General features: G+C 65.8%; 98 protein-coding genes, 4 pseudogenes and 1 riboswitch (1 of these 103 cut by a window edge). Of the genes and pseudogenes, 54 read left to right on the forward strand and 48 right to left on the reverse strand.

The features are described 5' to 3' along the window. Nucleotides 1-46 precede the first annotated feature (46 nt). Together repB and repA are read right to left on the reverse strand one after the other, a co-directional pair. Entirely contained in the window at nt 47-1,033 is a 987-nt protein-coding gene (repB, locus tag AC6IW9_RS05380; protein ID WP_497769896.1) for a plasmid partitioning protein RepB, read from the reverse strand. Beyond that, entirely contained in the window at nt 1,030-2,223 is a 1,194-nt protein-coding gene (gene repA, locus AC6IW9_RS05385; RefSeq protein ID WP_003615636.1) for a plasmid partitioning protein RepA, read from the reverse strand. Before repA ends, repB begins: the two co-directional genes overlap by 4 nt. 223 nt (nt 2,224-2,446) lie before the next feature. Between repA and AC6IW9_RS05390 the strand changes: the two genes are divergently transcribed. Beyond that, on the forward strand, nt 2,447-2,791 hold the full coding sequence (locus tag AC6IW9_RS05390) for a helix-turn-helix domain-containing protein (RefSeq protein WP_497769902.1): 345 nt from the start codon (nt 2,447-2,449) through the stop codon (nt 2,789-2,791). 153 nt (nt 2,792-2,944) lie between these two features. Further along, nucleotides 2,945-3,307, forward strand: coding sequence for a hypothetical protein (locus tag AC6IW9_RS05395; protein ID WP_497769905.1), 363 nt, complete (start codon nt 2,945-2,947; stop codon nt 3,305-3,307). 42 nt (nt 3,308-3,349) lie between these two features. Here the strand turns inward: AC6IW9_RS05395 and AC6IW9_RS05400 are convergent. Then, nucleotides 3,350-3,518 (reverse strand): annotated as a pseudogene (locus AC6IW9_RS05400) (IS630 family transposase); the annotation flags it as partial. 22 nt (nt 3,519-3,540) lie between these two features. On the opposite strand from AC6IW9_RS05400, the pseudogene AC6IW9_RS05405 reads away from it, so the two are divergent. Continuing rightward, a pseudogene (locus tag AC6IW9_RS05405) lies at nt 3,541-3,816 on the forward strand (transposase); the annotation flags it as partial. Between the two features lie 362 nt (nt 3,817-4,178). Here AC6IW9_RS05405 and AC6IW9_RS05410 read toward each other — a convergent pair. Continuing rightward, complete coding sequence (locus AC6IW9_RS05410; RefSeq protein ID WP_497769909.1) at nt 4,179-5,564, reverse strand: nicotinate phosphoribosyltransferase; 1,386 nt, start codon at nt 5,562-5,564, stop codon at nt 4,179-4,181. 60 nt (nt 5,565-5,624) lie between these two features. Continuing rightward, a complete protein-coding gene (locus AC6IW9_RS05415; protein ID WP_497769912.1) occupies nt 5,625-6,704 on the reverse strand; it encodes a bifunctional nicotinamide-nucleotide adenylyltransferase/Nudix hydroxylase in 1,080 nt (359 codons plus the stop codon). Between the two features lie 190 nt (nt 6,705-6,894). Here AC6IW9_RS05415 and AC6IW9_RS05420 point away from each other — a divergent pair, with 190 nt between their 5' ends. The 8 genes and pseudogenes from AC6IW9_RS05420 to AC6IW9_RS05455 form a co-directional block, all read left to right on the forward strand. Next, nucleotides 6,895-7,566, forward strand: a complete 672-nt coding sequence (locus tag AC6IW9_RS05420; protein WP_497772447.1) for a helix-turn-helix domain-containing protein — start codon at nt 6,895-6,897, stop codon at nt 7,564-7,566. Between the two features lie 89 nt (nt 7,567-7,655). After that, nucleotides 7,656-8,192 (forward strand): RES family NAD+ phosphorylase, encoded by a 537-nt coding sequence (locus AC6IW9_RS05425; protein ID WP_497769914.1) that lies wholly within the window; start codon nt 7,656-7,658, stop codon nt 8,190-8,192. A 249-nt stretch (nt 8,193-8,441) separates the two neighbouring features. Beyond that, on the forward strand, nt 8,442-9,491 hold the full coding sequence (locus tag AC6IW9_RS05430; RefSeq protein ID WP_497769917.1) for a BrxR family helix-turn-helix transcriptional regulator: 1,050 nt from the start codon (nt 8,442-8,444) through the stop codon (nt 9,489-9,491). A gap of 95 nt (nt 9,492-9,586) precedes the next feature. Next, nucleotides 9,587-9,994, forward strand: a complete 408-nt coding sequence (tnpA, locus tag AC6IW9_RS05435; protein WP_497763764.1) for an IS66-like element accessory protein TnpA — start codon at nt 9,587-9,589, stop codon at nt 9,992-9,994. Further along, the gene (tnpB, locus tag AC6IW9_RS05440) at nt 9,991-10,344 is read left to right on the forward strand and encodes an IS66 family insertion sequence element accessory protein TnpB (RefSeq protein ID WP_497763765.1); all 354 of its coding nucleotides are present in this window, start codon (nt 9,991-9,993) and stop codon (nt 10,342-10,344) included. Before tnpA (AC6IW9_RS05435) ends, tnpB (AC6IW9_RS05440) begins: the two co-directional genes overlap by 4 nt. Before the next feature lie 49 nt (nt 10,345-10,393). Continuing rightward, the gene (gene tnpC / locus AC6IW9_RS05445) at nt 10,394-12,031 is read left to right on the forward strand and encodes an IS66 family transposase (RefSeq protein ID WP_497763766.1); all 1,638 of its coding nucleotides are present in this window, start codon (nt 10,394-10,396) and stop codon (nt 12,029-12,031) included. Between the two features lie 56 nt (nt 12,032-12,087). Then, nucleotides 12,088-12,303 (forward strand): hypothetical protein, encoded by a 216-nt coding sequence (locus AC6IW9_RS05450; protein WP_497769920.1) that lies wholly within the window; start codon nt 12,088-12,090, stop codon nt 12,301-12,303. 759 nt (nt 12,304-13,062) lie between these two features. After that, nucleotides 13,063-13,491, forward strand: a pseudogene (locus AC6IW9_RS05455) (AAA family ATPase); the annotation flags it as partial. Nucleotides 13,492-13,854: 363 nt separating this feature from the next. Here AC6IW9_RS05455 and AC6IW9_RS05460 read toward each other — a convergent pair. Both AC6IW9_RS05460 and AC6IW9_RS05465 read right to left on the reverse strand, forming a co-directional pair. Continuing rightward, nucleotides 13,855-14,238 carry a transposase gene (locus AC6IW9_RS05460; RefSeq protein WP_497772448.1) on the reverse strand — a complete coding sequence of 128 codons (384 nt, stop codon included), beginning with the start codon at nt 14,236-14,238 and terminating at the stop codon, nt 13,855-13,857. Beyond that, nucleotides 14,160-14,504: a hypothetical protein gene (locus AC6IW9_RS05465; protein WP_497769923.1), complete on the reverse strand. Its 345-nt coding sequence runs from the start codon at nt 14,502-14,504 to the stop codon at nt 14,160-14,162. Before AC6IW9_RS05465 ends, AC6IW9_RS05460 begins: the two co-directional genes overlap by 79 nt. Between AC6IW9_RS05465 and AC6IW9_RS05470 the strand changes: the two genes are divergently transcribed. Together AC6IW9_RS05470 and AC6IW9_RS05475 are read left to right on the forward strand one after the other, a co-directional pair. Beyond that, nucleotides 14,477-17,914 carry an STY4851/ECs_5259 family protein gene (locus AC6IW9_RS05470; RefSeq protein WP_497769925.1) on the forward strand — a complete coding sequence of 1,146 codons (3,438 nt, stop codon included), beginning with the start codon at nt 14,477-14,479 and terminating at the stop codon, nt 17,912-17,914. The genes AC6IW9_RS05465 and AC6IW9_RS05470 overlap by 28 nt on opposite strands. A gap of 11 nt (nt 17,915-17,925) precedes the next feature. Next, nucleotides 17,926-24,126: a DEAD/DEAH box helicase gene (locus tag AC6IW9_RS05475; RefSeq protein ID WP_497769928.1), complete on the forward strand. Its 6,201-nt coding sequence runs from the start codon at nt 17,926-17,928 to the stop codon at nt 24,124-24,126. A gap of 473 nt (nt 24,127-24,599) precedes the next feature. Here the strand turns inward: AC6IW9_RS05475 and tnpC (AC6IW9_RS05480) are convergent, their stop codons facing one another. The 5 genes and pseudogenes from tnpC (AC6IW9_RS05480) to cobO all read right to left on the reverse strand — a co-directional run bounded on the left by tnpC (AC6IW9_RS05480) (nt 24,600) and on the right by cobO (nt 28,369). After that, nucleotides 24,600-26,237 (reverse strand): IS66 family transposase, encoded by a 1,638-nt coding sequence (tnpC, locus tag AC6IW9_RS05480; protein ID WP_497763766.1) that lies wholly within the window; start codon nt 26,235-26,237, stop codon nt 24,600-24,602. A 49-nt stretch (nt 26,238-26,286) separates the two neighbouring features. Further along, on the reverse strand, nt 26,287-26,640 hold the full coding sequence (gene tnpB, locus AC6IW9_RS05485) for an IS66 family insertion sequence element accessory protein TnpB (RefSeq protein ID WP_497763765.1): 354 nt from the start codon (nt 26,638-26,640) through the stop codon (nt 26,287-26,289). Further along, entirely contained in the window at nt 26,637-27,044 is a 408-nt protein-coding gene (gene tnpA, locus AC6IW9_RS05490) for an IS66-like element accessory protein TnpA (RefSeq protein WP_497763764.1), read from the reverse strand. Before tnpA (AC6IW9_RS05490) ends, tnpB (AC6IW9_RS05485) begins: the two co-directional genes overlap by 4 nt. Before the next feature lie 472 nt (nt 27,045-27,516). After that, nucleotides 27,517-27,726 (reverse strand): annotated as a pseudogene (locus AC6IW9_RS05495) (cobyric acid synthase); the annotation flags it as partial. A gap of 4 nt (nt 27,727-27,730) precedes the next feature. Then, the gene (cobO, locus tag AC6IW9_RS05500) at nt 27,731-28,369 is read right to left on the reverse strand and encodes a cob(I)yrinic acid a,c-diamide adenosyltransferase (protein WP_497769930.1); all 639 of its coding nucleotides are present in this window, start codon (nt 28,367-28,369) and stop codon (nt 27,731-27,733) included. 43 nt (nt 28,370-28,412) lie between these two features. Then, nucleotides 28,413-28,603: riboswitch (cobalamin riboswitch) on the forward strand. A gap of 39 nt (nt 28,604-28,642) precedes the next feature. Here cobO and AC6IW9_RS05505 point away from each other — a divergent pair. From AC6IW9_RS05505 to cobJ, 9 genes are read left to right on the forward strand one after another with little or no spacing between them, the layout of a single operon-like run. Next, nucleotides 28,643-28,828, forward strand: coding sequence for a CbtB domain-containing protein (locus tag AC6IW9_RS05505; RefSeq protein WP_497769932.1), 186 nt, complete (start codon nt 28,643-28,645; stop codon nt 28,826-28,828). A 12-nt stretch (nt 28,829-28,840) separates the two neighbouring features. Continuing rightward, entirely contained in the window at nt 28,841-29,587 is a 747-nt protein-coding gene (locus AC6IW9_RS05510) for a CbtA family protein (RefSeq protein ID WP_497769934.1), read from the forward strand. 8 nt (nt 29,588-29,595) lie between these two features. Next, nucleotides 29,596-29,988, forward strand: coding sequence for a DUF1636 family protein (locus AC6IW9_RS05515; protein ID WP_497769935.1), 393 nt, complete (start codon nt 29,596-29,598; stop codon nt 29,986-29,988). Then, nucleotides 29,985-31,022 carry a cobalamin biosynthesis protein CobW gene (gene cobW, locus AC6IW9_RS05520; RefSeq protein WP_497769937.1) on the forward strand — a complete coding sequence of 346 codons (1,038 nt, stop codon included), beginning with the start codon at nt 29,985-29,987 and terminating at the stop codon, nt 31,020-31,022. Before AC6IW9_RS05515 ends, cobW begins: the two co-directional genes overlap by 4 nt. 9 nt (nt 31,023-31,031) lie before the next feature. Then, entirely contained in the window at nt 31,032-34,454 is a 3,423-nt protein-coding gene (cobN, locus tag AC6IW9_RS05525) for a cobaltochelatase subunit CobN (protein ID WP_497769939.1), read from the forward strand. Next, the gene (cobG, locus tag AC6IW9_RS05530; RefSeq protein WP_497769941.1) at nt 34,451-35,737 is read left to right on the forward strand and encodes a precorrin-3B synthase; all 1,287 of its coding nucleotides are present in this window, start codon (nt 34,451-34,453) and stop codon (nt 35,735-35,737) included. Before cobN ends, cobG begins: the two co-directional genes overlap by 4 nt. Before the next feature lie 3 nt (nt 35,738-35,740). Then, nucleotides 35,741-36,373 carry a precorrin-8X methylmutase gene (locus AC6IW9_RS05535; protein WP_497769943.1) on the forward strand — a complete coding sequence of 211 codons (633 nt, stop codon included), beginning with the start codon at nt 35,741-35,743 and terminating at the stop codon, nt 36,371-36,373. Further along, nucleotides 36,370-37,128, forward strand: a complete 759-nt coding sequence (locus AC6IW9_RS05540; protein WP_497769945.1) for a precorrin-2 C(20)-methyltransferase — start codon at nt 36,370-36,372, stop codon at nt 37,126-37,128. The genes AC6IW9_RS05535 and AC6IW9_RS05540 overlap by 4 nt, the downstream gene beginning before the upstream one ends. After that, complete coding sequence (gene cobJ, locus AC6IW9_RS05545; protein WP_497769949.1) at nt 37,125-37,889, forward strand: precorrin-3B C(17)-methyltransferase; 765 nt, start codon at nt 37,125-37,127, stop codon at nt 37,887-37,889. The genes AC6IW9_RS05540 and cobJ overlap by 4 nt, the downstream gene beginning before the upstream one ends. Here the strand turns inward: cobJ and AC6IW9_RS05550 are convergent. Continuing rightward, nucleotides 37,856-38,623: a cobalt-precorrin-6A reductase gene (locus AC6IW9_RS05550; protein ID WP_497769952.1), complete on the reverse strand. Its 768-nt coding sequence runs from the start codon at nt 38,621-38,623 to the stop codon at nt 37,856-37,858. The genes cobJ and AC6IW9_RS05550 overlap by 34 nt on opposite strands. Nucleotides 38,624-38,636: 13 nt before the next feature. Here AC6IW9_RS05550 and cbiE point away from each other — a divergent pair, with 13 nt between their 5' ends. The 4 genes from cbiE to AC6IW9_RS05570 are packed head-to-tail and all read left to right on the forward strand — an operon-like array spanning nt 38,637 to nt 42,356. Continuing rightward, nucleotides 38,637-39,875 (forward strand): precorrin-6y C5,15-methyltransferase (decarboxylating) subunit CbiE, encoded by a 1,239-nt coding sequence (cbiE, locus tag AC6IW9_RS05555; protein WP_497769956.1) that lies wholly within the window; start codon nt 38,637-38,639, stop codon nt 39,873-39,875. After that, nucleotides 39,869-40,255, forward strand: coding sequence for a cobalamin biosynthesis protein (locus AC6IW9_RS05560; protein WP_497772449.1), 387 nt, complete (start codon nt 39,869-39,871; stop codon nt 40,253-40,255). Before cbiE ends, AC6IW9_RS05560 begins: the two co-directional genes overlap by 7 nt. Further along, on the forward strand, nt 40,252-41,010 hold the full coding sequence (cobM, locus tag AC6IW9_RS05565; RefSeq protein ID WP_497769960.1) for a precorrin-4 C(11)-methyltransferase: 759 nt from the start codon (nt 40,252-40,254) through the stop codon (nt 41,008-41,010). Before AC6IW9_RS05560 ends, cobM begins: the two co-directional genes overlap by 4 nt. Then, nucleotides 41,007-42,356, forward strand: coding sequence for a cobyrinic acid a,c-diamide synthase CobB (locus AC6IW9_RS05570; protein ID WP_497769963.1), 1,350 nt, complete (start codon nt 41,007-41,009; stop codon nt 42,354-42,356). The genes cobM and AC6IW9_RS05570 overlap by 4 nt, the downstream gene beginning before the upstream one ends. Here AC6IW9_RS05570 and cobF read toward each other — a convergent pair whose 3' ends face one another. Next, the gene (gene cobF / locus AC6IW9_RS05575) at nt 42,357-43,124 is read right to left on the reverse strand and encodes a precorrin-6A synthase (deacetylating) (RefSeq protein WP_497769965.1); all 768 of its coding nucleotides are present in this window, start codon (nt 43,122-43,124) and stop codon (nt 42,357-42,359) included. It abuts the gene before it with no gap. After that, entirely contained in the window at nt 43,121-43,447 is a 327-nt protein-coding gene (locus tag AC6IW9_RS05580; RefSeq protein ID WP_497769968.1) for a hypothetical protein, read from the reverse strand. The genes cobF and AC6IW9_RS05580 overlap by 4 nt, the downstream gene beginning before the upstream one ends. A 347-nt stretch (nt 43,448-43,794) precedes the next feature. Between AC6IW9_RS05580 and rplU the strand changes: the two genes are divergently transcribed. The 4 genes from rplU (at nt 43,795) to obgE (ending at nt 46,391) form a co-directional block, all read left to right on the forward strand. Continuing rightward, the gene (rplU, locus tag AC6IW9_RS05585) at nt 43,795-44,112 is read left to right on the forward strand and encodes a 50S ribosomal protein L21 (protein ID WP_497769970.1); all 318 of its coding nucleotides are present in this window, start codon (nt 43,795-43,797) and stop codon (nt 44,110-44,112) included. 134 nt (nt 44,113-44,246) lie between these two features. Then, the gene (rpmA, locus tag AC6IW9_RS05590; RefSeq protein ID WP_497769974.1) at nt 44,247-44,516 is read left to right on the forward strand and encodes a 50S ribosomal protein L27; all 270 of its coding nucleotides are present in this window, start codon (nt 44,247-44,249) and stop codon (nt 44,514-44,516) included. A 200-nt stretch (nt 44,517-44,716) separates the two neighbouring features. Then, a complete protein-coding gene (locus AC6IW9_RS05595; RefSeq protein WP_497769977.1) occupies nt 44,717-45,319 on the forward strand; it encodes a GNAT family N-acetyltransferase in 603 nt (200 codons plus the stop codon). A gap of 10 nt (nt 45,320-45,329) precedes the next feature. Further along, nucleotides 45,330-46,391 (forward strand): GTPase ObgE, encoded by a 1,062-nt coding sequence (obgE, locus tag AC6IW9_RS05600; protein ID WP_497769980.1) that lies wholly within the window; start codon nt 45,330-45,332, stop codon nt 46,389-46,391. Between the two features lie 33 nt (nt 46,392-46,424). Here obgE and argJ read toward each other — a convergent pair whose 3' ends face one another. Both argJ and AC6IW9_RS05610 read right to left on the reverse strand, forming a co-directional pair. Then, nucleotides 46,425-47,672: a bifunctional glutamate N-acetyltransferase/amino-acid acetyltransferase ArgJ gene (gene argJ, locus AC6IW9_RS05605; RefSeq protein WP_497769983.1), complete on the reverse strand. Its 1,248-nt coding sequence runs from the start codon at nt 47,670-47,672 to the stop codon at nt 46,425-46,427. 87 nt (nt 47,673-47,759) lie between these two features. Beyond that, nucleotides 47,760-48,641: a peptidylprolyl isomerase gene (locus AC6IW9_RS05610; protein ID WP_497769985.1), complete on the reverse strand. Its 882-nt coding sequence runs from the start codon at nt 48,639-48,641 to the stop codon at nt 47,760-47,762. 292 nt (nt 48,642-48,933) lie between these two features. Between AC6IW9_RS05610 and AC6IW9_RS05615 the strand changes: the two genes are divergently transcribed. Beyond that, on the forward strand, nt 48,934-50,247 hold the full coding sequence (locus tag AC6IW9_RS05615) for an MFS transporter (protein ID WP_497769987.1): 1,314 nt from the start codon (nt 48,934-48,936) through the stop codon (nt 50,245-50,247). A gap of 51 nt (nt 50,248-50,298) precedes the next feature. On the opposite strand, the gene AC6IW9_RS05620 is transcribed toward AC6IW9_RS05615, so the two are convergent. The 3 genes from AC6IW9_RS05620 to AC6IW9_RS05630 form a co-directional block, all read right to left on the reverse strand. After that, on the reverse strand, nt 50,299-53,232 hold the full coding sequence (locus AC6IW9_RS05620; protein ID WP_497769991.1) for a bifunctional [glutamine synthetase] adenylyltransferase/[glutamine synthetase]-adenylyl-L-tyrosine phosphorylase: 2,934 nt from the start codon (nt 53,230-53,232) through the stop codon (nt 50,299-50,301). Between the two features lie 114 nt (nt 53,233-53,346). Continuing rightward, nucleotides 53,347-53,904 (reverse strand): hypothetical protein, encoded by a 558-nt coding sequence (locus AC6IW9_RS05625; RefSeq protein WP_497769994.1) that lies wholly within the window; start codon nt 53,902-53,904, stop codon nt 53,347-53,349. Nucleotides 53,905-54,079: 175 nt separating this feature from the next. Next, on the reverse strand, nt 54,080-54,517 hold the full coding sequence (locus tag AC6IW9_RS05630) for a four-helix bundle copper-binding protein (RefSeq protein WP_497769997.1): 438 nt from the start codon (nt 54,515-54,517) through the stop codon (nt 54,080-54,082). Nucleotides 54,518-54,668: 151 nt separating this feature from the next. On the opposite strand from AC6IW9_RS05630, the gene AC6IW9_RS05635 reads away from it, so the two are divergent. Further along, nucleotides 54,669-55,385 (forward strand): MgtC/SapB family protein, encoded by a 717-nt coding sequence (locus AC6IW9_RS05635; RefSeq protein WP_497770001.1) that lies wholly within the window; start codon nt 54,669-54,671, stop codon nt 55,383-55,385. Between the two features lie 215 nt (nt 55,386-55,600). On the opposite strand, the gene AC6IW9_RS05640 is transcribed toward AC6IW9_RS05635, so the two are convergent. The 8 genes from AC6IW9_RS05640 to hemE form a co-directional block, all read right to left on the reverse strand. After that, nucleotides 55,601-56,470, reverse strand: coding sequence for a ParB/RepB/Spo0J family partition protein (locus tag AC6IW9_RS05640; protein WP_497770004.1), 870 nt, complete (start codon nt 56,468-56,470; stop codon nt 55,601-55,603). A 38-nt stretch (nt 56,471-56,508) separates the two neighbouring features. Next, the gene (locus AC6IW9_RS05645) at nt 56,509-57,327 is read right to left on the reverse strand and encodes a ParA family protein (RefSeq protein WP_497770007.1); all 819 of its coding nucleotides are present in this window, start codon (nt 57,325-57,327) and stop codon (nt 56,509-56,511) included. A 1-nt stretch (nt 57,328) separates the two neighbouring features. Then, entirely contained in the window at nt 57,329-57,976 is a 648-nt protein-coding gene (gene rsmG, locus AC6IW9_RS05650; protein WP_497770010.1) for a 16S rRNA (guanine(527)-N(7))-methyltransferase RsmG, read from the reverse strand. Continuing rightward, the gene (gene mnmG, locus AC6IW9_RS05655) at nt 57,973-59,820 is read right to left on the reverse strand and encodes a tRNA uridine-5-carboxymethylaminomethyl(34) synthesis enzyme MnmG (protein WP_497770014.1); all 1,848 of its coding nucleotides are present in this window, start codon (nt 59,818-59,820) and stop codon (nt 57,973-57,975) included. Before mnmG ends, rsmG begins: the two co-directional genes overlap by 4 nt. A gap of 141 nt (nt 59,821-59,961) precedes the next feature. Further along, nucleotides 59,962-61,266, reverse strand: coding sequence for a tRNA uridine-5-carboxymethylaminomethyl(34) synthesis GTPase MnmE (mnmE, locus tag AC6IW9_RS05660; RefSeq protein ID WP_497772450.1), 1,305 nt, complete (start codon nt 61,264-61,266; stop codon nt 59,962-59,964). 61 nt (nt 61,267-61,327) lie between these two features. Then, nucleotides 61,328-62,596, reverse strand: a complete 1,269-nt coding sequence (gene rho / locus AC6IW9_RS05665) for a transcription termination factor Rho (protein ID WP_497770017.1) — start codon at nt 62,594-62,596, stop codon at nt 61,328-61,330. Nucleotides 62,597-62,865: 269 nt separating this feature from the next. Then, complete coding sequence (hemJ, locus tag AC6IW9_RS05670) at nt 62,866-63,285, reverse strand: protoporphyrinogen oxidase HemJ (RefSeq protein ID WP_497770020.1); 420 nt, start codon at nt 63,283-63,285, stop codon at nt 62,866-62,868. A 4-nt stretch (nt 63,286-63,289) separates the two neighbouring features. Then, nucleotides 63,290-64,324, reverse strand: a complete 1,035-nt coding sequence (hemE, locus tag AC6IW9_RS05675; RefSeq protein ID WP_497770025.1) for a uroporphyrinogen decarboxylase — start codon at nt 64,322-64,324, stop codon at nt 63,290-63,292. A 466-nt stretch (nt 64,325-64,790) separates the two neighbouring features. Here hemE and AC6IW9_RS05680 point away from each other — a divergent pair, with 466 nt between their 5' ends. Genes AC6IW9_RS05680 through dnaQ form a run of 3 tightly spaced genes read left to right on the forward strand, consistent with a single transcriptional unit; the run spans nt 64,791 to nt 66,811 of the window. Beyond that, complete coding sequence (locus tag AC6IW9_RS05680) at nt 64,791-65,423, forward strand: Maf family protein (RefSeq protein ID WP_497770028.1); 633 nt, start codon at nt 64,791-64,793, stop codon at nt 65,421-65,423. Nucleotides 65,424-65,448: 25 nt separating this feature from the next. Beyond that, a complete protein-coding gene (coaE, locus tag AC6IW9_RS05685) occupies nt 65,449-66,048 on the forward strand; it encodes a dephospho-CoA kinase (protein ID WP_497770031.1) in 600 nt (199 codons plus the stop codon). Nucleotides 66,049-66,070: 22 nt separating this feature from the next. Next, nucleotides 66,071-66,811, forward strand: coding sequence for a DNA polymerase III subunit epsilon (gene dnaQ, locus AC6IW9_RS05690; protein ID WP_497770033.1), 741 nt, complete (start codon nt 66,071-66,073; stop codon nt 66,809-66,811). 18 nt (nt 66,812-66,829) lie between these two features. On the opposite strand, the gene secB is transcribed toward dnaQ, so the two are convergent. Further along, nucleotides 66,830-67,321: a protein-export chaperone SecB gene (gene secB / locus AC6IW9_RS05695; protein ID WP_497770036.1), complete on the reverse strand. Its 492-nt coding sequence runs from the start codon at nt 67,319-67,321 to the stop codon at nt 66,830-66,832. A gap of 113 nt (nt 67,322-67,434) precedes the next feature. Further along, nucleotides 67,435-67,905 (reverse strand): FxsA family protein, encoded by a 471-nt coding sequence (locus AC6IW9_RS05700; protein WP_497770039.1) that lies wholly within the window; start codon nt 67,903-67,905, stop codon nt 67,435-67,437. A 200-nt stretch (nt 67,906-68,105) separates the two neighbouring features. Here AC6IW9_RS05700 and AC6IW9_RS05705 point away from each other — a divergent pair, with 200 nt between their 5' ends. From AC6IW9_RS05705 to AC6IW9_RS05715, 3 genes are read left to right on the forward strand one after another with little or no spacing between them, the layout of a single operon-like run. Beyond that, nucleotides 68,106-68,795, forward strand: coding sequence for a Tim44/TimA family putative adaptor protein (locus AC6IW9_RS05705; protein WP_497770042.1), 690 nt, complete (start codon nt 68,106-68,108; stop codon nt 68,793-68,795). 9 nt (nt 68,796-68,804) lie between these two features. Next, the gene (mltA, locus tag AC6IW9_RS05710; protein ID WP_497770045.1) at nt 68,805-69,902 is read left to right on the forward strand and encodes a murein transglycosylase A; all 1,098 of its coding nucleotides are present in this window, start codon (nt 68,805-68,807) and stop codon (nt 69,900-69,902) included. Then, on the forward strand, nt 69,899-70,486 hold the full coding sequence (locus AC6IW9_RS05715; protein WP_497770048.1) for a Smr/MutS family protein: 588 nt from the start codon (nt 69,899-69,901) through the stop codon (nt 70,484-70,486). Before mltA ends, AC6IW9_RS05715 begins: the two co-directional genes overlap by 4 nt. Before the next feature lie 92 nt (nt 70,487-70,578). Here the strand turns inward: AC6IW9_RS05715 and AC6IW9_RS05720 are convergent, their stop codons facing one another. From AC6IW9_RS05720 to AC6IW9_RS05730, 3 genes are all read right to left on the reverse strand, one after another. After that, nucleotides 70,579-71,976, reverse strand: a complete 1,398-nt coding sequence (locus AC6IW9_RS05720; RefSeq protein WP_497770051.1) for a heme biosynthesis protein HemY — start codon at nt 71,974-71,976, stop codon at nt 70,579-70,581. Between the two features lie 13 nt (nt 71,977-71,989). Next, nucleotides 71,990-73,525, reverse strand: coding sequence for a COG4223 family protein (locus AC6IW9_RS05725; protein WP_497770054.1), 1,536 nt, complete (start codon nt 73,523-73,525; stop codon nt 71,990-71,992). A gap of 70 nt (nt 73,526-73,595) precedes the next feature. Next, the gene (locus tag AC6IW9_RS05730) at nt 73,596-74,453 is read right to left on the reverse strand and encodes an HpcH/HpaI aldolase/citrate lyase family protein (RefSeq protein ID WP_497770058.1); all 858 of its coding nucleotides are present in this window, start codon (nt 74,451-74,453) and stop codon (nt 73,596-73,598) included. Nucleotides 74,454-74,561: 108 nt separating this feature from the next. Here AC6IW9_RS05730 and AC6IW9_RS05735 point away from each other — a divergent pair, with 108 nt between their 5' ends. Genes AC6IW9_RS05735 through AC6IW9_RS05745 form a run of 3 tightly spaced genes read left to right on the forward strand, consistent with a single transcriptional unit; the run spans nt 74,562 to nt 76,735 of the window. After that, entirely contained in the window at nt 74,562-75,281 is a 720-nt protein-coding gene (locus AC6IW9_RS05735) for a carbonic anhydrase (protein WP_497770061.1), read from the forward strand. A gap of 15 nt (nt 75,282-75,296) precedes the next feature. After that, nucleotides 75,297-76,205: a TIGR01459 family HAD-type hydrolase gene (locus AC6IW9_RS05740; protein WP_497770063.1), complete on the forward strand. Its 909-nt coding sequence runs from the start codon at nt 75,297-75,299 to the stop codon at nt 76,203-76,205. Nucleotides 76,206-76,258: 53 nt separating this feature from the next. Then, nucleotides 76,259-76,735: a MaoC family dehydratase gene (locus tag AC6IW9_RS05745; protein WP_003609203.1), complete on the forward strand. Its 477-nt coding sequence runs from the start codon at nt 76,259-76,261 to the stop codon at nt 76,733-76,735. A 37-nt stretch (nt 76,736-76,772) separates the two neighbouring features. Here the strand turns inward: AC6IW9_RS05745 and AC6IW9_RS05750 are convergent, their stop codons facing one another. Next, nucleotides 76,773-76,982: a hypothetical protein gene (locus AC6IW9_RS05750; RefSeq protein ID WP_497770067.1), complete on the reverse strand. Its 210-nt coding sequence runs from the start codon at nt 76,980-76,982 to the stop codon at nt 76,773-76,775. Nucleotides 76,983-77,051: 69 nt separating this feature from the next. Next, on the reverse strand, nt 77,052-77,282 hold the full coding sequence (locus tag AC6IW9_RS05755) for a hypothetical protein (RefSeq protein WP_497770070.1): 231 nt from the start codon (nt 77,280-77,282) through the stop codon (nt 77,052-77,054). Between the two features lie 105 nt (nt 77,283-77,387). On the opposite strand from AC6IW9_RS05755, the gene AC6IW9_RS05760 reads away from it, so the two are divergent. Continuing rightward, the gene (locus AC6IW9_RS05760) at nt 77,388-77,900 is read left to right on the forward strand and encodes a hypothetical protein (RefSeq protein ID WP_497770072.1); all 513 of its coding nucleotides are present in this window, start codon (nt 77,388-77,390) and stop codon (nt 77,898-77,900) included. A gap of 6 nt (nt 77,901-77,906) precedes the next feature. Here AC6IW9_RS05760 and AC6IW9_RS05765 read toward each other — a convergent pair whose 3' ends face one another. Beyond that, nucleotides 77,907-78,347, reverse strand: a complete 441-nt coding sequence (locus AC6IW9_RS05765) for a hypothetical protein (protein WP_497770075.1) — start codon at nt 78,345-78,347, stop codon at nt 77,907-77,909. Nucleotides 78,348-78,486: 139 nt separating this feature from the next. Further along, a complete protein-coding gene (locus tag AC6IW9_RS05770; protein WP_497770077.1) occupies nt 78,487-78,819 on the reverse strand; it encodes an SH3 domain-containing protein in 333 nt (110 codons plus the stop codon). A 324-nt stretch (nt 78,820-79,143) separates the two neighbouring features. Here AC6IW9_RS05770 and AC6IW9_RS05775 point away from each other — a divergent pair, with 324 nt between their 5' ends. The 5 genes from AC6IW9_RS05775 to AC6IW9_RS05795 all read left to right on the forward strand — a co-directional run bounded on the left by AC6IW9_RS05775 (nt 79,144) and on the right by AC6IW9_RS05795 (nt 92,077). After that, nucleotides 79,144-79,308: a hypothetical protein gene (locus AC6IW9_RS05775; RefSeq protein ID WP_497770080.1), complete on the forward strand. Its 165-nt coding sequence runs from the start codon at nt 79,144-79,146 to the stop codon at nt 79,306-79,308. Nucleotides 79,309-79,379: 71 nt separating this feature from the next. Continuing rightward, nucleotides 79,380-84,227 (forward strand): hypothetical protein, encoded by a 4,848-nt coding sequence (locus AC6IW9_RS05780; protein ID WP_497770082.1) that lies wholly within the window; start codon nt 79,380-79,382, stop codon nt 84,225-84,227. A gap of 126 nt (nt 84,228-84,353) precedes the next feature. Then, nucleotides 84,354-90,158 (forward strand): alpha-2-macroglobulin, encoded by a 5,805-nt coding sequence (locus AC6IW9_RS05785; protein ID WP_497770085.1) that lies wholly within the window; start codon nt 84,354-84,356, stop codon nt 90,156-90,158. Nucleotides 90,159-90,539: 381 nt separating this feature from the next. Next, on the forward strand, nt 90,540-91,055 hold the full coding sequence (locus AC6IW9_RS05790) for an Hsp20/alpha crystallin family protein (protein ID WP_497770088.1): 516 nt from the start codon (nt 90,540-90,542) through the stop codon (nt 91,053-91,055). A 68-nt stretch (nt 91,056-91,123) separates the two neighbouring features. Continuing rightward, on the forward strand, nt 91,124-92,077 hold the full coding sequence (locus AC6IW9_RS05795) for an endonuclease/exonuclease/phosphatase family protein (RefSeq protein WP_497770092.1): 954 nt from the start codon (nt 91,124-91,126) through the stop codon (nt 92,075-92,077). Between the two features lie 23 nt (nt 92,078-92,100). Here the strand turns inward: AC6IW9_RS05795 and AC6IW9_RS05800 are convergent, their stop codons facing one another. Both AC6IW9_RS05800 and AC6IW9_RS05805 read right to left on the reverse strand, forming a co-directional pair. Beyond that, entirely contained in the window at nt 92,101-93,057 is a 957-nt protein-coding gene (locus AC6IW9_RS05800) for a DnaJ C-terminal domain-containing protein (protein WP_497770095.1), read from the reverse strand. A 120-nt stretch (nt 93,058-93,177) separates the two neighbouring features. Next, entirely contained in the window at nt 93,178-93,591 is a 414-nt protein-coding gene (locus tag AC6IW9_RS05805; protein WP_497770097.1) for an RT0821/Lpp0805 family surface protein, read from the reverse strand. 150 nt (nt 93,592-93,741) lie between these two features. Here AC6IW9_RS05805 and pdxH point away from each other — a divergent pair, with 150 nt between their 5' ends. The 4 genes from pdxH (at nt 93,742) to AC6IW9_RS05825 (ending at nt 95,762) form a co-directional block, all read left to right on the forward strand. After that, nucleotides 93,742-94,350: a pyridoxamine 5'-phosphate oxidase gene (pdxH, locus tag AC6IW9_RS05810; protein ID WP_497772451.1), complete on the forward strand. Its 609-nt coding sequence runs from the start codon at nt 93,742-93,744 to the stop codon at nt 94,348-94,350. Nucleotides 94,351-94,366: 16 nt separating this feature from the next. Then, entirely contained in the window at nt 94,367-94,915 is a 549-nt protein-coding gene (locus AC6IW9_RS05815; RefSeq protein WP_497770103.1) for a TIGR02301 family protein, read from the forward strand. An 81-nt stretch (nt 94,916-94,996) separates the two neighbouring features. Next, the gene (locus AC6IW9_RS05820; protein WP_497770108.1) at nt 94,997-95,254 is read left to right on the forward strand and encodes a hypothetical protein; all 258 of its coding nucleotides are present in this window, start codon (nt 94,997-94,999) and stop codon (nt 95,252-95,254) included. 4 nt (nt 95,255-95,258) lie between these two features. Then, nucleotides 95,259-95,762, forward strand: coding sequence for a hypothetical protein (locus AC6IW9_RS05825; protein WP_497770111.1), 504 nt, complete (start codon nt 95,259-95,261; stop codon nt 95,760-95,762). 160 nt (nt 95,763-95,922) lie between these two features. On the opposite strand, the gene AC6IW9_RS05830 is transcribed toward AC6IW9_RS05825, so the two are convergent. From AC6IW9_RS05830 to putA, 8 genes are all read right to left on the reverse strand, one after another. Next, nucleotides 95,923-97,113: an acetyl-CoA C-acyltransferase gene (locus AC6IW9_RS05830; protein WP_497770113.1), complete on the reverse strand. Its 1,191-nt coding sequence runs from the start codon at nt 97,111-97,113 to the stop codon at nt 95,923-95,925. Beyond that, nucleotides 97,110-98,159: an enoyl-CoA hydratase/isomerase family protein gene (locus AC6IW9_RS05835; protein WP_497770115.1), complete on the reverse strand. Its 1,050-nt coding sequence runs from the start codon at nt 98,157-98,159 to the stop codon at nt 97,110-97,112. The genes AC6IW9_RS05830 and AC6IW9_RS05835 overlap by 4 nt, the downstream gene beginning before the upstream one ends. After that, nucleotides 98,156-99,079: a hydroxymethylglutaryl-CoA lyase gene (locus AC6IW9_RS05840; protein WP_497770118.1), complete on the reverse strand. Its 924-nt coding sequence runs from the start codon at nt 99,077-99,079 to the stop codon at nt 98,156-98,158. The genes AC6IW9_RS05835 and AC6IW9_RS05840 overlap by 4 nt, the downstream gene beginning before the upstream one ends. Continuing rightward, nucleotides 99,076-101,061, reverse strand: coding sequence for an ATP-binding protein (locus tag AC6IW9_RS05845; protein ID WP_497770121.1), 1,986 nt, complete (start codon nt 101,059-101,061; stop codon nt 99,076-99,078). The genes AC6IW9_RS05840 and AC6IW9_RS05845 overlap by 4 nt, the downstream gene beginning before the upstream one ends. Continuing rightward, the gene (locus tag AC6IW9_RS05850) at nt 101,051-101,857 is read right to left on the reverse strand and encodes an enoyl-CoA hydratase-related protein (protein WP_497770125.1); all 807 of its coding nucleotides are present in this window, start codon (nt 101,855-101,857) and stop codon (nt 101,051-101,053) included. The genes AC6IW9_RS05845 and AC6IW9_RS05850 overlap by 11 nt, the downstream gene beginning before the upstream one ends. A gap of 6 nt (nt 101,858-101,863) precedes the next feature. Next, on the reverse strand, nt 101,864-103,471 hold the full coding sequence (locus AC6IW9_RS05855; RefSeq protein ID WP_497770128.1) for a carboxyl transferase domain-containing protein: 1,608 nt from the start codon (nt 103,469-103,471) through the stop codon (nt 101,864-101,866). A gap of 34 nt (nt 103,472-103,505) precedes the next feature. Then, nucleotides 103,506-104,678 (reverse strand): isovaleryl-CoA dehydrogenase, encoded by a 1,173-nt coding sequence (locus AC6IW9_RS05860; RefSeq protein WP_497770132.1) that lies wholly within the window; start codon nt 104,676-104,678, stop codon nt 103,506-103,508. A gap of 214 nt (nt 104,679-104,892) precedes the next feature. After that, nucleotides 104,893-107,958, reverse strand: a complete 3,066-nt coding sequence (gene putA, locus AC6IW9_RS05865) for a bifunctional proline dehydrogenase/L-glutamate gamma-semialdehyde dehydrogenase PutA (RefSeq protein ID WP_497770135.1) — start codon at nt 107,956-107,958, stop codon at nt 104,893-104,895. 238 nt (nt 107,959-108,196) lie between these two features. Between putA and otsB the strand changes: the two genes are divergently transcribed. From otsB to AC6IW9_RS05880, 3 genes are read left to right on the forward strand one after another with little or no spacing between them, the layout of a single operon-like run. Next, nucleotides 108,197-108,949: a trehalose-phosphatase gene (gene otsB / locus AC6IW9_RS05870; protein WP_497770138.1), complete on the forward strand. Its 753-nt coding sequence runs from the start codon at nt 108,197-108,199 to the stop codon at nt 108,947-108,949. Next, a complete protein-coding gene (locus AC6IW9_RS05875) occupies nt 108,946-110,745 on the forward strand; it encodes a glycoside hydrolase family 15 protein (RefSeq protein WP_497770142.1) in 1,800 nt (599 codons plus the stop codon). Before otsB ends, AC6IW9_RS05875 begins: the two co-directional genes overlap by 4 nt. Next, nucleotides 110,742-112,130, forward strand: coding sequence for an alpha,alpha-trehalose-phosphate synthase (UDP-forming) (locus tag AC6IW9_RS05880; protein WP_497770145.1), 1,389 nt, complete (start codon nt 110,742-110,744; stop codon nt 112,128-112,130). Before AC6IW9_RS05875 ends, AC6IW9_RS05880 begins: the two co-directional genes overlap by 4 nt. Nucleotides 112,131-112,137: 7 nt before the next feature. Here the strand turns inward: AC6IW9_RS05880 and AC6IW9_RS05885 are convergent, their stop codons facing one another. Beyond that, on the reverse strand, nt 112,138-113,048 hold the 3' end of the coding sequence (locus AC6IW9_RS05885) for a patatin-like phospholipase family protein (RefSeq protein ID WP_497770149.1). The gene runs 982 nt beyond the window's last position; 911 of the gene's 1,893 nt are visible here — the last part of the coding sequence; the start codon falls outside the window, past its right edge — the gene reads right to left on this strand; the stop codon is at nt 112,138-112,140.

Here is a 113,048-nt window from a genome sequence, read left to right on the forward strand (position 1 = left end):
TTCAGTTGAGCTTGAAATCGTCAGTCAGGTTCGGCTGGCTTCGAACTCAATGTTGCGAGATAGCAACATCGGGCGGTTCCGACGCGCTCCCTTCCTGAAACCGCTTGTATAGGTCCGGCAAGTTCTCGGTCAGCCATGTCGAGAACTGACTTTCACTTTTATGAATAGCGAAGGTGTGGCCCTTGGCTGTCCAAGAAACATAAGCGATTTGTTTGCCTGTCGAACTAGTGATCTCCTTACGCTCGACATATGGCGCCGAGGCCCGCCCCTCGTCGAGAGCCTTCAGAACCGCGAGAAATCTCTGATCGGACGCCATGCTGGCGAAAGTGCTGCGTGCTATGACGGTAGAAGCCCTATCGATCGCACCTTCTGTGGAAAAAGCGCTTGCGAGGTCTTGCCATCGCGGCTGTCCGACGCCAGGAGCGCGTCCAATTACTCTAATGATATCGCGGGGGACGGCTTCGACGACGGATCGCATTTTCGAGAGCCCCGTTCTATCGACGCCGAGCGTCGTCCAAACCGCTTTCGAAGTGAGTCCTTGTGCTTCCATTTCCTTTGCAAAAAGCGCACGTTCGATCCATGTCAGCGCTTCTCGGCCTCCGTTTTCTGCGCCTTGCTCTAGGATCAGCTCGGCGTCAGTCAGCGGTCGAATGAAAGCGCGAACCTTCCGGTCAAGGGACTTGAGGGCCTGAAGGCGGCGATGGCCGTATGCGAGCTGATACCTACCGTCCTTTTCCGGGTGCGGCCGGACCAGAACGGGGATTTTTTGGCCTTCTGCTTCGATCGAAGCGACGAGCAAATTGAACGCCTCTTGATCCTGCTCGAGGCGATCGCCAAAGGGGGATGGATCGATAAGGCCGGCATCCAGGGTCGTGACGGAATCCGCTGTGAGATCGTCGAGGCTGCGACTCAGCCCGGTGATCGCTGTGGAAACGACGCGTTGACGTGGTTGTGACGCCACGCTGTGTAGCTGCGGCGTGTCGATGGCAGGTTCGGTGGATCCGAGCTTGCTCAGAATGGAAGGTCTCTTCAAGCTCTCCCCCATGATTTGTGGATGAGCGCCAGAATTTCTGCGTTCACGCTATCCATGCTCTCAAGCGCCCTCTTCCAAGATTCTCGCGGCACATCGCCGGGCTCAAGTTCGTAGAGCGATTTCTTCGCGAGACCAGCCGCAGCGACGGCTGTGCTTTCGAGCGCCGTCGAAACGAAGACGTGTTCGTCGAAAAGGTGTCTCAGTAGCCCAACGATATGTGCTTGTGGCCCGTCACTTGGCGTATGGCGCGTGACGAGAAAACGTATCCAATTCTGCTCGAGCCGGGCGCCGTTCCGTGCGAGCTCATCGGCCAGATCTCGAAGCATAATCAGATATTGATTCATGCTCGCAACATCCAGCATCGCCGGGTGGACCGTGATGATGAGGATTGTAGCGGCAAAGAGACCAGCGAGAGTGCCAAACCCGAGATTAGGCGGCGTATCGAGAATCGCGATGTCAAAATCTCGAGCGACTTGGTCGATCGATTTTTTCAGTCGCATGAAAAACAAGCCGAGCTCGTCGCGTTCACGCGATGCGAGCGCACGTGCCGTGTCGTGCTCGAATTCCATCAATTCTAGGTTGCCAGGCACGATCGAGACGCCTGGGATGTAGGTGTCCCGAATGACTGAGCGAAAGGGTTTGTGGTCATTGTATCGAATGGCGGCGTAAGCAGTTTCGTCGGGGCCGACGTCGAATTCGGGTTGCAGGCCGAAGAGACTCGTGAGCGAAGCCTGCGGGTCGAGGTCCACGCAGAGCACGCGATATCCTTGGATTGCAAGATAATGGGCTAAATGGATGCTCGACGTAGTCTTGGAGGATCCGCCTTTAAAGTTCGTGCAGGTGACGATTTGCAGTGGCTCGTTCGGCCGCCTCCAAGGTTTAAGGGCGAGGGCGTCCTCTGGCCTGACCTCAGCGAGATAGGACCGCAGCTCGGAGACCTGTTGAAGTGTGTAGACGCGCCGATTGTTATCAAGGCGCGCAGGTTGAGGTCCCTTACCTTCCAGCGTTAGCGATCGGAGGGTCGATTCGGGAACCTTGAGGAGGCGCACGAGATCGTTTGTCGAGAACGTCCGTCCGAATGCTTTTTGGGACGACGGAGGATATAGCCGAGTTCGCAGCGACAGCAGCTCCTGAGAGAGAGCGGCTGTGAACCGATCAATTTTCGCCGTCGTATCCGACATAGCGTCCATGTGGTCCAAATCCCCGTATGACGGATTCGACGTCGTTCGATGAGGAACACCGTCAGGGTTGCCGATTCTTTCGAGAACGGCAAGAGAAAAAGAGTTAACGAAAATTGAGAAGCAAGCCTAACTCTCCGAAGCGCTTGTCGAGAGCACATGATATGTCCGGATTTTGTAGCAGGCGATTTATCCGGTTTGAGGCCGGAGAGATCGCATGTTGCCGGAGGTTCGGATGGCTCGGATCGTCGAGGCCATTGGGCGGCGTCGAGCGATGACATTGAACTGCATCGACGCGGCGGAGCTATTGGTGATCAGCGAGCGGCATTTCCGCCAGCTTCGGGACGCCTATGAGGCGCAAGGCGCGGAAGGTCTGATCGACCGGCGGCGCGGTCGGGCGTCCGGCCGGCGGGCGCCGGTGGACGAGATCGAATGGGTTTTGGAGCAGTTCCGCACGCGCTATTTCGATCTTACGGCCAAGCACTTCCACGAGGCGATCCACGGCGCGCCGATGCCGGATGGGCCAAGTTCTCGCGCTCCTACACATGGACGAAGAGCGTGCTCCAGCTGCGCGGTCTGACGACCAAGGCCAAGAAGCGCGGAGCGCATCGGCGGCGGCGCGAGCGGCGGCCGCTGCCGGGAATGATGGTGTTCCAGGACGCCACGACGCACGCCTGGCTGGAGGGCCGCGGCCCGCTCGACATCGTCGCGAACATGGACGACGAGCCGCATATTGTCGATCTTCCTGGTCGAGGAGGAGGGAACATGGTCGAGCCTGCGCGGGATCAGGGAGACGATCGAGGAGCACGGGCTGTTCTCGAGCTTCTACACCGATCGCGGCAGCCATTATTTCTTCACGCCGGAGGCCGGCGAGAAGGTGGATGCCACGCGGCCGACACAGGTCGGGCGGGCGCTGGCGCAGCTCGGCATCGAGCACATCGCCTCCTATAGCCCGCAGGGGCGCGGGCGGATGGAGCGGCTGTGGGGCACACTCCAGAAGCGGCTGCCGCCGCTGCTGCGCCAGGAGGGCGTCGGCGCCGACATCGAGGCGGCCAAACCGATGGCCGGCGAGCATGTACATGGCGCAGCACAATGAAAGTTTCGGAATGAGGCGGCAGAGGACGGCAACGCTTCACGGCTGATTTCGCTCGTCGAGGAAGAGGTTGCTTGCGGCTCGCAGGTCGGTGACCGACCGTAAGACCCCGCGCTTCTGTCTGCGCTTTGTGAGCTTCTACGGCGTTGAGGCACGAGGCGAATGTTGGCGTGAAATGGAATGTGCACCGCAGATGGCGGCCGAGCCAATGGCGGCCTACGCTTCAAGGATTTCACCTATCGCGCGACCGCCGATCGAATCTCCTGCGGACCATGCGCGCCAATCAGCTGTGCCTGCGGCTCGCGTCCTTCGCTTATGTGCTGATGAGCGCGTTGCGCCGTCTTTGTCTCTCCGGCACGAAGCTCGCGAATGCGACCTGCGGAACGATCCGTCTGAAGCTGTTGAAGATCGGCGCGCAGGTGAAGATCAGCGTGCGGCGCGTTCTGTTCTCGATGGCGTCGGCCTTTCCATACGTGCACGAATTCGCCGCAGCCTGCGCGGCGCTGACATGAAGCCGCGCCGAACCCACCCCTCGGCCCACCGGAGCCCCCACACCGAAACGCCAAAACGTCTGACCAACACACCAGGCGCTTCAGCCGGAACGAGGACGCGCGCCGACACGTCCTCGATCATCAAATCCCGCCAACTTATCCGCGACCCCGCCAAGCGGCACCGTGGGGGTGAGATATGCGGGTTAGGGGACTCAAATGCCAGGTTCGATCCACCAGGTTGCCATGGGCCCGGCTTAGAACGTTGCGAGCTCGCAACATTTGGAGACAGTCTGCTCGTGACCGACCAGCGGGGCCGATCAAAAGCGAGCCCGAGTGGGCTCATGGATGTTGCTAGCTCGCAACATTCAACAGCTGTTCCCAGGTCACCGCCAGGATCGACGCCGAATGTCTTCGAGGCGTTCGTCACGAGTCAAGCGGCCATCAACGAAAACCTCGCCGAGCAAATTCTCCTCTCCCTCATGGCGCTCCTCCGCGCGAATGGTGCGCGGCGCGCCGTCCCTGAGGACCAGCGCGAGGTGACCTTTCTTCGAGGCCTTGCCGGGATCGCCGATCGGCTGCTTGAACACGTCGATCCATTCGCCGTCGACGCGGATAGCGTTCGTCTTCATCGCGAATTTGAGCGTGTCCCGATCGAGCTTCTGCAGCAGCGCCCCGCCCATTCCAAAAGCGATATTGTCCGCCGCGAAGCCTTTCGCGCGCAGATTGTCGAGGATTGCCGAGATTGAGTCTTCGTCGACGCCGTCGCCCTGAATGACGCGGACGCAATCCGGCAGCACGCGAAACCCTTTGGAGTTGGTGCGCACGCCGAATTTCTCGGCGAGAATTCCGACGATCTCCACCGGCGTCGTCCTCGGGTCGCCGGAGTCGGGCCGCACCACCAGCGTTCCGCCCATGGCGCGAACCTCCGAAGCGAGGCTTTCGCCCCAAATCTCCGCTGTCGCGCGATAGACGTCATAGCTGTCGGAGACAACGGCGACGACCTTTCCCGGCCCGCCGAAATTGCGCAGCATATTGGCGTAGGCGTCCGCCTCGCGCTCACGGCCCCAGGAGGTGATCGTCGAATGCTCGGCGGCCGGGATCGAGAATCCCGCCATGGGCTCGTGATAGACGCGCCGCGCCGTTGCCAACGCCGCGAGGGTATCGGTGCCACGGAAATTGACGAGATGGGCGAGGCCGCCGATCGAAGCGCTCTCGCTGCTCGAAGCGCCGCGCGCGCCGAAATCATGCAATGAGAACACCAAACGTTCCTGTGGCGCATCCGACGTCTCGCGCCAGGCGGCGTCGATGATCTTCTTCAAATGCCAGGAGCGCGTCGCCACCGTCGTCGGATACCAGACGGCGCGCAACAGCGCCGTTTCGAGATAGGAGACGATCCACGGAACGCGCGGGTCGGTGTTGACGATCTGCACGAGCGCATTGCCGGTCGGCAGCACGCTGCCCTCGCGAACCGCCTCGATACGCACGGGCATATGGCCGCCATGCGCGTTCAGCACATGATCCCAGCCGGCGCGATTGAAAGGCTCACCATGCGCGAGCAGCATCTCTTCCGCCTCGTCTATGTCGGCGCGCGTGATCGGCTGCGTCAGCACATCCTTCAAATAGATCTGCAAGCCGAAGAACAGGCTCTGCGCAAAGGCGCCGCCGCGCGATTCGATATAGCTCGAGACGAATTCCGTCCCGGGCGGATATTGCAGAAAATGGCTGGCCTTGTAGCTGTCGGCGTCGAGAATTCTGCTGATGCGAGTCATGTCTGGAATCTCCTCCAGCTCGAAACCGGCGCCCGGACTCCCCGGACGCCAAAGTAAAAATCAGTCGATCAACGCGCCCGTCATCTCGCGGATGATGGCGGCATGGTCCTCGAAAAACTGGTCGGCGCTCAGACGGCCGAGCTCGTGCCAGGATGCGCTCGCGGCGTCGTCGTCGCCGCGTACCGAGAACATGGGCTTGCGTGCGGGAAGGTCGAAGAGAAAGGCCTGGGTCACGACGCGCCCGCGTTCGGAGCGGTCGGGATGGTCGAATAGCCGCGTCTTGGTCTCGTCGATGAAGGAGGCGAGCATGGCCGGAGGGATCTCGCCCTTCTGGTCGGAGATTTTGGTCTCCTCCTTCAATTCGCGCACAGCCGCATCGCGAAAGCTTTCATTGGGATCGACATGGCCGCCCGGCAGGGCGAGCAGCCCGGCGCCGGGACGCCGCGCGCGCTCCACCAGGAGAATATGGCCCGACTGAACGACCACTGCATCGACGCAATTGATGAACACAGGGTAGGGTGTCTTGCCCCAGGCGGCCTTGTAGTCGCGATAGAATTCCGTCTCGCCGATCAGCCATTTGAAGGCGTCGGTCAGCATGAAACGGGCGAGAAACTCGCTCGTCTCCGCAGGACAGAGCGGCGCGTCGGGAATGCGCGGCGCGCGGCGCAAATAATCCTCGCGCAGATCGGTTGAATTGAGCGTGCCATGCTGCGTCGGCACATCGACCGCGTCCCAATTGGGAAACATGCGCAAATAATAGGAGGACTTGTCCTTGCTGTGGCCGATGAGCCCCACCGAGGCTCGCTCCGAGCCGCCGTCCTCGGCGATCGCCTCGTCGACGCTGCGCTGGACATGAGCGATCCAAGCGCGGTCGTTGTAGAGAAAATCCGGCAGCGGCCGGACGAGAATGCGATCGGGCGCAGCCTCGATCGCGCCGCGCGCGGCGAGGATCGTGTCGCGCCGCTCCTCAGAGGTGAAAGGGTTGCGCGGCGATCGCGCGGCATTGGACGAGCCGACCAGCACGATGAGCTTGCGCCCGGCGGCGAGCGCCTGACGCATGACATGGAGGTGGCCGTTGTGAAGGGGCTGAAACCGCCCAATGAACACGAGATAATCGTGTTTTTGCGCCGATGCGCTCATATTCAGGTCTCCCCTGAAAGATGTCGATGTCTCGGACTCCCCGTGACATGCGGAGCTTAGGCGCAGGCCAGGGCGGCCGTCAATGACCTTGTCGCGGACAGTCTCTCAGCTTGATCGTCGCGCGGAGAGCGGCGGCGCAGCTCTGGACAACACTTCGGTTCAGTCGCCGTCAGTGGAACCGCGGTTGACGATGTATGCACTGCGCTATATTCTCCTGAAGACAACCGAGACGCAGATGAAAGCCCCCGCTTCGCACGAGACCGCCTTCCGCGATGCCACGAGCGCCGACCCTTTGCGCGAGGCGTTTCTCCGTCGCTCGATAGATACGATCACTCGGATTGCCGCGCATGCCGATCCGAAAATACTCTCTGACGCGCTCGCCGCCTCGACCGGTTTCGGCGCCCTCGCGCGCGTGCTGGCGGACACCGCGACCACCGAAGCCTCGCTTGTCGACCTGGACCCGATCGCCCCGCTTGTGGCGCGGAACGCGGGACATCGCGTCCAGATCCTCGACGCCGCTGGAGGCACGCTCTCCTCGACCGAGGTCGCGCAACTGCTTGGAGTCAGCCGGCAGGCGATCGAAAAGCGCCGGCGCGCCAACGCGCTGCTCGCCGTGCGCATGGGCCGCGATTGGCGCTATCCACGTTGCCAGTTCGACGAGGCCGAGGGGACGGTCGTCGCCGGACTGCCGAAGCTTCTCGACGTCTTCTCCAGATCCGGTCCTTGGGTCGCGATGGATTTTCTGTTGACGGCCGACGAAGTTCTCGGAAACGAGACGCCGATGCAAAGGCTGCGGCGTGAGGGACTGACCCCCGAGCTGGAACGTCTCGCCCGGGTCGAACAAGGCGACGGCTTCGCGTGAGCCCGGCCCGAGGCCCTTCGGGCGTCGCGGCTTTCCCCCCAGCTGCTCTCGCCACTGCGGCACTACCGATCGAGATTCTGCCAGCTCGGATGGAGTTCCACCGCGTCCATCGCACGGAGCATCATCCGATATTTTTCGGTCCGGGTCCGGGAGCGCCACCGACTTATCGCTTCGATAGCGCCTCGGGCTCATTTGGCGTGCTTTATGTCGCATTTCTCTTCGCCGGCGCGCTGGTCGAGACCTTGTCGCGCAACCCACGCAGGAAAATGGTCGCTCAAGCCGACATCGAAGCGCGCGCATCGAGCGTCGTGCGCTGTCGGCGCGCGCTCCGTGTTGTACAGTTGCACAGCGCCGGGCTGCAGATTCTCGGTCTCGACAATTCCATCTCGACGGGACCTTACGAACCTTGCGGCGCCTGGGCCGATGCGCTGTGGGCGCATCCTGACGCGCCGGATGGGCTCGCCTTCCGCTCACGGCACGATCCCGACCAGATATGCTTGGCGATTTTCGAGCGGGCAGGCTCCGGCTTCGACGCGGAACCAGCCGTGCGGCTCGTCGACCGGCTTCCGGAAGTCGCCAATATCCTCGGCGCTTACGGAAAATCGATCCTGCCGACGCCTCGCTGACGAAAAAGGGAGAGGCTGATGGTCTTTGCCACGCTTGAGGCGCGTCTTGCCAAATCGGCTGAAGTTCACTCCGGTGCTGAGAGACGATGCGGAAGGCGACCGACTGTTGAAGACCTTCGGTGAGACGGCCGTAGGATTTCTTCGGCGCAGCGATTGTCTCGTCCGCATCGGCGCAGATGAATTATTGGCCCTGCTGTGGCCGGCAGACAAATTCACGGCTCATCGCCGTTGCTCCTTCCGGATTAATTCTTGTTCGGGCGATGGGTCAGCGCCAAAGCCAACCGCTCCGACATTATCGAGATGTTCGATGTGTCCGTTCCCCAGGCGTCGAAGGACCTGACGCTCTATCAGGAGAAGGCGCCCCGCAACGCGATCTACGACAAGAGCGCGAAGCGCTATGTCGCAAGCCCGCAGTTCTCCCCAATCTTTCTGAAGCCGGACCCCGACAACTATCTTTCCCGCCTGCGCTCACTGGCAGAGGGGCTCGCGGAGCCCAGCGAGTCCTGGATCGCGCAGCAGTGCGCCGATCTTTATCAGTCGCTGGAGCAGCTGAACGCTATCAAGCAGACCGCAAGCCGCCTAGAAGGCATTCAGCGCCTGCGCAGTGAAATGCTGTCCGGCATTGAGAATGTCCTTGGGGAAACCGAGCCCCCGACAGGAGCCCATTTGGTCGACGCGGCTAATGCGCATGCGCGACGCATTCTGGAGAACCTGCGGACGATCTGCCGCGGGCGCGGCGCGGCCGAGCGTGATCAGGCGCCGCTGGCGATCGCCTTGCACAGCCCTCTTTTGTGGGTTCCGGATCTGACCTGGACTGGCGGCTGGACTCCTTCGCCCTACGACGCTCACCAGCTTCTCGACGCAATCATGGCCATCGAAGTGCCGCTTTTCGGCGACAATGCCGCCGCTAGCGTGGAACGCGCGTTCGAAGCCCGAAAGCGGGAAGCAGCGTTCGTTCCAGCTCGCATGCTGCTGACCGTGGCCAAATGGCACGGCGTTGATCAGGACAAGGTCGCAGCCAGACAGGAGACGCTGGCCGCCGACGTCGAGGCGCGCAAGGCCCACGTTCGAGCCCGCAAGGACAAGACTAGTCGAGAGATCGACCGCATGCGCCGTATGGCGGTCGGCACTCTGGAGCAGGCCGCACGGCTGAGCGAAGCTCTGGCCGCAATCAATGTCGAAGCGTTGCCTGCGGTGCTCGACGACGCCTTCCTCCCCGAGGCGGTTTCTGGCGACCGAGTCGTGGATTTCAACGCCGCGCAGGCGAAGCTCGACAAAATAGACCGCGATGTGCAGTAAGCGCCGTTGCGACCCCATTGATTCTTCGGGTTCGGAAGGATTTTCGGATGTGAGATTCTTCTGAGGGACAGCCATGTCTCTGGAAGGATCCGAAGATGAACGAGAATGCGACGATCGAAACGGCTTTTGGCGCAGGATTTGTCGGACGTGTGGATTTTCGTCGTTCACGTTCGGGCAATCGGCTGTGGTCGAAGGAGCTGAAGGGCCGGATCGTACGAGAGAGTCTCGCGCCTGGAGCGCGCGTCGCCGACGTGGCCCGCAAATATCGGATATGCGCGCAGCAATTGACGCAGTGGCGCCGCCAGGCGCGCACCGGGCGGCTCGCGCTGGTGACCGACGGTCCCGCGGAGTTCGTGGAGATCGAGCTCGAGCAGCCCTCCGTTCGTAACGAGAGCGATGCGAAGATCGAGATCGTCGTCGGCAAGGTCGTGTTACGGCTGGATCAGGACACCGCGTCGACGCGCATCGCCGAGATCATGACGGCGCTGGAGCGCGGCGCGTGATCATTCCGTCGCAAGGGTTGCGGATCGTGCTCGCCGTGCGTCCCGTCGATTTCCGCTGCGGGCATGACGCGCTGGCCGCTCTCGTGCAAAACAAGCTCGGACTCGATCCGCATTCCGGGCTCATCGTCGTGTTCCGCTCGAAGCGAATGGATCGCTTGAAGATTTTGCTGTGGGACGGAACCGGACTCGTGCTCGTCTACAAGCGTCTCGGCGATAGCCGCTTTTCTTGGCCGCAGATCAGCGACGGCGTCCTGCAATTGAGCCGGGTGCAATTCGAAGCTCTATTCGACGGGCTCAACTGGAAGCGCGTCGGCGAGCGGATCGTGGCGACGCCGACCGCGGCGAACTGATCGCAACTTCGGCTTCATTCGGCGCCTCGCTTGCGATAGATTCGCCGACGTGACGCCGAGCTTCGATCCCTCCAGACTCGCAGAGCTGCCTGCCGAACTACGCGCATTGTTCGAAGCTCAGCGCGCCATGCTCGAAGCCGAACGCATCCGCGCCGATCATGAGCTCGCCGCGCGCCTTCACACCGAGAGCGAGCTCGCAGCGTCGAAGGAGACGGTCGAACGTCTGCAATTGCTCGTCAAGGAATATGAACGCGCGCGTTTCGGCAAGCGTTCGGAGAAACTCGATCCCGATCAGTTACAGCTCGTTCTGGAAGATATCGAGATCGCCATTGCCGAAGTCCAGGAGCGGGAAGACGATCGCGCGCGCCGCTCGGGGCGCCCGGCGACCAGGGAGCGCGCCGCCCGCGCCGCGCGCGCCTTTCCTGCTCATCTGCCGCGCGTCGAGCGCGTGATCGAGCCAGAAAGCCTCGCCTGTCCCTGCGGCTGCGGCCTGATGGTTCGGATCGGCGAGGACCGCTCCAGCCGCCTCGACGTGACGCCGGCGCAATATCGCGTCATCGAGACCGTGCGGCCCCGCTACGCCTGTCCGACAGGATGCGCGGGCGTCGCCCAGGCGCCGGCTCCTGCGCATCTGATCGAGGGCGGCGTTCCCACCGAGGCGCTGCTGGCGCAAGTGGCGGTCGCCAAGTTCAGCGAGCACATGCCGCTCTACCGTCAATCGCAGGTCTTCGCGCGCCACAGGATCATGCTCGACCGCGCCGTTCTGGCCGATTGGATGGGAACGACGGCCTTCCACCTCGCGCCGATCGTCGAGCGCATGAGCGCGCTGATGAAGCTGTCCGGCCGTCTATTCATGGACGAGACTCGGGCGCCGGTTCTCGATCCCGGCCGCGGCCGGACGAAAACTGGCTATCTCTGGGCGGTTCTGCGCGACGACCGCGGGCACGGCGGCGCCGATCCGCCGATCGTGGTCTATCATTACGCGCCGGGTCGCAGCGGCGAGCACGCCGAGCGGATGCTCGAAGGATTCGACGGCGTTCTCCAGGTCGACGGCTATGGCGGCTATCATCGTCTGGCGCGCGCCGAGCGCAAAGGTGGCGCCCCACTGCGGCTCGCCTGGTGTTGGAGCCATGGCAGGCGCGAGATCATCGCCGCCACGCCGAAAGCGGGCTCGCCCATCGCCGAGGCGATCCTGGCGCGCATCGCCGCGCTCTATGCGATCGAGGCGGACATCCGGGGCAAAGAGGCGCCGATCCGGCAGAGCGTTCGCGCCGAGCGGTCGCGGCCTCTTGTCGTCGAGCTCGAAGAGTTTTTGCGCGCCCAGGCCGCTCGCCTCTCCGGCCGCAGCGACATGGGCAAGGCGGTCGCCTATCTTCTGAATCATTGGGCCGGGCTGACCCTGTTCCTCGACGATGGACGCGTCGAGATGGACACCAACCTCGTCGAAAATCAGATTCGGCCGCTGACTCTCACGCGCAAGAATGCGTTATTCGCGGGGCACGATGAAGGTGGACGTTCCTGGTCACGTCTCGCTTCGCTCATTGCGACATGCAAGTTGAACAGCGTCGATCCCTATGCCTGGATGAAGGCGACGCTCGAGGCGATCGCCGATGGCCATCCGCAGTCGCGCATCGACGAGCTGATGCCCTGGGCCTTCAAATCCTCGTCGCCGACGCCAGCCGCCTGATCGCTCACCATTGCGCTGAACCAATCGCTGACAAAGCTTTGCGCCAAAGGCTTGCAATGCCTTGTCGCAACGAATTGCAAGCTATTCTTCCATTCCAGCGGCAATGGGACGACAACGGCGCTTACGATGTGCAGCGCGAATTCGAAAAAGAACGAAAGCGTTTTTCCGAACGGATCGAAACGCTCTGCAATGACCGCAATCTCGATCCTGCGATCCGTGAACAGCTTCTCAACCTGCTGGACAAGGCAGAATTCACGACGCTCGGGGACTGAATCAATATTCTCAACGAAGGTGAGGGCCGCAAACCGCTTCTCCCCACGGGAACGCTCAACAGCCGCCTAGCCTTCTTCCGGAAGGTCTCAGAAGATCTGACGCAGAACAACATTGATCTTTTGGCTGTCAAGGAGGCGCTCGAAACTGGTTCTTCCTACAGGATGATCGACTACGGCAAGATGGACCGAGACCGTCGGGACGATAGCCTGCGGGCACTCGAAAGCTACGTTAATCTCAAGCGAGCCACCAAGAACGCCAGCATGGCTGGCCCCCAGTTGCAGGCGCAGATGACCGAGGTCATCTCCAACCTATTCTATGACGTATCGCAGCCGAAAGACGATCCGGTTCTGACTCTCCGGCGCCAGGCGACTTATGTCTACGACGCGCACGTCGCGCTGCCGCAGGCTGAGTCGACTTCGCTCGTACTTCCGGAGTTCGGGACCTCGACGAACGGAGCTTGGCGCATCTGCGTTGTCAGCTCCGCGATCTCGAACAGCGATCTCATTCAGCTCGCAAACGACGCCGGAAATCGCGGCGCATTCGTTCTCGTGCTCGGCGCGCTCGTGCAGGAGCGCCGCGCGCAGATCCGAATGGAGCTGATACGGAAGAAGAAGTCATTGCTTGTCGTCGACGAGACCATGTTGGCTGTGGCGTTGTCCGACCCCGACGACCGCCGCCGAGCCCTGGTCGAAATGGCTCAGGGCTACTCCTACGCCAATCCCTATAAGGACCACGCACGCGCAGCGGTGCCTCCTGAGATGTTCAAGGGCCGCACACGGGAGCGCACCGATATCATCGACCCGACTGGATCTTACGTGGTTTTTGGCGGCCGCCGTCTCGGCAAGACAGCGCTGCTGCGCCACATCGCCGCAAAGCAGCCGCCACACGCTAATTACACCTACGTGGACCTCAATGACGTTCAGTACGCGGCGGACGCGTTTGATCGTATCTCGAATAAGATCGGGACAGAGATTTTCAAGGCTACGATCCACACCGGCGCAGAATTCGAGACCACCGTAACTGCCTGGCTCAATGGAGACGACCGTCGGCGCCTGCTGCTCTTGATCGACGAGGCCGACAAATTCGTCCGCGCCGAGGCCGAAAGCGGCTTCACGTGCATCGAAGCTATGCTCAAACTGATGGGCGACACGAACAATCGATTTAAGTTCGTGCTGGCAGGACTCCATAACGTGTCTCGCATCGTCCGGGCCGAGAACTCGCCGCTCGTCCAGATCTCGAACAATCCGTTGCGCATCGGTCCACTCGTCGACCGTGACGTCGACGACGCCGAGTTCCTGGTCCGCGGCCCGTTGGCGGCGATGGGTTACGAGTTCGACAGCCGCGAGGACGTCTGGCGCATTCTGAGCTTCACCAATTACTACCCGGTCCTGATCCAGCTGTTCTGCCAAGAGCTGCTCGGCCTAATCAGCGAGCAGGCCTTGCAAATCGGGAAGCCGCCAGCCACTATTTCGACGAAGCTCGTCGACCAAGCACTCACCTCTTCCAAAGTCCGCAAGAGCTTATTCGCCTCCTTCGAGAAAACGATTTCATCAATCGAAGGCCGCTACGAGCTCATTACCTACATACTCGCCGCCCGCGACATGCTCGAACGGGAGACAGGCATGGCGGCGGAAGGCATGACTCCTGGTGAAGTCGCGGAAGCGGCTATGGACTACTGGCCGGCCGAAGCCTTGTTCGATACGAGCGCGAGCTTTGTAGAGGGTCTTGGCGAAGAACTTGGGCCTCTCCTTTTCGTTGGCCTTGTGCGGGATCACGGGAGCGATGCCCCGTTTCCTCGCCGCCTCGCGGTTCGCCTTGCTGGCATAGCCTTTGTCGCATACTATGGCGCGAGGCTTTATATCGGGTCGAGCATGAACAGCACCTTGTCGTACTGAATCGTGAGATTGCCGGTCAGCGTGCGTTCCTCCTTCCAGGCGAAAACGTCCTGCAACGGCACCGGCGCCGAATGCGGACGATGAGCGTTTTGGTCGGAGCGCGGCGGTTTGCCGAAGCGCGCGTTGTATTGCGCCATGAAAGCCGGCAGGAACGCGTTGGCGCCGGCGGCTTCGGATGAAATCCACAACGCCTCCGCATGTCGGCGGCGTATACCGCGACGACGAAGGATGGTGCGGATCAGCAGCCCGAAGATTCGTATTAAATTTCGAAAGTCACTTGACGGAATCGCAGAACCGTGAGTCATTTGAAGTCACCGTTTGCGATGAGATCAAGACATTGAACACAATCAAATTCCAAATGTGGCGATGGTTCGAGGCGATGCTCAAAGCACGCGGCCTTTCGGCCCCTGACGGGCGACCTCTTCACGAATACAAGCTCACCAATTCCGAAGTAGAGCGCCTAAAGTCCGTGCTTGCCGACTGCTTCGCGAGGGGCATACCACAAACGCCGAGACTCCTCGGCGCCGGGCTATCGCTATGGGCGGCGTATTGGTTTCAACGCGCCTTCAACGGAGGGCACTGGAGTTGGCTGGAGCCGTTGAAGGAGATCTCCGCTCCAAACGATCCGAGTTCCCGAGAGACGCTTATCACAAGCGGCTTGGATTACCTTGGTCGCGAGATTCGGAGGATCAATGGAAAACGTCGTTTCCTCGTCACGATCGTCTTGGAAGGCGGTTTTCCTGCCCGACTAATCTCCAGTGACCGGGGCTGGCTTCAGCACTATATCGAAGCCGTCACGCTGGCGGCGACCCACGGCGACTTCTCGCCATCGGCGGCTCTCGACCATGCCGAGCACTACCAGTTCCTTGTGCCGGCATCGTTCCGGGCTGAAGGACTCTTGCACCTCGTCGCCGATCTGGCCGCCCACGTCGCCGAATTGCGGCGCCTCCTTCTTCGGGGCGGCATTTCGGAAGGCGGCGTCGAATGGCTTGATCATCAGGACCCGCAGTGGCGGGAGAGGCTTCCGATTTCTACTGACGATGCCGCAGCACGCCGGCTTGTCGAAGGATTGGTAAGGGCGAGTCCTTCCAAGGCAGTCATGCCCGTTTCATGCCGGCGACTCTTAAAGCGGAATGGTGATCGCTGGTCGCGCGCCATTCGCTTGGAAGTCGAAGGCAAAATTGACGAGGAGGATCTGTCCAGCGAAGTCCGCGCGTGGCTGCAATCGCTGAATCGGGCGAGGATATTGGCGGCGGGATTGTTGGAGAAGCAAGGGTTGCCGGCGATAGGCGTCGCCAATAGGGCCGAATACGAAGGATGGCGAGGTTGGGTCGTGGAGTCCCTTCTGCAGCAAAAAAGCGTGATCGTTGAGAATTTTCCCTTCGAAACCGATGCTCGTTTGGTTTTTTCGGCTGGCGCCGGTCCCGGAATCGAATTCGTGCCGTCCGGCGGAGCAAGGCTTACGTCCGACGTGCTTGTGTTCAAAGAGGAAGCGGCGGTCGAGGGACAGGAGCTTCCCTCCTCCCTGATTCTAGTCGGAGCCGGTTCAGTCAAGGCGCGCGAGCCGAGGCTGTTCGTCCTCGCTCCATCCCGCGCTGCTCAAGCCGTCCTCGCTGGCGGCGCGCCCGTTGAGATCGCTTCGATCGGCGATGCGAAGCTGTGGAGGGTCGATGGAGCATCGACGTTCACGTTCGACGAGGATCGATACATCGTTCAGACGGGTGAGAGCGATGCCGAGTCGATATTTATCGAAACGATCGGGTCGTCGCTGGAAGGCGTGAGGTCCGCCCATCAAATTTTTCGCGGATGTCCGAAGTTCGAGTTGCATCGCGGAGAAATCAAACGCGTCGGAGACAGGAGCAATCTCCGAATGCGCGTTTCGGGACGAGGACAAAAATGGGTTCACTTCGATCCTTTCGCTCTGCCGTTCGGCTTGGTCGAAGTCGCGTCCTTGGAGAAGGACTACATTCTGGATCGAACAAAGTTCATTCATCTTCCACCGGATGCGAAGGTTCGGATATCAATTCCCCAACGCGGACTCTGCCGCGTGTTGTTGGATGGCTTCGACGGAGGCGGGTTGACGCCGATCGATCTGTGCTCGCGGGTGGAGGTTTCGTCTTCCAAGCCCTCTAGGTTGGACTGCTCTGTCAGGACATCCGGGATTCAAAATCCGGATCTCGAGGTTCGCATAAGGTGGGCGAACAGTGAAGCGGACGTCCATATTCCGGTCTTGGCCGACAAGCTTGCTTTCTACGACGCCGACGGCTGCCAGATCCATGATCGAACCTCCATTTCGCTGGCTGGACTCCGAGGCGCGTCCGTCGAAGCCATCGATTCGTCGACCGTGTTGATGACGCTGCACGAGCGCGGGAAAGTCGAAGTTCGTCCGTTGTCGGCAGAGCGTTCATTCGAACGATCGCTTCCGTTCTCCCGGATTCGAGGAGACATCGAACGCCTTTTTTCGATGACGGACGATCTCGACGCCGAAGTGCGGATCGAGGCTATCCATTCCGGGACCGTTCGGAGTACGCTGCATATCAGGCGTTTCGATATTGTTCTGGAACCGGATTCAAACGACATGGTCGCACTGGATGCGGCGAGTATGCGGCGCGTCGTCGATGAAAATGCCAGGGAGGCATGGGTCTACGGCAGGCCATTCAAGGACGTGGGGGGAGAAGACAGAAAGCTGGATACTTTCAAAGACACGCAGGGGCTTCACTGGGCTGTTCCAGATGGCGAAGGTCCGTGGTTCGTCTACGCCAAAATCGACGGCGTGACGAGATCGCGCCCGCTGCATGTTAGCCGCGATCTGGATGAAGACGCAGAAGCCGATCCCTATTTCGACGCGGTAACGACGCCAAATCGGGAAGAAAGGAGGGGGCGAATCCTCGCGCTTCTCGCCGGCATCGGCAGGGGGGAGGATACGGGATCCCTGAATCGGATTCTGGGCTTCATCAAGTCCATCGATCCTGTTCTGCCGTTTCAGTCCTTCGACGTTCTTCGTCTGCTTTCGGTCGAGCCATCGGCGGCGGTTCGAATGGCTGTCGATGCCGATGATTCATTCTTGCATCGGGTGATCGACATCGACGAAAAACTGCCGTTCAATTGGTTCACCAGTGGACCGCAGAGTTGGATCGATGCGTTTGCTGATCAAAAGGCCTCCTATATCGAGAAATTATCGATTGCTGGTTTGGACACGACGATGGCGATGAGAATAGCAGGGGATGTCGTGCGGAAGCGCGTCTATGAGATCGTTCGTCGACGCCCATTCCTTTCTTTTCACTTGGCCGTTGCGATGAGAGCCTTGAACCAAAACGAAGACGAGGAATGCCCGCAATCGCTTGCCAATGCCTGCCATATCGTCGATGCCGGTCCAGAAATAACTTCAGTGCTCGTCTTGGCGTGTCGCGGCGCCGTCTCGTCTGCGCTGCGCGATAACGGTGAACGTCGATGGCCAACTTTATCCAGCTTCCGTGATCAGTTCCATGACCTGATGTCGGCAAAGACCGAAACGCCATTTTGGAGCCATTTCGTTCTCGATGCGCCGTTCGTGGCGGCTGCCGTGGCGGCGGGCGACATCGCCGAGGCAGCCGACTACGCACGATCGTTCAGGATCTGTCAGACGTTCGATCCTTCGTATTTCGACGCCGCATTCCAAACTGGACTGGCGGTCGCGTGGGGTCGAAAAGCCGCCGCGCTCGTGGGCGCAGCATGAAAGTGTAAATCATGAACTTCGATCCGTTCGATACACTTGCGCGCATCGGTCAACGCACGACCTCGGCAGTCGTGGCGCGCGCTGGAACACAGTGCATGCCGCTTCGCGAATACCTGTCCGAGGCGATGAAGGGGATCGGGGGATCTGATTCGTTCTTGAACGAACCGTACATCGACGCGGCCCATGGCTTTGCTTCGTCAGAAGAGACGATGGGCGATTTGTCGGGTCGACTTCTGCTGCCAGAACTCGTCGAGGCTTTGGACGGGAGCGGCGCCGAGCAGCCGCAAGACAGGGAGCGCTATCGCTTCAAGAAGGAGTGGCGGCCTTTCCGACATCAAGTCCAAGCGTGGCGGGAATTGCTGAAGCCAGAGCCGAGATCCGTCATGGTGACGAGCGGCACGGGTTCGGGAAAGACCGAGTGCTTCCTAGTCCCACTTTTGAACTCGCTTGTCGAGCAGGCGTCGACGACAGGCAAATTGGTTGGCGTTCAAGCGATAATGCTCTATCCACTGAACGCCCTGATCAACAGCCAGCGCGAACGACTTTTCGATTGGACCTCGTCGTTCGGCGGGAAAATTCGTTTTGCCCTCTATAATGGGGAGACGCCGTTCGACGCGTCGGAAAGGGAGCGTCGCGAGAGGCCGAACGAGGTCATCGACCGAAAGACGCTCAGGGTGTGTCCTCCGCCGATTCTCGTGACCAACATCACCATGTTGGAATATATGCTCGTTCGTTTCGAGGATCGTCCCATCCTCGAAACATCCGAGGGCAAGCTTCGCTACATAATACTGGACGAGGCCCATACATATGTCGGGTCGCAGGCTGCGGAACTCTCGCTTCTCCTGCGACGAGTCATGTTCGCCTTCGGGGTGAAACCTGAAAATGTCCGTTTTGTCGCGACCTCGGCGACGATCGGGAAGCAGGGCGACCCGGAGACTGCCGCCGGACTGCAAAAGTTTCTCGCGCAGGTGGCAGGCGTTCCCCAATCCCAAGTCACCGTGATCGAAGGCAAGAGAAGGCCGCCGGTTCTTCCGCCGATGGTCGAGGGATCCGTGCTGCCGGGGATCGATGAACTCGAAACGCCCGACGTGATAGGCCTGTTCGACCGGTTGGGAACGACGCCATCCTATGCAGCCGCTTTCGAAAAGGTTGCCGGTGGTCCGGTTTCGTTCGGTGAATGGAGCCGGGCGCTCGGGACCGAGGACGCGGACCTCGCCAGGGCCGTTCTCGTGGCTGGAACCCGCGCGGAGAAGAACGGCGAGCGGCTTCTTCCACTGCGCTTACACGCCTTTCATCGGGCTCAAGCCGGCGTCTGGGCCTGCCTGAATCCCGAGTGCTCTGGACGCCGTGGAACCAGATTGGACGATCCGACTTGGCCGTTCGGCGCCGTCCATCTCGAGCGGGTGGATCTCTGCCTGCACTGCTCTTCGCCTGTCTTTGAGATCAAATATTGCAGCCGGTGCGAGCAGATTTCGCTCGCGGCGAAGAAAAATCCTGATCCAGATGGAAGGCAATGGCTGACGTCGGTGCCCCTCGACGCGGAGGAGGACGAGTTCTTGTCGGAGCTGGAGATTCCAGATCCCGAAGATGACGACGCCGGCGAAGACAAAGATGACGCCGAGACGCAAGTGTTCGAGCAGGAGTCGAGGGAAACGTTGATCGCCGCCGAGAGTGCGTCGTCTGCCAGCCCGCAATATGTCGATTGTCTGAGCGGAGAGGTCAAGGACGGCGATGGAGCGGGCGTGAAACTGTTCAAATTGGGGGATTCTCATTTTTGTCCACACTGTGGGTCCACATTTTCACAGGGTGCGGAGCGGTTGCTGTCGATTCGCTTGGGAAGTCCCTTTCTGCTCGGTAGCATCGTGCCCGAACTCTTGGACGACGCATCTCAAGCACCGTTTCCTTTGAAAGATGGGAAAGAGGATTCACGAAAGCGCCCAGCGGACGGCAGGCAGGTATTGATGTTCACGGACAGTCGGCAGGGAACCGCCCGACTGTCGGCAAAGCTCCAGCGCGACGCCGAGCAGAATCATGTTCGAGCTTTCATTTATCATACCGTCCAGGCCAACGCGGATTCCGCTGACCCGGAGGAACGTGACCGGCTCGAGCGGACCATTGGTGCCCTCAAACTGGCGGCATCGAATGACCAGAGATTGCGCGAGCTTTTGGTGCAGGAGGAGCGCAGACTAGCCGCCATCGACAGGCCGAAGCCGGTGCCGTGGAATACGATGGTCGACACGATAGCCGGCGATGACCGAATAAACCGCTTTATACGCAACCAAGTATGGGTGGAGCGTGAACAGGAGTTCGACGACAAGACGAGATTCGCCGAGTTCCTTTTGCTTCGCGAATTTCTACGCCAGCCATTTCGCGGCAACAGCGTCGAGACAATGGGACTCGCGGGTCTGCGGTTCCAGCATTTCGAGGAACTTCGGGATGACCAGGTTCCTGAGCCTTTCAGACGGAACGGAGGAAGCGCCGAGGACTGGAAGGATCTACTCTACGTGGCGATGACACGTATGGCGAGACAGAACTGGTGTGTGGGTGTTTCGCCCACGTCTTTACACTGGATCGCGCATAAGAGAGGAAGGCTGAAGCTTCTGAAGTCGCCCGGCCTCCCGTTCGACCGAGCTCGTGAGTTCGGTTGGCCGAGTCAGAGCAAGCCGCTCGATCGACGTCAGTTTATTCGCCTGCTGGCCCAAGGCCTCGGCTTGTCGCTGGATGATCCACGTCATCGAGACGACATCGACGAATGTCTTGCGAGGGCGTGGCAGGCATTCATAGGAATTTGCAAGCAGGCCGAAGGTGGCTATCAGCTCGACTTCAGCAAGTCGTCCTTGGTCGCAGTCGAACGGTCGTTCGCATGTCCCGTCGTCTCCGGTCTTCTCAGGGATAGGCGCTTTCGAGGATTGTCTCCGAACCCGCGTGTGCAGGACGACGATTTTCTTCAATCGCATGCTGTAGAGCTTCCCAGATTGCGCTTTCATTTTTCAGGGGATGGGGGAGTTCCAGTCGAGCCAAAAGTTGTATCTGAATGGCTGCAAGGCGACGAAATCATCCGTAATTTGAGGAATCTGGGCGTTTGGTCCGACTTGCACGATCGCATTGCACAGTATTCGGTCTATTTTCGTAGCGCCGAACATTCCGCGCAGCAATCAGGGGCGCGCCTCAAGGAGTATGAAAAAGAGTTCAAGGCTGGACGTGTCAATGTGCTGAGCTGCTCGACCACGATGGAGATGGGCGTCGACATTGGTAGCGTATCGACCGTGGCCATGACCAATGTTCCGCCTTCGATCGCCTCATACCGACAGCGCGTCGGGCGAGCGGGACGTCGTGGGCAAGCTATCGCTTCGTCGTTGACGTTGTGCAGGGACAGGCCGATCGACAGGAACGTCTTCCGAAGTCCTCGCAGCTTCCTAGAGCGTACGATTTACGCGCCATCTGTCGCGCTCGATAGCGCCATCATAGCCCAGAGGCATGTGAACGCCGCCTTGCTTTCGAGGTTCTTGGCCGAGCGGCAGGCCGAACTGCATAAGATCACAGTGGGGCCGTTCTTCGGATTCAAGGCCGATGGCTCATCGGTGGAGCGCGGAGACTCTCTCTCCGAAAAGTTCGCCGTGTGGTTGGACTCGAAAGCGTTGCGGGAGGATCCGTTATTGGGAGACCAGCTGGGGTCTCTTCTTTCCGGAACGGCGTTGGAAGGCTCCGAAGCACTTGCCATTGACCAGACGCGCGATGCGGTCACTGCGGCGCGTGGAGCCTTCGAGGATGAATGGGAGGCTATCCGATACGATCTTTCGTCGACAAGGGAAGCGGGGGGAAGAAGATCCGCATTGGAAATGCAGCTTCGGCGGCTGGTGGGCGAATATCTCCTTGGCGATCTTGCCGGCAGGGGCTTTCTTCCTGGCTACGGGTTTCCGACGGATGTCGTGAATTTTGATAATACCGTCTTTCAGGGGGCTGCGCGCAATAATGGTCCGCAGGCTGGTGGGGCAGCTTTCGATGGCCCGAATAGTCGGATGAGGCTGCGCGACACGCCCAGTCGACAGCTCGATCTTGCCATTCGTGACTATGCGCCGGGGAACGACGTCGTCGTGGACGGACGCGTCTACCGATCGGCCGGACTGAGACTCGCATGGAAGCGACCCGTTACGGAGGAAAGCGCAGAAGGCATCCACGCGCTCGGACACGCGTGGCGATGCAAGGCCTGCGGCGCAAATGGAATCAGCCACGCGAGTCCGGGCCTTTGTTCCTCCTGTGGTAGCGACAACCTCACGGTTTATAGATACCTGAAGCCATCCGGCTTCTCGTGTGATCCATGGGAAAAACCCCACGACAAGATCGAGGAAATGAACTTCATCAGGCCCAGAAATCCTTGGGTCGCGGCGCAAGGTGGCGAATGGATAAACTTGACGGCGAGGGAAGCTGGTCGATTCAGGGCGAGTCGCTCGGGGAGCGTCTTCCACTTCACGCTTGGGTCAAAGGGCTTCGGATATGCGATTTGCTTGGCGTGCGGACGCTCGGAGCCGGAAACCGCTCCCGAGCATGATGGGCCGCCGTTGCCTTCCGAAATGGGCAGCCATCGTCCCTTGCGCTCGAAACGGGGCGTCTCGCGCTGCGAAGGGATCGAAGCGAACCATCGTCCGTTCGCCATCCAGCGTCATCGCGCCATGGGCTATCAGGTGACGACAGACGTCTTCGAATTGCAATTGCACGCTCTCCCGTCGCCGGAGGAAGGATACCCGTTGGCGGTTGCGTTGCGCGATGCCTTGGCTAAGAAGATCGGGGTGGAGGAAGCCGAAATGGGTGTCGCGGTGACGCAAACCTCCGGGGATGACGGCATCGCTCGGTGGTCCGTTCTGCTCTATGACAAGGCTCCCGGCGGCGCGGGATTTTCCATCTCTGCGGCGGCGCGAATCGAGGATTTGTTGAAGGATGCGGAAACGATTCTCGATTGTCCGAACAAAGCGTCGTGCGTGTCGGGCTGCCAAGATTGCGTCATGTGCCGCGACATCGAATATCACGCATCTAGGATAGACCGGCCAGCGGCGCTACGCTTTGTTCGCGACCTTATCAAGAGTCTCGGGCTTCCGGCAGAATTGGAGGTGATGGGGGCGGAGACGCGATCTGAGAATCAGCCGCTCGTGGACGCGTTGATGCGCGAGATGGAGAGCAATCCGCAGCACGAGCTTGTGATCTGGCTGGTTGGAACTCCAGAAGATTGGGAACTCGACCGCTGGGTGGCGCTTAGAGCGGGGCGGCGACTGTCTCAGAGAGGGCGATGCGTTCGTGTTCTGGCCGATCCGAAAATCCTGGAGGCGGTAGATCAGGCCAGTCGGATACAATTCTTTGGACTTGTGGCGCAGACCGGCTGTAAATTGGAGGCTGCTGCCTCAATCGATATCGCTGGCGATTACCGCGTTTTGGCTTGGGTCGGATCCGTCGGAAATGGGTCGGCATGGGTGAGCGCAGATCCAGCGGCTTGGATCGCGAATGAATCTTGGGGTCAATCGGGGAAGCATCCCGTATTGCGTGGTCCCATGACATGCTGCGTGAAGGGCCACCGCATCGATCCCACGATCTTCCTCAGCGCACCCGAGCGCACGACCGTTATTAACGTTGGGAAGGATCTGGACGGCACGGTCGAAGAATTCGGGACTTTTTTCTGGGAGTTCATTGGGAAAAACTCCGCCGCAATACGTGAAAGAATTCAAAAGAGGACGCCGCTGCTCGCCCTTGCCTACTCGGACCGATATTTGAATTCGCCGCTCCCTATACGACTCCTGAGAGAAGTGCTGACGAAGGCGCCGGGAATTGGAAATGACACGACATTGAATCTCACGACGGCGATCCTATCGCCGTCCATGAACACCTTGTTGCCTGTGCAATTGAAGCATGACTGGAAATTGGCTGGTCATCGCGATGGCATCTTGAAAGGGATGTTCGATTTCGACTTCCCGCAAAGATTCCGACTCCAGTTTGCGGACAAGCGGAATGTCGCGCATGGGCGCGTGTTGCGCTTGTCCTACGATGACGGAGATCTCGTGCTCTATCTGGATCAGGGCTTTGGATATTGGACGACTGCGGTAGCTACGCAATTTGCGTTTTCGGCTACTGTGGCCGATCAAATCCATGAATTGCGCCGACTTAATTTCCGAGTGACGCAAGGAGGGAGATATCCGTCTTGGCTGGCTCTGAAAGAGGAAGCGTGACGGATTGGGCAATCCCGAGGTCGTGACCTTAGAGCGGGTTCATCATTTTCCGATTCAAGAGAGGATTCCCGAATCGGCGAGAGCCTGATTCCTTACGTCATGAGCATGACGGAGGGGGAAGATGGCCCGGGACCTCGCGCGCAAATATGCGGTTTCGGAGGACGGCGCGTACGATCGAGGCGAAGCTGACCGATTTCGAGCGCCGCTTGAACCTCGGCGAGGCCCAACGCTCGCTCGACGCGGCCAAGGCCACTCCGACGTCTCCGCCGGGAACAACCAGCCCGCCCGTGGCCGCTCCGGCCGCGCGGCCGGCGACCGGGATGAAGGGCGTCGTCCCGGCGTCCCTGTGTAAGCGCCGTTGTCGTCCCATTGCCGCTGGAATGGAAGAATAGCTTGCAATTCGTTGCGACAAGGCATTGCAAGCCTTTGGCGCAAAGCTTTGTCAGCGATTGGTTCAGCGCAATGGTGAGCGATCAGGCGGCTGGCGTCGGCGACGAGGATTTGAAGGCCCAGGGCATCAGCTCGTCGATGCGCGACTGCGGATGGCCATCGGCGATCGCCTCGAGCGTCGCCTTCATCCAGGCATAGGGATCGACGCTGTTCAACTTGCATGTCGCAATGAGCGAAGCGAGACGTGACCAGGAACGTCCACCTTCATCGTGCCCCGCGAATAACGCATTCTTGCGCGTGAGAGTCAGCGGCCGAATCTGATTTTCGACGAGGTTGGTGTCCATCTCGACGCGTCCATCGTCGAGGAACAGGGTCAGCCCGGCCCAATGATTCAGAAGATAGGCGACCGCCTTGCCCATGTCGCTGCGGCCGGAGAGGCGAGCGGCCTGGGCGCGCAAAAACTCTTCGAGCTCGACGACAAGAGGCCGCGACCGCTCGGCGCGAACGCTCTGCCGGATCGGCGCCTCTTTGCCCCGGATGTCCGCCTCGATCGCATAGAGCGCGGCGATGCGCGCCAGGATCGCCTCGGCGATGGGCGAGCCCGCTTTCGGCGTGGCGGCGATGATCTCGCGCCTGCCATGGCTCCAACACCAGGCGAGCCGCAGTGGGGCGCCACCTTTGCGCTCGGCGCGCGCCAGACGATGATAGCCGCCATAGCCGTCGACCTGGAGAACGCCGTCGAATCCTTCGAGCATCCGCTCGGCGTGCTCGCCGCTGCGACCCGGCGCGTAATGATAGACCACGATCGGCGGATCGGCGCCGCCGTGCCCGCGGTCGTCGCGCAGAACCGCCCAGAGATAGCCAGTTTTCGTCCGGCCGCGGCCGGGATCGAGAACCGGCGCCCGAGTCTCGTCCATGAATAGACGGCCGGACAGCTTCATCAGCGCGCTCATGCGCTCGACGATCGGCGCGAGGTGGAAGGCCGTCGTTCCCATCCAATCGGCCAGAACGGCGCGGTCGAGCATGATCCTGTGGCGCGCGAAGACCTGCGATTGACGGTAGAGCGGCATGTGCTCGCTGAACTTGGCGACCGCCACTTGCGCCAGCAGCGCCTCGGTGGGAACGCCGCCCTCGATCAGATGCGCAGGAGCCGGCGCCTGGGCGACGCCCGCGCATCCTGTCGGACAGGCGTAGCGGGGCCGCACGGTCTCGATGACGCGATATTGCGCCGGCGTCACGTCGAGGCGGCTGGAGCGGTCCTCGCCGATCCGAACCATCAGGCCGCAGCCGCAGGGACAGGCGAGGCTTTCTGGCTCGATCACGCGCTCGACGCGCGGCAGATGAGCAGGAAAGGCGCGCGCGGCGCGGGCGGCGCGCTCCCTGGTCGCCGGGCGCCCCGAGCGGCGCGCGCGATCGTCTTCCCGCTCCTGGACTTCGGCAATGGCGATCTCGATATCTTCCAGAACGAGCTGTAACTGATCGGGATCGAGTTTCTCCGAACGCTTGCCGAAACGCGCGCGTTCATATTCCTTGACGAGCAATTGCAGACGTTCGACCGTCTCCTTCGACGCTGCGAGCTCGCTCTCGGTGTGAAGGCGCGCGGCGAGCTCATGATCGGCGCGGATGCGTTCGGCTTCGAGCATGGCGCGCTGAGCTTCGAACAATGCGCGTAGTTCGGCAGGCAGCTCTGCGAGTCTGGAGGGATCGAAGCTCGGCGTCACGTCGGCGAATCTATCGCAAGCGAGGCGCCGAATGAAGCCGAAGTTGCGATCAGTTCGCCGCGGTCGGCGTCGCCACGATCCGCTCGCCGACGCGCTTCCAGTTGAGCCCGTCGAATAGAGCTTCGAATTGCACCCGGCTCAATTGCAGGACGCCGTCGCTGATCTGCGGCCAAGAAAAGCGGCTATCGCCGAGACGCTTGTAGACGAGCACGAGTCCGGTTCCGTCCCACAGCAAAATCTTCAAGCGATCCATTCGCTTCGAGCGGAACACGACGATGAGCCCGGAATGCGGATCGAGTCCGAGCTTGTTTTGCACGAGAGCGGCCAGCGCGTCATGCCCGCAGCGGAAATCGACGGGACGCACGGCGAGCACGATCCGCAACCCTTGCGACGGAATGATCACGCGCCGCGCTCCAGCGCCGTCATGATCTCGGCGATGCGCGTCGACGCGGTGTCCTGATCCAGCCGTAACACGACCTTGCCGACGACGATCTCGATCTTCGCATCGCTCTCGTTACGAACGGAGGGCTGCTCGAGCTCGATCTCCACGAACTCCGCGGGACCGTCGGTCACCAGCGCGAGCCGCCCGGTGCGCGCCTGGCGGCGCCACTGCGTCAATTGCTGCGCGCATATCCGATATTTGCGGGCCACGTCGGCGACGCGCGCTCCAGGCGCGAGACTCTCTCGTACGATCCGGCCCTTCAGCTCCTTCGACCACAGCCGATTGCCCGAACGTGAACGACGAAAATCCACACGTCCGACAAATCCTGCGCCAAAAGCCGTTTCGATCGTCGCATTCTCGTTCATCTTCGGATCCTTCCAGAGACATGGCTGTCCCTCAGAAGAATCTCACATCCGAAAATCCTTCCGAACCCGAAGAATCAATGGGGTCGCAACGGCGCTTACGATGATCCAGCTGCTGAAAATCTGAAAGCGCTTGAAAGCTCGGAGCAGGACGCGAACTATTGCGAGCAGTGGGCGGATGCCATGGTGGCATCCCGCCAGTTGATGGGCCCAAGCCTGGCCATGCCAAAACAAAGTAACTAGAGAAAGCCAAGGCGAGGCGTTGGGATGCAAGGGGATGAACGTTATGGACACCCAGACGCTTCTCATCATCGTTCTCTTGATTCTGCTTCTTGGAGGCGGTGGCTGGTACGGGCGGGGCCGCTGGTTTTAGCGAGCAAGAGACGGTCACAAGGCTCACGGTGACGATGGATGAACGGGGGCTCGAGGCCTAGCCTGGGTCGAGGAGCTTAGCCTTCGGCTTCGTCCTCCTCACAGATCCGGGCATACGGCTTTCCTGCCCAAGGGATGTCGGCACCGGCACGCGCGCCGCGCGCGCCTGCAACGCCTGGGCGCGACCGATCTCGCCGCCGTCGGCCGTCACCGCAGCGTTGTTTTGACATATTTTGCGGCTTGACTGCAAGGTCGGCGACGATCGGCGATTTGCCGACGTCCGAGCCGGAACCTGGAACATGATGGCTTTCATGCCGCTAGAACTCGATGCCCTCCTGGGCTTTCACGCCGGCCGCGAAGTGGTGCTTCACCGGGGTCATGTCGGTCACGAGGTCGGCGGCCTCGATCATCTCTGGCTTGGCATTTCGGCCCGTGACAACGACATGCAAGTCCGGCCGGCGAGTGCGTAGCGTCTCGATGACGTCGGTCAGGACAAGGTGCTCGTAGCGCAACGCGATGTTGATCTCGTCGAGGATGACGAGCCGGAACGAGAGGTCCGCCAGGAGGGCTTTGGCTGTCGTCCAGGCCTTTTCGGCGGCGGCCATGTCACGAGCGTGGTCTTGAGTTTCCCAAGTGAAGCCTTCGCCGAGCGTATGCCAAACAACCTGGTCGCCAAACTTCTCGATTGCCTTGCGCTCGCCGGTCTCCCAGGCTCCCTTGCCGAATTGCACCACGCCGACGCGCATGCCGCGGCCGAGAGCGCGCAGCAGCAGGCCCCACGCCGCCGTGGACTTACCCTTGCCCTTGCCGGTGTGGACGATCAGAAGCCCCTTCTCGACGGTTTTTTCCGAAACCTCGGCATCTTGCGCAGCCTTGCGCTTCTGCATCTTTTCCTTGTGCCGGGCTTCGTCATTTTCGACCGCCTGCATCGAAACGTCCCCCTTACCCTTCTCCATCGGGTCAAAATCCCGATTTCCATTGACGCGACACTCTGGCAGCCTTTATCAAACCGGGGACGGTTCCCCGCAAGGGGTCATGGGAATACGGTATGCCTTCAGCAGGGTGAAGCCGTAGCTGCCCCCGCAACTGTGATCGGTGAGTGTCTGATCAGTATGCCACTGGGAAACCGGGAAGGCGATCAGGCACATGGACCCGAGAGCCAGGAGACCGACCGTCCTCGCTACCAGCCAACTCATCATGACCCCGGAGGGGTGGTCAAGGAGAGCCTCGTGAACGCACAGTCCCATTCCGCACCATTGTCGGCCGCCGGTCAGAGAGCCGAGAGCCTCCAGGCCGTGGCCCTGGCCCTTTTCGTCGGCGTTGCTCTCGTCTTTACGGCGGGATTTTCGCATTCGTCGACAATCCACAATGCCGGCCACGATACACGCCACGCTCTCAGCTTTCCTTGCCACTGAGCGAGGGTTCAAATGATTGCCCGCGTTCTTGCGACCGCCCTTGCGGCGGGTTTCGCTGCTGGCGTTTTGGTCGCGGCGCTGCAGCATTTCACCACGACGCCGTTGATCCTCGCCGCGGAGACGTATGAGAACCGAGCCGCGGAAAGCAACTCCCTGCGGCACGGTGGGCGCTCGACGGGGGAGGCTCGCCTCGTCCTGGCGCATAGCGGGCGCGACGAGGCCGCAGGTGAGGCCGAATGGGCGCCGACCGAGGGTATCGAGCGTACGCTCTACACCAGCACCGTCACGATGGCGACGGCCGTCGGCTTCGCATTCTTGCTGCTCGCCGGGCTACTGATCGCCAACGATCCCATCGACACGCGGCGAGCTCTGGGCTGGTCTGCTGCGGGGTTCGTCGTGACCGGTCTTGCGCCGGCGCTGGGCCTTCCGCCCGAGCTACCCGGCATGATGGCGGCCGATCTCGTGGCGCGACAGATCTGGTGGGTCGCGACTGCGACTGCGACTGCCGCAGCCCTGTGGTTGATATTGCGCCCGAATGGCTTCGCGATGCCGGCCCTGGGCCTCGTGCTTCTGCTCGCCCCGCACATTGTGGGCGCCCCTCATCCTGCTGCCGAGGAAGCAAGTCGAACGCCCGCCGAGCTTGCGGCTCGGTTCGCATCCGCTTCTCTTGTCGTGCACGCAGTGCTCTGGGCGTTGACCGGCGCCCTGGTCGGATGGTTCTGGCAGAGGACAGAAAGCTCGATCGCGGTGGAGGCTTAGCGGCGACCATGTCCGATGAGCCCGTTACCGTATTCGTATGCGTAAGCTGCCGGCGGGCGGTTCCCGATGGCGAAGGCTACGACCTGCCGGGGGTGCTGCTGGCCGATGCGCTGCGCGAGCGCCTTGCCGCCGATCACACGATCACGGTGACGCCCGTCCAGTGCCTGGCCGTTTGCAATCGGCCGAGCACCATCGCGCTCGTCGGCTCCAACAGGTGGACATACCTCATCGGCAACCTCGAAACGGAAACGCACCTCGACCAGATCGTCGAGTCCGCACGCGCCTATGGATGCTCGGACAACGGCATCATCCCCTGGAAGGAGCGCCCCGAGTGCTTTCGAAAGGGCGTCATCTCACGAGCGCCGCCCTCGGGCTTTTCTCATCCGGAGTCGAATCCATGACCGCACTTGCCAAAGTGCCCTGCAGCATCGTGACCGGCTTTCTCGGCGCCGGCAAAACCACGCTCGTACGCAACATCCTGCAAAACGGCGCGGGGCGCCGCCTCGCCGTCATCGTCAACGAGTTCGGCGACGTCGGCATCGACGGCGAGATCCTCAAAGGCTGCGGAGTAGAAAGCTGCAGCGAGGACCGTATCGTCGAGCTGTCGAACGGCTGCATCTGCTGCACCGTCGCCGACGACTTCGTGCCGGCGCTCGAAGGCCTGCTTGCGCTGCCTGAGCCGCCGGAGCACATCCTGATCGAAACCTCGGGTCTCGCCTTGCCAAAGCCACTGGTGCAGGCCTTCAACTGGCCCGTGATCGCGTCGCGCGTCACCGTCGACGGCGTCATTGCGGTCGTCGATGGCGCGGCCGTCGCCGCAGGACGCTTCGCGGACGACCCCGACGCGCTGGCTGCCCAGCGGGCCGACGACGCGTCCGTCGACCACGACAATCCCCTCGAGGAGATTTTCGAAGATCAGCTCCTCTGCGCCGACCTTATCCTTCTCAACAAGGCCGACCTCATGACGGAGGCGGAGCGCGCGAAAGTCGCGGGAGATATCAAGGCCGCCGTACCTCGCGCCGTGAAGGTTGTCGAAACGACGGGTGGGCGGCTCGAGGCCAAGGTGCTGCTGGGGCTCGGCGCAGCTGCCGAGACGGACCTCGCCGCCCGTCCTTCCCATCACGATGCCGAAGAAGAGCACGATCACGACGACTTCGACACCTTCATCGTCGATATCCCGGCGCTCGATGCCCCGGAAGGGCTGATCGAACGTATCAGGAAGGCCGCGGACGCCCATAATATCCTCCGCATCAAAGGCTTTGCCGAGGTCAAGGGCAAGCCGATGCGCCTTTTGATCCAGGGCGTGGGCTCGCGGTTTCAGCACCAGTTCGACCGCCCGTGGAGGCCGCAGGAGCCTCGCCAGGGGCGCCTCGTCGTCATTGGACAGAAGGGCTTGGACCGTGTTGCGATCGCCCAGGCGATCGGGAGCGTGTAAGATTGGCAAATGCATCTGCTAGCGGTCGAGACGTGTTCGCTGGATGAGTTGGACGGCGCGGTCGATCTGGATCAGACGCCCGCCGACGTCGTCGTCTTGTCTTTCAGCGACAGCGACCTCTCTGCCCTCGCGGCTGTTTGGAGCGAAACGCCGACGCGCTTTCCGACCTTGAGGCTCGCGAGCCTCAAGAAGCTTCGCCATCCCATGTCGGTGGACCTCTACATCGAGCGCGTTATCGCCGGCGCGCGTATCGTGATCGTGCGCGGGCTCGGCGGTCTCGATTACTGGCGTTATGGCTTTGAGCAGATCGCGGAAGCCGCGCGCCGCCTCGAGATTCTGTTCGTCGCGCTGCCGGGAGACAATCGTCGAGATCCACGTCTCGACGCGATCTCGACCGTCTCGCGTGACGCACTGAGGATGTTCGAGCGCTATTTCCGAGCTGGCGGCCCCGCTAACGCAAGGAATCTCCTGCTGTACGCGGCAGGACTGCTCGGCGCCGCGGTTGCCGCTGAGCCGCCGGCGGAGCTGGATGCGGCTCTAGCCCTTGCTCGACACGGAAATCCCACGCCTCTTGCGCAGGTCGAGCCTCGATCAGGGCCCATCGCTCTCGTCGTCTTCTACAGGGCCAGTCTGTTGGCGGGCGACTACAGGCCCGTCAGCGCACTTGTCGAGCAGCTGGAGCAGCGGGACCTCGCCGCAGTAGCGCTCGCCGTGACGAGCCTGAAGGACCCCGACGTCACAGGCCCGCTGTCCGAGCTCATCGCCCGCATCCGCCCCGACATCATTCTCAACATGACGGCTTTCTCGGCGCTGCGGGCCGACGAGACGACGGTGCTCGACGCAGCCGATTGCCCGGTGCTGCAGGTAGCGCTGGCGGGCCATCCCCGCTCTGCCTGGGAGACGGCCTCGCGCGGCCTTTCGCCAAGTGATCTCGCCATGAACGTCGTCCTGCCGGAACTCGACGGCCGCTTGTTCACGCGTGCAATATCCTTCAAGGCCGATCTTCCCGCCGAAGCCGGCCTCGAGTACGCGCGCGTCGTGCACGAGCCCGATGCCGGCCGCGTCGCATTCGTCGCCGATCTGGCTGCCGCGTGGATTCGCTTGCGCCGTAAGCCGCGCGCCGAACGCAAGGTCGCCGTGCTGCTCTCGGACTATCCCAATCGCGCCGGGCGTACCGGATACGCGTGCGGGCTCGATACGCCCGAGAGTGTAGCGGAAGTTCTGTCGGCGTTCGATGCGAACGGCTACGCGGTCGACGCGGAGCCCGTGGAAGCAGGTAATCTCATCTCGCAGCTCGCCGGCCTCTCTCCGTCCGAGACGTTTGAGATTCCGCTGGATTGGTATACGCGCCATCTTGCCGGACTGGCGCGAGAGGTCCGTGACGCCCTCGCGGGCGCGTGGGGCGAGCCGGAAGACGATCCTACCTTTAACGGCGCCCACTTTCGCTTTCCGTGCGTGCGCCGAGGAAATTTCGTAGTTGCCCTGCAGCCGGACCGCGGCGCGTCGGGCAATCGCAAGACCGGCTATCATGATCTGCAGCTGCCGCCGCGGCACGCCTATGTCGCGCTCTACGCTTGGCTTCGGGAAGAAGAGCGCATCGACGCGCTCGTGCACATGGGCACCCACGGGACGCTGGAATGGCTGCCCGGCAAGGCGCTGGCCCTTTCCGATACCTGCTTCCCGGAGGTTGTGCTGGGCCCGGTCCCGGTCATCTATCCCTTCATCGTCAACAACCCGGGCGAGGCCGTGCAAGCCAAGCGGCGTATTTCCGCGGTCACGATCGGTCATTTGACACCCCCGCTCCGCGAGGCAGGCCTCGCCGGTCCGCTGGGTGAGCTCGAAGGTCTGATCGAAGAGTACGCGGAGGCCGATGGCGTCGACCGGCGCCGGATCGCGATCCTCGAACGCGAGATTCTGGATAGAGCCTGGCGCTCCGGCCTCGCCGAGGATTGCGGCCTCGAGAAGAACGACGCGCCGCGCGACGCCATCGCCAAGCTCGATGCCCAGCTTTGCGATATCAAGGATCTGGCGATCCGCGATCATCTGCACGTGTTCGGCCGCGCTCCGTCGGCGGAGTCTTCTGCTGCGTTGGCGACGGCAATAGTTCGCGCCGCGCCGTCTGCCGATATGGGGGCGATCGAGGCGGCTATCTCGACGTGCGCATACCAGGAACGGGAAGCCTTGCTCGCCGCGCTCGACGGGCGGCGCGTTCCTCCCGGCCCCTCTGGTGCGCCGACCCGCGGGCGGCGCGACGTGCTGCCGACGGGCCGTAACCTCACGACCATCGATCCGCGTGCGGTACCGACGCGGACGGCGGCTATTGTGGGCCAGCGCGCGGCCGAAGAGGTGGTGCGGCGCTATCTGCAGGATCATGGCGAGTATCCGCGCGCGCTCATGCTCGACCTGTGGGCCTCGGCCTCGCTGCGCACCGGAGGTGACGATCTCGCGCAGGCGCTCGCATTCCTCGGAGCACGGCCGAAATGGGATGATGGATCGAACCGCGTCGTCGGTATCGAGGTGCTGCCGATTGCCAAGCTGGATCGTCCACGGATCGACGTAACGCTGCGCATCTCGGGTTCCTTCCGCGACGTCTTCCCGGCTCAGATCGCCCTCTTCGATCTCGCCGTGCGCCTGGTTTCGGAGCGCGATGAGACCGGCGATTGGAATCCGCTGGCCGCCGCCCGCCGCGCCGGGAGCAGCCTCGCCCGCATTTTCGGCGGCGAGCCCGGCGCCTATGGCGCGGGAGCCGCATCAGCGGCGCTCGATGGTCCCTGGGACACGCGTGACGACCTCGCCGAAGCGTACCTCGAAGCCTCGTCACAAGCGTACGGCGCCGACGGCGCCGTACGCTCTGCGCCAAGGGAATTCGCCGAACGCGTCGCGACCGCGGATGCGCTGGTGCACCCGCAGGATGACCGGGAACGCGATCTCCTGGACGGCGACGGGGTTGCGGATTTCGCAGGCGGCTTCGCGGCTGCCGCAGCTCGCATGGGGCGCACGCCGTCGCTCTACCATCTCGATACCGGCCGACCCGAGGCGCCGCGTGCGCGCACCATCGAGGAGGAGATCGTGCGCATCGTGCGCGGGCGGCTGACCAACCCGCACTGGCTCTCGGGAATGATTGGCCACGGCCATCGCGGCGTGGCCGAGATCGCCCAGGGTGTCGATGCGCTCTATGCCTTCGCCGCCACGGCAGGCATCGTCGGCGACCATTTATTCGACGCCGTGCACGATGCGATCATCGCCGACGAAGAACGAGTCACGGCCCTTCTCGACCTCAATGCGCCCGCTGCGGCCGCCATCGCCGCGCGCCTCAAGGACGCCGTAGACCGGCGCTTGTGGACGCCGCGCCGCAACGCCGTCCACGCCGAGCTCGCACACGTGCTCTCTGGTCATCCCGTAAAGCGTATCGGCGCAGGGGCAGGATCATGAGCGCGACCCCAGTCGTCGCGGAGCCGGCAACGGTCAAAGGATGGTGCCCCGGCGCGCTCCGACCGATGCAGACGGGCGACGGGATGATCGTACGTGTCCGTCCGCGCGGCGGCGCGCTCGGCATCTCTCAGGTGGCGGCGCTGAGCGACATCGCCCACCGCTACGGCAACGGCCACATCGATCTCACGCGCCGCGCCAACCTGCAGATCCGCGGCGTGCGGGTACGCGACCTGCAATATGTTCGGGCCGCCCTGTCGGACGCCGGTCTCATCGACGCTCACGCCGAGGCCGAGGCCGTGCGCAACGTGATGGTGAACCCGCTGGCCGGCATCGATCCAACCGAAATCTATGACATCCGCTCCATCGCAGCCGCGCTCGAGGCTACTCTCGCGGAAACGACCGCACTTTGGTCGCTGCCCGGAAAGTTCGGGTTCATCGTCGACGGCGGCGGTCTTCTCTCGCTCGATGGCGAGCGAGCCGACATCAGGCTGAGGGCCATGGTTGCGGGCGGCCAGGCTAGGATGGCACTCGGCATCGACGCGGCCGACCGCACGCTATGGCTCCGGGTCGGCGATCCCGCGGCGGCGCACACGGCGGCAGTTCGGCTAGCGCTGGCGTTCGTCGCCGCGCTCGAGCCCCATCCAGGGGCCCGCGTGCGTGATCTCGACCCGGCGGCCCTCGCGGCATTGACCCACGCGATCGGCGACGAGGGAAATGCAGCCGATCCCGTGGGGCCGCATGCCACAGCAACCCCCGGCCGCGTTGGAGCCATCGAAGCCCGGGGCCATATTGCCGCGGTCGGTGTCGGCGCGCCGTTCGGACGCGTGATGGCCGACGCGCTCTGCCGGCTGGCAAAGACGGCAGAAGGCGCCGGAATAGTCGCGCTGCGGCTCTCCCCCTGGCGCATTCTCTATGCACGCGCGCCTAGCCGGGCCGACGCCGATGCGCTGATCGCGGCGGCCCGGGATCTGGGCTTCGTGACCGAGGCCGGCGATCCTGTGATGGCAATCGATGCCTGCCCGGGTGCGCCGGCCTGTCGTTCCGCCTGGGCCGATACCCGCGCGGCGGCGCGCCGCATCGCAGCCCTCATGCCGCTGCCGGGCGTCACATCCGCGCACGTGTCGGGATGCCCGAAGGGATGCGCGCGCTCGCGCCCCGCCGATCTCGTGCTTGTTGCGAGCCCCGATGGCTTCGGTATTGTCCGCCATGGAACCGCGGCGGCTCCAACGAGCGCAGTTGTCGACATCGACGACCTGCCCGCCGTTCTCGGGACCGGGATCTAGCCCATGCAGCGCCGACACACGTATCTTCGGGATGGACCGGAGATTTACCGCAACTCGTTCTCCATCATCCGCGCAGAGGCCGATCTGTCGCGCTTCGCAGGCCATGCGGAGAAAGTCGCCGTGCGCATCATCCATGCCTCAGGCATGGTGGAGATCTCATCGGACATTGTCATGTCCGATGACTTCGCGTCGGCCGCGCGGGGCGCGCTGCTCGCAGGCGCGCCGATCCTTTGCGACGCCAAGATGGTGGCCTATGGCGTCACGCGCAGCCGCCTTCCCGCGAACAACGCGGTGATCTGCACCCTCGATGACCCCGCCGCGCCGGAACTCGCCCACCGCATGGGAACGACGCGCTCGGCGGCAGCCCTCGAGCTGTGGCGGCCGTGGCTCGGAGGCGCCGTCGTCGCCATCGGCAACGCGCCGACCGCGCTCTTTCGGCTGCTCGAAATGCTGGACGAAGGCTCGCCGCGCCCGGCGGCGATCATCGGCATTCCGGTCGGCTTCGTAGGCGCGGCCGAATCCAAGGAGGCCTTGCGCGCCTCCGGCCGCTGCCCGTATCTCATCGTCGCGGGCCGGAAAGGCGGCAGCGCGATGGCTGCTGCGGCTGTCAATGCGCTCGCAAGCGAGACCGAATGATTCCCCTCGAGCACATCGCTGGAACGGCGAAGGCCGGCACCCTCTACGGCATCGGGGTCGGGCCGGGCGACGCGCGCTACATGACGTTGCGTGCGGCGTCCCTCGTGCGCTCGGTCGATGTGCTCGCCTATTTTGCCAAGAAGGGTCGCGGGGGCAACGCCCGCAAGATCGTATCTGCGCTCGTCGACGGCAATCGCCGCGAGCTCAGGTTCGTTTACCCCGTTACCGACGAAATCCCGGCCGATCATCCCGACTACGGCGCGCAGATCGCAGAGTTCTATCGCGAGACCGCTGCGGCCATCGAGCAGGAGTTGGGACGCGGACATTCCGTCGGACTGCTCGCCGAGGGCGACCCTTTCTTCTACGGATCGTTCATGCACATGTGGCGCCGCCTCGATGCGATCGTTCCGGTAGAGGTTGTTCCGGGCGTGACCGGCATGTCGGGATGCTGGACGCGCGCCAATGCGCCGATCACCTGGGGGGACGATGTCCTGACGGTCTTGCCGGGGACGCTGGACGAGCAGAACCTCGTGCAGCGCCTTGCAGCATCGGATGCGGCCGTGATCATGAAAATCGGGCGCAACCTCGCCAAGGTGCGCCGCGCCGTGGACGCCGCCGGACTCACAGCCCGTGCGATCTACGTCGAGCGGGGCGCAATGGACGACGAGCGCATTCTGCCGCTCGGAGATTGCGACGGCATCGACGGCGCCTATTTCGCGACGGTCATCATCCCGGGCCAGGGACGTCGCCTATGATCGGGAAGCTCACCGTCGTGGGGCTCGGCCCCGGCAGCCCGGAGCTGACGACTCCGGCCGTCGGTAAGGCGCTCGCGGAGGCGACCGACCTTGTCGGCTATGCCGCCTATCTCGATCGCGTGCCCGACGGGCCACTGGGCCAGCGCCGCCATGCGTCCGACAATCGCGTCGAGGTCGACCGCGCCCGCCACGCGCTATCGCTGGCCGCCCAGGGCAACAGCGTTGTCGTGGTCTCCGGAGGAGACCCGGGCGTGTTCGCGATGGCGTCCGCTCTTTTCGAGGCCGTCGAGACGGGCGATCGATCGTGGCGCGCACTCGACATCCGCATAGAACCGGGCGTGACGGCGATGCTTGCAGCCGCCGCCCAGGCCGGCGCGCCGCTCGGCGGCGACTTCTGCGCCATCTCGCTGTCAGACAACCTCAAATCCTGGACGACGATTGAAAAACGCCTCGAAGCCGCCGCGCGGGGCGACTTCGTGATCGCGCTCTACAACCCTGCTTCGAAAGCGCGGCCCGACCAGATCGGCCGCGCATTTGCGTTGCTGCAAGGTGTAAAGCCCCCCGACACGCTCGTTCTCTTTGTCCGCGCAGCGGGAACGGCGGACGCCCGACTCCGCGTCGAGCGCCTCGGAACGGCCGATGTTTCGCCGGTCGATATGCGGACACTGGTGCTGATCGGATCCAGCCGGACGCGGATGATCACACGGGAAGGCGCTACGCCGTGGGTCTATACGCCGCGCTCGGAGCGCGACATCGCATGACGTTGGTCCAACCATGCGAGCGCGTCGTCGGCCGTGCTTACGATATGGCGGCCCGCCTTGGTCGGACGGGCGATCATGACAACCGGGATCGCGAGCCGGCGCGCGGCTTCGATTTTGGCATAGGTCGCATCGCCTCCCGCATTCTTGGTCACGACGACATCGATGTGATAGCGCCGGAGCAGGTCCAGTTCGTCGGCGAGCGTGAACGGTCCGCGCGCTCCGATCAGCCTCGCATCAGGAGGCAGAGCCTCGTCATCCGGCCTCTCGATCGAGCGGATCACATAGGCATGTCGGGGCGCGCGCCGGAAGGCGCCGACGCCTTGCCGTCCAACGCTCAGGAAGACCTGCCGGGGCTCGTCTCCCAATGCTTCGACCGCGTTTTCGACCGTATCGGCGGAACGCCAGCGGTCGGCGCGCACGGCGCTCCAGGGCGGACGAATGACGGTACAAAGCGGAAGGCCGAGCTCGTCCGTCGCGGCCACAGCATTGGCGGAAATTCGCGCGGCGAATGGATGCGTCGCATCGACGACAGCCTCGACGCCGACTTCCCCGAGCCAGCGCGCGAGACCGGCCGCGCCGCCGAAGCCGCCGCTGCGCAGCGCCACGTCCGCTACGGGCGATGGCTTTGCGGTTCGTCCGGCCAGCGAAAGCGTGACCTCTGCTCGTTCATCTCCGGCGAGATGGCGCACGAGGGCAGATGCCTCGGTCGTACCGCCCAAGATCAGGACGCGCATCGGGGTTCTTTCCATGGATGAAACGACCCTTCGGCGAAAGGAAGGACGATGGCTCGCCCTGGTCGGGATCGGAGAGGACGGCCTCACGGGATTATCCGACTCGGCGAAGGCGCTCATTGCCGGCGCCGAGCTGGTCGTCGGCGGCAAACGTCATCTCATGTTGGCGCGAGATGCGGTGCGCGGCAAGGCGCTTGCGTGGCCGAGCCCGATCGGCGACGCGTTTCCCGAGATCGTCGCGCGCCGTGGGCGCCCTGTCGCCGTGCTGGCGAGCGGCGATCCCTTCTTTTACGGCGTCGGCAAACAGCTTGCTCAGATCGTCTCCGCAGACGAGATGCTGTGCCTTCCGCAGCCGTCGGCGTTCAGCCTGGCGGCGGCGCGGCTCGGCTGGGCGCTGCAGGATACGGCGCTCGTCACGCTGCATGGACGCCCGCTCGAGGCGATCATTCGCCATCTGCAGCCCGGCGCTCGGATTCTCGCCCTTTCGTGGGATGGGGAGACGCCGCGCCGTCTCGCTCAGTTGCTTGCCGGCCGCGGCCTAGGGGGAGCATCATTGGTGGTGCTCGAGGCGCTCGGCGGCCCGCACGAGCGCATCCGCACGGCTCTCGCCTCGGATTTCACGCTCAGGGATATCAACGGCCTCAACACCATCGCCATTGCTCTCCCGCCCGATACGACGACGGCGACCTCGAGCCTCGCATCGGGTCTCGAGGATAGCCTGTTCGATAGCGACGGACAGTTGACCAAACGCGAGATCCGCGCCGTCACACTATCGTCGCTCGCGCCGCGGGTCGGCGAGTTGTTGTGGGATGTGGGGCTCGGCGCAGGCTCGATTGCCATAGAGTGGCTGCTCGAGCATCCATCGATGCGCGCCATCGGCATCGAGCAGCGGAGAGACCGCTCCGAGCGTGCGGCCCGCAACGCGACTTTCTTGGGGACGCCGGAGCTTCGCATCATAACCGGCGACGCGCCCGATGCATTTGCCGGCTTGCCGGCGCCTGACGCCGTTTTCGTTGGCGGCGGGATGGGAGATGCGGGTGTTTTCGAGGGCGCGTGGGCGGCGCTCAAGCCGGGTGGACGGCTCGTGGCCAATGCCGTCTCGTTGAGAACGGAGCAGAGGTTGCTGGAGCTTCGACAGACCGTCGGCGGAGAGCTGACGCGCCTCGAAGTGGCGCGGGTTGCTCCGCTCGGCAATGAGATGGGTTGGACACCGGCCAGGCCGGTCACTCACTGGCGCGTGAGAAAGCCATGTTAGCGTGCGGAATTGGATGCCGACGAGGTGTTCTCGCGGAGGATATCGAGGCCGCTATACGCGCGGCGCGGAGCGCATCGGCATGCGAAGAGGCGATCGCAATCATGGCGACGGAAGCGAGCAAGCTCGGTGAGCCCGGGCTACGCGAGGCTGCGCGCCGGCTCGGCGTGGCGCTCGTCGGTTATGACGTCGATGCCTTGGCCGGGGAAAACGACGCAGTACTGACGATCTCGGCCGCTGTGCGGCGGCATAAGGGGATCTCGTCGATCGCCGAGGCCGCTGCACTTCTGGCGGCAGGCGCTGACGCACGATTGCTCGGACCGCGAGCGGCGGTTCCGACGGCGACTTGTGCGTTGGCCGTCGGTGACGGGGGACAGTCATGACCGTTCACTTCATCGGTGCGGGCCCCGGCGCGGCCGACTTGATCACGGTTCGCGGGCGGGACCTCATTGCGGCTTCGCCGGTGTGCCTCTATGCGGGCTCGTTGGTGCCGGACGCACTGCTCGCTCATTGCCCCGAAGGCGCGCGCATCGTCGACACTGCTCCGCTGTCGCTCGACGAAATCATTGCGGAGTTCGAGGCGGCTCATGCCGCCGGACAAGATGTGGCGCGGCTCCATTCCGGCGACCTTTCGATCTGGAGCGCCACGGGGGAGCAAATCCGGCGTCTTCAGGCGCTCGGCATTCCCTATACGATGACACCGGGTGTTCCGTCCTTCGCCGCGGCTGCGGCGGCTCTGGGGCAGGAATTGACGCTGCCGGAAATCGCACAATCTCTAGTGTTGACGCGAACGTCGGGGCGAGCCTCCGCCATGCCGTCGACCGAGACATTGGCGACGTTTGCGGCCTCGAGGACGACATTGGCCATTCATCTATCGATCCAAAGCATCGATCGCGTCTCGGCGGAACTGGTCCCGTTTTACGGCCCGGACTGTCCGGCGGTGGTCGTTGCCAAGGCGAGCTGGCCGGATCAGGAGATCTTGCGCGGAACGCTCGCGACGATCTCCGGCGCGGTCGCGAAAGCCGGCATCGATCGGACGGCGCTGATCCTCATCGGACCAGCGCTCGAAGCGAGCGACTTTCGCGAGAGTGCGCTTTACAGCCTCGATTATCGGCGTCGCTACCGAGGGCGTCGATGATGGCCGCCCCCACCTTGCCGCGCGGTCTGGTGATCGCGGCCCCGAGCTCGGGTTCAGGCAAGACGACCGTGACGCTTGGATTGCTCGCCGCCCTCAAGCGCCGCGGGATCGCGGTGCAGCCGTTCAAGACAGGCCCCGACTATCTCGACACCGGGCATCACGAACGTGCGGCGGGACGGCCCGGCTATAATCTAGATACCTGGGCAATGCCGCGACCTCTGATCGGCGCAATAACGATGCGCGCGGCCGCAAATGCCGACCTCTGCATCGTCGAAGGCGTGATGGGGCTGTTCGATGGTGGATCGGATCGCGGCCTATCGGGAGACGGCTCGACGGCGGATCTCGCGGAAATGCTGGGCTGGCCGGTCGTGCTGGTTCTCGATGTCAGAGGCCAGACCGAAACGGCCGCGGCGCTGGCGCTCGGGTGTGCTCGCTATCGGCCGGATCTGCGTATTGCGGGAGTAGTCCTCAATCAGATCGCAAGCGAGCGGCATCTGGATCTCATTCGTCGGGGATTCGAGAAGATCGGCATTCCGCTTTTGGGCGCTCTGCGACGGGACACGGACATCCGCCTGCCGGAAAGACATCTCGGCCTCGTCCAGGCCGACGAGCACGCCGACTACGTGACTCGCATGGCGAAGCTGGCCGAGACCGTCGAACGCTCCATCGATCTCGATGCCATCATTCAGGAAGCTGCGACGCTGACGCTGCCCATGGGACTCTCGGATGGATCGCCACGGGCTTTAAATCCGCCGGGGCAGCGTATCGCTGTGGCGCGGGATGCAGCCTTCTCGTTCACTTACAATCATCTCCTTTCTGGTTGGCGGAACGCCGGGGCGGAGATCTCGTCGTTCTCACCGCTCGCGGACGAGGCCCCGCCTTCGGACGCCGATGCCGTCTGGTTGCCCGGCGGTTATCCCGAGCTTCACGCTGGTCGGCTCGCCTCCGCATCGCGCTTCGCCGGAGGGCTGAGGTCGGCTGCCGAATACGGCGTCCCCATTCACGGCGAGTGCGGCGGGTATATGGTGCTCGGACAAGGGCTGGAGGACGCCGACGGCTGCCGCCATGCGATGGTCGGGCTCCTAAAGGCTGAAACATCGTTCCGGAAACGAACGCTCCATCTGGGCTATCGGCGCGGGGTGCTAGAGGCCGATTGCGCGCTGGGCCGCAAAGGGGCGCGCCTCTATGGCCACGAATTCCATTATGCGATGCTTTTGTCGGATGCGGGCGGGCCGTTGCTTGCTCTTGAAAAAAGTGTCGGAGCTATGCTTGCAGCCGGCTCGCGGGTCGGCAGTGTTACGGGATCGTTCTTCCATCTCCTGTCTGCCGAGGCCGGCGGTATCTGATCACTCGGCGTGGATGCGGCGCAGCACGTAGGTGTCCATGATCCAGCCACGGCTCTTTTTCTCGCGCACGCGGATGTCTTCGATGTGGTCGATCACGTCGCGTAATCTGCCTGAGACCAACACCTCGTAGGGCGTGCCGAGATAGGCGCCCCAGTGGATCTCGACGTCCATCTGCGCCGCAGCCTTCAAACCGTCGCCGCGATCGAGCATGACGACGACGGTTTCCGCCGAACGCGGAAAGCCGCTCTCCGCGAGTTCGCGCCCGGTCGTAATGACAACGGACCCGCCGATGCTGTTCAGCACGAGCCGATGGCTTGCGGCGAGGGCCTGAACGCTGCTGATGCCGGGGATCACCTCGCTCTCGAAGGCGAGCTGGCTTTCCGTGCGCAGGAGGTCGAGGAGGCGCAGAGTGCTGTCGTAAAGGCTCGGGTCGCCCCAGACTAGGAATGCGCCGTATCCGTTCTCGCCGAGTTCCGCTTCGATCTGCGCCGCCAACCTCCGGGCCCGCTCGCGGCGCCATATCTCGACGCCGTGTCTGTACCCGTGCGGTTCTGGATTGCGCTCGGGGTCTTTGATCATGATGAAGCGATAAGAGCGGTTCTCGATTAAACGCTCGCAAATCTCTTCGCGCAGTTTGACCAGGTCCTTCTTCTGTTCGCCTTTGTCGAACACGAAGAACACGTCCGCCCGGTTCAGAGCCTTGACCGCCTGAATAGTCATGAAGTCGGGATTGCCGGCGCCGACGCCGATGACGAGCAATGTTCTCATGCGCCGTCCTCGCGCAGTAGCGATGGCGTCGCATGCCACGGAGCCAGCAGATCCCGCAATTCGTGGCGAAATGCCACAATCGTTCCGATGACGACGACGATCGCCTGCGCCACGCACCGATGCGCCGACGCGAGTGAGCCGAGCGCGGCCTCGACGAGGCGTTCGGTGCGCGCGGTTGCATTTTCGATGATCACAGCAGGCGTGTCCGCCTCGTGCCCTCCCCGCAGGAACGCCTCCGAGATCTCGGCAAGGTTGCCCCTCGCGATAAATGGTCGACCACTCCTCGCGAGCTTTTCCCACTCCGCAGCAGTTTCCGCGTCCACCGGGAACGGGATACATTTTGAATCTTCTCGGCGTCCGCACAGCGTGTGCAGCCTGCGAGGGTCCTTGTCAACTCGACTGAGTGAGTGTCTCTCGCCAACCGTCAATTTTCCATGCGGCCCAAAGGAGCGGCATGGAAAATTGACGGTTGGCGAGCGTGGGAAAAGGGAAGCCATTGACAATCCAGGCGCGCGCCGTTATCGGCTAATCTGCTTCGGCGCGGCGGTTTCGCCGCGTTTTTCTTTTGTCCGCGCGAGCGGCGAAGACCGAGGCTCCCAACCGGTCCAACTGCAAAGAAGCCGGCCGGCGGCCCTGCCGCCAGAGCCGGAACGAACACGGGAAAAACGAGATGTTCGCAGTCATCAGAACCGGCGGCAAGCAATATAGCGTGGCCGCCGGAGATACGATCACCGTCATGGCGCTCGACGGCGCCGCGGGCGACAAGGTGGTCTTCGACGAGGTTCTGTTCGTCGAGGCCGAGGGCGCGACCAAAATTGGCGCGCCGCGGGTCACGGGCGCGAGCGTGACCGGCGAGATCGCCGAGCAGACGCGCGGCCCCAAAACGATCTCCTTCAAGAAGCGCCGCCGCCAGAACTCCAAGCGTAAGCGCGGCCATCGCCAGGACCTGACCCTGGTGCGCATCACCGCCATAGAGGCGGGGGCCTGATCCGCGGACGTGGCGCTCCGCCAGCGGACGCGGTATAAGCATCGCAACGGCGTCCCTTCCAGGGGCGCGATCGGAATTTTTCCGCCGCAGGCCGCGACCCGGCCGACCGGCGGCGAGAAACGAGAGCAGGGACAATGGCTCACAAGAAAGCGGGCGGCTCCTCGCGCAATGGGCGCGATTCGGACGGCCGCCGTCTCGGCGTGAAGAAGTTCGGCGGCGAGTCCGTCGTCGGCGGCAATATCATCGTGCGCCAGCGCGGCACGAAATGGCATCCCGGCCGCAATGTCGGCATAGGCAAGGACCACACGCTGTTCGCCCTCGTCGAGGGCAAGGTCGAGTTCAAATCGACGAGGGGCCGCGCCTATGTGAACGTAGCCCCGGCCGCAGCCGCGGCAGCCGAATAGGCGGAGGATCGAGCAGCGAGCCTCCGCCGGCCTCCACTCCCGGCGGATCGACGCTTGCCTCAGGCCGAATGGCCGGGCTCCAGTTCTAGCGGACTTGGCGGAAAATCCGGAAAAAGGCCCCAAAGGGCCGATAAGGGGAGCGGGGCGCCGCTCCCCTTTCGTCATTTTCTGGGCGGATTCCGGTCCCCGAGGAGCCTTTCATGTTTCCGGAAATTGCGCGCGACGACATCTTCCGGCTCGAGACCGAACGGCTGTGGCTGCGCTGGCCGCGCGCCGCCGATGCAACGGCTTTCTGCCGGCTCGCCGGCGACCCCGAGGTCGCCGGCAAGACCGCCCGCATCCCCTATCCTTACGAGCCGCGGGACGCGGAGAGTTTCATCCTCGCCGCGCGCGCCGCGAATGCGAGCGGCGCAGGGCTCTGCCTCGTCCTGACGCTGAAGCGCCAGCCGAACGAGGCGATCGGCGCGGTGGAATTGCTCGGCTCGGCGCCGCGGGGAGCCGCCGCGCTCGGCTTCTGGCTCGGGCGGCCTTATTGGGGCCAGGGCCTGATGAGCGAGGCGGTCGGGGCGTTCGTCGACCTCGCCTTCGGCTTCACCAGCATCGAGCGCATCGTCTCCTCCGTGCTGCGGTCCAACGCCGCCTCGCTGCGCGTGCACGAGGCGATGGGCTTCGTCCATATGGGACGCGGCCTCGTTTCGGCGCCGGCGCGCGGCGGCGAGGTGGAGGCGGAACTCCTGGAGTTGCGCCGCGGCGCGATCCCCACCAGTTTCGCTTCGCGGCGTCCCCGGCTCAAATCGACGTGAGCACAAGCAAATGAAGTTTCTGGACCAGGCCAAGATCTATGTGCGCTCGGGCGACGGCGGAGCCGGCTGCATCTCTTTCCGGCGCGAGAAATTCATCGAGTTCGGCGGGCCGGACGGCGGCGACGGCGGCCGCGGCGGCGATGTCGTCGCGGTCTGCGTCGACGGGCTCAACACGCTGATCGACTATCGCTATCAGCAGCATTTCAAGGCCAGGACCGGCACGCACGGCATGGGCAAGAACCGCGCCGGCGCCAAGGGCGCGGACGCTGTTCTGAAGGTCCCCGTCGGCACCCAGATTTTCGAGGAGGACGAAGAGACGCTGATCGCCGATCTGACCGAGGTCGGGCAGACCGCGGTGATCGCGCGCGGCGGCAATGGCGGCTTCGGCAATCTGCATTTCACCACCTCGACCAATCGCGCCCCGCGCCGCGCCAATCCCGGCCAGCCCGGCGTCGAGCGCACCATCATCCTGCGATTGAAGCTCATCGCCGACGCCGGGCTGATCGGCCTGCCCAACGCCGGCAAATCGACCTTTCTGGCGAGCGTCTCCGCCGCCAAGCCGAAGATCGCCGATTATCCCTTCACGACGCTCTATCCGGGCCTCGGCGTGGTGCGCGTCGACGATCGCGAATTCGTGCTCGCCGATATTCCCGGGCTGATCGAGGGCGCGCATGAGGGACATGGGCTCGGCGACCGCTTCCTCGGCCATGTCGAGCGCTGCCGGGCGCTGCTGCATCTCGTCGACGCGACCGGCGAACATGCGGGACGCGACTACAAGATCGTGCGGCGCGAGCTTTCCGCCTATGGCGCTGGGCTCGACGAGAAGCGCGAGATCGTCGCTCTGTCGAAGATCGACGCCGTCGATCCCGAGCATTTGAAAAAGCAGAAGGAGCGGCTGAAACGCGCCATGGCGAGATGGGGACCGGCCGGCGAAGAGCGACGCCCGCTGCTCCTCTTGTCGGCGGCGACAGGCGCTGGAGTAACCGAGGCGCTGCGCGGGCTGGCGGCAGCGCGCGAAGAGGCTCGGCAAGGCAAAACGCCCGCCGAGCCGGCGCCCGCCTGGACGCCGTGACGCTTCGAGGCGAGCCTTCGGGCTCGCTCGCCGTCAGCTCCGATAGTCGCCGTTGATCGCGACATAGTCCTTGGTGAGATCGCAGGTCCACACGCGCGCGGAGCCCTTGCCGAGGCCGAGGTCGACGCGCAGCGCGATCTCGGCGCGCTTCATGATCTCCGAGACCTGCGCCTCGTCATAATCGGGATCGCGCTGGCCCTTGTGAGCGACGCGCACGCCGCCGAACCAGATGGCGAGCTTGTCGCGGTCGGCGGCCTCGCCCGCCTTGCCGACCGCCATCACCACACGGCCCCAATTGGCGTCCTCGCCGGCGATGGCCGTCTTCACCAGCGGCGAATTGGCGATGGAGAGCGCAATGCGCCGGGCCGCGGTTGCGCTCTCGGCGCCGTTCACCGTCACCTCGACGAATTTGCGCGCGCCTTCGCCGTCCTTCACCACCTGATGGGCGAGATCGAGCAGAACCTCGTCGAGCGCCCGGCGGAAATCGGCGAGCGCCCGGTCGCCGGGCGTCTCGATCCAGGGCGTCCCGCGCCGACGCGCCGCACCGGTGGCGAAGAGCAGCAGCGTGTCGGAGGTGGACGTGTCGCTGTCGACCGTGATGCTGTTGAACGAGCCGCGCACCGAGCGCGAGAGCAGAGCCTGCAGCACGGGCGCGGCGACCGGCGCGTCGGTGAAGACGAAGGACAGCATGGTTGCCATGTCCGGCGCGATCATGCCGGCGCCCTTGGCGATTCCGGCGATGCGAACTTCCGCGTCGCCGAGCCGCGCCACGCGCGTCGAGAGCTTGGGATAGGTGTCGGTGGTCATGATGGCGGCGGCCGCCTCGCGCCAGGCGCCGGGCCGCGCGTCCTGCGCGAGCTTGTCCATCACGCCGTCGAATTTCGAGGCGTCGAGCGGCTCGCCGATGACACCGGTCGAGGCGAGGAACACCTGCTTCTCCGGCACGCCCACGGCCGCAGCCACGAGCTTGGCCGAGGCTTTCACCGCCTCCTTGCCGGCCTTGCCGGTGAAGGCGTTGGCGTTTCCAGAATTGACGAGCAGCGCCCGCGCCTTGCCGTCCTCGATCCGCGAGCGGCACCAGTCGACCGGCGCCGACGGGCATTTCGACCGCGTGAACACGCCGGCGACTTGCGTCCCCGGATCGAGCAGCGCGAGCAGCACGTCGGTGCGGCCGGCGTAGCGAACGCCCGCCTGCCCGACCGCGAAGCGGACGCCGTCGATGGGGGGAATGTCGGGATAGGTCTCGGGGGCGAGCGGCGAAACAGGAGCGGCCTTGGCCATGGCGGAATATTCGTCCGTGTGCAATGCGCGGAAGGAAGCCGGCAGTCGGGTGGCCGGCGGGCGAAAGACCGACCGCCGGCCGCTATGTTACTTCTTCTTCTCGGCCGGCTTTTTTTCTTCCGGCTTGGCCGCGGGCTTCGCGTCCGCCGGCGGCTCGGTCCGTTCGATCTTGGCGCCTTCGCGCAGCTGGACGATCAGGTCCGACTGCGCCTTTTGCGCGACATAGCGGGAAACCTGGTCGCGCACCTGGTCGAGCGGCGGAAACACCTTCGGACGCTTCTCGTCGAGCTTGATGACGTGCCAGCCGAACTGCGTCTTCACCGGATCGGAGATCTGGCCGGGCTCGAGCTTATAGGCCGCATCGGCGAATTCCGTCACCATGCGGTCCTTGGTGAACCAGCCGAGGTCGCCGCCCCTCGCGCCCGGGTCCTTCGAAATCTCGTCGGCCACCTTGCCGAAGTCCTCGCCGGACTTCACGCGCTTCAGAGCGGCCTTCGCCTCGTCCTCGGTCGGCACCAGAATGTGATGGGCGTGGACCTCGGTCTCGGGCTTCTGGTTCTTGGCGGCCTCGTCATAAGTCTTCTTGATCGCGTCCTCGGTCACCGCATCCTTGGCGACCTTGCCGAGCAGCGATTCCATCAGCGCCTTGTCGCGCAGATAAGCGAGCTTCTTGGCGAAATCGGGCGTCTCGCCGAGCTTGTCGCGCTGCGCCTTCTGCACCACGAGCTGCTCGTCGATCAAAAAGTCCAGAACATAATTCTCGCGGGCCTTGCCCTCCAATTGCCGCGGCAGGCCGGCGGCGAGATCGTCGAGAGCGACTTTCACATCGTCCTCTGTGATGTCGACGCCATTGACTTTGGCGAGAACCTTGGCCTGCGCCGGAAAGGCGCCGGCCGCGAGCAGAATGCTGACGCCGAGCGCGACGACGGCCCCCCGGCCGCGAAGACGCTTGGTCTCGAGGTGAGGCATATTGGTCTCCAACAAAAGAGCGACAGGCCGAAGAGCCTGTCGCGACGGCGTTCCACTAGAACAAGTCCGCAGAAAGTGGAACCTGGAATTTTGAAAAGCGGCGCGGACGATCGCCGGTCGGCTCTTTTATAGGGTCGGCCGTTGACGCTGCTGCAACATTCCAATCGCGAGAGATTCGACCGATTTCGAGGCCTCGCTTGCGCCCGGCGTGCGGACGCGGCTACGAGAGCTTCACTCTCGAGCGTCCCGATTCTCCGAGGCTTTTTCGAGACGCGCAATCGAAGGATTCGACATGAACGTCGTGGTGGCGCTCCACGCCGATGATCCGTCGGAAGCCGAGGAGCGGCGCGCCTACGCCAAGGTGACGCGGCGCGTGCTGCCGCTGCTCTTCCTCTGCTATGTCCTCGCCTATCTCGATCGCGTGAATGTGAGCTTCGCCAAGCTGCAGATGCTGGGCGATCTGAAATTCGGCGAGGCGGTCTACGGCCTCGGGGCCGGCGTGTTCTTCATCGGCTATTTTCTCTTCGAGATTCCCAGCAATCTGATTCTTCATCGCGTCGGCGCGCGGCTCTGGATCGCACGGATCATGATTTCCTGGGGGCTCGTATCGGCCGCGACCCTGTTCGTGACGACGCCGGCGATGTTCTACGCCATGCGCTTCCTGCTCGGGGCGGCCGAGGCGGGCTTCTTCCCCGGCGTCATTTTCTATCTCACCCATTGGTACCCGGCGGCCCGGCGCGGCCGAATCACGGCGCTGTTCATGACGGCCGTGCCGGCGGCCGGCGTGTTGGGCGGCCCGCTCTCGGGCTGGATCCTCGAGAGCTTTTCAGGCGTGCTCAGCCTCGCCGGATGGCAATGGCTGTTCCTGCTCGAGGGGCTCCCTTCCATCCTCGCCGGCGCGGCCGTGCTGCTTGCTCTCGAGGACCGGATCGCCGATGCGGCCTGGCTCTCCGAGAGGGAAAAGACGCTGCTGAGCGGCCGGCTCGCAACCGAGGCGCCTCACGCCGCCGCCCTCCATTCCTTTCGCGAAGCGATCGCAAACGCCCGGATGTGGGTCCTGAGCCTCGTCTATTTCGGCGTCGCCATGGGTCTCTATGGCGTCGGCTTCTGGCTGCCGACGCTGGTCGCGGCGACGGGCGTGACGAGCGCGCTGCGCATCGGCCTGCTGTCGGCCGTGCCCTCTGCGGTCGCGAGCGTCGCGATGGTCCTCGTCGGCTGGAGCGCGGACAGGTGCGGTGAACGCCGCCGGCATATCGCCCTTTCTTGCGCGGTCGGCGCCGTCGGCCTCGCGCTGAGCGCGGTCTATGCGGCGGAGACGACGCCGGCGCTCCTGGCGCTGACCGCAGCGAGCGCGGGCATCCTGTCGGCGCTGCCATTGTTCTGGAGCCTGCCGACCGCTTTTCTGCGCGGCGCGGCCGCAGCCGGCGGCATCGCGTTCATCAACTCGCTCGGCAATCTGGCCGGCTTCGCGAGCCCCTATATGGTCGGCCTCGTCAAGGAGCTGACCAACAGCACGAATGCCGCCGTCTATACGCTGGCGGCTTTCCTGGCGCTGAGCGGACTTCTCGTCCTCGCCTGCATCCCGAAGCGCCTCGTCGATCGCTGACGTCCTCGAGGGCGAGGCGGACCTCGGACGGCGAACGCGTCCCGGCGCCTGTCACGATCCGACAATGGCGGAGAACAGCTCGCGGACGCGCGTCTGCGTGTCCACGAGATGCGCCTCCAAATGCTTCATGTCCGGCGCTTCGCCAGCGCGCAGCAGCAGGTCGAACAGACCGCGCGGCGCCTGCTGCGGATCGAAATCCTGGTCGATGGCGAGGCGCAGCGATTGCGTGAGGCCCTGATAGAGGCGCGCCGCCCCGATCAGCGTCTCCGCCGCGCCCGGCTCGATCAGGCCGAGACGCACGAGGCGCTCCAGCGCGAGACCGGTCGTCGTGACGAGAACCTCGGGATGCGCACGCGCATGGCGCAGCAGCAGATATTGCGCGATGAACTCGACGTCGATCAGCCCGCCCGGCGCCTGCTTCAAATCCCAGACGCTCTTCGCCGGCTTCTCCCGCTCGAGGCGTCTACGCATGTCGAGCACGTCGGCCCTCAGCTTCTCGGCGTCGCGCGCGCCGGTCAGCGCTGTGCGGATCGCCGCCTCGACCCGCTCGGCGAAACCGCCCGGCCCGGCGACGACGCGCGCGCGGGTCAGCGCCATATGCTCCCAGGTCCAGGCCTCCTCGGCGTGATAATCCTCGAAGGCGCGCAGGCTGACCGCGAGCGGCCCCTTGCTGCCGGAGGGACGCAGGCGAAAATCGACCTCGTAGAGAAGCCCCTGCGCCATGGGCGCGGAGAGCGCCGCGATGAGCCTCTGCGTGAGCCGCGCATAATAAGAGGACGCCGCGAGCGGCCGCGCGCCGTTCGACTCGGCGAGCGCATCGGCGTCGTAGAGCAGCATCAGATCGAGATCGGAGGCCGCGGTCATCTCGTGTCCGCCGAGCTTGCCGAGCGCGACGACGGCGACGCGCGCCTGCTCGATCTCGCCATGCGCCTGCGCGAATTCGGCCGAGACGCGGGCCATCAGCGCGGCGATCAAAGTCTCGGCAAGGCGCGCATAGGCGACGCCGGCCTCGGCGACCGACAATGCGCCGGTCAATATGCGTACGCCGATGAGGAACTTCTGCTCCTGTCCGAAGATGCGCGCGCGATCCAGCGTCTCCTCATAGGAGCGCGCTTGCGCGAGGCTGCGATCCAGCGCCGCCGCGAGTTCCTTCTCCTCCGGCAAATGGCCGAAAAAAGCCGGCTCCAGCAGCGCGTCCAGCACACGCGGACGGCGGGAGATGGTGGCGGCGAGCTTCGGCGCCGTGCCGAGGATCGCGGTGAGCAGATGCAGGAGCCGCGGCTGCGACACCAGCACGGAGAACAGCTGCACGCCCGCCGGAAGCCCCGCGAGCAGACGATCGAAGGCCAGGAACGCCTGATCGGGATTGTCGGTCGAAGTCAGCGCTTCGAGCAGGGCGGGCGTGAGTTCGGTCAGGCGCTCGCGCGCCTTCGTCGAGCGCGTCGCGGCGTAGCGGCCGAAATGCCAGCCGCGGATCGTCTCGGTCACCGTCTTCGGCCGCGCGAAACCGAGCTGCGCCAAAGTCTCGAGCGTATCCGGATCGTCCTCGCCGCCGGTGAAGACGAGATTGCCGAGATCCGAGGAGAGGGGCGGCGCGCTCTCGAACAGACGAGCGTAGTGCCCCTGCACTTTCGCCAACCGATCGAGGAGAGCGGCGGAGAAAGCGTCGAGCGTGGAAAAATCCATCATGCGGGCGATGCGCAGCGCTTCGGTTGCGTCGCTCGGCAGCGCATGGGTCTGACGGTCGGCGACCATTTGGATGCGATGCTCGACGTCGCGCAGGAAGAGATAGGCGTCGGAAAGATCGTCGCGCACCGGCGCCTCGATCCAGCCGGCGGCGACCAGCGCGTCGAGCATGGGCAGAGTGGCGCGACCGCGGAGATCCGGATTGCGCCCGCCGATAATGAGCTGCTGCGTCTGGACGAAGAACTCGATCTCGCGAATGCCGCCCCGGCCGAGCTTGACGTCATGGCCGAGCACTGCGATTTCGCCATGGCCCTTGAAGGCGTGAATCTGCCGCTTGATCGAATGCACGTCGGCGATGGCCGCGAAATCGAAATTCTTGCGCCAGACGAACGGCGCGAGCTCGCCGAGAAATTCCTCGCCGGCGAGCCGGTCTCCCGCCGCGGCGCGCGCCTTGATGAAGGCGGCGCGCTCCCAGTTCTGGCCCATGCTCTCATAATAGGAGAAGGCCGCTTCTAGCGGGATGGCGATCGGAGTCGCGCCGGGATCGGGCCGCAGGCGCAGATCGGCGCGGAACACATAGCCGTCGGGCGTGATCTCGCTGACGATGCGCACGACGCGCTTGGTCAGCTTGACGAAGAGATCGACGTCCTCCTCCGGCCGGGTGAGCCGAGCGCGGCGGCGGTCGAACAGAACGATGAGATCGATATCGGAAGAATAATTCAGCTCATGGGCGCCCTGCTTGCCCATGGCGAGAAAGATCCAGCCGCAGCCGCGCTCCGGCGCGCGCTGGTCATAGAGCTCGAGCTTCCCCGCCGCCGCGGCCTCGCGCAAAGTGAAGACGATCGCCGCCGAGAGAGCGGCGTCGGCAAGACGCGTCAGCGCTGTGGTCGTTTCGAGCGTGGTCCACGCCTTGGAGAGGTCGGCGAGGCCGATGAGCAGCGCCGCTTCCTGTTTCGTGAGGCGCAGCGCGCGTATCAGCTCGGCTTCGCTTCCCGCGCCCTCGCGCATCCTCTCGATGAGTCTCGCCAGGCTCTGCGCCGGATCGGCGGCGAGGAGGCGGGCGAGGCGCGCCGGATCGCGTGCGGCGAGGTCGGTCAGGAAAGGCGAGGAGCCGAACACGCCCTCGAGCAGAGCGACGGCCTCGGGCCGCTCAGCGAGGATCGGAGCGAGCGCGCCGTCGGCGTCGCGCTCGCGCACGCGGGCGAGGGCCGTCTGCGCCTGCGCGCGATCGACAGGATCGACCATTCGGCGCGCAAGGTCGAGGAGCGCGCCCGTATCGGGCGCATCGATCGGCGTCATGGGCTCCGCGCATCCTCCCGGCGCAATTCATGAGCGGCGAATTCGCAGCTTTGCGCTCTCTTCGCCATGCTCGCGCGGAAGGCCGGACAGGGTCAAGCCCGGACGCCGGCCGCGTCAGACCGACTGCGGTCGCCGCTCGCGCAGGAACACCATCGCCGCGATCGCCATCAGCACGACGATGATCAGCAGGATCATCAGCGTCGATTCCTCGAGCCAGGCGATGGCCGGCACGCCGAGCGCGAGAATGACGCCGACCAGCGATACGCGCCAGGCGTCGGCGTGAACGCCGGCCGTGAAGGAGCCGAGCGCCAGCACTGTCAGAACGGTGAGCGCGCTCGCATCCGTATTCATCATGCGGCTCACATCGCCGATGAAGACGAGGAGCATGGCCGCCAGAACCGCGCCCCAATGGAGGATCTGCGTGCGCACGAGACGCCATTTGGCCTCGGCGTCATCGGCCTCGCGCCAGCCGGCGACGACGCTGACGACGCCATAGATCGGCGCGAGGACGACCCAATAAGTGGTCATCCCCTGGCGCGTGATGCTCGTATAGGCGACGCCGAACAGCGCCAGCGCCAGCATGACGAAATAGGGCCACTGGCGAAGCAGGAAGGAGGTGAAGGAATCGAGCCGCGCCGGCGGCGCGACGAATTCTCGCGCGTGATCGATCATGGGCGCCCACTCCGCAGTGACGGCCGCAGCCGTTTCGAAGATGCCACGAACGACGACCGGCGCGTCCTTCGAGATGTAATCTCGATTGGCCGCCGCCGCCGTTCCGCCAAAACAGAGATAGGAGGCGAGCGACCCGAATCGAGACGCGCGGCGCGCGTCTCGAAGCCGTCCGCTGTCAGGCGGCGACTTTGCGGCACTCGTCCGCGCAAGCCTGGCAGGCCTCGCCGCAGGCCTTGCACTCGGCGATGGCCGGGAACTTGTCGCATTCTTTCTTGCAGGCCGTGCACACATCGGCGACGACCTTGGCGAAGGCGGGAGTGAAAGCCGAATTGGTGCCGGCGAGCTTGGCCAGCGCGCCGCAAGCGGCGACGAGGTCATAGGTCGCCTTGGTGCAGGCGCCCATGCTGGCGTCGTTCGTCGCCAGCATCTCGAAGCAGTGGCGCAGACAGTCCTCGCCCGTGCTGGCGCATTTCGTGCTCGACTCGAGCAGGGCCTTATATTTGGCGCCATGCTTGTGGTGAGCATGTGGATCCTCTCCCGCCGCGAAGGCGGACGAGGCGGCTGTAGCTGCGGCGAGCGCGCCGAAGGCGGTTACGAATTCACGACGCTCCATGAAATTCCCCCTTAATCGGAAACGACTTCTGCAAACTAAGCATTCAACGGAAAGAATCAATCGGATTACGCCTGCGCCCAGCGGAAATCGTTCCAAAATCATGTCACTGTGACCCCCGGACGACAGCCGCACTGGCGACGGGGGTGAAAATATGACGGCGATCTCGAGCTTCGACTCCGCAGAGTTCGTTAATACTCTGGTTTCATTAAGTGCTGCCCTGTTCCTCGGCACGCTGATCGGCGCGGAGCGCCAATATCGCCAGCGCACGGCGGGACTACGCACCAATGCTCTGGTCGCGCTCGGGGCGGCGGCCTTCGTCGATCTCGGCCTGCGGCTCAACGGCAACGTCGGCGCAACTCAGGTGCTGGCCTATATCGCTTCGGGCGTCGGCTTTCTCGGCGCCGGCGTCATCATCAAGGACGGCGGCAATATCACCGGGCTCAACACGGCGGCGACGATCTGGTGCTCGGCGGTGACGGGCGCCTTCGCCGGCGCCGATCACGCGGCCGAGGCGGTGGCGATGGCGGCCTTCACTCTCGCCGGCAACATGTTCCTGCGCCCGCTCGTGCATCTCATCGAGCGCGCGCCACTCGACGAGCGCGCGACCGAGGCGATCTATCGCATGCATGTCACGGTCAGCCAGACGCGACGCGACGCGTTACGCGATCTCATCGTCGAGAAGCTCGAAGCTGCGAATTATCCGGTGAGGGAAGTCGAGGAGCTGGAGCGCGGCGAAGGAGAAGTCGAGCTGGTGGCGACATTGACGGCGATCAGCGTCGACCCGAAAGAACTCGACGCCGTCGCCGCCGATCTCGGCAAGATCGCCGGCGTCGAGCATGCGAGCTGGACAGCGCAGACGACCGAGTGAGATCACGCGAAATCTCGACGCGCCCTCCTTCTCCCACTCGTGGGAGAAGGTGGCCCCGCGAAGCCGGATCGGATGAGGGCCGTCGCGCTCGCGTCGATTTCATAGGTCGTGAGAGGGGTCTGATGGTCCGAAACAGCGCCAGTCTTCAAGCGCCCTCATCCGACCTCGCTTCGCGAGGCCACTCCCGCGAGCAGGGAAGGAACACGCCCTTCGAATCACCCCGTCAACCGCCGGCACAGCCCATCCAGCTGCTCCAGCGTCGCATAACGAATACGCAGCTCGCCGGACTCCCCGCGATGCTGAATGGTCACATGCAGGCCGAGGGCGTCGGTCAGCATTTTCTCGATCGCGATCGTGTCGGCGTCCTTCTCGACGCGCGACTTGCGAGGTTTCGACTCGCCGGCGCCGGATTCACGCTGCGCCAGCTGCTCGACGTCGCGCACCGTCAGACCTTCGGCCACGACCTTGCGGGCGACTGCATCCGGGTCGTCGACCGAGAGCAGCGCGCGCGCATGGCCGGCGGAAATCGCGCCGTCGCTGACGAGCCGGCGCGTCGTCTCCGGCAGATTGAGCAGACGGATCGTATTGGCGACATGAGAGCGACTCTTGCCGATGATGCGCGCGAGCTCGCTCTGTGAATAGCCGAACTCGCCGCTCAGCCGCTCGTAGCCACGCGCCTCCTCGATCGCATTGAGATCGGCGCGCTGCACATTCTCGATGATGGCGAGCTCCAGCGCCTCGCGATCGTCGGCCTCGAGCGCCAGCACGGGGACATCGGAGAGATTGGCGAGCTGGGCGGCGCGCCAGCGGCGCTCGCCGGCGATGATCTCATAGGCGTCGGCGACTCCGGGAACGGTGCGGACGAGGATCGGCTGAATGATTCCCTTCTCGCGGATCGAGGCGGCGAGGTCGGCGAGGTCTTCCTCGCCGAAAGCGACGCGCGGATTGCGCGGATTGGGCCGCAAGAATTCGATCGGAATCTTGCGCTGGCCGCGCGCCCGCTCCAGCGCCGGCGTCTCCTCGCCGGCCTCTCCGATGAGGGCGGCGAGGCCCCGCCCCAGCCGCGTGCGAACTTCCTCGGCCATTTTCCTGGTCGCCTCTTTCGGTCCAGCGGCGCCGCGCGTCAGGCGGCGCGCAGCTGTTTCTCGCGCTGGATCACTTCCGTCGCGAGCTTCAGATAGGCTTGGCTGCCGCTGCATTTGAGATCATAGAGCAACACCGGCTTGCCATAGGACGGCGCCTCCGACACGCGCACATTGCGCGGGATCACCGTGTCATAGACTTTGTCGCCCATGAAGCGCCGCACATCGGCGACCACCTGGGTCGCGAGATTGTTGCGCGGGTCGAACATGGTCAGCACGATGCCGTGGATGGTGAGCCGGGCGTTCAAAGTCTTCTTGACCTGATCGACCGTCGACAGCAGCTGCGACAAGCCTTCGAGCGCGAAGAATTCGCATTGCAGCGGCACGACGACAGAATCGGCGCTCGCCAGCGCATTGATGGTCAGCAGATTGAGCGAAGGCGGGCAGTCGACCAGCACATAAGTGAAGGGCGGAACCTGCTCGTGACGCTCGGCCGCCATCAGCTCGGCGATGGCGCGCTTCAAGCGAAAGGCGCGATCCTTGTCGCCGGCGATCTGCAGCTCGACGCCGAGCAGATCGAGCGTCGAGGGCGCGATCGAGAGACGCGGAACGGCGGTGGCGACGATCGCCTCGGCGAGGCTGCTCTCGCCGAGCAGCACGTCATAGGTGGAGATTTTGCGCGCCTTGCGGTCGACGCCGAGGCCGGTCGAGGCGTTGCCCTGCGGATCGAGATCGATCACCAGGACGGTCTCGCCCACCGCGGCGAGCGCCGTGCCGAGATTGATGGCGGTGGTCGTCTTGCCGACGCCGCCTTTCTGATTCGCCAACACCAAAATGCGGGGCCGAGGAACTTCGGTCACGTCAGGCTCCAAAATCCCGCGCAATGGCGATGATGCGTCCGGACGAATGCGTGCGGCTCGCAAATGTTCTGACTTGGAAACTATCTGCGACGTTCGAGTCGGTCAATTCGGCGGCCCAATCTTCGCCTTTCGGAAACACGCCGACGGTGTTTTTCAACAAGAGTTCGCGCGACCAGTCGACGAGTTGCGACAGCGGGGCCAGCGCGCGGGCAGTGACGGCGGCCACGCGGCCCTCGAGCGAGGGCAACACCGATTCGATTCGCCCGAGATGCACTTCCGCCGGCGCCCCTGTTTCACGTGAAACGGCGCGCAGGAAGGAGACCTTGCGTTGGTCGCTCTCGATCAGATGAACCCGCGCCCCGGGCCGGTCTTTCAGACAGATCGCCAGGACCATTCCGGGAAAGCCCGCGCCGGAGCCGAGATCGGCCCACGTCTCGATGTTCGGGAAGGATTCGAGGATTTGCGCCGAATCGGCGAAATGGCGGGTCCATATTTTGGAAAGCGTTCCCGCCGCGACGAGATTGGTGGATTTCTGCCATTTGCGCAGCAAAGCGTCATAGGTCTCGAATTCGCGAATATGAGTGCGCAATGCCGGCGCGAGAGCCAGCGCCTCGTCGCGATCGCGGGCGGCGTCGCGACCCATCGTCATTCCCGTCGTGCCCGCGTCGCGAGCAGAGTGAGCGCCGCCGGCGTGATCCCTTCGATCCGCTGCGCCTGCCCGAGCGTACGTGGCCGCAGGAAGGCGAGCTTGGCCTGCAGCTCCGCCGACAAACCGCCGATCTGGCAATAATCGAGCGTCGCCGGTAGCCTCAATTGCTCGTCGCGGCGATAGGCGTCGATATCGGAGGTCTGCCGCTCGAGATAGACGGCGTAACGCGCGTCGATCTCGACCCGCGCCGCCGTCTCGGGGTCGATCGAACGGAGCTCGGGCCAGATGTCGCAGAGACGCGCGAGATCAATATCGGGATGAGAGAGAAGCACAAAGGCGCTGCGCCGCTGACCGTCCTGGTTGATCGGCAGGCCCCGCCGGGCCGCCGACGCCGACGTGAGCGTCAACTCGTTCAGCAAGGCCCTTGCGCGCTCGAGCCGGCCGATCCGATCCGCGAAGACGGCGGCGCGCGCGGCGCCGACACAGCCGAAAGCGAGACCTCGCGTGGTCAGCCGCTCGTCCGCATTATCGGCGCGCAGCGACAGGCGATATTCGGCCCGCGAGGTGAACATGCGATAGGGCTCGCTGACCCCACGCGTGACGAGGTCGTCGATCATCACGCCGAGATAGGCCTCGGCGCGATCGAAGATGATCGGCGCGCGGCCGGCGACGCGCGCGGCGGCGTTCAGCCCGGCGACGATCCCTTGCGCCGCCGCCTCTTCATAGCCGGTCGTGCCATTGATCTGGCCGGCGAAGAACAGGCCCTCGATCTTCTTCGTCTCGAGGCTGGCGCCGAGCTCGCGCGGATCGACGAAATCATATTCGATCGCATAGCCGGGCCGCAAAATGCGCGCCTGCTCCAACCCCTCTATGCCGTGAATGAAGCGGTGCTGAACCTCTTCCGGCAGAGAGGTGGAAATTCCATTCGGATAGACCGTGTCGTCGTCCAGCCCTTCGGGCTCCAGAAAAATCTGATGGGCCTCGCGATCGCCGAAACGCGTCACCTTATCTTCGATCGAGGGGCAATAGCGCGGACCGGGGCCGGAAATCGCGCCGTTGCGCAGAGGCGAGCGATCGAGATTGTCGAGAATGACCCGATGCGCCGCAGCATTGGTGCGGGTGATGTGGCAGTCGATCTGCGGATTGACGATTTTTCGTGTGAGAAAGGAGAAAGGCTCCGGCGTCTCGTCGCCGGCCTGCCGCTCCAGCCGCTCCCAGGCGATGGTCTTGCCGTCGAGCCGTGGCGGCGTGCCGGTCTTCAAGCGGCGCGTCGTAAAACCGATTCGGCGCAAATCTTCGGCGAGGCCGATCGACGGCCGCTCGCCCATCCGGCCCGCGGGAGTTCTCGTCTCCCCGATGTGGATGACGCCGTTCAAGAATGTGCCGGTGGTCAGCACGACGGCGCCGGCGCGCAGGATAGCGCCGCCGATGTCGACGCCGCACGCCCGGCCGTGCTCGACGACGAGCCCTTCCGCCGAGCCTTCGATGATGTCGAGCCCCGGGATCGCGGCGATCGCCGCCTGCATGGCGGCGCGATAGAGCTTACGGTCCGCCTGGGCGCGCGGGCCGCGCACGGCGGGGCCCTTGGAACGATTGAGCAAGCGGAATTGAATGCCGGCGGCGTCGGCGACGCGGCCCATGAGTCCGTCGAGCGCGTCGATCTCGCGGACGAGCTGGCCCTTGCCCAATCCCCCGATCGCCGGATTGCAGGACATGGCGCCGATGGTCTCGCGCGACTGGGTGACGAGCGCCGTCGCCGCGCCGAGCCGGGCGGCGGTGGCCGCAGCCTCGCAGCCGGCGTGCCCGCCGCCGATCACGATGACGTCATAGGATGAACGGTTCATGTTCGACTGATCCCGAATTTTCCTCTATTGCGAGGAGCGAGTCGACGAAGCGGTCGAGAGCCCGCCCCGTGGCTCTGAATTGCTTCGCTTCGCTCGCAATGACATGCCCTGGCCGACTGTTTCACGTGAAACAGTCCCGTCTTACTTCCCGATGCAGAATTGGGCGAAGATGGCATCCAGCACATCCTCCACATCGACCGCGCCGACGATGCGGCCGAGCGCCCGCAATGCGCCACGCAAATCCTCTGCGACAATCTCGAGCGGCTTCCCTGCCTGGAGACTCGCGCGAAGGCCGGCTGCCGCTTCCTGCGCCAGGCGCCTGTGTCGCTCGCGGGTGAGCAGAGCGCTGGACCCGTCGCCGAGGCGCTGCTCGGCGCGTCGCCGAATGTCGGCGATCAGAGCCTCAATTCCAAGCCCCGTCTTCGCCGAAACAGCAAGATCCGCCGCGCCCGGCGCACAAATATCCGATTTCGTCGCCACGACGACGCAATTCGCCCCTCCTGCGATCTCCCAGGCCGGTGGCGCAGCCCCGCCTTCGGAGAGCCAGAGCAGGAGATCGGCCTCGCCGATCCGCGCCCGCGTGCGCGCAACGCCCAATCGCTCGATCTCATCTTCCGTCTCGCGCAGTCCTGCGGTGTCGACCAGAGTGACCGGAAATCCGCCGAGATCCAGGTGAACTTCAATCATGTCCCGAGTCGTGCCCGGAATAGCCGAAACGATCGCCACATCGCGCCGCGCCAGCGCATTCAGCAAAGTCGATTTGCCGGAATTCGGCGGGCCGAGCAGCAGGACCAGAAGACCCTCGCGCAGCCGCTCCGCCGCCGGCGCCTGTCGCGCATGCTCTTCCATCTCCCGAATCAGAGGCTCGAGCAGGGGACGCAATGTCTCCGCGGGATCGCGCACATCGCCCTCGTCGGAAAAATCCAGCTCTGCCTCGACCAATGCAGAGGCGCGGATCAGCGTGCTCCGCCAATCCTCGACGCGCCGCCGCAATCCCCCGGCCAAGGCCTGCAGCGCCTGACGCCGCTGGAACGCCGTCTCCGCATCGATGAGATCGGCGAGGCCTTCGACCTGCGACAGGTCCATCTTGCCATTGGCGAAGCTGCGCCGTGCGAATTCTCCCGGCTGCGCCGGCCGCAATCCGAAAGCGTCGGCCAAAATAGTGGATATTTCGTCGATGACGGCGCATCCGCCATGAATCTGCAACTCGGCATAATCCTCTCCGGTCGGCGATCGCTCGGCCGGAAAAAACAACATCAGCCCCTGGTCGATGGTCTCGCCGGAGCGCGGGTCACGAAAATGAGTGTAATGCGCTACGCGCGGACGTGGCGCGAGCCCGCCGATCGCTTCCACGGCAGGCAGAACATCGGACCCGGACAGGCGAATTACGGCGATCGCCGCGCGGCCTGCGCCTGTAGCCAAGGCAAAGATCGTGTCGGACACGATCGGCACGCTCACGCACCTCTTGCAGGGGCGGAGCAAAATGCTCCGCGCCGCTATGCGCCCCTCATGTATTCATCGATTCGAAGAAAGCGGCGTTGCCCTTCGGCGTCTCGCGGAGCTTGCCGAGCAGAAACTCGATGGCGTCGACCGTGCCCATCGGATTGAGGATGCGGCGCAACACATACATCTTCTTCAGGATATCCGACGGCACCAGCAACTCCTCCTTGCGCGTGCCGGAGCGAGTGATGTCGATCGCCGGGAACACGCGCTTGTCGGAGACCTTGCGGTCGAGAATGATCTCCGAATTGCCGGTGCCTTTGAACTCTTCGAAGATCACCTCGTCCATGCGCGAGCCCGTGTCGATCAGCGCCGTGGCGATGATGGTCAGCGAGCCTCCCTCTTCGATGTTGCGCGCGGCGCCGAAGAAGCGCTTCGGCCGCTGCAGGGCGTTGGCGTCGACGCCGCCGGTCAGCACCTTGCCGGAAGAGGGAACGACCGTATTGTAGGCGCGGCCGAGGCGAGTGATGGAGTCGAGCAGGATCACCACGTCGCGCCGGTGCTCGACGAGGCGCTTGGCCTTCTCGATCACCATTTCGGCGACCTGAACATGGCGCACCGCCGGCTCGTCGAAGGTCGAGGACACGACTTCGCCGCGCACAGAGCGCTGCATGTCGGTCACCTCCTCTGGACGCTCGTCGATCAGCAGCACGATCAGATAGCATTCCGGATGATTGGTGGTGATCGATTGCGCGATGTTCTGCAGCAGCACGGTCTTGCCGGTGCGCGGCGGCGCGACGACCAGCGCGCGCTGGCCCTTGCCGATCGGCGCGACGAGATCGATGACGCGGGCGGACAAATCCTTGCGGGTCGGATCCTCGATCTCGAGCTTCAGCCGCTCGTCGGGATAGAGCGGCGTGAGATTATCGAAGGGGACCTTGTGGCGGATTTTCTCCGGATCCTCGAAATTGATCGAATTGACCTTGAGCAGCGCGAAATAGCGCTCGCCCTCCTTCGGGCTGCGGATCATGCCCTCGACCGTGTCGCCGGTGCGCAGGCCGAAGCGACGGATCTGCGAAGGCGAGACATAAATGTCGTCGGGCCCGGCGAGATAATTGGCGTCCGGCGAGCGCAGAAAGCCGAACCCGTCCTGCAGCACTTCGACGACGCCTTCGCCGACAATCTCGACGTCGCGGCCGGCGAATTGCTTCAGAATGGCGAACAGCAGTTCCTGCCGCCGCATGAGCGAGGCGTTCTCGACTTCATGCTCCTCGGCGAAGGCGAGAAGCTCGGCAGCGGACTTGGACTTCAAGTCCTGAAGCTTGATTTCCCCCATGTGGGACAATCCTCGACGAAATTTTCACGGCAGGTGAGTGAGGCTGTGGGACGCGGCAGATGAGGGCGGGAAGGAAAGTCCCGGAGCGCCGGTCGTGTTCCGGCTGTCGTCTGAACGACGATCTGCCTGAGGTGAGCGCTTCAGCAATTAATCCGTTTCGCCCGGGAACGCAACACGAATGAAGAACGCCGCATGACGAATATGTGAATAACATGAAAGATCAAAGGCTTCTGACGCACATCGATCCGCGTGGCCGAGCTCCGGACGGATCAGAATGGCTTCACGATCACGAGGATCACGATTCCGATCATCAGAACGGTCGGAACCTCGTTGATCGCTCGATAGAAACCCGCCGGGCGCACATTGCCGTCGCGCGCGAAGACGCGGGTCAGATAGCCGAAATAAAAATGCGCCGCAGTGAGCAGCACGACCAAAGCGAGCTTGGCGTGCAACCAGCCGGCTCCGTGGAAATCGCCGAGATGAATCAAAGCGAGTCCGGCGAGCCAGGCGACGCCCATCGCCGGCGCCATGATGTAGCGCGCCAGCCGCCTCTCCATCTTCTTGAACAGCTCCGCCTCTACGCCCGGCCCGACCTCCGCGTGATAGACGAAGAGACGCGGCAGATAGAGCAGCGCGGCCATCCAAGCGATGATGGCGACGACATGGAGCGCCTTGATCCACAAAAACATGACACTACCCCCTGCTACGGATGCGTTGGATCAAACGGGAGACATGGTCGAGCGGCGTCTCCGGCAGCACGCCATGGCCGAGATTGAAAATATGCGGCCGTCCCGCGAGAGCTTCGAGGATCACGTCCGTTTGCCGATCCAGCGCCTCCCCTCCGGCGACGAGGGCGAGCGGGTCGAGATTGCCCTGCAGGGCCAAATCGTTCGGAACATGCCGAGCCGCCCATTGCGGCGCGATGGACGTGTCGAGCCCGAGCGCGTCGGCGCCCAGCTTCTGCGCGAGCTCGCCGAGATGAGGTCCTGCACCGCGGACGAAAGCGATGATCGGAGCCGAAGGCCGATGCTCCTTCAACCGCGCGATGATCCGTCGCAAGGGCGACACGACCCAGCGCTCGAACTCCTGGGGCGGCAGCACGCCGGCCCAGCTATCGAACAACTGCACCGCCTCGACGCCGGCGTCGATCTGGCGCGCGAGATAGACGACCGAGGCCTCGACCAGAAGATCGATCAGCCGCGCGAAGGCTTCGGGATGGCGATAGGCGAAGAGACGCGCCGGCCCCTGATCCGGCGTGCCTTCGCCGGCGATCATATAGCTCGCCACCGTCCAGGGCGCGCCGCAAAAGCCGATGAAGGCGACTTTCTCCGGCAGTTCCCGCTTCACTCGTTCGATCGTCTCGAACACCGGGGCGAGCCGAGTGGGATCGAACGTCGGCGCGAGCCGATCCAGATCCTCGGGCCTGGCGAGCGGCTCGAGCTTCGGTCCCGTGCCCGATTCGAACGAGACTTTCTGGCCGAGCGCGTCGGGAACGACGAGAATGTCGCTGAACAGGATCGCCGCGTCGAAGCCGAAGCGCTCGATCGGCTGCAACGTGATGCGCGCCGCGATCTCAGGATTGTAGCAGGTGTCGAGAAAGCTCCCGGCTCGCGTGCGAAGCTCACGATATTCCGGGAGATAGCGCCCCGCCTGACGCATCAGCCAGACCGGTGGAACCGGAAGCGTCTTCCCGCGCAGCGCCGCGATGAGCGGCTTCTCCTCACCCATGTCGCTTTGCTCCGATCGCCTCTCGGGAACCCGACGGGCCGGGTCCGGCGTCCCGAAAGAGGAGCTAGCTCAAATCGACACAAAAAGAAAATTCAATCTTTAAGAGATTTTTTTGATTTTATTTACCCTTTCGTAACGGAGGTTAATTTCCGTCAACCTTTTGTCCACACCTTCCGTAACTCGGACGCGGCTGTAGACGGTTTCTCCCCGCCTGTGCGAAAGTCCAGTGAACCCCATCATTTACAGCATGATGTGCGGTGTTTCCCCTGCGGATGGCGGCTTGGTCATGAAGAATTTCTCTATTTACCGTCGCGTTTCCGCTTGCGCGGCCCGCAAATTCGTCTGTTGATCGGCCGCGATCGTTATGCGCAGCTGTTCACAGGCCGCCGCCGCAGTCGGTGTCTTATCCCCGCAATGCCAGGCTGCGCCTCGGCCTTGTGAATCGCTTGCGACGAGGAGCGCGTGAATGACGATCGGGGCCGGCGAACCTCTCTGGCGTGGGGCGGCGCCGCTGGTGCTCGCGTCGCAGAGCGCCGCGCGGCGTCTCGCCCTGCAGCAGGTCGGAGCGCCATTCCTCGTCTGTCCCGCCGATGTCGACGAGCGCGCCATAGAAGCGCAAGTGGCTGCCGCGGGCGGCGGTCCGGACGAAATCGCGGCGCGGCTCGCGCGGGAGAAGGCGCTCGCGGTTTCCGTTCGCTGCCCCGGCGCGCTGGTCATCGGCGCCGATCAGGTGGCGAGCTGCGAGGGGCGGCGTTTCGGCAAGCCGGCCGACACGGCTTCCGCCGCCAATCAGCTGCGTTTTCTCTCCGGGCGCACGCACCGGCTCCATTCGGCGGTCGCTCTGGCGCGGGACGGCGCCGTGCTGTTCGAGACGGTGGCCCATGCCGATCTCACGATGCGCGCCTTTTCGGAGGCGTTCCTGCAATCCTATCTCGGGATCGTCGGCGAGCGCGTCACATCGAGCGCCGGCGCCTATCAGATCGAGGGTCTCGGCATTCACTTGTTCGAGAAGGTCGCAGGCGATCATTGGACCATCCTCGGCCTGCCGCTGACGCCCTTGCTCGATGCGCTGCGGCGGGAAGGCGTGCTGCTCCCATGAGAGCGCGAGGCGCGGGACGAGCGCCATGCTGACCGTCGGGCTCACGGGGTCGATCGGCATGGGCAAGTCGACCACTGCCGAAATGTTCCGCGCCGAGGGGGTCCCGGTCTATGATTCGGATCGGGCGGTGCACGAGATCTACGGCGGTCCCGACGCTGCGCGCATAGAGGCTCTGTTTCCGGGAACGGTGGTCGACGGCGTCGTCGATCGCACAAAGCTCGCCGCGCGCGTGCTCGGCGATCCGGGAGCGCTGCGCCGCCTCGAGGCGGCAGTGCATCCTCTCGTGCTGGAAAAGCGCAGGGCTTTCGTCGAGGAGCGCCGGCGCGCAGGCGATTCGCTCGTCGTCTTCGATATTCCGCTGCTGTTCGAGACGGGCGGCGACGCCGATGTCGACGTCGTAGTCGTCGTCACCGCGTCCGAAGCCGAGCAGCGCGCGCGCGCGCTGGCGCGGCCCGGCATGACGGAAGAAAAATTCGCGGCGATTCTCGCCGCGCAGACGGCCGATGCGGAAAAGCGCCGCCGCGCCGATTTCATTGTTCATACCGATCGCGGACCCGATTCCGCCCGCGAGCAGGTTCGGCTAATTCTGAGCGAGCTGAAATCGCGCGAGGCGAAGGCGCGATGATTTTTTCGACGAGGAGTCTTTCATGCGCGAGATCGTCTTCGACACGGAGACGACCGGCCTCGATCCGGCCAAGGGCCATCGCATCGTCGAGATCGGCGCCGTGGAGATTTCCAATCTCATCCCCACCGGGCGCACTTTTCACTTCTATCTCGATCCCGAGCGCGACATGCCCGAAGAGGCGTTCCGCGTGCACGGGCTCTCGACCGCCTTTCTGACCGGGCAGAAGAAGTTCCGCGAGATCGCGTCGTCTTTCCTGGCGTTCGTCGCCGACGCGCAGCTCGTCGCGCACAACGCCGAATTCGACATGCGTTTCGTCAATGCCGAGCTTGCTCTTCTCGGCTTGCCGGCGATCGAGGCGGATCGCATCGTCGATACTCTCGCCATAGCGCGGCGCCGCCATCCCGGCGCCGCCAATTCGCTCGACGCGCTGTGCCAGCGCTACGGGATCGACGCCTCGCGCCGCGACAAGCACGGCGCTCTGCTCGATTCCTACCTGCTCGCGGAAGTGTATGCGGAGCTGATGGGCGGGCGGCAATCGGCGCTCGTGCTGCAGACCGCCGTCGCAGCGGCGACGCAGGACTTGGGCGCCGAACTGATGCGCAGCCGTCCTGCTCCGCTCGCGCCGCTGCTCTCCGCAGAGGAGAGGGCGGCGCATGAACTCTTCGTCGCCGGGCTCGGCAAGGAGCCGATCTGGCGCCGCTATCTGGCGTCCGAGGCGGACACGCCGGCCGTCGAAGCGGCTCTCGCCGCCCGCACTGCCTGACTGGCCCGCCGCCGCGGATCAATTGGCGTTGGCGGGGGGTTGCTGCTGCGCGAATTGCGCGGCGCGTTGCTGATAGAGCGCCAGGAAATCGATCGGGTCGATATAGAGCGGCGGATAGCCCCCGTTGCGCGTCGCATCGGCGACGATCTGGCGCAGGAAGGGGAACAGAAGACGCGGGCACTCGATCATCACGATCGGATGAATCTGATCCTGCGGAATATTCAGCAGGCGGAACACGCCGCAATAGTCGAGCTCGAATTTGAACATCAGATCTGCGCCCTCGCCGGCCGAGGCCTCGAGCGTCACGGAGACCTCGAAATCGGTCGGGGCGAGCTGCTTGGCGTTCACATTGACCTGAATTCCGATGTTCGGCGCCGATTCGCGCGGGCCGAGAGCGCGCGGCGCATTGGGATTTTCGAAGGAGAGGTCCTTCACATATTGCACGAGAACATTGAGTGCGGGCCCTTCCGTCTGGCCGGGGTCGGCGCCGCTTCCATTCGTGTCGGTCATCGTTGAGCTCCTTGCCGATTTCGGCTCCCGAACGGCGCGAACCGGATCGTCCCTCGCCAAGCCGCCCGCCTAACATGCCTCTCTGCGGGCGACAACGGGAATCGGCGCGGGCTCTACGCGACGCCGGCCGGCGGCGCGCGGCGCGCCGGCGCCCGGCGCTTCCGCTTTTCCTCGGTGATCGCCTTCCATTCGCCGGGGGCGAGATCGATGGTCTTCGGCCCCTTCGCCGTTTCGACCTTGCCGCGGATGCGGTCGGCGAGGCGCGCGCGAACCGAGGGCGCCTTCAGGGCGAGGCCGACGAGATCGGAAGCGAAGCCGGGCAGGATCAGCAGAAGGCTGCCGACCGCCTCTATGCCTCCCTCGAGCAGATTGCCGGCGCGTCCCGCTTCCGCATGCGGCTGGGCGAGGCGCTGGCGCACATAGAGGAACAGCCGCTTCACATCGGCGAGTCCGATCAAGGTCGTGCCGACGCCGAGCACGATCGCAGCGATGACGCCGAGCATCTGCACCACGAAGACGAAGGCGAGAATCTCGACGGCGAGCCAGGCCGCGAGGACGTAAGCGAGGAGTTTCGACTTGTTCAAGATCGTCCTCCATTTCGACGGATCGTCCGGATCCGGAGAGCCCGTCCTCACGAGCGCCTCCGGCGCTCGACCTTCCCCCGTCGAGGAAAAGGAAAATCGCTTCGCCCTGCAGATTTCCGGCGCATGCGCGGCAGGGGTTGATTCGTGACATTTGGGTTGCGACATGATACGCGACAATCCTTCCGACCGGGAGACGCCCTTTGCCGGCCAATGAATCTTTCGACCCCTCGATCCTCGTTCTCGCTGCGCTCGCGGCTTTCGTCGTGTGGAAATTATGGTCGGTTCTCGGCGTCAGAACCGATCGCGAGAACTCCGCCGCCGGGCGTTTTCCGGGTTTCGGCCGACGCATCGGGGTCGTTCCCCCGCCGCCCGGCGCGGACTTTGCCCCCGCTCCGGCGAACCAGAACCGCTGGGACGGTCTCGCCGAGCCGGGAAGCAAGGGCTGGTCGGGTCTCGACACGATCGCCGCCGCGGATCGCTCTTTCGACGCCCAGAACTTCGTCGAGGGCGCCAAGAAGGCCTATGAGCTCGTGGTGGAGGCCTTCGCCAAGGGCGACCGCGAGCTGTTGCGCAATCTTCTCTCCAATGACGTCTACGACAGCTTCGCCAGAGCGATCGCCGCGCGGGAGTCGCGCGGCGAGACGGCCGAAGCGAAGGTGGTGGTGGTCGAGACGGCGAGCGTCGAGGACGCCCAGGTCGAGCGTAGCCGGGCGCAGATCACCCTTCGCTTCGTCGTGAAACTGATCTCTGCGCGCCGCGACGGCGCCGGAACGGTGATCGAAGGCGACCTCGAGCGGCCGATCGAGATCACCGATCTGTGGACATTCGCGCGCGACATTTCCTCGCGCGACCCGAATTGGAAGCTGGTCGCGACCGAAACCATCCACTAGGACCCGAGCGTGGGTCCGCCCGTCGATCTCGAGCCGATCGCTTTCGACGCGCTCGTCGGTTTCGCCCAGGACGATCTCTGCGAGGCGTTTGGCGCGTTCCGCCGATCGGCGGAAGCGCTGGTCGGCGGAGCGCATGCCTTGCGCCCGGGCGTCGCTCCGGACGCGGCGTTGCTGCGCATCGCCCGCGAAGCGCTCGTAGCGGATGCGGCGGCCCATTCCCGGGATGCGGCGCGACGTTTCTTCGAGCAGAGCTTTCGTCCGCATGGGATCCGCGCGGATGGCTTCGTCACCGCTTATTATGAACCGGTGATCGCGGCGCGCGCCGCGCCCGACGCGGACTTCCGCACGCCGGTCCCGGCGCGGCCGGACGATCTCGTAACGCTCAATGAATCGCCGATCGCCGGCGCGGATGGCGAGCCGCTGACCAGCGCGCGCCGCCGGCCCAACGGCGGCCTCGAGCCCTATCCAGATCGGCGCGCGCTGGAGGACGGGCCGGAGGCGGCAACGCTCCGTCCCGTCGCCTTTCTGCGCGACCGTGTGGAGCTGTTCCTCTTGCAGGTGCAGGGTTCGGGGCGGTTGCGCTTTCCCGACGGGAGCGAGCTGCCGGTTAGCTATGACGGGCGCAACGGCCGCCCCTATACATCGATCGGCCGGCTGCTGATCGAGCGCGGGATCGTTCGGCCCGAGGCAATGTCGCTCGATGCGCTGAAGACGGCGATCCGCACGATGGGTCTCGGCCCGGGCGAGCCCGGCGCGGCTCTGATGCAGGAGAACCGCTCCTTCGTGTTCTTTCGCGCCGACGAATCGCCGCAGCGGCGAATCGGCCCCATCGGCGGCGCGGGCGTTCCGCTCGAGCCCATGCGCTCCATTGCGATCGACCGCTCGATCTGGCCCTATGGGACGCCTTTCTGGATCTCGGCCGCTTTGCCGGACGCGAAATTCTCGCGTCTGACGATCGCGCAGGACACCGGCTCAGCGATCCTCGGCGCGGCGCGCGCCGATCTCTTCTTCGGCTCGGGCGAACAGGCCGGCGCGCGCGCCGGCCGCGTGCGCCATTCTGCCGATTTCGTCGTGCTGCTGCCCAGGACCGCGGAGGGCGGCCCATGAACGAGCCGCCGCGCCAGGACCCTCCCCGCCGTGGCCGCGCGCGCTTTCTGACGCCCGAAGAGGTCGAACTGTGGCGCAAGGTGACGGCCGATGTGCGTCCGGCGCCCGGCCGATCGCGCCGCCGCGCGGCGTCGTCCGACGCGGCCGCGGAGCACGCGGCGTCGAAGAGCGCCGCGGCGGACAGGCCGGCGTCCGCTTCGCCGGCGCCGGCGAAGCGGACGCCGGCGCGTCCGGCGCCTGCACCCGCCGATCTCGACCATCGCACGCGGACGAAGCTGCGGCGCGGAACGCTCGAGGTGGAGGCGCGGCTCGATCTGCACGGGCTGCGTCAGGCCGAGGCGCAGAGCGCGCTCGTCGCCTTTCTTCGCCGCGCCCAGGCCAGCGGGGCGCGCATGGCGATCGTCGTCACCGGCAAGGGCGCGCGCAGCGAGGAGGGCGGCGTCCTGCGCCGGCTCGTGCCGCTATGGCTGCAGGGAGCGCAGATGCGGGAGCTCGTGGTGGGCTTCGGCGAGGCGGCGCGGCATCACGGCGGCGAGGGCGCGCTCTATGTGCAGATCCGTCGACCTGGACGCGGGCGGAGCTGAGCGTCCTTCAACCGATGAACACGGCCAACTCGGCCCGAGGCTTTTCGCCAAAGGCGAAAATACGTCTCGGGATGAGAGGATGATCGCCGAATTTATTCCGCGGCGCCGCTCTCGGCTTCGATTTCGGCCGCCTCGAGCAGGCGCTCCTGCCGCGTCAGAAAGGCGGCGGGAATGCCGGCGCGAGCGTCTTCGGCGGCGCTGCGGATCGGCTCCGGCGGGGTCGTCCAGACGAAAGCGTCGAGTTTGCCGGTGACCGGCGAGGCCGGCTGCCAACTGCGCGAGATGACGCCGTCTGCGATCCAGGCCGGATCGCGCGGCGCGCGCGAGCCGCGCGCCAGCCATTCGCGCACGGGCCCGCTCGGCCCGTTCTCCGCGTCCTCGACCTCGGCCATCAGCAGGCAGACCTGAGCGGTCGGCGTCTGGCCCTCGGCGACGAGCGGCGCGAGCGCTCGGCGCGCCGTGGCGAAGTCGCGCGCCGCCAGCGCCGCCCGTGCGACGATGACGCCGCTCTCGGGCGCCTTGGGCGCCGCCTGCGCGAGCTTCTTCACGCGGGCGAGCCGCTCGGCGTTGGATTCGCTCGGCGCGGCGTCGAGATAAGCGGCTACGATGTCCGGATGCGGATGTTCCGCATAGGCTTTCTCGAGCAGCTTCAGCGCCTTGACGCTGTCGCCATGACGTGCGAGCAGCCGGCCGATCAGCGCGACCGCCGGCACCAGATCGGGCGCCCGCTTAACCGCCTGGCGGGCGAGATGCAGCGCCTCGCTCGGCGCATCGATCTGCTTCTCCATCGCGAGCGCCGTCTCGACCACCGCCCGCAGACGCTGGGCGGTCGGTAGGTCGATCGCCTTGGCCTTGAGATTGGCCTCGACGGCGATGCGCGCGTCCTCCCAATTGGCGTTGGAGCCATGGTGCTCCAGCAGCGCATGGCCGGCCCAGGGCACGGGCGCGAGCTGATGCGCCTGATCGGCGAAGAGATGCGCCGCCTCGGCGTCGTTGCGGCGCTTGGCCTCGATATGCAGGCCGCGCAATCCGAGCAGCCGCGTCTCGGAGAGCAGCGTCATTTCATGGAACGCGGTTTCCGCGCCGACGCGGTCGCCCTCGAGCTGGGCGACCTGCGCCTTCAGCAGATAGGTCAGAGGCTCCCTGGCGAGATGTTTCTCGGCTTCGCGGGACGCCTTCTTGGCTTCGCCGACATGGCCGGCGCCGGCGGCGATGATGCCGCGCGAGAGCGCCTGGAAACCCTTTTCGCGGCGCTTCGACCGCGAGCTGCGCGCGAGGCGGGTCGGCGCCTGATAGAAAGACACGAGGATCGCCCATGCGACGATCGCCGCGGCCAGCGCCGCGAAGGCGCCGCCGAGCGCGACGGCCAGGGAGGTCTCGATGTGATAGCCGCCCCAGTCCAGCGTGATGGAGCCGGGGTGCTCGAGGAGCCAGTGGAGGCCGATGGACACGGCGGCGAGCGCCGTGAGAAAGATGAGCAGCAGAAGCATGATCTAGCGGTCCTCAGCTCTTGCCCTTCGTCCTGCCGAGCGCCCCGATCGCGCTCGAGAGAATGGATGCGGCGGCGCTCTCGGCCTCGAGCCGGCGCCGCGCCGCTTGCTCGAAATCGCGCGCGACGGTCCTCGCCTCCTCCGGCAGATCGGCGAAAGCGGCGAGCGCGGAGTCGAGATCGTCGCGATCGAGCGCCGTTTCGATCTTGGCCGCGATCTCGGCGATCTCGATCTTCGCCGCCTCGCCCGGAGCCCGCATCTTGACGAGCTTCGAGGCGCCGTGGATCAGCCGATCCGAGAGCGACTCCTCGACGTGATGCTCGGCGGTCGCCTCCATCCGCTTGACGAGCGGATGGAAGGACGCCTTCAGCGAGTGGAGCGTCGGCGCGCCGGCCTCCGCCGAAGGCGCGAGCTTCTCCAGCGCGTCCTTGTCGGCGCCTTGCGCGGCCAGCGCCGTGAGCTCCGTCGAAAAGGGCGCGCCGCGCTCCAGCGCCTTGTGCAGAGAGTGAGCGATCACGACGACGGCGGCGGGATTGGGCTCGTCGGCCGCCGTTTCCGCGGGTTTCGGCGGCGGCTCCACGATCGCCTCGCGCGGCAGGCGCGTCTCGTCCTTCGGCGAATCGAGCCTTTCGCGCAGCGCCTTCAGCTCGTCGCCGAGCTCGTCGATCCGGCCCTCGAGCCCGCTCACATTGTCGCTGAGATCGCGAAACGCCGGCGTCGGGCCGCTCGGAGCCGGAGCGCCGGCGGCCGGCTTGGCCCGCGCCTGCTCGGCGAGATCGAGGGCCGAGCGGGCGATCTGCTCCAGCTCGTCGACGCGCTTCGTCAGAACCTCGATTTCCCCGGCGCGGGCGTCGGCGTCGACTTCGGGCGGCGCGGCAATGGCCGCTTTGGGCGGCGGCTCGGGGGCCTGGGCGACCACGGGCGGCTCGGCGAACGCGGGTCGCGGCGGCGGCGCGGGAGCCTCGACAGGGGCCGCCGGCGGCGAGGACCAAGTGATTCGCTCGTCATTATTCGTGACTGGGGCGGAAGGTTTCGGCTCCGCTTCGGTCTTCGACGGGCTCTCGGCCTCGGCTTGCGGCGGCGGCTCGGGCGCCGGCTTCTTGGTCGGGCGCGCTGCGTCGCCGAGCCATTCGACGCCCGTCTCGCGCAGCGAGGCGACGAGCTTTTCCGGCCGGGCGGAATAGTCGTCGACGAGCGCGGCGAAGGCGGCGAGCTTCTCGTGCTTGTCGCGGAAACGATAGGCCGCGATCGCGCCCGCGGTCGCGGCGAGGCCGAGAATCGCCACCGCCGAAGTGATAATCAGTCGGTTCTTGCGGCGCGGCGCGATGGGAGCCTTCGGCGGGGCCTCGAGCTCATCGAGCGGCGCCGGAGTTGCTTGCTCGGCGGACTGCGCCTCGGCCGCAACGGCGGGCTCGACCGCCGGGCGGTCGGCGTCGGTCGCATTCTCGGCTCCGGAATCTCGCGTTTCGGGGTCTTTCTCGTCTTGCGCCATTTCGGAGAGCTCCTCGCCGCGCTTCTTTATAGACGAGCCCGGCGGAAGGCGAAACATCCAGAGCTTCGTGTCGCGGTCGGGCGCCACTGGTCGGCGCTGAAGCGAGCCTGAAGGCTCGCATCGAGGATCAAGCTCCGGCGAGCGCCAGCGTGCGGCGGGCGCCGTCGAGATGCAGGCGCTCGACCATGCGTCCGTCGATCTGGGCGACGCCGATCGCGGCGTTCTCGGGCGCGTCGAAAATCTCGACGATCTTGCGGGCGAAGGCGATTTCCGCCGGCGAGGGGGCGAATGCGTCGTTGACGATCGCGATCTGCGAGGGATGGATCAGCATTTTGCCGTCCATGCCGAGGTCGCGGCCCTGCTCGGCCTCCCGGCGCAGCCCTTCGGCGTCGTTGAAATCATTGTAGATGCCGTCGATGATGTCGACGCCGTGCAGACGCGCGGCGAGCACGGCGGACGAGAGCCAGGCGATGAGCGCCGGTCGGCCGGGCGTCAGCCGCGCGCGCGTCGACTTGGCGATGTCGTTGGGTCCGAGCACCAGAGCGGCCATAGGCGCTTCGGCGGCGGCGGAGGCGATTTTCTCTATGTCGAAGATCGCGCGCGGCGTCTCGATCATCGCGAACAGCGCCGTATGGGCGGGCGCGCCGGCCGCAGCGATGTCGCGCGCGGCGCGGAGAATATCGTCGCGGCTGTTCGCCTTGGGGATGACGATGGCGTCCGGACCCGCCGGCGCCACGGCGGCGACATCGGCCGCATACCAGGGCGAATCGAAAATATTGACGCGCACGACGATCTCGCGCGCGCCGTAGCCGCCCCCTCGCACCGCGGCGACGACCTGCTCGCGCGCGGCGTCCTTCGCGCTCTCCGCCACGCCGTCCTCGAGCTCGAACATCAGCACGTCGGCCGCCAGCGTCTTGCCCTTCTCCAACGCGCGCGCGTTGGATCCGGGCATGGCCAGCATGCTGCGTCGCAATCGTGACATCATGGCGCCGTCATTCTCCCCTTGCGTCGTCGGTTCGGCTCCACAATAAAGGAGCCGAGACCGGCGCGCCATCGCCGTCGGGCGGCGCCGGGCGCGAGGGCAGGATCGAGAATGGACGAAACCGGCGCCGGCGATCCTCCCGCGGAGCTTCTGCCGAGGCATCTCGCCGAAGGCTACGAGACCTTTCTCGCGGGGCGCTTCCGCGACGAGCGGCAGAGATTTCTGGAGCTCGCGGAGCAGGGCCAGCAGCCGAAGACCATGGTCGTCGGCTGCTGCGATTCGCGCGTGGCGCCCGAGGCGATCTTCGACGCCGGGCCGGGCGAATTGTTCGTGATCCGCAATGTCGGCAATCTCGTGCCGCCCTATGCGCCGGACAATCAATATCACGGCACTTCGGCGGCGCTCGAATATGCGGTGATGGCGCTGAAGGTGCAGCATGTGGTCGTGCTCGGCCACGCCCGATGCGGCGGCGTGCGCGCCTATGCCGAGAGCCGGGCCGATCCCTATACGCGGCCCCTGTCGCCCGGCGATTTCATCGGCAGCTGGATCAAACTGCTCGCCCCTGCGGCCGAGCGGGCCGGCCCCATGCCCGAGCCGCTCGCCTCGGATTATGTCGAGCGGCTGGCCTTCGAATCCATAAAGCAGGGCCTGCGCAATCTGCGCAGCTTTCCGATGGTGCGCACGCTCGAGGAGCGCCATTATCTGCAGTTGCACGGCGCCTATTTCGGGGTGATGGACGGGCGCCTTCTGGCGCTGGACGAAGCCTCCGGCGAGTTTCGGCAGGTCGCGCCCGCGGCGCATGCGGCGGCCTTCGCCGAGCCGCGGATCTGAAACGAGGCGCGAGGATTGACGAGCGCTCTCTCCGATAAGGCGTCGGTTCCGCTGATTTCCGGCCTCGCCGAGCTCGCCCCGCGCTATGACGCGATCTTCTGCGACGTCTGGGGCGTGCTGATCGACGGCCGCTCGCATTTTCCCGCCGCCGCCGCCGCGCTCGAGCGTTACCGCGCGGAAGGCGGAAAAGTGGTGCTGATCACCAACGCCTCGCGGCCGAACGACGAGGTGCGCCGCCAGCTCGACCGGCTGGGCCTCCCCCGCGCCGCCTATGACGATCTCGTGAGCGCGGGGGAGCTGACCATGCTCGGCATGGTTGCCCGCCGCGGCCAGGCCTGCTTTCAGCTCGGCCCGCCGCGCGACAACGGCCTGTTCGAGGCGGCGCGGCGGCTCATGGACGGGGAGCTGCGCCTCGTTCCGCTGGAGGAGGCCGATTATGTCGTCTGCACCGGGCTCGTCGACGAGCGGCGCGAAACGCCCGACGATTATGCGTCGACGCTCGCCGCCATGAAGGCGCGCGGCCTCACCATGCTCTGCGCCAATCCCGATATCGTCGTCGGCGTCGGTGGAGAACTGGTCTGGTGCGCCGGGGCCCTCGCCGAGCGCTATGCTGTGCAGGGCGGCGAGGTGGCGATGGCCGGCAAGCCGCATCCCGAGATTTATGAAGCCGCGTCCGAAAGCCTCGCCCGCCTCGCCGGCGGCGCGGTCGACCGCTCCCGCATATTGGCCATCGGCGACGGCGTGGCGACCGATCTCGTCGGAGCCGCCCGCGCCGGGCTGGACAGCCTGTTCCTGCTGGACGGCGTGCACCGCGACGAGCTGTTCCCCGGGGCCGAGGGCCGGCTCGACCGCGCGGCGCTCGGCGAGCTTTTTGCACGGGCCGATGTCAAACCGGTTGCAATGACTTCTATTCTGGTGTGGTAGAAGGGGCAGCGCGGCGAAACCCCTTCTGCGACGACCCCGGCCGGTGAACGACGATGTCGACCCCCTTCAAGACCTATTATTTCGAAGACCTCAGCCTGGGGATGCGCGAGACCTTGATGAAGGCGGTGATGGACGACGACGTCATCGCCTTCGCCGACCTCTCGGGCGACCGCAATCCGATCCATCTCTCGGATCATTTCGCCAGCAAGACGCGCTTCGGCGAGCGCATCGTCCACGGGCTCTACACGGCTTCGCTGATCTCCACGGTGATCGGCATGTATCTCCCCGGCCCCGGCGCGGTCTATCTGTCGCAGACGCTGAATTTCCGCGCTCCGGTGAAGATCGGCGACGTGATCCATGTGGTGGTCGAGATCGTCGAGCTGATCGAGAAGGGCCGCAGAGCGCGGCTGCATTGCGAATGCCTCGTCGACGGCAAGGTGGTGCTGGACGGCGAAGCCTGGGTCATGGTCCCGAGCCGCGAGCAGGCGACCCGCGCCGCGCAGCTGGCCAAGCCGGCGGCTCCGGTCTAGAGCGCAGCCGGATTGCGAGCCTAAAGGCTCTCTCGCATCATCTCCGGTCCTCTTCCTCGTCGGCCGCCAGCGCCGCGACGATGCGCCCCGCCTCCTCCGAGAGCGGATGCGCCAGCGTCGGCCGCAGAGCGAGGCTCTGCCGCCAGGCGATCGTCCCGAACACGCCGCGCACATTGCCATCTTCTCTCTTCTTCTCGTCCCTTCTTACGTAATCGCGACATGAGCCGGCCGTGTGCGCGCCGAACAAGCGCCTTTTTCCCTCGCCACGCTTCGCTTCCGCCGGAACGGCTCTTTCATCCCCGCATCAGGGATTTGGTCAGTGGATAGCCCGCAAGCGCTCGATCACTTCCTCGAAGGCGCTCATCGTCACGAAGACGACAGGCTCGAGCGCGCTCTTGCCGAAGGTGAAGCGCGCCCTCCCGTCCTCCGCCCGCTCGATGCGCTCGATCGCGTCGAGCCGGAAGGCCGTCGGGCGCTCCCAATCGATCTCGCCCTCGAAGCCCAGCCGATAGCCGATGATATGCGCGGGCCGGTCTCCGTCCGCCATTCGCCCCTCCTTCGCAGGACCGTCGACGTCTCACCTAAGACGGCTCGCGGCGATCGCCAGGAGGGACCTCGGCGCGGAGCGGCCGCGGCCGCTCACGGCGCGATCGTGGCCGGGACGGCGATCGGCCTCGCTTTCGGCGCGTTCGCCGGAGAGCTCGGCTTCCCCGGTTCTGCGCTGGGAGAATTCGCCGGAAAGGATCGGCCGAGCTTCGACACGGCGCCGCCGCTCGCGACAGGCTCCGGGGCGTCGCCCGCCATAGCCGCCGCCCCGGCTGCGCCCGTGGCCGCGCCTCCTCCCGACCCGGAGCCGACTTCAGCGGCGCCGCGCCCCGCCGCCCGCGCTCCTGCGCAACCGGCCTCGGCGGGGCTCGACGAATATGAGGCGCGCTGCTTCGTGAAGATCGACGGCAAGGTCCTCGTCTCGCGCGGCTGCCGCATCCTGCGCGACGGCGGAACGAGCGTCGTCTTCGAGATCGAGGAGGGTCCGCTGACGATCGACCAGCGTCAGGGGCGCGTCTGGACCGCGCGTCTCAAGGACCGCGATTTCGGCAATGTCTACAAGACGGGCGAGTGCTGGGGCGCGCACGGCTTCTACGCATGTGACCGTGGCAGGAAGTGACGGGGGTCAATACCAGCCGAACCCCGGCCGCCAGCCGAGGCCCCTGAACCAGTCCACATGGCCGCCGGGAAAGCCGTAGCGCCATTGCACGACATTGGTTCCCGCATGAACCCAGGGCTTGTACCAGGGGCCGGCGGATTCGTACGGATCGAAGAGCGGCGGGTCTTCGTGCAGCCAGACATGGCCGCCGAGCGGCGGCAGCATCGGCTCGGTGACCGGGGCGGCGACGGCGACCGCCCGTCCGACCGCGACCGAATTTTTCGCCCCTGCGCAGGCGGCCCGGCGGCGGGCCGGCGGGCATCGCCGCGTCGGGGTCGCCGCATGGGCGGGAGATTGGCGGAAACCGGGAGGTTTCGCCGCCGGCTCGACGGCGTCGGTCTCCGGTTGCGCCGCCGCGCCGGCGGCCGCGGCGATGGAGAGGATGAGCGCGAGAATCGCGGATCGCATGAACGGCCTCGGAAGAAAGCGAACCGATATGGCGAAGCGATAACACGAAACCGGTCGCGCGAATATCGGGGCATTCCTGCGGGCGCAACACGAGCAGCGCGCGAAAACGTCTCGCGCGCTGCGTTTGCGGCGGATCGGCTCAGAACTGCGGCGCGGGCGCCGGAGTCGTGACGACCACCGCCGGAACGACGCCGATCGGCGTGACGGCGATCGGCGCGGCGACCGCCGGACGCGCCAGCAGCGAGCTGGCCACATAGCCCACATTGCCCGCATAGAAGACCCGGGACCAGCCGCCGATGTGTCCGCGCACCTCGACCACGGTCTTGGGCGGAATTGCGAGGATGGGCAGATAGGTCAGGCCCGGACCCGAGCGGAACGCCGCCAGATCGGTGACGATGCGGGGACCGGCGACCGCGGAGCCCGCCCCGGCGAGCAGAGCGGCGGCGACGAGGGTTGCGAGTTTCGATTTCATTCAAGACCTCCGTAATAGGCTTGCCTTTCGGCAATCATGTTGCCTCACGGCGGCGCAACTAGCGCGCGCCGGGCGCTCGGACATGGGAACGGCGTAAATTCCGTCGCCGACGAGGTTAACGACGCGGAGCGCCGATTCTTGCGCGGCGGAGGGTCGAGCTGCGCGCGCCGTCCGTGCGGCGGCGCATCGTCCGGCCGTAAAAAAAGCGCGATTGCTCCGTGCGATGCTCGTCGAGTCCCGCATCGAGGGCCATAGGCGCGCTCGACTTGCGAAGGCTCGTCGCATTAGGCTGGCGCATGGCGCTTCGGGCGGCGGAGAGGTTGCATGAGACGGTCGAATTTTCGTGATCTCGTCGCCGGGGCGGCCTTCGTCTGTCTGGCGGCCCTCGCGCCGGCGTCCGTGCGCGCCGCCGAGGAGACCGCTCGTCCGGCCGCGGGCCGATTTTCCGCGAATGATCTTCCGCCGACCGCGACGGCTTCACGCTGCTGACCATTCCGCGGCCCGGCCGCTATGCGATCGCGGCGCGCAGCGCCACGGGCGCCGCCCTCCAGCTCGTCGACATGATCGCGGGTCCCGGGGAGGTCGCCGGCGCCGCCGGACTGCGCGACGGGCGTTTGGACCAGCTTCTCGACAAGGGCGTCTACAAGCTGCGCGTCTTCGGCGCGAAGGGCGCGAGCGGCAGAATCGCGCTGATGGCTTCGCCCTTCGTGGAGCTGCAGAAGGGAAGCGAGGCGCTCGCGCCGGGCCGGACGGTCGCCGCCGAGCTCGGCGATTTGTCGCAACGCTCCTCTGCGCTCGAGGTCGGCCCCTCGGGACGCGTCGCCGTCGAGGCGCTCGGCCGGAGCTTACGCGATCTGCGCCTGTGGCGCGCCGACGGCGAATTGGTCGATCTTTCGCCCGCCCGCGATTCCGTGGAGCCTCGCGCCGGCCGTCCGATGACGCGCCTGCGGCTCGAAGGAACCATCGAGCCGGGGCGCTATGCTCTGACCGCCTATGGCGGCGAGCCGCTGGTCTGGCCCGAGGGCGGGACGGCGCAGCCCTTCCTGATGCGTCACATCGAACAGGGATCGCTCGCGGCGGGCGTCGTCGCAGGGACGCTCGGCCCCTTCGGCTCGGCGCGTTTCGAGGCGCCGGCGGGCGATGACACATTCCGTCTCGAGCTGCCGGAACCCGTCGCGGCGCGGCTCGAAGCGCGACGCGGCGACGGCGCCCCGGCCGTCGCCTCCATCGACAAGCGGAGCCGCGAGCCGGTCGCGCTCCTCTCGCTCGCCGGCGACGGAAAGGCGGCGGCCCGCGTCGAGATTTCCGGCCTCGAGGGGCAGGTCTTCACGCTGCGTGCGCTGAAACGGGCGAGCCGCGCCACGATCGAGGGCTCCGGCCCGCATCTCGTCGCGCTCGACGTCGCCGGCGAGGGAGCGGACGAGATTCCCGCGACGGCGCTGCTGGCGCGGGCGGAAAACGGCGGGGTCCGCGCGCTCGCCTCCGACCTGCCCAAGATCGGCGGCGGCCGCGCCTATCGCGCGAAGTTCAATCTGCGCGGCCCGACGACGCTGCTCTTCGAGGCGACGGACAGCGGCCCCGTCGCGATCGGCGTCGAAGGCCCGCGCGTCCATGCGATCATAGAGCCTGCCTTCGCCACAGCCGCGCCGCGCGCGGACGGGCGCCTGCCCAACCGATACGACCTGCAGGCCGGCTTTTATTCGCTGTCGCTGGAGCCGGTCGACGGCGCGGTCGGCGTCCTCGATCTGACGCTCGGCCCTCCCGGCCTCGCGCCGGAGCTCGCCGCCCCGCCGCCCGCGCGCGCGGCGATTTCCTTCGGCCGGCAGGAGCTCGACAAGGCCGGCTCCTATTTCATTCTCGCCAATAGCGCGCCGGGTCTCGTCACCGGACCGCGTGTGACCGCTCTGCCGGCCGATCTCGCGAAAGGCCCGGCGGCCCTATGGCGAGCAGCCGCAGCCGAAGAACTCCTGCCCGTCCGCGCCCCCCGCGCGGGAAAAATCCTGATCGTCGACGACAGGGGCGCGAGCCTTCCCGCCGCGATCGCCGAAGAGAAGATCGACAAGGAGATCCGGCTGGCGACGATCCGCCTCCCCGCGGCCCCGGGCCCGCAGGCCGTCGCCGTCGTCCATGTCCCGGAGCCGGACGCCGCGGCGGTCGAGGCGGCGAAGGAATCGCCGACCGTGACGATCGCCGCGGCGCGGCCCGCTTGGTTCGACTTCGCGCGCGACGAGCGCCGCGAGTTCCGTTTCGAGGCGGCGGAAGGCGGCCTCTATCGGGTGGAGACGCTCGGCAGGCTGCAGACGCGCCTCGCGCTCGGCGCGGCGGTGACGCCGCGTCTCGGCGAAGCCGAGAACAACGGGCCGGGACACAACGCGCTGGTCTCCGCCTATCTGCGCGCCGGAGCCTATCGCGCCGCCGTCACCGCGCGCGAATCGGCCGGGCATCTCGGCCTTTCCGTGAGGCCCGTCGCCCTCGCGACGACGGCGCCGATCGTGGGCGAAGGCGTCGCCGGCGCCGCGCTCGACGGCGGCCGCGGCGCGGTCGTGCCGATCGACGTCACTGAGGCCGGGCTCTATCGGCTCGATCTCCAGGGCCTCGGCAAAGAGTGGCGGGCGCGGCTCGAGGAGGCGGACGGCTGGCCGTTGACGGCTCCCGGCCCGATCACGCGCCTCGTCCGTCGCTTCGAGCCGGGACGCTATCGGCTCGTCGTGCCGCCCGAGGACGTCGAGGGGCGCTTCGTGACCCGCCTGCGCAAGGTCGTGACGCCGGCGCCGCTCGAAGGCCATGGCCCGCACGCTCTGCCTTTCGACGCGCCGCAGAAGCTGCAATGGCGCGAGCCCGCGGCGAAGGGCGCCCCGCGCGATCCGGATCTCTGGACCTTCGCGCTCGCGGGCGAGTCGGATATCGAGATCGATATCGGCGAGGGCATGATCGCCGAGATTTTCCGCGGCGGCGAGAGCGTCGGCAAATTCGCCGCCGGGCGCAAATTCGCGAAAAAGCTCGCGGCGGGCGCCTATCGGATCGAGGCGCGCAGCCTCGCCCACGACGATCGGCTGGATTATCGGATCACGCTCGCCTCGAAGCAATTGCAGCCCGGCGCCCCGCGTTTCGTCCGATTGCCGGCGACGCTGCCCTTCTCGATCGCCGAGGACCGCATCGTCGATGTGACGAGCTTCGGCGACGAGGAGGCGATCGGCGCGCTCGAGGACGAGTCCGGCGCCATGATCGAGCGGCTGGAAGGCCGCGCCGAAGATTGGAATATTTCTTTGTCGCGCCGCCTGCCGGCCGGGTCTTATCGCCTCAGGCTCGCCGCGCTGAAGAGCACGGCGGAGGCGAGCGGCGCGGAATCCTCCGAGGGCGAGGGAGACGGCGCGGAGGCGGCCGAGGAGCCGCGCGATCCTGCGGGCGTCGAGATTCGTTTCGCTCTGCCGGCGTCGGCGCCCGCCGAGGCGCTGACTTTCTCGAGCGTTCGAACGGTCGCCGGCGCGGGCGCGCATGAGCTCGCGCTGCCCGTCGCCTCGGACGGGCGGCTGATGGTCGTCGCCGCGCAATCCTCGCGCGAAACGGCGCTGTCGATCGAAAAACGCGCAGCGGACGGGCGCTGGCGCGTGATGGGACAGGAGCGTGGGCTCGCGCCGGTCGCGGCCTGGCCGGCGGAGGCGGGCGAATGGCGCGCCGTCGTCTGGACCATCGGCGGCGCAGACGCGCCGATCTCGCTCGCCGTGCGCAGCCTGGCGCGTCCCGGCGGCCCCCTCGGCAATGTGACGCTGGAGCCTGTTCCAATCGAGGGGCTGGCGAATAAGTTCTGCGCCGGCCTCGTGCGCACGCCCGGCGGCGCGCTCGTCGCCATCGGTCCAGCGCCGGAGGCGCTCGCCGCCGGATCGACGCCCGGCAAACTGCTGGAGCCGGCGTCCAGCGGCGCGTTCGCGCCGCAATCGGACGCTCTGTGGCTGCTCGCGCGCGGTGACTGCAAGGCTCATGTCCATGTCGCGCCGCTCGCGCTGACGGGGGCGGAAATCGCGCTGACGCTCGGGACCGGCGAGCGCGCCGTGCTGCCCGGCGCGCCGCCGCCGTCCGGAAGGGCGCGGCTGTGGTTCGCGCGCTCGGCCTTCGGCCAGCCGGGCGTGTCCGCCGGGAGGGGCTTCGCCGTCGCGCCGGGCGCGGCGCTCGCGCTCGTGGGCGCGGAGCCCGCTCGGCTGTGGAACGCCTCCGGCGCCGCGCCGCTGCGCCTCGCCGTTCGGCCGATCGACGTCGCCATCGCCGCGCCGCTTCGCGCCGACGCGCTCTTTGTCGGGGTCATTCCGCCCTTCACGGCGCAGCCGGTGAGGCTCGAGGGCGCCGGCGGCGCGCTGGCGCTCGACCTCGCGAGCGGACTTGCCGCTTTTTCCGCTCCGCAGGAAGCGCGCGCCTTCGCGGCCTTCGCCGACGCCGCGCCTCTGTCGCGCCGCCTCGAGGGGGGGCGCGAGGTCTGGCTGATCAATCCGACCGATCGCGAGGCGCCGGCGCGCCTCGCGCTGTCGGCCGAGCGCTACGAGCCTCTGACCATCGGCCGCGTCGCTAAGCGCTTCTTCGGAGCGGCGGGCGAGGTCGTCTATTCGATCGAGGCTGAAGCCGGCGACCGTCTCGTCGTCGCCGGCGGCGCGGCGACCTTTGTCGGCGCCGATGGGCGGGTCGTGCGCGGGAGCGCGCTGCGGCTCGACGGACCGGGCCAGGCGACGATCGCCCATGGCCCGGGCCTCGTCGCGGCCTGGATCGAGCGCGCCGGCGCATCGCCCTGGCCGGCGCCGGCGCCGCGCGTCGTGACCGCGCCTTTCGCGGCGGCGCTTGGCGGCGAGGCGCAGGCCTTCGCGCTCGATGTGATCGCGCCCGCTGTCCTCGACATTCGCGCCAGCGCCCCGGCCATCGTGGCCGTGACGCAGAACGCGCGCGAGATCGCCACTTTCCCCTCGGGCGTCGAGCTGCACCGATATGCGGCGCCGGGGCGCGCGCTCATCGAGATCTTCTCGCCGCAGGACGGCCCGCTGTCGGGTTCGCTGACCGTTTCGACGACGCCGGTCCTTCCGGCGGCGGAGGGCGTCAACGAGCCCGTGGCGCTCGGTCCCGGCGGAACGGCGCTCTTCACTTTCGAGGTGAAGAAGGCCGGCGAGATCGGCCTCGGCCTGCGCGCCGAGCCGGACCGCGCCGAGCTGCGCCTTTTCGACATTACGGGCGAGACGCTCGGCGAAGGCGCCGCGCAGATCGTTCGGCTCGACCCCGGCCGCTATTTCGTGGAGGCGCGCGCGCCCGTCGACGCCCCGTCGACGACGCTGCGCCTCGCTTTGCGCGGCCTCGCCCCGCCGCCCTCCGGCCCCCCGCCGGAAGTGGTGGCGGAGTTCGTGGAGAAGGCCGGAAAGAGGGGCGGGAAATGAGCGCCATGGCCAGCATTTTCGTCATCGCGAGCGAAGCGGAGCGATCCAGAGCCGCGGCGTGGCCTCTCGGTCGCTTCATCGCTTCGCTTCGCGCGATGACACGGTCACTTTAGCCGAGGAAATTCGATGCGTTTGCCGCTCGTGCTCGTCCTGCTCGCCTGCGTCTCCCCGCTGCGCGCGGAGCCGCGGACGAGCTTCGATCAACTGCGCCGCGCCGACGGCGCTCGCGTCGTGCCGGAAAAATTCCTGCGCAGTTTCGATCCCGTCACCATCTTCTTCGATCGTGACACAGGGCCGAAGGCGGGCGGACCGGAGGATGCGCATGAGAAATTCGTGAAGCTCTCTCCGGAGCCCGCGGGCGAATGGCGCTGGATCGGCGCACGCGCGCTGCAGTTCCGTCCCGCCGAGCCGTGGAAGCCGCTCGCGCGCGTAAACGTCGAGGCGGGCGGCGGCGCGACGCGTCTCGTCGCGCTGTTGCCGACGCCATCCTCGACCGATCCGAGCGACGGCGCCGAACCGCTCGCCGATCTCGAGCGCGTCACGCTCACTTTTCCTGAGCCGGTCGACATCGCCGCATTGTCGCGGCTGCTCACGATCGAATTGCGTCCCGCGCCCGGAATCTCTCCGCTCGGCGGACAGATGCTGACGGACAAGGACTATGACATTCGTGCGCTGGAGCGCGGCGACCGCAAGGCCGAGCAGAGCGTCGTCATTCGCCTGCGCGAGCCCGTGCGCGACGGGCGCGTCGCCATTCTGCGGCTGAAGCTCGCCGACGAGCCGGGGCTCGACGACGAGATTTTCGAATTGCGCGCGCGCTCCGCCGCGCCCTTCGCCGTGACGGAAGCGAGCTGCGGCCGCGGCTGGAGCGACGAGAAGCAGGACGGCGTGCTGCGCTGCGCCTTCGGCTATTCGCTCTCCTCGTCTTCGTCGTCGGAAGGCGAGGAGGAGAATGCGCCCGCCTATCGGCCCGCCAACCGGCGCCGGCTGACGCTGACCTTCACCGAGCAGCCCGACGACATCGACATTCTGCGCGCGCGAGAGGCGCTGCGCGTCACGCCGCCGGTCGACGATCTGTCGGTCGAGATCGACCACAAGCGGCTCGACATCTTCGGCAAGTTTCTGTCGGATCGCGTCTATGAGCTCTCAGTCTCGCCGGGCGCCTTGCGCGACATCCGCAAGCGCGCGCTCGCTTCGCGCTTCTCGCAGCGTTTCGCCTTCGATCGCGACAGGCCGGCGCTCGCGTGGGACGCGGCGCAGGGAATCGTCGAGCGCTTCGGCCCGCAATTGCTGCCGCTGCGCGGGCGCGGCTATGACCGCGCCGATATCCGCATCCATGCGATCGATCCGCTCGCGCGCGACTTCTGGCCCTTTCCGAAGAGCGGCGTCGAGACGGAGGATTCCGCGCCGCCGCCGCTGCCCGGCAATGAGCCGGCGCGATGGAGCGACAGCGGCGCGCCGGAAGCGTCCGCCATCGCCGAGCGCATCAAGGCGCTCGGCTCGCCCGCCGTCTCCGCGCTGCTCGATCTGCCGATCCGCCGCAACGGCGCCGACGCCAAATTCGGCCTCGATCTTTCGGGCGAATTCGCCAAGATCGCGGGAGCAGGGCAGCCCGGGACTTATCTCGTCGGCCTGCGCGCGGTCGACGAGAGGAAGCGCTATTGGCTGCGCGCGCAAGTGACCGATCTCACGCTCGGCGCGATCGAGGAGCGCGCGCGCGTGCGCTTCGCCGTCACGTCGCTCTCGACCGCCAAGCCCGTGCCGGGCGCGGAGATACGCCTCGAGGGCGTCAAAGACGACAAATTCGTCACGCTCGCGCGCGGGCTCACCGATAATTCGGGCTTTTTCTCTTATGATCCCGGCAAGCGCGCGGAAGCCGATGTGCGCCGCGTCGTCGTGTCCAAGGGGCTGGACACGCTGGTCGTCGACGCCAATGACGCGCCGTCGGAATATTCACACGAGAATTGGACCAAGCCCGACGGCGCCTGGCTCGCCTGGACCGCGAATCCGCAAGAACAGCGCAGGCAAGAGCCGCGGACGCTCTGCCACGTGTTCGCCGAGCGGCCGATCTACCGGCCAGAGGAGCCGGCGCATGTCAAAGGCTTCGTGCGCTCCTGGCGCGACGGCGCATTGAGCGTCGCGAAGGCCGGCGGAACGCTCGTCGTCTCCGGCCCCGGCAATCAGGAATGGCGCATTCCGGTGAAGCTCGACGCCGCGGGGAGTTTTTATCACAAATTCGACGCGCAGACGCCGGCGACCGGCGATTATGCGCTGCGCTTCGAGCCCGACGGCGCCGAGACGAAAAAGAAGGAGGCGAGCGAGGACGAACAAAGCGAAGGCGCCGAAGGCCAGTCGCAGACCATTTCTTGCGGACAGTTTTCGTTCAAGAAGGAGGCCTATCGCCTGCCGACCTTCGAGGTCGTGCTGAACGCGCCGCAGATCGTTCCGCTCGACGGCGAGTTCAATGTCGATCTCCTCGCGCGCTATTTCGCCGGCGGGCTCGTCTCCGAGCGTCCGGTGAAGTGGCGCGCCGTGCAATTTCCGCATCTGTTCCAGCCGCCGGGGCGCGAAGGCTTTCTGTTCTCGACCGACGCCCGTTTCTCGGGCGAGGGAAAATTCAAATCCTCGCCCGTGCTGGAGCGCGATGCGCGCACCGACGCCGGCGGCGCCGCGCGCATGACCTTCGACACGACCATCGAGCCGACCGCGCAGCCGCGCCGCTATTCGATCGAGGCGACGGTCGCCGGCGAGGACGGGATCGAAGTGCGCAATGTGCAGAATGTGATCGCCGTGCCGCCCTTCATGCTCGGGCTGAAAGTCCCGCGCTATGTCGAGCGGCCGGGCGCGATCGCGCCGGAGTTCCTGGCGCTCGACGGCAAGGGCGAGGCGGTCGAAGGCCTGCCGGTGACGCTGCGCTTCATCAAGCGCAATTGGGTCTCGACGCTGCAGGCCTCCGACTTCGCGCAAGGCGCGGCGAAATATGTGACGCAGGTGATCGAGGACACGATCCTCGAGCGCAAGCTGACGAGCGCCGAGGAGGCGCAGAAAATCGAGCTCGAGACGCGCGAGGCCGGCGTCTATGTCGTGCAATTGGAGGCCTATGACCGCATCGGCCGGCGCCAGCAGGTGAGCGTCGATTTCTTCGTCGGCGGCAATACGCCGGTGACCTTCCAGCGGCCGCCCGCCTCCACCGCGACGATCACGACCGACAAGCAAGCTTACGCCCCCGGCGAGACGGCGACGCTCGTCGTCCAATCGCCTTTCCAGAACGCGCAGGCGCTCGCCATCGTCGAGCAGCCGAACGGCGTGTTCGATTATCAATTCGTCGACATCGCCAATGGCTTCGGGCGCTATTCGCTCACGCTGCGCAAGGAGCAGACGCCGAAGCTCGCTGTGCATTTTCTCATCATGCGCGGACGCTTGAAGGACAGCGCGCCGGCGCCGGCGTCCAATATCGATCAGGGCAAGCCGGTGACGATCGCCGCGACCAGATGGATCGAGGTGACGCCGGTCAAGAATATCGCGACCGTGAAGCTCGACTATCCGACGAAGGCGCGGCCGGGGCAGGAGGTCGAGGTGACGCTGCGCTTGTCCGACGATCTCGGCAAGCCGCTCGCCGGCGAAGCGACCTTCTGGATGGTGGATCAGGCGGTGCTGTCGCTCGCCAAAGAGCGGCCGCTCGATCCCGTGCCGGATTTCATCGTCGAGCGCGAGACGAAGCTCGCCGCGCGCGACACGCGCAATCTCGCCTTCGGCAAAATTCCGCTCGAGGAGATTCCCGGCGGCGACGCCGGCCTCGACGAATGGGGCGCGGAGACCAATGTCAGCGTGCGCAAGAATTTCACGCCCGTTCCCATCTATCTTCCGAGCGTGAAGGTGGGCGCCGACGGGATTGCGAAGATAAAGGTGAAGCTCCCCGACACGCTCACCGTGTTCAAGCTGCGCGCCAAGGCGGTGAGCGGGCCGGAACGCTTCGGTTACGCCACGGGCGAGATGCTCATTCGCCAGGAGCTGGTCGCGCAGCCGGCGCTGCCGCGTTTCGTGCGGCCGGGCGACAGGCTCGACGTCTCGCTCATCGCGCGCGTCGTCGAAGGACCGGGCGGCGCCGGCAAGGCGTCGATTACGGCCGACGGGTTGACCCTCGCGAGCAATGCGCCGCAGGCTTTTTCATGGGTGCAGAACAGGCCGGTGCGCATCGATGTCGCCGCCAGCGCGCCGGAAGCGGGCAAGGAGAGCGTCACGCTCGACTTCCGCGTCGAGCGCGACGCCGACCATGCGCGCGACGCCGTGCAGATCGAATTGCCGATAAAGCCGGATCGGCTGCCCGTGCGGCGCTATGAGATCGTCGAGATCGCGCCGGGCGAGACGAAGACGCTTCCTCCGGCGCCGGACGAGGCGCGGCCGGGCTCCTTCCGCCGCGATGTGACGCTCGCCGGCGATCCGGCGCTGGTGAAGCTCGTCGCCGGGCTGAACGCGCTCGTCGAATATCCCTATGGCTGCACCGAGCAGCGCCTGTCGCTCGCGCGCGCGGCGCTGGCGTTGAAGAGTTTTACGCCCATCCTCTCGGCGGCTGGACTCGAGGGCCGCATCAGCGGCGATGTGCGCAACACGATCCGCGCGATCGACCAGTCCGTCGACGCCGACGGACTGGTGGCCTTCTGGCCGCGCGCGCGCGGCAATGTCTCCTTGACGGCCTGGGCCTATTCCTTCCTCGCGAGCGCCGAGCGCGCCGGCGAGCCGATCGACAAGCCGCTCGCCGACCGTCTCGCCAATGTGCTGAAATTGTCGCTGCGCTCGGATTATCCGCGCCTGCTCGCGGGCGAGGAATTGCGCGAGCGCGTCGAGGCGCTGATCGCGCTCGCCGAGGGCGGCGAGCTCGACGAATCCTACGTCGCCGAGCTCGCGCGACACGCCGACGTCATGCCCAACGCCAGCGTCGCCGAACTGACCCGCGCCGCCGCGCGCGCGCCGGCCGGCGATCGCCGCATCGTCGACGCGCTGCTCGATTCGATGTGGAGCCGGGTGAAAATTCTCGCGCGCAACGGCGCGCAATATTATGCGGGCCAGGCGGCGGATGGCGGCGATCCCACGATCCTGCCGTCCGAGATGCGCGCGCTCGCGGAGATGGTGCGGGCGACGGCCGTCGCCGCTCCTTCCGATCCGCGCGCGGGCCTGTTGCGCGATGCGCTGCTGCGCCTCGGCGAGGGCGACGGCTGGGGCTCGACCAACGCCGACGCCGCGGCGATAGACGCGCTGGCGGCAGTGTGGCGACGCCCGCAAATGCCCTTGCAAATCGCATATTCGCAGGACGGCGCCGCGCCGGAGGCGATCACGCTCGACGCCAATAATCCGATCCTGCGCAGGACGAGCGCCGCGCCCTCCGCGCTGATCCTCGCCAATCGCGGCGCGGCGCCGATCGTCGCGCTGGTGGAGACGCGCTACGAGCCGAAGGAGAGCGGCGCGACGGCGGCTCCCGTGAGCGAAGGTTTCGCGTTGACGCGCGACATGCTGCGCGTGCGCAAGGCCGATGCGCCGCTGGAGAAGATCGAGGCGGCGAATGGCGCCGTGACGCTCGCTCTCGGCGATGTGATCGAGGAGACGGCGGAGCTGGTCAATCCGCAGGACCGCACGCATGTGGCGATCTCTCTGCCGCTGCCCGCCGGATTCGAGCCGCTCAATCCCGCGCTCGCGACCGCGCCCGCCGGGGCGCAGCCGTCCTTCGCGCCCACTCTCGCGCCGACCAGCGTCTCGTTCGGCGACGATCGCGTGTTCTACGCCTATGACGTGCTGCCCAAAGGCAATTATCGCTTCGCCTTCCGCGCCAAGGCGCAGACCGCGGGCGTTTTTGCCGAGCCCCCCGGACTCGTGGAGACGATGTACAAGAAGGGCGTGCAGGCGAGAAGCGCGGGCCGGCGCGTCACGATCGCCAAATGACCGGCGAGGCTTGTGGCCATGTGCGCCGCGCGTTCGATTCCGCCGATGTCTCATGCGGATTCCGGTCGACCCAGAAAAACCAGTCCCCTCACCCTGAGGAGCCCGCGTAGCGGGCGTCTCGAAGGGTGGCCGCCGCGCCTTCCGGAGCATCCTTCGAGGCTTTTTGCGTTCCGCAAAAAGCGCCATTGTGCTCGCCGCGAGACGCAGCGATCAAACAAAGCTCATCTCGGAGAGCCGCCGCGCTTCCGTCCGGGGATTCCGACGTTTCGCCGCATTGCTTTTCGCGCCCGCGCCCCTACGTCTGAGGCGTCCCCATTCGGCGCGTGCGAACGATCGCCCCTGCGAGAGGCCGGCGCGCCGATCCATGACGAGGAGGCGAAAATGGCGGAAGCCGAAAGCAAAGTCCCCGTGCGGCAGTCCAAGGAGACCGGCCCCGGTCTGTTCGACTGGCATCCGTTCGAGACGCTGCGGCGGCAGATCGACCGGCTGTTCGAGGATGCGCCGTTTCAGCGGACCGCGGCGAGCGAGCTGGAGCCGTTCGGACGGTTCTCGCTCGGCTGGGCGACGACGCCGGCGGTCGATCTCGTGGAGAAGGACAAGGAGTATCAGGTCACGGCCGAGCTGCCCGGGCTCGACGATAAGAACATCGAAGTGAAGCTCCACAATGATTCGCTCGTCATCAGCGGCGAGAAGAAGGAGGAGCGCGAGGAGAAGGACAAGGGCTATTTCCTGTCCGAGCGCCGCTTCGGCTCTTTCCGTCGCGCCTTCCGACTGCCGGAGGACGTCGACAAGGAAAAGATCGACGCGACCTTCGCCAAGGGCGTGCTGACCGTGCGTCTGCCGAAATCGGCTACGGCGCAAAAGCCCGAGAAGGTCATCTCCATCAAGGCGGCGTGACGCGCGGCTCGGGGTGAATCGCTTCCTCTCCCGCGCCGCGCGGGAGAGGAGGGGAAGGGGGGGCCCGAATGTCCGCGCCATTTCGTCTGGCGAGTTTCAACATCGAGAATCTCGACTGGTCGCCCGCTTGCGAAGACGAGTTCGAGCGGCGGCTCGAAGTGCTCCGCCCGCTGCTCGCGGCGGTCGCCGCCGATGTTCTGTGCCTGCAGGAGGTCGACGCGCAACGGTTATCGCCTCATGCGCCGCGCCGCTTCCTCGCGCTCGACCGGCTCGTCGCCGGCACGCTCTACGAGGGCTTTTTTCGTGCGACGAGCCTGCGTCCGGGAACCGCCGCGCCGGCCGACATTCACAATCTCGCAATATTGAGCCGTTGGCCGATCGTCGCGACGCGCCAGCTCCATCACGACATCGTCGCGCCCTGGCGCTGGACGCCGCCGGCGAGCCGCGGCGCGGCGGCGCCGATCGAGATCGTGTTCGATCGGCCGGCGCTCTATGCGCGCATCGCGCCGCCGCAGGGCGATGCGCTGCATGTGCTGAATTTGCATCTGCGCGCGCCGCGCGCCGTGCCTCTGCCGGGGACGGGCGGCGCGCGGTCGGGCCCCGTCTTCGCGGAAGGACAGTTTCTCGCCGCGCAGAAGCGCGAGGGGCAGGCGCTGGAGACGCGCCTCTTCGTCGACCGTCTCTTCGAAGAAGAGAATGCGGCGTCGATCGCGGTCTGCGGCGATTTCAACTGCGAGGCCTATGACGCGCCCGCCCGCATCCTGCGCGGCGCGGCGGAGGAGGACGAGGAGGCTCCCTTCGCGCTGACCGCGCTCGCGACGCGCGTTCCGCAGCCTTCGCGCTACAGCGTCATCCATGCGGGGCGCAGGACCCTGCTCGACCACATCCTCGTCTCGCGCTCGCTCGCCGCGCGTTGCGAGCGCGTCGAGATCGCCAATGAGGGGCTCGCCGACGAGGCGACGGCGCCTGATCCGATCTTCGGCTCGCTTCATGCGCCGATCGTCGCGAGCTTTCGCCCGTGAGGGCGGCGGCCGCGGGACGCCGGTCACATTCCCTTGCGCGGATCGTACGGCTTGCCGCCGCGAAACTTCTGCGCGAAGGCCTCGAGCTCCGGATCGGCGCCGTCCGGCAGCACGATCTTCAGCGTCACATAGAGATCGCCCGCAGGTTTTCCGTCCGCCGCCGGCAGGCCTTTGCCGCGCAGCCGCAGCGCACGCCCGCTGTTGGAGCCGGCCGGCACGGTGAGCTCCACCTTGCCGTCGAGCGTCGGCGCCGCGACCTTCGCGCCGAGCACGGCCTCATAGAAAGTGATCGGCAGATCGAGCTTCAGGTCGCGGCCGGAGACGGCGAACAGAGGATGCGGAGCGATCTTCACGGTGACGATGGCGTCGCCGGGCTCGCCGCCCGGCGGCGCCGCATGGCCCTGGCCGCGCAGCCTGATCTGCTTGCCGTCCTCGATGCCGGCGGGGATCGTCACCTCCAGCGTGCGCCCGCTCGGCGTCAGCACGCGCGTATGTCCGCCTCTCACCGCCTCGGGGAGGGAAATCGTCGCCTGCAGCGCGACATCCTCGCCCCGCCGCGGAGCGCGGGCGCGCCGGCCGCCGGCGCCGAAGAGATCGGCGAAAATATCGGAGGGGTCGAAACCCGCCCCCTGGCCGCCGCCTGCCGGTCCGCCGCCGCCGAAGTGAAACTCGAAATGTTCGGTCCCGCCCGCGCCCCGCTGCGTGCGCGAAAAGCCCCCCGGCCCGGCGCCGAAGCCCTCGAAGCCGGTGAAACGCGGCTTGCCCTCGGCGTCGATCTCGCCGCGGTCGAACTGCGCCTTCTTCTTCTCGTCCCCGAGAATCTCGTATGCCGCGTTGGCCTCGGCGAATTTTTCCTTGGCTTTGGGGTCGTTCTTGTTCTGGTCGGGATGATATTTCTTGGCGAGATGGCGGAACGCCTTCTTGATCTCGCTCGCGCTCGCCGTCTTGGCGACGCCCAGGACGTCATATGGATCGCGCATATCGTCGAAAGCCCATCGGCGCGTCCGCCACGAGAGCGGCGCGGACGCTCATGTCTGCTCGTATATTTGGGAGAAGAAAGGTCCGGGCGCAAGGATGCGTCACAGTTTCGTGACGACAACTCAGACGCCGGCCTTGCGCCAGGGCCGCACCTCGATCAGCGCCCAATCCGCCGTCCGCTCGCGGCAGGCGGCGCCCTGCACGCGTTCGTGCAGGTCTTTTGTCCCGATCTCGGCGCGGAAGCCGCGGCACACTCTGCCGTCCGAGGGATAGGGCGGCCCGACGGGCGTGAAGGAGCCCTTCGCCTGCGTCTGCGGATTGTCCCAATTCACGCTCGCGCCCGCGCCTTGCGGATCGAGCGCGACGGCGAGCGCCGCGCTGGCGCGCCGCCAATCCTCCTGGTCCAGCGCGGGGGAGAGCTGCGGCGCCTTGGGGCGGATGGAGGCGGTGACCTCCTCGCTGACATTGCCGTTCCAGGCGACCGGCTCGCCGCCCGGCATGGCGAAGGAGCAGCCGGCGAGCGTCAGCGCCGTCAAGCTCGCGCCGAGCAGACGGATGGCGCGAAACGGCGTTTGAGAAGCGGCCGCGGCGGCGTTACATGTGTGTCGCCGATTGTGCAAAGCGCCACCCTGACACTCGATGAATCGCCGCGCGTCCATCGCCCGGCGCCAGCAGAGGATTTTCTCGTGGAAGCGTTAATACAGGGTGACTTCTCCGATGTGGGCGAACCCTACGCGCTGTTTCGGACCTGGTTCGAGGAGGCGAAGGAGCGGGAGCCGGATGTGCCCGAGGCGATGGCTCTCGCGACAGTGGACGAGACCGGCATGCCGGACGCGCGCATGGTGCTGCTCAAGGAGTGGAGCGAATCGGGCTTCGTCTTCTATACCAACGCCGAAAGCGCCAAGGGCCGCCAGCTCGCGGCCACGATGAAGGCGGCCGCGCTTTTCCACTGGAAATCGCTGCGCCGTCAGGTGCGCTTGCGCGGCCCGGTGGAGCCTGTCTCCGACTCCGAATCGGACGCCTATTTCGCGAGCCGCCCGCGCGACAGCCGCATCGGCGCCTGGGCCAGCCGCCAGTCGCGTCCGCTCGAGAGCCGATACGCGCTGGAAAAAGCGGTGGCGTTCGAGGCGGCCCGTTTCGGCTTCGGCGAGGTGCCGCGCCCGTCCTACTGGCGCGGCTACCGCATCGTTCCACAGACAATCGAATTCTGGGCCGACCGGCCGTTCCGCCTGCACGACCGCCTGCGCTTTGCGCGCGCCGAAGCGGGCTGGACCAAGGAGCGGCTCTATCCCTGAACGAGAGTGCGACCAGATGAAACGCCACTCGGCTTGCGTCCTCGCGATCGGCGTCGCCTTCGCCTGCGCCGATGCGCGCGCGCAGGATTTCTTCTCCAACCTCTTCGGCGGCTGGGAGCGGCCGCATGCGGCGCCGCCGCTGCCCGCCGCGGCGCAGAGAGCCCAGACGTCCAAGCCGAAGAAAACGAAAAAAGCCGCGAAGGCGCCGCCGCCGGCGCTCGTCGGCGCGCCGCCTCCGACGCCTCAGCAGGACGGCCCGCCGCCGCCCTACGAGCCGCAATTGCTGCGCCTTTCCGAAATTCTCGGCGCCTTGTCCTTTCTGCGCGATCTGTGCGGCGAGGACGACGGCGAGGAGTGGCGCGCGAAAATGGCCTCTCTGCTCGATGCGGAAGCCAAGTCCGGGCAGAGGCGCGCCAAGCTCACCAGCGCCTTCAACCGCGGCTTCCACGGCTATGAGACGACCTATCGAAGCTGCACGCCCAATGCGCGCTCGGCGATTTCGCGCTATCTCGACGAGGGCGGCAGGATCGCCCATGACATCGCCTATCGATATGGCGCGTCGTGATGCGTATCCGTACGGAGGCCGTTAACCGTCCGGCAAGGACCCGTCTCGCGCGTTTCCTCGCGCTTGTCTAAAGTGATTCGCATGACGCGCTCTCCCCACTCCGCAGTCGAAGACGCCGGCGGCCACGACCAGCGGCAGGCCGCTCTCACTTATGTCGCCGAAGCCTTCGCCGAGGCGATGCTGGCGGGGATCGAGAGCGATTCCTTCGCCCATGCGGCGCTCTCGGCCGCACTGCACGAGCTGGTCTCGACCTATGGCGAGGAGGAAGTCGCCATGTTCGCCGAATGTCTGCCGAAGCGGCTGCGCAACGGTGAATTCTCGACCGGCGCGCGGCACTGAGCGCGTGACGCGCGCGCGCAAGACGCCGTCCGCGGCCGAAATCGTCTCTGCGCCGCTGACCGATCTCTCTTCATTGCCCGCCGCGACGCGCGCGATGCGCGAGAAGATTCTCGCGGCCTGCGAGACGAACGACATCGAAGCCCTGCGCGTCCCGATCGACTGGAACGAGCTGCGCCCTATGTTCCAGCGCGGCGGCGCGTCCGCCGATCCGATCGAGACGCTGAAGGCGCTCTCCTTCGACCGCAAGGGCCGGGAGAGCCTCGCGCTCGCCCGCGGCGTGCTGGCGCAGCCCTTCGTGAAGATCACGCGTGGTCCGGTCACGCTCTATGAATGGCCCGCTTATGCGCGTCATCCTGCGCCCTTCGCCGACGAAGATGCGGCGCGCGCGCTCTGGTCCTGCGTGCGCTTCGCCGACCTTACGCGCTCCAACGAGGAAGGACGCCCGCATGTGACGCGGCTCGCCATAGCGGCCGACGGCGTGTGGCATTATTTCTGGAGCGTCGACTGAGTCGCCGTCATCGTGAGCGCAGCGAAGCGATCCAGAGCCGCGGGGCGAGTCTCCACGTCCGGCGTGATACACCTGCCCGCCTCGGCGAACGCCTTCATCGATGTCATCGGCTATTTCGTGTGATCCTAGGCGACGCCGGGCCGCAGCGAGGCGCCGCCTTTCAGACATTCGCTTCTATGGCTACCGCCGTCGCCTCGCCGCCGCCGATGCACAGCGCCGCGACCCCGCGGCGCAGATCATATCTGCGCAGCGCCGCCAGCAGCGTCACGACGATGCGGGCGCCCGAGGCGCCGATCGGATGGCCGAGCGCGCAGGCGCCGCCATGCACATTCACTTTTTCATGCGGCAGACCGAGCTCGCGCATCGCCGCCAGCACGACGACCGCGAAAGCCTCGTTGATCTCGAAGAGATCGACGCTCGCGAGCGGCCAGCCCGCGCGTTCGCAGAGCTTACGAATGGCGCCGATGGGCGCGATCGGAAAAAGATGCGGAGGCCCCGCATGAGTCGCATGTGCGTGAACACGCGCCAGCGGCGTCAGTCCTTGCCGCTCGGCGTCGCTGCGACGCATCAGCGCTAGCGCCGCGGCGCCGTCGGAGATGGCGCTCGAATTGGCCGCGGTCACCGTGCCGCCATCGCGGAACGCGGGCTTTAGCGACGCGATGCTTTCGCCTTTCGCGGTCGCCGGCAATTCGTCGCGCGTGATTGTCGTTTGCGTCTTACGATCGCGCGTCGTGACCGGCGTCGTCTCCCAATCGAAAGCGCCGCTTGTCGCCGCCTGCTGCGCGCGCCGCAGAGACGACGCCGCATAGTCGTCCTGCATGTCTCGCGTGAATTGATGTGTCGTCGCGCAATCCTCGGCGAAGGCGCCCATGAGCTTGCCCTCGTCGTAAGCATCCTCGAGCCCGTCGAGAAACATATGATCGATCAGCCGGCCATGGCCCATGCGATAGCCGGCGCGGGCGCGGCCGAGCAGATAAGGCGCATTGCTCATGCTCTCCATGCCGCCCGCGACGATCGCGCGCGAGGAGCCCGCAAGCAGCTGATCATAGGCGAGCATCAGCGCCTTCATGCCCGAGCCGCACATCTTGTTGATGGTTACGCATCCGGCGCTGTCGGCGAGTCCGGCGCCGAGCGCCGCCTGTCGCGCCGGCGCCTGGCCGAGGCCGGCCGAGAGCACGCAGCCCATCAGCACGTCGTCCACGCGCTCCGGCGCAAGTCCTGCGCGCGCCACGGCGGCGCGGATCGCCGCGGCGCCGAGCTGCGGCGCGGTCGCGCCTTTCAGCTCCCCGAGCAGCGCGCCGATCGGCGTGCGCGCGGCGCCGACGATCACAATCTGGTTCCGATTGCTCATGTCCAGGCCCTGAAATTCGGCTCGGGCTCGCCGCCGCTCTCGAGCAATGCGGCGACAGAGGCGTCGTCGACTTCGGCGAGCGTCGCCGGCGACCAGCGCGGGCGGCGATCCTTGTCGATCACCGCGGCGCGGACGCCTTCATAGAGATCGTGCGAGCGCAGCAGATTGCAGGCGGCGCGATATTCCGCGAGGAGACACTCCTCGAGCCGTTCCGCATTGGCGGCGCGCTTCAGCAGCAGCGACGTCAGCTTCAAGCTCGTCGGCGAGCGCGCCGCGATCGTCTCCGCGGCTTTGCGCGCGAACTCCGAGCCTTCGGCTTCGAGCGCGGCGATGGTCTCGGCGACGCTCTCTTTCGCCGTGGCGCGTCGCAGCAGCGCTTCGTGCTGCGCCAGCGGCCCGAGCCCGGAATGCCGGGCGAAACGCGCAAGCAACGGCCGAACGTCGTCCATCGTCGCGACGTCGCGCAACTCGCGGAGAACATCGGGGAGAACAGTGGAGTCGATGAGCACGTCGGCGAGGCCGGCGCTGATCGCGTCCTGTGCACAGACGCTTTCGCCGGAAAGCGCCATATAGAGACCGACGCCGCCATTGCGCGTCAGCAGCCATGTGCCGCCGACATCGGGAATGAAGCCGATGCCGGTTTCGGGCATGGCCAGACGGGTGCGCTCGGTGACGATGCGATAGCTTCCGTGCGACGAGAGACCGATGCCGCCCCCCATCACGACGCCGTCCATCACCGCGACATAGGGTTTGGGAAAAGCGGCGATGCGTGCGTTCAGCTCATATTCCTCGCGCCAGAATATCGCATAGCGGCGCCGCTCCTCCGGCGGAAGGCGGTAGAGCGCGCGAATGTCGCCGCCGGCGCAAAATGCGCGCCCGCCCTCCCCTGTCACGATCACGGCGACAATGTCGCGATCCGCGCCGAATTCGTCGAGCGCACGCGAAAAATCCCGCACCATCTCCAGCGTGAGGCTGTTCAGCGCCTCTGGCCTGTCGAGCGAGATCGACGCGGTATGTCGCGCGCGCGAGGCGATGACATTGCTCATGCGGCGCCGTCCTCCCGCACGTGTTTCGCCGCCAGCGCGCGCGCCGTCCTGGATCGATTCGCGCGTCCGAGCCGCTCGGAGATGAAATCTCCCGCCTCGATCGCTGCGGCGAGATCGACGCCGGTCTCGACGCCGGATCGCTCCAGCATATAGACCACATCTTCCGTCGCGACATTTCCCGTCGCGCCCGGCGCGAAGGGACAGCCGCCGAGCCCCGCAATGGCGCTGTCGACAACGCCGACGCCGAGCTCGAGACAGGCGAAAATATTGGCGAGAGCCTGGCCGTAGGTATCGTGGAAATGTACGGCGAGCCGCGTCAGCGGCACGTCGCGCGCCACCTCTTCGATGAGCCGTCGAGCCGGAACGGGCGCGCCGACGCCGATGGTGTCGCCGAGCGAAATCTCCTCGCAGCCGAGCGCGGCGAGATCGCGCGCGAGAATGGCGACCTTGCGCGGCGCGACATCGCCTTCGTAAGGACAGCCGAGCGCGCAGGAGATATAGCCGCGCACGCGCAAATCCGCCGCGAGCGCCGCCTCCGCGACAGGCGCGAAGCGCTCGAGGCTCTCCTCGATCGAGCAGCCGATGTTCGCGAGCGAGAAGCTCTGCGAGGCTGCGGCGAAGACGGCGACGCCGCCGACGCCGCAGGCGATCGCCTCTTCCAGGCCGCGCAGATTCGGCGTCAGAACATCGAGGCGCTCCTGCAGCGAAGGCTTCAGCTCCTGGATGACTTTTCTCGTCGTCGCCATTTGCGGCACGCGGACATGCGAAACGAAGCTGCCCGCTTCGATCTCGCGAAGACCCGCCGCCGCGAGCCGCTCGATCAGCTCGGCCTTGGTCGCGACGGAGATGATCGCCGTCTCGTTCTGCAGCCCGTCGCGCGGGCCGACCTCCACGATGCGCACGCGCTGGGGAAGAGTCATGCGGCCGCTCTCTCGGCGAAGACGACGAGCGTCTCGCCCTGTTGCACCATATCGCCGATCGCCGGGCGCATCTCGACGATGCGGGCGTCGCGCGGCGCCGCCAGCGCGATCTCCATTTTCATCGCCTCGAGCATTACGAGCGGCGCGCCTTTCTTCACATCGTCGCCCGCTCGCGCGAGCACATGCGTCACGCGCGCCGGCAGCGGCGCGGAAAGCGCGGCGTCCTCGCTCGTGGCGAGATGGGGCGCCGCGAGCGGATCGACGAGCTGGAGAGTGTGCTGGCGCCTGTCCAGCCAGACGATGAAGCTTTGCGACCGCGCGACGATCACGAGCGAGCGTCGGACGCCTTCGACGCGCAGGCTCATGCGCGGGCCGTGCGCCTCCGCCTCCACGAGATGCGAGCTTGTCGCTGTATCGAGCCGGAATCGCCCCTCGTCGAGCGGCGCGAGGCGGAGCTCGATCACACATCCCTCGAGCATGAATGCGAGCCTGTGCGAGGCGCCGGCGTTCATGCGCCAGCCGTCGAGAATGTCGAAAGGAGAGGCGTTCTTCGTCTCGTTCCGCAGGCGCGCGAGCCATGCGCCTGCGCCTGCGGCGAGCAAAAAAATTCGGTCCGTTTCATCGACCGCATCGTGCGATCGGATCAGCTCCTCGTGGCGCGGAAGAAATTGCGTGTCGATGGCCGCGGCGCGGAAATCCTCGTTCGCGAGGATGGACATCAGCAATTGCAGATTGGTCTCGACGCCGATGATCTCATATTCGCGCAACGCGGCGGAGAGGCGTGCGCCCGCCGCTTCCCGATTCTCACCCCAGGCGACGATCTTGGCGACCATCGGATCGTAGAAGGGCGTGATCGCGTCGCCTTCGCGCACGCCCGTCTCGACCCGCAACCAGGCGTGCGTCTGCGGCTCGCGCAGATGCGCGAGCGTTCCGATCGACGGAAGAAAGCCGTTCGCGGGCTGCTCCGCATAGAGCCGCGCTTCGATCGCATGGCCGCGCGCCTCGATCCGATCCTGGGTCTTCGGCAGCCTCTCGCCGGCGGCGACGCGCAATTGCCATTCGACGAGGTCTTCGCCCGCGATCATTTCGGTCACCGGATGCTCGACCTGCAGCCGCGTGTTCATTTCCAGAAAATAGAACGCGTCGTTCTCGACCAGGAACTCGACCGTGCCCGCGCCGACATAACCGACGGCCCGCGCCGCGGCGAGCGCCGCCTCCCGCAACCTCTCGCGCAGAGCTGCGGACAGCAGCGGTGCCGGCGTCTCCTCGATGATCTTCTGGTGGCGACGCTGAATGGAGCAGTCGCGTTCGGCGAAGGCGACGCAGTCGCCGTGGGAATCGCCGAATATTTGCGTTTCTATATGGCGCGGACGCTCGAGACGTTTCTCCAGCAGCACGCGATCGTCGCCGAAGGCGGACAGCGCTTCGCGCTTGGCGCCTTCGATCGCGTCGCCGAGCTCGCTCGCATCCGCCACGACGCGCATGCCCTTGCCGCCGCCGCCCGCCGAGGCCTTCACCAGCAGAGGAAAGCCGATGCGTTCGGCGACGCGCGTCAGCGCGTCCCTATCCTGCGCGCCGTGAAAGCCGGGAACCACGGGCACGCCGGCCTTTTCCATCACCGCTTTGGCGTCCGATTTCGAACCCATGAGCCGCATCGCGCTCGCCGATGGGCCGACGAAGACGAGGCCGGCCGCCGCGCAAGCTTCCGCGAAATCGGCGTTTTCCGAGAGAAAGCCATAGCCCGGATGCACGGCCTCGACTTTTGCCGCGCGCGCGACGGCGAGGAGCTTGTCGATCGCCAGATAGCTCTCACGGGCGGGCGCGGCGCCGAGCGGAAACGCTTCGTCGGCGCGCTCGACATGCAGCGCATGGGCGTCGGCGTCGGAATAGACGGCGATCGTCGCGACTCCGAGACGCTTCGCCGTCGCGATCACACGGCAGGCGATCTCTCCACGATTGGCGATGAGCAGCCTACGGAACATCTCGTTCCTTCGCATTGGTTCGCCAGGCAGGCGGACGCTTCTCCAAAAAGGCGGCGAAGCCCTCGCGTCCTTCCGGCGACGTGCGGCGCGTCGCAATTCGTTTCGCCGTCTCTTTCGACAGCTCCTCGTCGATCGCATGGCGCGCGAACAGCAAGCAGGATTCTTTCGCCTCCGTCACAGCGCCGGGCGCGGCGGCGAGCAAGGCTTCGACGATGCGCGCGCAGGCCGCGTCGAGCTCGTCCTCCACGGTCACCTCATGCGCGAGGCCGATCTCACGGGCGCGAATCGCGGGAATGACCTCGGCCGTGAGAAAATAGCGCCGCGCCCGACGCGCGCCTATCGCGCGATGGACGTAGGGGCCGATCACAGAGGGCGTCAGCCCGATCCTCACTTCGCTGAGGCAAAAGCTCGCCGTATCCGCCGCGAGGACGATATCGCAGCAGGAGACGAGGCCGACGCCGCCGCCATAGACGGCGCCGCGCACGAGGGCGAGCGTCGGCTTGGCGAGCCGATCGAGCGTCTGCATCAGCTCCGCGAGCAGCAGAGCGTCGCGCTCATTCTCCTCGAAGCTTTCCGTCGCCATGCGCTTCATCGATTCGATATCGCCGCCCGCGCAGAAATTTCCGCCCGCCCCGGCGAGCAATACGATCCGCACATCCTCGCGCGCTTCGATCCGGCGCAACGCGGCCGTCGTCTCTGCGACGAGCGCGGGGTCGAGCGCATTGCGGCGCTCGGGGCGATTGAAGGTCAGGCTGGCGACGCCATTCGCGTCGATGGATTCGAGAAGGATGGCCATGGCGCCTCACATGCGGAAGAGACCGAAGCGCGTCTCTTCGATCGGCGCATTGGACGCCGCGGCGAGACAGAGCGCAAGCACGCGGCGCGTGTCGGCCGGATCGATGACGCCGTCGTCCCACAGCCGCGCGCTCGCATGACAGGGATGTCCCTGCCTCTCATATTGCTCGCGAATCTGCGCGTGATACGCCTGCTGCTCCTCCGTGCTTCGGGCTCGGCCCTTGGCGGCGTCGCTTTCCGCGCGCACGCGCGTCAGCACTTCGGCGGCCTGCTCGCCGCCCATCACGGAGATGCGGGCGTTGGGCCAGCTCCACAGGAAGCGCGGCGAGTAGGCGCGGCCGCACATCGCGTAATTGCCGGCGCCGAAACTGCCGCCGACGATCACCGTGAATTTCGGAACGGCGGCGGTGGCGACGGCGGTCACCATCTTCGCGCCGTCCTTGGCGATCCCGCGCGCTTCGTAATCGCGGCCGACCATGAAGCCGGTGATGTTCTGAAGAAAGAGCAGAGGAACGCCGCGCTGTGCGCAGAGCTCGATGAAATGCGCGCCTTTGAGCGCGCTCTCGCCGAACAGCACGCCATTATTGGCGAGGACGCCGACCGCATAGCCGCAGATGTGAGCGAAGCCGGCGACCAAGGTCTCGGCATAGAAGCGCTTGAACTCGTCGAACTCTCCCTCATCGACGATCCGCGCCAGCAGCTCGCGCGCGTCATATTGGCGCCGCGGCTCGGCGGGAACGACGCCGTAAATCTCTTCGGGAGCATATCTCGGCGGCGCCGGCGCGCGCATCGGCAGAAAGGGCGTCGGCGCGGCGCCGAGATTGCCGATGATGGCGCGGGCGAGCGCGAGCGCATGGGCGTCGTTCTCGGCGAAATGATCGGCCACGCCGGACTGCCGCGTATGAACCAGCGCGCCGCCGAGCTCCTGCGCGCTCACCACCTCCCCCGTCGCCGCGCGCACCAGCGGCGGGCCGGCGAGGAAAATGCTGCCCGTGTCGCGCACGATGATCGCTTCGTCGGCCATCGCCGGCACATAGGCGCCGCCGGCGGTGCAGGAGCCCATCACCACGGCGATCTGCGCGACGCCGCGCGAGGACATCTGCGCCTGATTGTAGAAGATGCGCCCGAAATGGTCGCGATCGGGAAAGACCTCGTCCTGGCTCGGCAGATGCGCGCCGCCGGAATCGACGAGATAGACGCAGGGCAGGCGATTCTGCAGCGCGATTTCTTGTGCGCGCAAATGCTTCTTCACAGTGAGCGGAAAATAGGTTCCGCCCTTCACGGTCGCGTCATTGGCGACGATCATGCAGGCGCGCCCCCGCACGCGGCCGATTCCGGCGACGACTCCCGCGCATGGGACTTCACCGCCATAGAGATCGAAGGCGGCGAATTGTCCGATCTCGAGAAAGGGCGAGAGCGGATCGAGCAGAAGATCGATGCGCTCGCGCGCCGTGAGCTTTCCGCGCGCGATGTGTTTCTCTCGCGCGGCCGCGCCGGCGCCCTCGCGAATGTGCGCGGCCTTGGCGCGCAGGTCGGCGACGAGGGCGCGCATCGCCTGCGCATTGGCCGCGAATTCGGCGGAGCCCGTGTCCAATCGCGTCTCGAGAACGGACATGTCTCATGACCTCGCGACGCCGGCGTAAAAATGCTCAGGCGGCGGTCTCGGTGAAAAGCTCGCGGCCGATCAGCATGCGGCGAATTTCGCTGGTGCCCGCGCCGATTTCGTAGAGCTTGGCGTCGCGCAGCAGGCGCCCGGTCGGATAGTCATTGATATAGCCATTGCCGCCGAGGCATTGAATCGCCTCGAGCGCCATGCGCGTGGCGTGCTCGGCGGCGAAGAGAATGGCGCCGGCGGCGTCCTTGCGCGTCGTGCGGCCGCGGTCGCAGGCTTTCGCCACCGCATAGACATAGGCGCGTGCGGCGTTCACAGTCGTATACATGTCGGCGAGCTTGGCCTGCATGATCTGGAACTCGCCGATCGGCTGGCCGAATTGCTTGCGGTCGTGCACATAAGGCACGACGATGTCGAGGCAGGCGCGCATGATGCCGATCGGTCCGCCGGCGAGCACGCAACGCTCGTAGTCGAGGCCGCTCATCAGCACATTCACGCCGCGCTCGGGCAGGCCGAGCACATTCTCCTCGGGCACTTCGCAGTCGGAAAAGAACAATTCGCAAGTGTCGGAGCCGCGCATGCCGAGCTTGTCGAGCTTCTGCGCGGTGGAGACGCCTTCGAATCGCTTCTCGACGATGAAGGCGGTGATGCCATGCGCGCCGGCGCCCGGCTCGGTCTTGGCGTAGACGATGATGACATCGGCGATGGGGCCGTTCGTCACCCACATCTTATCGCCATTGAGGATATAGCGGTCGCCGCGCCTTTCGGCGCGCATGGACATGTTCACGACATCGGAGCCGGCGCCCGGCTCCGACATGGCGAGCGCGCCGACATGCTCCCCCGAGACGAGCGCGGGCAGATAGCGCCGCTTCTGCTCGCAGTTGCCGTTGCGGCGAAGCTGATTGACGCAGAGATTGGAATGCGCGCCGTAAGAAAGGCCGACGGAGGCGGAGGCGCGGCTCAGCTCCTCCATCACGACGACATGCTCGAGATAGCCGAGACCTGCGCCGCCATATTCCTCCTCGACAGTGACGCCGAGCAGGCCGAGCGCGCCCATCTTGGGCCAGAGATCGTGAGGAAAGGCGTTGCCGCGATCGATCTCGTTGGCGCGCGGGGCGATCTCCCGTGCTGCGAAAGCTTCGACCTGATCGCGCAGCATGTCGCAGGTCACGCCGAGCGCGAAATCGAGCGAGGGAATCCAGTGGCGCATGGGCTAGACGCTCCGGCCTCGTGTCGTGCGTCGAGAAGAGCCGGAAGGTCTGCGGTCCGACCGCCTCGCAGCTCCCCGGGGAACAAGACCGTCAAATCGACGCACGCCACCCGAGCAAGAGCTAGGGCCGTCGCCGGAGGTTTCAAGAGCCGGGAGGGAATTTGCCGGTCGTTGCGAGAAGCGTGGCGACAAAGCCGATTCGCGGGTGACGGGCTCATTCCGTCATCGACAGAAGGCGCGCGTCGCCGCCGAAGGACGCGGTGTTGACCGTGACCGTCTCTTCGCGCAGGAAACGCGGCAGATAATCCGGCCCGCCGGCCTTGGGGCCGGTGCCGCTCGCGCGCCAGCCGCCGAAGGGCTGGCTGCCGACCACGGCGCCGATCATATTGCGATTGACATAGAGATTGCCCGCCGGCGTCAGCTCGGCCAGCTCGCGAATGCGCGCCTCGATGCGCGAATGCAGGCCCATTGTCAGGCCGAAGCCTGAAAGCGCAATCTCCTCGACGAGACGCGCGAAGCCGTTGTCCTCGGCGCGCCAGCGCGCGACATGCAGCACCGGCCCGAAAATCTCGTCGCGCAGATCGCCGGCGCGATCGAGGCCGACGATATGCGGCGCGACAAAGCTCCCGCTCGGCGGCGCCTCGCCGGCGAACAGCACGCGGCCTTCGGCGCGCCGGCGCGAAAGATAGTCGTCCAGCGACGTCTTCGCTTCTGCGTCGATCACCGGGCCGATGTGCGTCGCGAGAATCCGCGGATCGCCGACGCGAAGCTCGCGCGCGGCGCCGATCAGCATGGCGAGCGCATCGTCGAAAATCTCCTCCTGGAGGCAGAGAAGGCGCAGCGCCGAGCAGCGCTGGCCGGCGGAGCGGAAGGCCGAGACGAGAACATCGTCGGTCAGCTGCTCGAGCAGAGCCGTGGAGTCGGCGATCATGGCGTTGACGCCGCCGGTCTCGGCGATGAGCGGAACGATGGGGCCGTCGGAGGCGGCGAGCGCGCGGTGAATGGCGCGCGCGGCCTGCGTCGAGCCGGTGAACACGACGCCGGCCCTGTGCGCATCGGCGACGAGCGCGGCGCCGATCGCGCGGTCGCCGGGGATGAATTGCAGCGCTTCGCGCGGAACGCCGGCCTCGTGCAGCAGCGCGATCGCCTCATTCGCGACGAGCGGCGTCTGCTCGGCCGGCTTGGCCGCGACGCTATTGCCGGCGACGAGCGCGGCGGCGACTTGTCCCAGAAAAATGGCGAGCGGAAAATTCCACGGCGAGATGCAGACGAAGACGCCGCGTCCGCGCCGAATGAGTCGATTGTCCTCGCCTGTGGGGCCGGGAAGAGCCTCCTCGCGACAGACGACGCGCGCTTCGTTCGCGTAATAGCGGCAGAGGTCCGTCGCTTCGCGCACTTCCGCGAGAGCGTCGTCGAGCGTCTTGCCGCCTTCGTTCTGCAGCAGGGCGATGAGCTTTCCACGCCGCGCCTCGACGAGATCGGCGGCGCGCGCGATGATTGCGGCGCGCGTTTCGAGCGGCGTGCGCTCCCAGCCAGGAAAAGCGCGGGCGGCCGCCGCCATCGCCGCGCGCGCGGTGTCTTCCGTCGCTTCGACGACGCGGCCGACGCATGCGCCGTCGATCGGCGAGACGATATCGCGCGCCGCGCCGCGCGGCCCGATCGAGGGCGTAGCGACGAGGCCGTGACCGTGTTCGGCCTTGGTCTCGTCGAGCAGGGCCGCGAGCGCGGCGGCGTCGCCGAATTCGACGCCGCTCGAATTTCTGCGTGGCGCAAAGAGCGCGCGCGGGAGCGGCAGATGCGAATGGCGCGCATGCGCCGCATCGTCGATGACGTCGCGCGGCTGCCGCAGTAATTCGGCCTCCGGCGTCGCAGGGTCGGCCGCGCGCGCGACGAAGGAGGAGTTGGCGCCGTTTTCGATGAGGCGGCGCACGAGATAGGCGAGTAGGTCGCGATGCGGTCCGACGGGCGCATAGAGCCGGCAGGCGACGCCGCTCCTCTCTTCGAGCAGCGCATCGTAGAGCTCTTCGCCCATGCCGTGCAGGCGTTGGAACTCGTATTCCGTAGAGACGCCGGCGCGTTCGACGATCGTCGCGACGGTGAGCGCATTATGTGTCGCGAATTGCGGGAATAGGCGCGGCGCGGCCAGCAGACGCTCGGCGCAGGCGATGTAATTCAGATCGGTCATCGCCTTGCGCGTGAACACGGGATAGTCGCCGAGGCCGCGTTCCTGCGCGCGTTTGACTTCCGTGTCCCAATAGGCGCCTTTGACGAGGCGCAGCGTGAAGCGTCGGCCAAAATTTTCCGCGAGCGCCTCGGCGTGGTCGATGACCGCGGCGGCGCGCTTCTGATAGGCCTGCACGGCGAGGCCGAAGCCGTCCCAGCCGACGAGCGACGGATCGGCGACGACCTCGCCGATCACATCGAGCGACAGCTCGAGCCTGTCGGCCTCCTCCGCATCGACGGTGAGCGAAATGTCGCGCGCCTTGGCGAGTCGCGCGAGCTCGAGCAGACGCGGCGCGAGCTCGGCGAGGACGCGCTCGCACGACAAGGGCTCGTAGCGCGGATGCAGCGCCGAGAGCTTGACCGACACGCCCGGCCGTTCGACGAGCGAAGCGCCGGTTGCGCGCGCGCCGACGGTCTCGATGGCGTGGGCGTAAGCCTCGAAATGGCGCTCGGCGTCGCGCATCGTTCGCGCGCCTTCGCCCAGCATGTCGAAGGAATAGCGCCAGCGCCGCGCTTCGCCCGCACGGGTCTCGGCGAGCGCTTCCTCGATTGTCTCGCCGAGCACGAAATGGCCGCCCATCACCTTCATCGCCTGGCGCGCCGCCGCGCGCAGCGCCGGCATGCCGAGGCGGCGCGCGAGATCGGCGACGACGCTGCGCGGCGTCTCGCTCGCCGCGAATAATCGCGTCGAGACGCCGAGCGCGAAAGCGCAGGCTTGAACGAGCAGAGCGTCGGATGCCGGCGCATGGCGATCGAAGGCGCCGGCCGCGAGCTTGTCCACGATGAGCCGGTCGAGCGTCGCGTCGTCCGGCACGCGCAGCAGCGATTCGGCGAGCGCCATCAGCGCGAGGCCTTCGCGCGTCGACAGTGAATATTCCTGCAGCAGGCTCTCGACGCCGCCTCGCGCGCGCGGCGAGCGGATGGCGGCGAGCAGACGGCGAGCGAGGGCGTCGGCGCGCGCCTCGCGCTCCGCGTCGCGCGGCGCCGCGAGCAGCCGCGCGGCGATGTCTTCATCCGCGGGATGATAGGGGGCGCGGAACGGCTCTGCTCCCGTCATGTCGTGGTCTCCCGGCGTCGCCGCGTCGCTCTTGCACGATGGTTATTGAAAAGCGGGCGATCGTCCATAGTTGTCTTCGCAAGCGAGGGCGGGAATATGCGCTTCGGCGCGGGCGGCGCCGTTCCTTCCATCCGACCTCTACCCGATATGACGGCGAGCGTGCCGCGCCGCACGACGCTTTCCTTCGGTCTCGCGGTCGGGGCGGCGCACAGACGCGCGGCAGAGGCTGGAGTTGTTCATGTTGCCGGATGTTCGAGAGATCGGTCCTGTCTCGATCTTTCTCGATCTCGACGGAACGCTCGCCGAATTGGCGGAGCGGCCCGAGGCGGTCGTCGTGGCGCCGGAGACGATCCGGCTGCTCGGCGCGCTGCGAAAAAGCTGCGGTCATGCTCTCGCCATCATCTCCGGTCGAGATATAGCCGTCGTCGATCGGCTGCTGCGCCCGCTGGTGCTGCCGGTCGCCGGCGTGCATGGATTGCAGCGGCGCGACGCCGTCGGGGCGCTGCACAGCGCGACGGTCGAGCCGGTCGATATGGCGCCGATCGTCGAAGCCTTGCGCGCCGCCGTCAGCGCGGAGCCCGGTCTGCTCGTAGAGGCGAAGGCGGGCGCCGTGGCGCTACATTATCGGTTGCGGCCCGATCGCCAGCGGCGCTGCCGCGACATCGCCGAGGCCGTCGTGCGCGGACGCTCCGATGTCGAGCTGCTGCCCGGCAAGATGGTTTATGAGATCAGAACGGAGGGCGCCGACAAGGGCGACGTCATCGAGGCCTATCTCAAAGAGGCGCCCTTCGCGGGGCGCCGGCCGCTCTTCGCCGGCGACGACGTCACCGACGAGGTCGGCTTCGCCATCGTCAATGCGCGCGGCGGCGTCTCGATCAAAGTGGGGGCCGGCGCGACGACGCTGGCGCGCTTTCGCGCGGCCGACGTCGCGGAGCTGCGCCGATGGCTCGGCGAGCTCGCGCGCGCCGGCAGAGAGGAGCCTGTCGAATGAATGGGTCGCGGGTGAGCGATCTCGAGCTCGGCGTCGTCGGCAATTGCACCTTCGCCGCGCTGATCGACCGCGACGCCAGCATCGTCTGGTGCTGCCTGCCGCGATATGACGGCGATCCGGTGTTCCACAGCCTGCTCGGGACGCCGAAGGAGATGGAGGACGGCGGCTTCTTCGCCATCGACCTCGAGGATCGCGTGCACAGCGAGCAGAAATATTGCGGCAACACCGCCATTCTCGAAACAGTGCTGCATGGCAAGCAGGGCTCCGTGCGCGTCACCGATTTCGCGCCCCGCTTCTTCTGGCGCGACCGGCTCTATCATCCGCAGATGATCGTGCGCCGGCTGACTCCCGTCTCCGGCACGCCGCGCATCCGCATCCGCGCGCGGCCGCGCTTCGATTATGGCTCGACCATGCCGAGCCTCACCTTCGGCTCGCACCATATCCGTTATGTGGGTCCGCACACGATCCTGCGCCTCACCACCAATGCGCCGATCGATTACGTGCGTGACGAAACCGTGTTCAATCTGAGCCGCCCGGTCGATTTCGTGCTCGGTCCGGACGAGACTTTGAGCGAAGGCATTGCGCAGACGGCGCTCTCCTTCGAGGAGCGCACGCGCGACTATTGGCGCCATTGGGTGCACCGCCTCGCCATTCCCTTCGAATGGCAGAGCGCCGTCATTCGCGCGGCGATCACGCTGAAGCTCTGCACTTATGAGACGACCGGCGCCATTGTCGCGGCGCTGACGACGAGCATTCCCGAGGCGCCGGGCACGCAGCGCAACTGGGATTACCGCTATTGCTGGGTGCGCGACGCCTATTTCGTCGTGCGCGCGCTCAACCGGCTCGCGGCGATGCACAAGATGGAGGATTATTTCGACTGGCTGATGAATGTCGTCGCCTCGGCCGCCGGCGCGCATATCCAGCCGGTCTATGGCGTCGGGCTCGAGGCCGAGCTCACCGAGCGCATCGTCACGACCTTGCCCGGCTATCGCGGCATGGGTCCGGTGCGCGTCGGCAATCAGGCCTTTCAGCATTTCCAGTACGATTCTTACGGCAATGTGATTCTCGGCGTCGCTCAGGCCTTTCTCGACAAGCGCCTGCTGTCGCCGCCGACGCGCATGGATTTCCTTCGTCTCGAGGACATGGGCCGGCAGGCGCTCGCCTGCTACGACAAGCCGGACGCCGGCATGTGGGAGCTGCGCTCGCGCGCGCGCATCCATACGACCTCGAGCCTCATGTGCTGGGCGGCGGCCGACCGTCTCGCGCGCATCGCGGAATATATCGGCGAGCCGGAACGCGCCCGCGATTGGAGCGCCGAGGCGGAGAAGATCCAGAAGGTCATTTTGGAGCGGGCCTGGTCGGAAAAGCGCCAAGCTTTCGTCGAGTCGCTCGACGGCGAACATCTCGACGCCGGCGTTCTGCTGATGGCCGAGGTCGGCTTTCTCGCTCCCGACGATCCGCGCATGCTCTCGACCTTGCGTCAGGTCGAGGCCGTGCTCGGACGCGGGCCGCATATGATGCGCTACGAGGCGGCCGATGATTTCGGTGAACCAAAGACCGCCTTCACGACTTGCTCTTTCTGGCGGATCGACGTGCTGGCGCGCATGGGGCGGCGCGAGGAGGCGCGCGATTATTTCGAGGCGCTGCTCGCACAGCGCAACCGGCTCGGCATGATGTCCGAAGACATAGACATCGAGACCGGCGAAGCCTGGGGGAATTATCCGCAGACCTATTCGATGGTCGGCGTCATCAATTGTGCGATGCGTTTGTCGCGCTCCTGGGAGAAGGCCATATGAAACGCCTCGTCGTCGTCTCCAATCGTGTGGCCGATCCCGGCTGCAGCCAGGCGCTCGGCGGGCTCGCTGTGTGCATTCTCGACGCGCTGCGCAAGCGCGGCGGCTTGTGGTTCGGCTGGAACGGCGAGATCGTCGCGGACGACGCCGAGCTCGAGGCGACGCGCGTCAAATTCGATGATCTGACCTATGCGACGACGCCGCTCACCGAGCGCGACTATCGCGACTATTATCTCGGCTTCGCCAATGCCGCGCTCTGGCCCGTGCATCACTACCGGCTCGACCTCGCGCGCTTCACGCAAGAGGCGATCGACGGCTATCGGCGCGTCAACGACCGCTTCGCCGAAACGCTCGCGCCCATGCTGAAGGCGAGCGATCTCGTGTGGGCGCACGACTATCATCTCATTCCGCTCGGCGCGGGCCTGCGGGCGCGCGGCGTGCGCAACCGCATCGGCTTCTTCCTGCATATTCCCTTTCCGCCGCCGGACGTGCTCGTCGCCATGCCGGAGCACGAATGGCTGATGTCGGCGCTCGTCGATTATGATCTCGTCGGCTTTCAGACGAGGACGGATCAAGCGAATTTCTGCCGTTTCATGTGCGATTTCATGGGCGGCGAGATGGTTACGCCGGACGTGCTGCGCATCGGCGCGCGAACGGTGACGGCGTCGGTGTTTCCCGTCGGCATCGATGTCGACGCCTTCGCCGCGATGGCGGAGAGCCCGAGCGCGGCGAAGCGCATCCAGCGCCTGCATCGCGCCGGCGAGCCGCGCATAAACGTCATCGGCGTCGATCGTCTCGATTATACGAAGGGCCTGCCGGATCGGCTGCGTTCGTTCAAGCGCCTGCTCGAGCTCTATCCGCAGAACTGCAAGGCGGTCACCTTGATGCAGATCGCGCCGCCGACGCGCGAGGATGTGCAGGCCTATGCCGACATTCGTCACGAGCTGGAGGCGCTGTCGGGCGAGATCAACGGTCAGTTCGGCGATTTCGACTGGACGCCGGTGCGCTATCTGCACCGTCGCGTCGATCGCGAGACCTTGGCCGCGCTCTATCGCGGTTCGCAGGTCGGGCTGGTGACGCCGCTGCGCGACGGCATGAATCTCGTCGCCAAGGAATATGTCGTCGCGCAGGATGCGGAAAACCCCGGCGTGCTGGTGCTCTCGCGCTTCGCCGGCGCGGCGGAGGATCTGCAGGAGGCGCTGATCGTCAACCCTTACGACGCCGACGAGGTGGCGAACGCCATGCAGAAGGCGATCGTGATGCCGCTCGCCGAGCGCAAGGAGCGCCACGCCGCGCTGCTCGCCCGCGTGCGCAAGCACGACGCCTATCATTGGATGGACGGCTTCTTGCGCGCGCTCGCGGGGTCTCGAATTCCGCTCGCGGCGTGAGCCGTCGTCAGACGAGCTCCTTCGCTCCCTCGCGTTGTTTCGTGTCGCTCGGCGGCGGCGAGAGCGGGGCGCTCTGGATCGCGCCCACCGCGAGGAAGCGCGGATCGAGAATCCGCAGCTGAGCGAGCGCCACGAGTGAACCGATCCAGCCGAACAGGATTCCGGGCAGAATCGTCAGATACCATCGCTCCTCGCGCCGAAGCTCGCGGATCTTGTCGAGCAGCGTCTTGACGGCCCCCGTGTTCTCGAGCTTGACGGCGAGCCAGCCGAGCGCCGCGAGGAGTCCTGCGAGCTCCAGCGTCGCCGCGGCGAGGCTCGGCGGGATGCGCACCAGTATGTTGTAGGCGAGCAGGCCGAACATCAGCGCGACGACGGCCGCAACGAGCCCGAACGCCCAAGCGACCGGATCGAACAGGCGGAAAATCTTGAACAGCTTGTAGCGTCCGACGGCGAGATGCGTCGCGAGCTTGTCCGGGTCTTTTTCGATCAGGGACCGGATATTCAGGAAATTCCAGTCGCCGCCGCGCTTCTCGGTCAAGAGGTCGGCGGCGGCGGCGAGCTTGCGGTCGCTGAGGCAATAGCCGTGATACATCAGCGAATACGCCTCGATATCGGTGAAGGAATCGAGATCGGTGCGCAGAGTGGAGAGCCGATAGACATGTCCGTTCTTCGCGACGGGATCGCTCTTGTCGACCGGGCCCGGGAGCTGCGGATAGGCGGAGCCGTCGACGGCCGGCGCGATCTCGCGGAGGTGGAAGAAGGAGAAGCTTCTCAGGCCGTCGGTCTTCCGCTCGTCCGCGTCGTTCTTCTTCCTGGCGTTCAAGCCGCGATAGACTTCTTCGCGAACGCGCGTCATCAGAACGTCCTGCGCGCGACTCACTACGGCGATGGCGCGGCTCGGCGGCGCACGCAGATCCT

This window comes from Methylosinus sp. shoA (assembly GCF_059718125.1).

What these genes read in the sequence shown, in the direction of transcription:
- repA (WP_003615636.1), bottom strand. Translation starts at nt 2,223, where the DNA reads ATGGACGCTATGTCGGATACGACGGCGAAAATTGATCGGTTCACAGCC.
- AC6IW9_RS05390 (WP_497769902.1), top strand. Translation starts at nt 2,447, where the DNA reads ATGGCTCGGATCGTCGAGGCCATTGGGCGGCGTCGAGCGATGACATTG.
- AC6IW9_RS05410 (WP_497769909.1), bottom strand. Translation starts at nt 5,564, where the DNA reads ATGACTCGCATCAGCAGAATTCTCGACGCCGACAGCTACAAGGCCAGC.
- AC6IW9_RS05415 (WP_497769912.1), bottom strand. Translation starts at nt 6,704, where the DNA reads ATGAGCGCATCGGCGCAAAAACACGATTATCTCGTGTTCATTGGGCGG.
- AC6IW9_RS05420 (WP_497772447.1), top strand. Translation starts at nt 6,895, where the DNA reads ATGTATGCACTGCGCTATATTCTCCTGAAGACAACCGAGACGCAGATG.
- AC6IW9_RS05425 (WP_497769914.1), top strand. Translation starts at nt 7,656, where the DNA reads ATGGAGTTCCACCGCGTCCATCGCACGGAGCATCATCCGATATTTTTC.
- tnpA (WP_497763764.1), top strand. Translation starts at nt 9,587, where the DNA reads ATGAACGAGAATGCGACGATCGAAACGGCTTTTGGCGCAGGATTTGTC.
- AC6IW9_RS05450 (WP_497769920.1), top strand. Translation starts at nt 12,088, where the DNA reads ATGCCTTGTCGCAACGAATTGCAAGCTATTCTTCCATTCCAGCGGCAA.
- AC6IW9_RS05465 (WP_497769923.1), bottom strand. Translation starts at nt 14,504, where the DNA reads ATGACTCACGGTTCTGCGATTCCGTCAAGTGACTTTCGAAATTTAATA.
- AC6IW9_RS05475 (WP_497769928.1), top strand. Translation starts at nt 17,926, where the DNA reads ATGAACTTCGATCCGTTCGATACACTTGCGCGCATCGGTCAACGCACG.
- tnpA (WP_497763764.1), bottom strand. Translation starts at nt 27,044, where the DNA reads ATGAACGAGAATGCGACGATCGAAACGGCTTTTGGCGCAGGATTTGTC.
- cobO (WP_497769930.1), bottom strand. Translation starts at nt 28,369, where the DNA reads ATGGAGAAGGGTAAGGGGGACGTTTCGATGCAGGCGGTCGAAAATGAC.
- AC6IW9_RS05510 (WP_497769934.1), top strand. Translation starts at nt 28,841, where the DNA reads ATGATTGCCCGCGTTCTTGCGACCGCCCTTGCGGCGGGTTTCGCTGCT.
- AC6IW9_RS05515 (WP_497769935.1), top strand. Translation starts at nt 29,596, where the DNA reads ATGTCCGATGAGCCCGTTACCGTATTCGTATGCGTAAGCTGCCGGCGG.
- cobW (WP_497769937.1), top strand. Translation starts at nt 29,985, where the DNA reads ATGACCGCACTTGCCAAAGTGCCCTGCAGCATCGTGACCGGCTTTCTC.
- cobN (WP_497769939.1), top strand. Translation starts at nt 31,032, where the DNA reads ATGCATCTGCTAGCGGTCGAGACGTGTTCGCTGGATGAGTTGGACGGC.
- cobG (WP_497769941.1), top strand. Translation starts at nt 34,451, where the DNA reads ATGAGCGCGACCCCAGTCGTCGCGGAGCCGGCAACGGTCAAAGGATGG.
- AC6IW9_RS05535 (WP_497769943.1), top strand. Translation starts at nt 35,741, where the DNA reads ATGCAGCGCCGACACACGTATCTTCGGGATGGACCGGAGATTTACCGC.
- AC6IW9_RS05540 (WP_497769945.1), top strand. Translation starts at nt 36,370, where the DNA reads ATGATTCCCCTCGAGCACATCGCTGGAACGGCGAAGGCCGGCACCCTC.
- cobJ (WP_497769949.1), top strand. Translation starts at nt 37,125, where the DNA reads ATGATCGGGAAGCTCACCGTCGTGGGGCTCGGCCCCGGCAGCCCGGAG.
- AC6IW9_RS05550 (WP_497769952.1), bottom strand. Translation starts at nt 38,623, where the DNA reads ATGCGCGTCCTGATCTTGGGCGGTACGACCGAGGCATCTGCCCTCGTG.
- cbiE (WP_497769956.1), top strand. Translation starts at nt 38,637, where the DNA reads ATGGATGAAACGACCCTTCGGCGAAAGGAAGGACGATGGCTCGCCCTG.
- AC6IW9_RS05560 (WP_497772449.1), top strand. Translation starts at nt 39,869, where the DNA reads ATGTTAGCGTGCGGAATTGGATGCCGACGAGGTGTTCTCGCGGAGGAT.
- cobM (WP_497769960.1), top strand. Translation starts at nt 40,252, where the DNA reads ATGACCGTTCACTTCATCGGTGCGGGCCCCGGCGCGGCCGACTTGATC.
- AC6IW9_RS05570 (WP_497769963.1), top strand. Translation starts at nt 41,007, where the DNA reads ATGATGGCCGCCCCCACCTTGCCGCGCGGTCTGGTGATCGCGGCCCCG.
- cobF (WP_497769965.1), bottom strand. Translation starts at nt 43,124, where the DNA reads ATGAGAACATTGCTCGTCATCGGCGTCGGCGCCGGCAATCCCGACTTC.
- rplU (WP_497769970.1), top strand. Translation starts at nt 43,795, where the DNA reads ATGTTCGCAGTCATCAGAACCGGCGGCAAGCAATATAGCGTGGCCGCC.
- rpmA (WP_497769974.1), top strand. Translation starts at nt 44,247, where the DNA reads ATGGCTCACAAGAAAGCGGGCGGCTCCTCGCGCAATGGGCGCGATTCG.
- AC6IW9_RS05595 (WP_497769977.1), top strand. Translation starts at nt 44,717, where the DNA reads ATGTTTCCGGAAATTGCGCGCGACGACATCTTCCGGCTCGAGACCGAA.
- obgE (WP_497769980.1), top strand. Translation starts at nt 45,330, where the DNA reads ATGAAGTTTCTGGACCAGGCCAAGATCTATGTGCGCTCGGGCGACGGC.
- argJ (WP_497769983.1), bottom strand. Translation starts at nt 47,672, where the DNA reads ATGGCCAAGGCCGCTCCTGTTTCGCCGCTCGCCCCCGAGACCTATCCC.
- AC6IW9_RS05610 (WP_497769985.1), bottom strand. Translation starts at nt 48,641, where the DNA reads ATGCCTCACCTCGAGACCAAGCGTCTTCGCGGCCGGGGGGCCGTCGTC.
- AC6IW9_RS05615 (WP_497769987.1), top strand. Translation starts at nt 48,934, where the DNA reads ATGAACGTCGTGGTGGCGCTCCACGCCGATGATCCGTCGGAAGCCGAG.
- AC6IW9_RS05620 (WP_497769991.1), bottom strand. Translation starts at nt 53,232, where the DNA reads ATGACGCCGATCGATGCGCCCGATACGGGCGCGCTCCTCGACCTTGCG.
- AC6IW9_RS05625 (WP_497769994.1), bottom strand. Translation starts at nt 53,904, where the DNA reads ATGATCGATCACGCGCGAGAATTCGTCGCGCCGCCGGCGCGGCTCGAT.
- AC6IW9_RS05630 (WP_497769997.1), bottom strand. Translation starts at nt 54,517, where the DNA reads ATGGAGCGTCGTGAATTCGTAACCGCCTTCGGCGCGCTCGCCGCAGCT.
- AC6IW9_RS05635 (WP_497770001.1), top strand. Translation starts at nt 54,669, where the DNA reads ATGACGGCGATCTCGAGCTTCGACTCCGCAGAGTTCGTTAATACTCTG.
- AC6IW9_RS05640 (WP_497770004.1), bottom strand. Translation starts at nt 56,470, where the DNA reads ATGGCCGAGGAAGTTCGCACGCGGCTGGGGCGGGGCCTCGCCGCCCTC.
- rsmG (WP_497770010.1), bottom strand. Translation starts at nt 57,976, where the DNA reads ATGACGATGGGTCGCGACGCCGCCCGCGATCGCGACGAGGCGCTGGCT.
- mnmG (WP_497770014.1), bottom strand. Translation starts at nt 59,820, where the DNA reads ATGAACCGTTCATCCTATGACGTCATCGTGATCGGCGGCGGGCACGCC.
- rho (WP_497770017.1), bottom strand. Translation starts at nt 62,596, where the DNA reads ATGGGGGAAATCAAGCTTCAGGACTTGAAGTCCAAGTCCGCTGCCGAG.
- hemJ (WP_497770020.1), bottom strand. Translation starts at nt 63,285, where the DNA reads ATGTTTTTGTGGATCAAGGCGCTCCATGTCGTCGCCATCATCGCTTGG.
- hemE (WP_497770025.1), bottom strand. Translation starts at nt 64,324, where the DNA reads ATGGGTGAGGAGAAGCCGCTCATCGCGGCGCTGCGCGGGAAGACGCTT.
- AC6IW9_RS05680 (WP_497770028.1), top strand. Translation starts at nt 64,791, where the DNA reads ATGACGATCGGGGCCGGCGAACCTCTCTGGCGTGGGGCGGCGCCGCTG.
- coaE (WP_497770031.1), top strand. Translation starts at nt 65,449, where the DNA reads ATGCTGACCGTCGGGCTCACGGGGTCGATCGGCATGGGCAAGTCGACC.
- dnaQ (WP_497770033.1), top strand. Translation starts at nt 66,071, where the DNA reads ATGCGCGAGATCGTCTTCGACACGGAGACGACCGGCCTCGATCCGGCC.
- secB (WP_497770036.1), bottom strand. Translation starts at nt 67,321, where the DNA reads ATGACCGACACGAATGGAAGCGGCGCCGACCCCGGCCAGACGGAAGGG.
- AC6IW9_RS05715 (WP_497770048.1), top strand. Translation starts at nt 69,899, where the DNA reads ATGAACGAGCCGCCGCGCCAGGACCCTCCCCGCCGTGGCCGCGCGCGC.
- AC6IW9_RS05720 (WP_497770051.1), bottom strand. Translation starts at nt 71,976, where the DNA reads ATGCTTCTGCTGCTCATCTTTCTCACGGCGCTCGCCGCCGTGTCCATC.
- AC6IW9_RS05725 (WP_497770054.1), bottom strand. Translation starts at nt 73,525, where the DNA reads ATGTTTCGCCTTCCGCCGGGCTCGTCTATAAAGAAGCGCGGCGAGGAG.
- AC6IW9_RS05730 (WP_497770058.1), bottom strand. Translation starts at nt 74,453, where the DNA reads ATGATGTCACGATTGCGACGCAGCATGCTGGCCATGCCCGGATCCAAC.
- AC6IW9_RS05735 (WP_497770061.1), top strand. Translation starts at nt 74,562, where the DNA reads ATGGACGAAACCGGCGCCGGCGATCCTCCCGCGGAGCTTCTGCCGAGG.
- AC6IW9_RS05745 (WP_003609203.1), top strand. Translation starts at nt 76,259, where the DNA reads ATGTCGACCCCCTTCAAGACCTATTATTTCGAAGACCTCAGCCTGGGG.
- AC6IW9_RS05755 (WP_497770070.1), bottom strand. Translation starts at nt 77,282, where the DNA reads ATGGCGGACGGAGACCGGCCCGCGCATATCATCGGCTATCGGCTGGGC.
- AC6IW9_RS05765 (WP_497770075.1), bottom strand. Translation starts at nt 78,347, where the DNA reads ATGCGATCCGCGATTCTCGCGCTCATCCTCTCCATCGCCGCGGCCGCC.
- AC6IW9_RS05770 (WP_497770077.1), bottom strand. Translation starts at nt 78,819, where the DNA reads ATGAAATCGAAACTCGCAACCCTCGTCGCCGCCGCTCTGCTCGCCGGG.
- AC6IW9_RS05775 (WP_497770080.1), top strand. Translation starts at nt 79,144, where the DNA reads ATGAGACGGTCGAATTTTCGTGATCTCGTCGCCGGGGCGGCCTTCGTC.
- AC6IW9_RS05780 (WP_497770082.1), top strand. Translation starts at nt 79,380, where the DNA reads ATGATCGCGGGTCCCGGGGAGGTCGCCGGCGCCGCCGGACTGCGCGAC.
- AC6IW9_RS05785 (WP_497770085.1), top strand. Translation starts at nt 84,354, where the DNA reads ATGCGTTTGCCGCTCGTGCTCGTCCTGCTCGCCTGCGTCTCCCCGCTG.
- AC6IW9_RS05790 (WP_497770088.1), top strand. Translation starts at nt 90,540, where the DNA reads ATGGCGGAAGCCGAAAGCAAAGTCCCCGTGCGGCAGTCCAAGGAGACC.
- AC6IW9_RS05795 (WP_497770092.1), top strand. Translation starts at nt 91,124, where the DNA reads ATGTCCGCGCCATTTCGTCTGGCGAGTTTCAACATCGAGAATCTCGAC.
- AC6IW9_RS05800 (WP_497770095.1), bottom strand. Translation starts at nt 93,057, where the DNA reads ATGCGCGATCCATATGACGTCCTGGGCGTCGCCAAGACGGCGAGCGCG.
- AC6IW9_RS05815 (WP_497770103.1), top strand. Translation starts at nt 94,367, where the DNA reads ATGAAACGCCACTCGGCTTGCGTCCTCGCGATCGGCGTCGCCTTCGCC.
- AC6IW9_RS05820 (WP_497770108.1), top strand. Translation starts at nt 94,997, where the DNA reads ATGACGCGCTCTCCCCACTCCGCAGTCGAAGACGCCGGCGGCCACGAC.
- AC6IW9_RS05830 (WP_497770113.1), bottom strand. Translation starts at nt 97,113, where the DNA reads ATGAGCAATCGGAACCAGATTGTGATCGTCGGCGCCGCGCGCACGCCG.
- AC6IW9_RS05835 (WP_497770115.1), bottom strand. Translation starts at nt 98,159, where the DNA reads ATGAGCAATGTCATCGCCTCGCGCGCGCGACATACCGCGTCGATCTCG.
- AC6IW9_RS05840 (WP_497770118.1), bottom strand. Translation starts at nt 99,079, where the DNA reads ATGACTCTTCCCCAGCGCGTGCGCATCGTGGAGGTCGGCCCGCGCGAC.
- AC6IW9_RS05845 (WP_497770121.1), bottom strand. Translation starts at nt 101,061, where the DNA reads ATGTTCCGTAGGCTGCTCATCGCCAATCGTGGAGAGATCGCCTGCCGT.
- AC6IW9_RS05850 (WP_497770125.1), bottom strand. Translation starts at nt 101,857, where the DNA reads ATGGCCATCCTTCTCGAATCCATCGACGCGAATGGCGTCGCCAGCCTG.
- AC6IW9_RS05855 (WP_497770128.1), bottom strand. Translation starts at nt 103,471, where the DNA reads ATGTCCGTTCTCGAGACGCGATTGGACACGGGCTCCGCCGAATTCGCG.
- AC6IW9_RS05860 (WP_497770132.1), bottom strand. Translation starts at nt 104,678, where the DNA reads ATGCGCCACTGGATTCCCTCGCTCGATTTCGCGCTCGGCGTGACCTGC.
- putA (WP_497770135.1), bottom strand. Translation starts at nt 107,958, where the DNA reads ATGACGGGAGCAGAGCCGTTCCGCGCCCCCTATCATCCCGCGGATGAA.
- otsB (WP_497770138.1), top strand. Translation starts at nt 108,197, where the DNA reads ATGTTGCCGGATGTTCGAGAGATCGGTCCTGTCTCGATCTTTCTCGAT.
- AC6IW9_RS05875 (WP_497770142.1), top strand. Translation starts at nt 108,946, where the DNA reads ATGAATGGGTCGCGGGTGAGCGATCTCGAGCTCGGCGTCGTCGGCAAT.
- AC6IW9_RS05880 (WP_497770145.1), top strand. Translation starts at nt 110,742, where the DNA reads ATGAAACGCCTCGTCGTCGTCTCCAATCGTGTGGCCGATCCCGGCTGC.